The organism is Azospirillum sp. FG154 (genome assembly GCF_057809575.1).
Genome location: NZ_JBMDKF010000008.1, coordinates 56,747 through 171,232 on the forward strand (window position 1 = coordinate 56,747; position 114,486 = coordinate 171,232).

A 114,486-nucleotide genomic window follows, 5' to 3' on the forward strand; every position below is an offset into this window, starting at 1 on the left:
GATCTTCGTGGCGGCGGTGACGGCGTTCAGGGTGGCCGACTTCAGCGAGACGTTGTCGTGTTCGGCCAGAATCAGGATCGTCATGGTCAGATCACCCGCGCTTCGTTCTTCAACTTGTCAACCAGGGCGGCCACGTCGGCCACCTTCACGCCGGCGCTGCGCTTGGCCGGTTCCACCACCTTCAGCGTGGTCAGCCGGGGCGTCACGTCCACGCCCAAGGCGTCCGGCGTGACGGTTTCCAGCGGTTTCTTCTTCGCCTTCATGATGTTGGGCAGCGACGCGTAGCGCGGCTCGTTCAGGCGCAGATCGGCGGTGACGATGGCCGGAAGCTTGAGGTTCACCGTTTCCAGACCGCCGTCGATCTCGCGGGTGACGGCGACGACGCCCTCGCCGGGAACGATCTTCGAGGCGAAGGTGCCCTGGCCCCAACCCAGCAGCGCCGCCAGCATCTGGCCGGTCTGGTTGCAATCATCGTCGATGGCCTGCTTGCCGAGGATGACCAGCGTCGGGCCTTCCCGATCGACCAGCGCCTTCAGCACTTTGGCGACGCCCAGCGGTTGGGTTTCCGCGTCGGTCTGGACCAGAATGGCGCGGTCCGCGCCCATGGCCAGCGCGGTGCGCAAGGTTTCCTGGGCGGTGGCGGGGCCGACCGACACGGCGATGATTTCGGTCGCCTTCCCGGCTTCCTTCAGACGAACGGCCTCTTCGACGGCGATTTCGTCGAAGGGGTTCATGCTCATCTTCACGTTGGCGGTTTCGACGCCGCCGCCGTCCGCCTTGACGCGGATCTTGACGTTGTAATCGACAACCCGCTTCACGGGCACCAGAACCTTCATGGTGACGGCCTCCTCGGCGTTCAGGACTTTGATTTGCGAAAATGGGGAGAGTTCAGACGGCGGCGGACAGCGGCTGTCCACGCCAGGCGGCGACCGCGTCGGGCATCGGCGGCGACGGGCCATCGACGCCCAACGCGGCCAGCACCTCCAACGGCGGCACGACGGCGCCGCGCGTGACGAAGGCCCCCTGCACCACCGCCAACGCGGCGGTTCCGCTGGCCGTTTCCAGCCGGTGTTCCATGAAAATATATTTGTCGTCCCAGCACAGCACGCGGCTGACCAGGGTGAAACGCTGGAACGGTTTCAACGAGCGGCGGAAACGGATGTTCGCCGCGCCCAACACCGGCTGCCAGCGGTTCTTCAGGATGGCCTTGCCCAACCCCACCCGGATCATCAGATCCGTCCGGCCCAAATCCATCAGGCTGAAATAGCGGGCGTTGGTCATGTGCATGTTCAGGTCGAGATCGGTCGGCCAAACGCGAAAGCGCAGGGTCGAGCTTTCCAGAAACCCAATTCCCCGCCCCCGCCACACGGCGGCCAGGGCGCGCAGGATCACGCCGAACAGACGGAAGATCAGGTTCATCCCCGTCCCCCGTCGGTCCGTTCCCCGCCGGTGTTCCGGCGCGCCGCGCGGCGTCGCGCCGGTGTCGTCCGCACCATCATGCTCTGTTCCTCCCCGGTGTCGGTTGGCGCCGGGGCGGCGTCGGATGCCGTCCGGCTCAGGCGTCCTTTTTGCCGGAGCCACGCTCCGACAGGGTGGTGGACACCTGCGACTCGATCTCTTTCAACTCGTAAACCGTCGCTTCCAGATCTTCACGCTGCTGCGCGAGGTCCTTCAGACGCTTTTGAACCCGCTTCAACAGGTTCCGCTGCTGCTCCACACCGCCATCGACGTTGTAGAGGTCGAGATATTCGCGGATTTCCGCCAAGGAAAAACCCAGACGCTTACCGCGCAAAATCAGCTTCAGCCGGGCGCGGTCACGCTTGGTGTAGACCCGGTTGTTGCCGACGCGATTCGGCGCCAGCAACCCCTTGACCTCGTAAAAACGCAGAGCGCGCGGCGTGATGCCCAACTCTTCCGCGAGCTGATTGACCGTGTAGAGCTGTTCCATCCCTGGGATAACCTTTGTTCGCATCCGTCATGCCGGACGCGCCATGCCCGACGCGCGGGACATAGCACAGGGACGGCGCCATGATAAGGCTTCCCTTTACGTCTCCGTCAACGAACTGACTTCGGGTCATCCCGCCGCCTTCGGCGCCGCCAACGCCTCCGCCACCAGCTCCTTCTTCGACAGCTTGCCGACGGCGGTTTTCGGCAATTCGTCGCGAAATTCGATGGCCGAGGGCATTTCGATGCGCGAAATTTTGTCCCGCAGGAAATCCTTCAACCCGTCCGCCGTCAGGCTCGCGCCCGGCGCCAATTGGACGAAGGCCTTCGGCGTCTGCCCCCGGTAGTCATCGGGCAGGCCGATGACGCAGGCGGCGACGACGTCGGGATGCTGGTAGATCGCTTCCTCGATCATGCGCGGGTACACGTTGTAACCGCTGCAAATGATGAGATCCTTCAAGCGGTCGAGCAGGAAGACGTAACCATCCTCGTCCATCGCGCCGACGTCGCCGGTGAACAGGAAGCCGTCGACGATGGTCCGCGCGCTTTCCTCCTCCCGCCCCCAATAGCCCGCCATGACGTTGGGTCCGGCGATGGCGACCTGCCCCCTCTCGCCAGCGCCCAGCACCTGCGACGGGTCGTCCAGGCCGCGAATCTGAATGGTGATTCCGGGCAACGGCAGGCCGATGGAGCCTTCCTTGTTCACCCCGACCAGCGGGTTGGCGGCGCAGACCGGGGAGGCTTCCGACAGGCCGTAGCCCTCCACCAGAACGCAGCCGGTCGCCTGTTCCCACTGGCGTTTCAGCTCCATCGGCAGCGGCGCGCCGCCGGAAATGCAATAGCGGATGGAGTTCAAGGCGTAACGCCCAACCTGCGGGTGCGACAGCAGCGCCTTGTACATGGTCGGCACGCCGGGAACGAGCGTCGGCTTGCGCTTGGCGATGGTTTTCAAGACCTGCTCGGTCTCGAAACGCGGCAGCATAATCAGCTCGGCGCCCGCCGCCAGCCCCAAATTCAAGACCACGGTCATGGCGAAGACGTGGAAGAAGGGCAGCACCGCCAGCATCCGTTCCTGGCCCAGCGCCATGCCCGGAAACCAGGCCATCACCTGCCTGGCGTTGGCCAACAGGTTGTGATGGGTCAGCATCGCCCCCTTCGGCACGCCGGTGGTGCCGCCGGTGTATTGCAGCACCGCGACGTCGCGCGTCGGGTCGATCGCCACCGGGCGCAGCGCGCCGTCGTTGTTGAGCATCGCGTCGAAATCGACGTGTTTGGCGTCCTGCGGGATGGCCGACACCTCGCTGCGCTTGAGCACGCGGAACAGCACGCCCTTCACCTTGGGCAGAATGGTCGGCATCCGGCACACGACGACGCGCTTCAACCGGGTCCGCTCCAGCATCAGGGCGACGCGCGGGTAAATCTGCTTCATGTCGAGCGTGACCATGATGTCGGTCTGCGAATCCTCGATCTGGTGCTCCAACTCCCGCTCGACATAGAGCGGGTTGTAGTTCACCACCGTGCCGCCCGCCTTCAGAACGCCGAAGAAGGAAATGACGTAGGTCGGCGAGTTGGGCAGACACAGGCCGACGCGGATCCCCGGCCCCACCCCCATGTCCTGAAAGCCGCGCGCCGCCCGGTTCACCAGATCCAGAACCTCCGCGTAGCTGTAGCGGCGCCCCATGAAATCCAAGCACGGACGGTCGGCGTAGCGCTTCGCCGCGTCCTCGAACAATTGGTGCAAGGGCGTCGGCGCGAAGCTCTGATCCCACGCGATGTTTTCGGGATAATGCGCCAGCCAGGGCCGCTGTTCGGACGGGGACGGAACGCCGGTCAAGCGGCCGGTGTGCGCAAGCGTGTCGGACATTCGGTTTCGCTCCCCTTCGCGATTGGCGCGTTCCTGGATCGTCGCCGCGCCGGTGTTCCCGTCGGCCGTCCGGAACCTATTCGTTATGACGTTGACGTAAACGTAACTCAGGCTTACTGTCAAGAGCCGTTGCACGAACAATCTTTGGAGACTGCATTCATGGTCGAGGACATCTTGAGCGAAATGCGCGCCCGCTCCACGACGCTGCGCAGCCTGAACGCCTCGGTTCGCTTCGTTTTGGGCAAGGACGGGGAGATCATCCATCTCGACGCCCGCAGCAACCCGATCGCCATCACCCAGGACGATCAAGACGCCGACTGCACGATCCGCATTTCGCCGGACAATCTGGCCAAGCTCATCAACGGCAAACTCAACCCGATGCTGGCCTTCACCATGGGCAAGCTGAAGGTCGAAGGGTCGATGGGCATCGCCATGAAGCTGGCCCAACTGCTCGACGAATAAGCCAAGCCGACCGCCAAATCAAACCGACCGCCCAACCAAACCGACCGCCAGAGTCGAGTCGCCGCGTCATTCATCACATTGGGGAGGAAACCGCATCATGTCCAACACGCTCCGCGCCACGCTGGCGGCCACGCTTTTGCTGTCGCCGCTGGCGGGCCTGCCGTCCGCCGCCAACGCCGCCAGCGCGCCGCGCACCCTGACCTACAGCATCCTGATGGGCGACGATCCCATCGGCAGCGAAGAGGTGAAGCTGGAGCCGCAGGGCGACCGCAACAAGGTGACGGTCACGGCCTCCACACGGGTCAAGGTGCTGTTCATCAACTTCCGCTACGACCACAAGCGGGAAGAGCTGTGGAAAGGCTCGACGCTGGAATCGATGAAGGCGACGACCGACGACGACGGCACGCCGCACGCCCTGGAACTGACCAGGAAAGGCGGCGGTTACACCCTGACCGCCGACGGCAAGCCGTCCGACCTGCCCGCCAGCGCCCTGCCGCTGACCCTGTGGACCTCGGAAGTGCTCAAGCGCGCGCCGCTGTTCTCGCTGATCGACGGCGCTCCATACGCCGTGACGTCAAAGGCGCTGGGCGCCGAAACCATCGAGGCCGGGGGCCGCAAGGTCGAAGCCCAGCATCACCGGATCGAAGGCGATGTGGAGCGCGATCTGTGGTACGCCGCCGACGGCACCCTGCTGAAAACCCGCTTCAAACGCAGCGGCTATGATATCACCTACGTCCTGAAGTGAGTTTTCCTTGAGGGCGCGATGCCGATCTTCCTGTTCCCCGACGATCCAATTTGGAACGAGGAGGCCGACGCCGTCGAGTTCGCGGTGGAGGTCGGGGAGTATCAGGGCCGCGTCTTCCTCACCCGCCGCGTCCTGCAAAGCTTCATCGGCCATCGCCCACAACCGGACGAGGCGGTTCAGCAGGTCTGCATGAACCGCCAAGTCTTCGACCGCGCGGCGGAGTTGCGCATCCTCGACCGCGCGCTCGACCCCGACGCCAACATCCACCTGACCGCGCGCGACGTCACGCGGGCGGCGAGCTGACGACCGTTCCGCCGCTTGGGAGCGTCCGCTTGTAGGTGTTGGTGGCGTCGGACACCATTTGCGCGATGGATTGATGCGCCGGGCCGGTGGTTTCGTGCGGCAGCGTTTTCAACTCCACCCCGTCCGGGCCGATGACCAGCACCGCGCAGGGAATCACCCCGCCGCCCCCGCCGCCGCCCAACGATTCGCCAAGAAAGCTGCCGCCGCCGGTTCCGATGCCGAAGCTGGTGATGAGCAGCGGGACAATGGTGTAATCGCCGATGGTCAGCGGCTTGCCGACCGCGCCCTTGGACAAAATTTTCTCGAACTCTTCCGAGGTGGCCTTCATCAGATCCACCGTCGGATCGGTCATGCACAAAAACGGGTTCATCGCCCCCTCCATGCTGCGCTGCGAAAGATTAGCATGGAGGAGCAGACACGGGCAATCCGGCAACCGGAAGCCGAAAAAGAACGTCAATCAAGCGATTTGCGCGTAACCGCCCCGGAAATACAGCAACGGCGCGCCATCCTCGCGCGACGCCAGACGGCGGACGCGGCCCAGAACGATGACGTGATCGCCGCCGTCCAGCAGATGTTCGCGGTCGCATTCAAGACTGGCCAGACAGCCGCTCAAGACCGGAACGCCGTTTTCCGAAAGCTCCATCGCGACGCCGCTCCAGCGGTCGTCCAGATCGCGGCGCGAGAAACGGCCCGACAGATCGCCCTGATCGGCGGCCAGAATGTTGACCACGAAGGACGGCGCGGCGGAAAAGGCGGCGAAGGTCGCCGCCGTGCGCCCCAAACAAAACTGCACCAGCGGCGGATCGAGCGACACCGAGGAGAAGGAGTTCACCGTCACGCCGACCGGCGCCCCATCCGGCGTCAAAGTCGTGATGACGGCGATGCCGGTGGCGAAACAGCCCAGCGCGCTGCGGAAGGCGCGGGGATCAAGCGGCGGTGTGGAGGTCATGACGGCCTGTGAGTGACGGCGAGACGGCGATCCTTTGCCATTAACCCACCGTTGCGGTGGGCGCAAGGGCTTCTCCCCCGGATCGAAAAGCGTTAAAAGGATTTTAAGGAAGCTGGGGCAGCTTCCACCAGCGGCCTTTCATCAGCGGCACGTGGCCGCGCGCTGGCGCGACGCCGGGCGATCCGCGTCGCGCCGCCTTCACATGGACAGCATGAGCGCGAACCCAGCCGACGGCGAACGCCCGATCATCATCAAAAAGAAGAAGGCCGGACACGCGGGCGCCCATGGCGGCGCGTGGAAGGTGGCCTACGCCGACTTCGTGACCGCGATGATGGCGTTCTTTTTGTTGCTGTGGCTGCTGAACGTCACCACGTCCGACCAGCGCAAGGGCATCGCCGATTATTTCTCGCCGGTGTCGGTCAGCCGGGAACAATCGGGATCCGGCGGGATGCTGGGCGGCAAAACCATCACCGTGCCGGGCGCCCAGATCTCCCCCTCCTCCCCGATGTCCGCCGACGTGCCGGTGTCCGGCCCGCCGGGCTATTCGTCGCAGGAAACCGAAGACGCCGCCGACCCGACCGAGGCCACCGCTGGTCCCGGCGCGGGAACCGGCCCTGGCCGCCCCGGCGCGGACGCCAACGCCAGCCCCGCCGATCAAAAGAGCAACGAGTCGCGCGCCGACTATCAGCGCCGAATGGAGGAAATGGCCAAGCAATTGGGCGTTCCCGGCCAAAAGCCCGGCGAGCGGCTGTCCGATTTCGCCGAGCGGGTGAAGGAAGCCGGAGAGAAACTCCAGGACGCCCAGAAGGAAGCCCGCCAGTTCCAGCAGGCCGCCACCGAAATCCGCCAAGCCATCCAATCGGTGCCGGAGCTTGAACCGCTGGCGCAAAATCTGATGATCGACCAGACCCCGGAGGGGCTGCGCATCCAGATCGTCGATCAAGACCGCGTGTCGATGTTCCCCGGCGGTTCCGGTCAGATGTACCCGCAGACCCGTCAGTTGGTGCAGCAGGTGGCCAAGGCGCTGGCGAAGCTGCCCAACAAGCTGTCGATCAGCGGCCACACCGACGGCACGCCGTTCGCCGCCGGGGCGGGCCGCGACAATTGGGATCTGTCCAGCGAACGGGCCAACGCCACCCGCCGGGCGCTCACTGCGGGCGGCATTGACGAAAAGCGGATCCAGGACGTCGTCGGCAAGGCGGACCGTGACCCGCTGGTTCCCGATCAACCAGGCAGCCCGCGCAACCGCCGGGTCAGCATGGTGTTGCTGCGCGAAACCCTGGCGCCCACCGCCCCTGGCGCCCCACCCGCGACCAAAGCGGCGCCCGCACCGGCGCCAAAGCGCTGAAACACTTCCAACAGCCAATCAAAAATCGCATCCCTGCACCGCGTCGCGCCCTGATTCCGCGCGTTTGCCCCTGTTCAAAGCGCGCGACGATGGGTCATACTTCCCAGACAACGTGATGCCGCCGGAACGATGCCGTCCGGTCGGCGATGATCGGTCCGAGATAAGCGCGGGGGAGTCTGTGAGCGTACCCGAGGGCAAACCATCTGACCTTTTGTCATCCTATAATCCTGGCCTGTATTTCGACGAACTGTTCGGAAGCATGGACTTGCCGGCCGAACACACGGCGCTGATACGGCAGAGATTGTCGGGTCTTGATTTCGATGAACTGCGCCGCCGCGCGCAGGATGTGGAAAGGGAGCTTTACAACCTCGGCATCACCTTCATCGTTTATTCCGAAAAGGACGCGGTTGACCGGATTCTGCCGTTCGACATCATCCCGCGCGTGATCTCCGCGAAGGAATGGACGCATCTGGAAGCGGGCGTGACCCAGCGCGTCACCGCGCTGAACCTGTTCCTGCACGACATCTACCACGATCAGAAGATCCTGAAGGACGGGATCATCCCGCGCGATCTGGTGGAGGGAAACCACAATTTCCGCCCCCAGATGATCGGGCTGGACGTTCCGTTCAACACCTACATTCACATCATGGGCACCGATCTGGTGCGCGACCGCTTCGGAACCTTCCGGGTGCTGGAGGACAATGGCCGCGTTCCGTCCGGCGTGTCCTATGTGGTGGAAAACCGCCACATGATGCAGCGGGTGTTCCCCGATCTGGTGCAGGACATCGGCATCCGCCCGGTGGACAATTACGGGCACAAGCTGCTCGACGCGATGATGGAAATCGCGCCGGCCGGGGTGGACGATCCCCAGGTGGTTCTGCTGTCGCCCGGCACCTACAACTCCGCCTATTTCGAGCACATCTTCCTGGCGCGCGAAATGGGCGTGCCGCTGGTCGAAGGCCGCGATCTGGTGGTGGAAAACGACCGCGTCTATATGAAGACGACCAACGGTCTGGCCCCCGTGCATTCGATCTACCGCCGTCTCGACGACGCGTTCCTCGACCCGCGCGCCTTCAACCCGGACAGCCTGCTGGGCGTTCCCGGCATTCTCGACGCCTACCGCAAGGGCAACGTCGCGCTGGCCAACGCCATTGGCACCGGCGTCGCCGACGACAAGGCGGTCTATTGCTACGTTCCCCGGATGATTAAATATTATCTGGATCAGGAACCGATCATCCCCAACGTCGACACCCGCATCTGCCGCGAACCCGACGCCCTGCAATACACGCTGGACCATCTGGCCGAGCTGGTGGTCAAGCCGGTGGGCGAAGCGGGCGGTTACGGCATCACCATCGGCCCGCGCGCCAGCAAGGCCGAACTGGACGATTGCCGGGCCAAGCTGCTGGCCGATCCGTCCAACTACATCAGCCAGCCGGTCGTCGATCTGTCGGTCTGCCCGACCGTGACCGACGACGGCATCGAACCGCGCCACGTTGATTTGCGGCCCTTCGCCATCACCGCCAAGAACACCTGGGTTCTCCCCGGCGGCTTGTCGCGCGTGGCGCTGAAGAAAGGCACGCTGATCGTCAACTCGTCCCAGGGCGGTGGCTCGAAGGACACGTGGGTTCTGGAAGGTGGTGCGGCATGAACCTGCTCGCCCGATACGCCGAGTGTATTTTCTGGATGGCCCGCTATATGGAGCGGGCCGAGAATCTCGCTCGCATCCTGGATGTGCATGAAACCTTCTCGCGCGACACGCGGGGGGCGACCAACTGGTTCTCCATCGTCCAGCTCAACGCGGACGAGAAGGACTTTTTCAGCCGTTACGACCGCCCGACGGCCGAATCGGTGATTCACTACTACATGTTCGACGCCCAAAACTCGAACTCGCTGCTCTCCATGCTGCGGATCGCGCGGGAAAACGCCCGCGCCCTGCGGCCCTGGATCTCGACCGAGATGTGGACGCAGATCAACGTGTTCCACAACAAGCTGCTGGACATGTCGGCCAAGGATGTGGCCTCGCAAAACCTGTCCAAGGTCTGCACCTGGATCAAGGAAGAGTGCCAGACCCACACCGGCATCACCGAGGGCACCTTCTACCGCGACCAGGGCTGGTATTTTTACCAGATGGGGAAATACATCGAACGGGCGGACCAAACCACCCGCCTGCTCGACATCAAGTATCACACCCTGCTGCCCTCCCCGGTGGAGGTCGGTTCGACGCTGGACGTCAGCCAATGGACGACCGTGCTGCGCTCGACCGCTGGCTACCACGCCTTCCGCCGGGTCTACCCGCGCGGCATGTCGCCGACCACGGTGGCCGGTTTCATGCTGTACAACGAAGGCTTCCCGCGTTCGGTGGTCATGTGCGTCCGCCAGATCGACGGCGTGCTGACCCGGTTGCGCTCCCGCTACGAGTTGCGCGGCGGGGCGCAGGCGATGGAACGGGTGGACGAGTTGCTGGCCGCCCTGCTCTCCCGCCCGATCGAGGCGGTGTTGCGCCAGGGTCTTCATGAGTATCTGGACTGGACCCAGCTTCAGCTCAATCTTCTGACCACGGAAATCGCGCAAGCCTTCTTTGGGATGGAAGCGCCTGTGGCTGTTGAAGCCCAGTCGCAGTAAGCTGGATGGCGGGGGCTTCGGCCTCCGCCCCCATCGGTCGCCTCCGCTTTCTGGTCCCACGGTTCGCATGTCGGTCATTCAACCGCAACGCCCTTTGCAGCAATTCTTCCGGTCGGGGCCGATGCCCTGCCCCTATCTGCCGGGCCGTGTCGAACGCAAGCTGTTCACCCGTCTGATCGGCCCCTACGCCAGCGAGGTGAACTCCACCCTGTCGCGCGCCGGGTTCCGCCGCAGCCACGACATCGTATACCGCCCGGTCTGCCCGAACTGTCAGGCCTGCACGCCCGTTCGCGTGCCGGTCAACCAATTCACGCCCAGCCGGTCGCAACGGCGGGTGGTGGCGTTGAACCAGGACGTGACGATGGCCGAGCGACCGGCCTACGCCACCTCCGAACAATTTCGCCTGTTTAGTCAATATCAGAACTCGCGCCACGGCGAATCCGACATGGCGCGCATGGCGATGGGCGATTTCGTCGCCATGGTGGACGAAGGGCGGGCCGACACCGGGCTGTTGGAGGCGCGCGACGCCGACGGGCGTCTGGTCGGCTGCATGCTGACCGACCGGCTGGCCGACGGCTATTCCGCCGTCTACAGCTTTTACGACGCCGCGCAGGACCGTCGCAGCCTTGGCACCCACATGATTTTGGGTTTGATCGAGCGGGCGCGCCAAGCCAGCTTGCCCTATGTCTATCTTGGCTACTACATCGCCGACAGTCGCAAAATGGCTTACAAGGCGCGCTTCCATCCGTTGGAAGCGCTGGGGGCCACGGGGTGGCGCCGTTTGCCCGAGACGACGCCCGCCCCCGTTCCGCCTTAAGCCGCTTTGATGCTCGCCAGGAAACTCTCGACGTCGTGACGCAGCGTTTCCGCTTGGCGCGACAGCTCGCCCGCCGCGCCCAACACTTGCCCGGCGGCGCTGCCGGCTTCGCCCGCCGCCTGGGTCACTTGGCCGATGCTGCCTGACACATCCTGTGTGCCACGGGCCGCTTCCTGAACGCTGCGCGAGATTTCGTTGGTCGCGGCCCCCTGCTCCAGCTCTTCACCGATGCGTTCGTCAGCCAAGACATGGCCATTTCCTTTCCAGAACGCCGCAACCAAGCGCTTGTTCAGCGACGTTGCCCAACGCGACCGAGACCGCGCGCATCCGCCGTCATCAGCAAATTTTGTTCCATCATCCAAAAAGCAAGAACGATCGAAAAACGTTCAGAGTTTGCAACGCCCTCTCCCAACCCCAGCCCGAAAGCGCTTAAAAATCACGCTAAAAGCGCCCGGCTCATTTCCAATTTGCATCGCAGAATGCGAGATCTGGCAAAGCGCGATGGCCGCGCGTCCAAACTCCAATCTACGTGATTCTACGTAGCTCCTTCGTAGCCCTTGCGTATGGTTGGTTCGGAAGGGAATAGTCCTGCGAAATCAAACGATTTTGTGTATTCTCAGGGCGTGGTGGACCGCCGTTCGACGCGTTCCTATGGCATGAACAAAAGCAAAAGGGACCGGCGAAAACCGCGTCTCTGCAACAGGGGAGGTTGATCCGTTGAGAGCCATGCTCAAACTCAGCGGGCTGATCGACGCCATAAACACCGGCGTCGGCAAGCTTGTTTATTGGCTGGTGCTGGTCGCCGTCGTCGTCAGTTCCGGCAACGCGGTCGTGCGCTACGCCTTCAACAACAGCTCCAACGCTTGGCTGGAATTGCAATGGTACCTGTTCTCGGCAATTTTCCTGCTGTGTTCAGGCTACACCTTCCTGCGGAATGAACACATCCGCATCGACATTGTCTTGGGCCGTTTTTCCAAACGTACGCAGGCGATGGTCGACATTTTCGGAATCATCGCCTTCCTGTTCCCGATGGCGCTCATCATCATGATTTTGTCCTGGCCGATGGCCAAAGACAGCTTCCTGACCAACGAGATGTCCAGCGACGCGGGCGGCCTGATCCGTTGGCCCGCCAAGCTCCTGATCCCGATCGGCTTCTTTCTGCTGACCGCCCAAGGGGTGTCCGAACTCATCAAGCGCATCGCTTTCCTGGCTGGTCTGATCGACGAGCCGGGCGAGAAGATGCACGGCCACTCGTAAGGGAGCGGAATTCATCATGATGGCAGAGTTTGTCGCCGCCAACATGGCGCCGCTGATGTTCGCGGCCCTGATCGGCTTTCTTCTGATGGGCTTTCCGGTCGCGTTCGCGCTGGCCGCCAACGGCTTGTTCTTCGGCTTTATCGGCATCGAATTGGGGCTGCTGACCCCGGCGTTGGCGCAAGCCTTGCCCGAACGCGTGTTCGGCATCATGCGCAACGACACGCTGCTCGCCATTCCCTTTTTCACTTTCATGGGCTTGATTCTGGAGCGATCCGGCATGGCCGAGGATCTGCTCGACACCATCGGGCAGTTGTTCGGGCCGTTGCGCGGCGGTCTGGCCTATGCGGTGATCTTCGTCGGCGCGCTGCTGGCGGCGACCACCGGCGTGGTGGCGGCGTCGGTCATCTCGATGGGCCTGATCTCGCTGCCCATCATGCTCCGCTACGGCTATGATCGCCGTCTGGCGACCGGCGTCATCGCCGCGTCCGGCACCTTGGCCCAGATCATCCCGCCCTCGCTGGTGCTGATCGTGTTGGCCGACCAGTTGGGCAAATCGGTCGGCGACATGTACGCCGGCGCCATGATCCCCGGTCTGGTGTTGACCCTGCTCTACGCCGGTTACGTGTTCCTTGTCACCATGGTCCGCCCCGAAGCCGCCCCGGCCCTGCCGCCGGAAGCCCGCAGCCTTCGTGGTTTTAAACTGTTGCTGCGGGTTTGCACCACGCTGGTGCCGCCGCTGTTCCTGATCTTCCTGGTTCTCGGCACCATCTTCCTGGGCATCGCCACCCCGACCGAGGGCGGCGCCATGGGCGCGTCGGGCGCGATCCTGTTGGCGCTGGCCAAGCGGCAGTTGAGCATGTCGCTGCTGCGTCAGGCGATGGACACCACGGCCAAGCTGTCGACCTTCGTCGTCTTCATCCTGATCGGCTCCACCGTCTTCGGTCTGGTGTTCCGCGCGGTGAACGGCGATTTGTGGGTCGAGCATCTGTTGACCGGCCTGCCGGGCGGCCAGTTGGGCTTCCTGATCGTCTGCAATATTTTGGTCTTCGTGCTGGCCTTCTTCCTCGATTTCTTCGAGTTGGCCTTCATCATCGTCCCGCTGCTGGGGCCGGTGGCCGACAAGCTGGGCATTGATCTGATCTGGTTCGGCGTGTTGCTGGGCGTCAACATGCAAACCAGCTTCATGCATCCGCCCTTTGGTTTCGCGCTGTTCTATCTGCGCAGCGTGGCGCCAAAAGCCGATTATCTGGACAAGATCACCGGCAAGACGATCGCCAAGATCACCACCGGACAGATCTATTGGGGCGCGGTTCCCTTCGTCATCATCCAAGTCATCATGGTGGTCCTGGTCATCACGTTCCCCAGCCTGATCGAAGCTGGGCTGGACCGTGGCCCGAAGATTGATTTGGACAAGGTGAAAATCGAAATCCCCGCCTTTGAAAACAACGACGTCGCCCCGCCCTTCGGCAACCAGAACGACGATTCGGCGAACGACATCATGAAGCAGCTTCAGCAGAAGTAAGACGCTTCAAGCGCAACGCGGACAAGGGGCTGGATTTTCCGGCCCCTTTTCTTTTGCGCCGTGTTTCCAAAAAAGCAGGCGACAAAAAAGGCCCCGCTTGCGCGGAGCCTTCTTCGTGTCGCGAAACGTCGCGCTTACTTCTTGGAGGCCAAGGGCGGCGCGGCGTAGACGAAGCGGTCGAAGCTGTATTCCGCGACGCGGAACCACAGATATTCGTCCTCGCGGAACTTCCGCCACTGCTCATAGACCTTCTTGAACTTCTCGTTCTTGGCGGCTTCCGCCTCATAGGTCTCGATGGCGGCCTGGTAGCAAGCCTGCATGACTTCGTTCGGGTAGGGGCGCAGTTGCGTGCCCGACGCGACGAGGCTCTTCAACGCGTGCATGTTCTGGACGTCGTACTTGCCGATCATGTCCAAGGTCGCTTCGGCGCAGGCCGTTTCCAGGGCGATCTTGTACTGCTTGGGCAGCGCCTCATACTGGGCCTTGTTGGTGAGGAAGGAGACTTGCGGCCCGCCTTCCCACCAGCCCGGATAATAGTAATATTTGGCGACCTTGTTGAAGCCCAGCTTTTCGTCGTCGTAGGGGCCAACCCACTCGGCGCCGTCGATGGTGCCCTTTTCCAGGGCCGGGTAAATGTCGCCGCCGCCGATCTGCTGCGGAACGACGCCCAGCTTGGCCATGATCGTGCCCGCGTAGCCGCCGATGCGGAACTTCAGGCCCTTCAGATCCTCGACCGTCTTGATTTCCTTGCGGAACCAGCCGCCCATCTGGGTGCCGGTGTTGCCCGCCGAGAATTGGACGATGTTGTAACCGGCGAAAAACTCCCGCATCAGCTCCAGACCGCCGCCATGACGCATCCACGCGTTCTGTTGGCGGGCGTTCAGGCCGAAGGGCATCGCCGAGTCAAAGGCGAAGGTCGGATCCTTGCCGACGTAATAGTAGGAAACGGTGTGGCCGCACTCGATGGTGTTGTCCTTCACCGCGTCCAGAACCTGGAGCGCCGGAACGATTTCGCCGCCGGCGAACACGCGGATTTGGAACTTGCCGTCGGTCAATTCCGCGACGCGTTTGGCGACGAACTCGGCGCCGCCATAAATGGTGTCCAGGCTCTTGGGAAAGCTGGAGGCGCAACGCCATTTGATTTCAGGGTTGGTCTGCGCGATGGCCGGGGCCGCCAACGTGCTGGCGGCGACGCCCACACCGGCGGAGGTCAGAAAAGCGCGGCGTTTCATGAAGAAGCTCCCTTGTTCATTCTCTGTTTCGGGTTCTTGAAGCGTGTCTGAACCCCGTCGCGCCCGCGCCGAACATCGGAACGGTGCGTCAGGACGAGCAGGGAAAGCGGGAAAATTTGAGATGCACGCTCGGCAGTCACGGACAGCGCAAGGCCGACAGCCGCAGTCGGCGCGCGCCCAGACACGGCGCCCCACCATCCACACGGACCATCGGCGGTCATGCGTTCCTCCCTCCGTCCGGGCCTGCCGCCGACCTTGCGGTCGATCCGTCCCAGCTTTCTTTTTGCTGAACGGATTATGCAGGAAGCCAACGGTTCGGATCAAGGCCGAAGCGCAATTGCGCGTATTATTTCAGAGGTTTATCGGCGCGGGGCAAGGCCCGCGCCGATACGTGTAATCACTTAGAAGTCCGCTCAGGTGAAGCGGTTCTGCTTGGGAAAGCCGTTTGGCGGCATTTTCCCCACCCCGGCGCGGTCGTCCAGCCAGCCGGTCAGATCGGTGACGGTGAACACCCGTTCGCCGTGCCTCCAGGTCAAACCGTCGGCCAGGGCGAAGCTCTTCACGTCGGCGATGCTGGCGTCTTTGTATTTTTGCAACTGGACGCCCTTGCCCCGCGTCATCACCGGCACCTGGACCAACGGAAAAATCACCAATTTCCGGTTGTTGCCGATCACCGCCAGATGGTCGCCGGTCAACGGGTGGCAAATGCGGGCGCTTCGGCCGTCTTCCAGATTGAGAACCTGCTTGCCGCTGCGGGTTTGGGCCAGAACCTCGCCCTCCTCCACCTGGAAACCGCGCCCGTCGTCGGACGCGACCAGCAGCTTGCGGCCCGGCTGGTGACGGAACAGATCGACGATGTCGACGTCGTTGCCCAGATCGATCATCAGCCGCACCGGCTCGCCAAAGCCCCGGCCACGCGGCAGCTTGTCCACCCCCAACGTGAAGAATTTCCCGTTGCTGGCGAAGACCAGAAGCTTGTCCGTGGTTTCGCAGGGGATGACGAAGCCCCGCGAATCGCCGTCCTTGTACTTCACATCCTCTTGGTCGGCGTCGGTCAGATGGCCCCGCACGGTGCGGATCCAACCCATCTTGGAGCAAATCACCGTCACCGGCTCGCGCTCCACCATCGCTTCCAGCGGAACGTCGATCAGGGCGGGGGCGTCGGCGATGTCGGTGCGCCGCTTGCCCAGCGCGCCGCCGCCAAACTTCTTTTTGATCTCGGCCACGCCGTCGGCGATGCGCCTCCAGCGCAGCGCTTCGTCGCCCAACAGCTCGGTCAGGCCGTTCTTTTCCGTGGTCAGCGCGTCATGCTCGCGCCGGATCTCCATCTCCTCCAGCTTGCGCAAATTGCGCAGCCGCATGTTGAGGATGGCGTCGGCCTGCACGTCGGTCAGGCTGAAGACCCGCATCAGATCCTGTTTCGGCTCATCCTCTTCCCGGATGATGCGGATCACCTCGTCCAGATTGAGGTAGGCGATCAGATACCCGCCGAGGATCTCCAGCCGATGGTCGATCTGCGCCAGACGGTGGCGGGAGCGGCGGACCAGAACCTCGAGCCGGTGATCCAGGAAGGCTTGCAAGACCTCGCGCAGATTCATCACGCGCGGCACATGATCGGCGCCCAGCACGTTCATGTTCAGCGAGAAGCGAATCTCCAGGTCCGTCGCCTGGAACAGCGAGGCCATCAGAACCTCGGGATCGACGTTCCGGCTTTTCGGCACCAGAACCAGCCGCACGTCCTCCGCCGATTCGTCGCGGATGTCGTCCAGCAAAATCAGCTTCTTGGCGGTCAGAAGCTCGGCGACCTTCTCCACCAGCCGGGCCTTGGGCACCTGATAGGGCATCTCGGTGACGACGATCTGCCACGTCCCTTGCGGCAGCTTTTCGACCGTCCAGCGGGCGCGCAGCCGGAAGGACCCGCGCCCGGTGCGGTAGGATTCCACCACGCTCGCGCGCGATTCGACCATCACGCCGCCGGTGGGAAAATCCGGGCCGGGCATGAAGCCGACCAGCGTGTCGATGGGGGCGTCGCGGTGTTTGATGAGGTGTTTCAGCGCGTCGCAGATTTCGCCGACATTGTGCGGCGGAATGTTGGTGGCCATGCCGACGGCGATGCCGCTCGACCCGTTGGCCAACAGATTGGGGAAATTGGCGGGCAGCACCGCCGGTTCGTCGCCGTCGCCGTCGTAGGTCGGACGGAAATCGACCGCGTCCTCGTCGATGCCGTCCAGCAGCGCCTTGGCGACCTCGGTCAGGCGGGCCTCGGTGTACCGCATGGCCGCCGCGTTGTCGCCGTCGATGTTGCCGAAATTGCCCTGCCCGTCGATCAACGGGTAGCGCACGGCGAAATCCTGCGCCAAGCGGACCAGCGCGTCATAGACCGAGGTGTCGCCGTGCGGGTGGAATTTGCCGATCACGTCGCCGACGACGCGGGCGCATTTCTTGGGCGGAGTCGTCGGCTCCAACCGAAGCTGGCTCATGGCGAACATGAGACGGCGGTGCACCGGCTTCAGCCCGTCGCGCACGTCGGGCAGCGAGCGGGACATGATGGTGGACAGCGCGTAGCTGAGATACCGCTCGCCGAGAGCGTCGGCCAGCGGCTTTTCGAGGATATCGAGAGCAGGGTCTTGCGGCTTCATGGGGCCTTGTCTAACCGATCTGATCGCCGCGCGCCACCGCGTTCGCGTAACGTTCCCGCAAGCGGACGCGGGCGGGCGGCAAGGAGCCGTTGTGGAGGCAGCGTTCCAGGAAATGGCCGGTCAGTTTCAGGCCGCTCATCACCTCCGCCGGACCGCCGCCGCCCCGCCCGGCCAGGAAATCGGGCAACGGCAACAGCCGGTCGCGGTAGGGTTCGCCAACCGACGCGGTGACGGCCCGCCCGGTGCGCGGGCTGACATAGGCCAGATAGTCGTTCGCCCCCGACACGGCGCAGCGGTCGAGATCCAGGCCGAATCCAAGCTCCGCCAGCAGTCCGACCTCCCACCGCACATAGGATTCGGCCCAGGCCGAACCGTCGAGCAGATCGAACAGCGCCAGCAGACCGTCGAACAGCGCCGGATGCGGTTCGTGATCGGCCAGCGCCGAATCCACCAAAGCGCAGGCGCTGGACAGGGCGGCCAAGCGCGCCGCCGCGTCAAAGAACAACGCGGCGTAACCCTTCACCGGCTCCAGCGTGAAATGCCCCAGATGCTCGGCCAACCGCCCACGCCAGCGCGCCGACAGCAAAGTTCCCGGCTCCAGCGCGCCGCGCAAACGGGATGACCGCGCGCCCGCGACCAGCCCAGAATGCCGCCCATGGTTGCGGGTCAACAGTGTCGCCACCACCGCCCCTTCCCCATGTGGACGCGTCGCCAAAAGGATTCCTTGGTCATCCCATTCCATAGCTTTAAGCTCTATCAGGACGAAGACGTCGCCGCCAGACCGCCTTTGTCGGCAAGAACTTGACTTTTCTCAGCTTCGGGTCTACCCGAACCCCCTCTTGATTGCTCGTTCACGATACAAACATTAAACTGACGTGGCCGCACCGACGTTGTGTTGATCGCTCGGGCCGGGGGACTTTCCCCAAACGCCAGCATGGAGGTCTAAAAAGGGGGTCTTGGGCAGCAACATCGACCGATATCTTCTGGCGGAAAAGGCCGGATCCGAAGGTGTGTGGGATTGGGATCTGCGGACGGACACGCTGTATCTCTCCCCCCGCTTCAAGGGGTTTCTTGGCCTGCCGTCCAGTGACGTCAACCGGCCCCGCGACTGGCTGTCGTTGGTGCATGCCGATGACGTCGAATGGCTGAACGCGTCCTTTGAAGCCCAAATGGTCGGTCTGGCGATCCCCTTCCAGATCGAACACCGCGTCCGCCGCGCCGACGTCGGCGCCGACGGTGGGGCCATCGAATGGCGGTGGCTGGTCTGTCGGGGCATGGCCGTGATGGACAGCCTTGGCGAACCGATCCGGCTGGTCGGCTCCGTCGCCGACATCACCGACCGCAAAATCGCCGAACAGGCCCTGCGCAAAAGCGAGGAGCGTTACGCCCTGGCGGCGGCGGCCAGCAATGATGGGTTGTATGACTGGGATCTGGTCGCCAACAGGGTCTATTACGCCCCGCGCTGGGCCTCGCTGCTTGGGCTGTCCGCCAGCGATCTGACCGACCGTCCAGAGGAATGGCTGGACCGCGTCCACCCCGCCGACCGCCCGACCTTGACCCGCGCGCTCGCCGCGCTGGACGGCAGCGAGGACGGCGCGTTCCAGGTCGAATACCGCATGCGCGACGCCAACGGCGAAACCCGCTGGTTCGCCTGCCGGGGCATCGCCGCGCTCGACCCGATGGGGAAGCCTGTTCGGTTGGTCGGCAGCCAATCCGACATCACCGACCGCAAGACCGCCGAACAGCGCCTGCGCCAGAGCGAGGAGCGCTACGCCCTGGCCGCCGCCGGGGCGGCCGATGGGCTGTGGGATTGGAACATCGACAGCGGCGAGGTTTATTACTCGCCGCGCTGGAAAGCCATGCTGGGGTTGGACGAGCCGGAGGTCGCCAGCACCATCACCGAATGGTTCAGCCGTGTGGTCCCTGGCGATCTGGAAGGGCTGCGCACCGCCGTCAACCTGCATCTGACCGGCGAGCGCAACCATCTTCAGCACGAGTTCCGCATCAAGCGCTCCGACGGCGGCGAATCCTGGATGCTGGCGCGTGGTTTGGCGGTGCGCGACGACAAGGGTTGCGCCGTCCGCATGGCGGGATCGATGACCGACATCACCGCCCGCAAAAAGGCCGAACAGCAATTGCTGTTCGACGCCTTCCACGACGGCATGACCGGCCTGCCCAACCGGACCCTGCTGCTTGACCGCATCGGCCAAGCGCTGGACCGCAACCGGCGGGCGGGCGTCCGGCAATTCGCCGCCGTTTTGATCGATCTGGACCGTTTCAAGGCGATCAACGACGCGCTGGGCAGCGCCACCGGCGACCGGGTTTTGAAGATCATCGCCAAACGCCTGGACAACAGCCGCCGCGTCGGCGACACGCTGGCCCGCCTGTCCGCCGATGAGTTCGCCGTTCTGCTCGACGAAATCGACGACGTCGGCGACGCGCTGGGCGCCGCCGAACGCATGGCCCAGGCGATTTCCCGCCCGGTGACGCTGGAGGGGCATGACGTGGTGCTCACCGCCTCCATCGGCGTCGCCTTGAGCGCCACGGGCTATGACCGGGCCGAAGACATGCTGCGCGACGCCAGCCTCGCCATGTACCGGGCCAAGACCGGCGGGCGGGCGCGGATCGACGTCTTCGACAGCCATCTGCGCCGTCAAGCCATGGCGATGATGCGCACCGAGGCCGATTTGCGGACAGCCTTGGAGCAGGAGCAGCTTTGTCTTTATTATCAGCCCATCGTTTCGCTGCGCACCGGCCAGATCGCGGGCTTTGAGGCGTTGATGCGCTGGAACCACCCCGACCGTGGGTTGGTGCCGCCGAACGACTTCATCCCCTTGGCCGAGGAAACCGGCCTGATCGTGCCGATGGGCCGTTGGGCCTTGCAGGAGGCGACGCGGCAGTTGCGCGTCTGGCAGGAGCGGTTCCCCCGCCCGACCCCGCTGTTCATGAGCGTCAACGTCTCCTCCCGCCAATTCCGCGACGATGATCTGGTTCAGGTGGTCGGCGATCTTCTGGCGGCGATTCCGATTCCGCCCTCCAGTTTGAAACTGGAACTGACGGAAAGCGTGCTGATGGAGGATCCGGAAAAATGCGGGGCCTTGATGCGGCGAATCCGCGATATGGACGTGCGGCTGTCGATTGACGATTTCGGCACCGGCTATTCGTCTCTGGCCTATCTGCACCGCTTTCCCGTGGACACGCTGAAGATCGACCGCAGCTTCGTCCAGGCCATCACATCCGGCCAGGGCAACGCCGCCATCGTTCATGTCATTTCCACGCTGGCCACCATCCTCAACATGGACGCCATCGCCGAAGGGGTGGAAAACGCCGAGGAAGCCGGGTATCTCAGCGACATCATGTGCAAATACGCCCAAGGCTACCATTTCGCCCGCCCTGCCCCGGTCAACGTCGCCGAACAGTTGCTGTTCGCCGAAGCCGCGCCGGGCGCGGCGCTTATTCCCTAAACCAGATCCACCATCATCGACCGGAGACGCCACCATGTCCGACCGCAGTTGCGGCGAATGCACCCTGTGCTGCAAATTGATGGGGGTGCCGGAGCTGAAAAAGCCGTCCGCCAAATGGTGCGCGTCCTGCGACCAGGGCAAGGGCTGCGCCGTGTATGAGGAGCGCCCGCCCTCCTGCCGGAACTTTCAGTGCTTCTGGTTGATGAACGAGAATTTCCCCGACGAATTCCGCCCCGACCGCATCCACGCGCTGGCCGCCTTCAACGACGTGAAGAACAGTTGCGTGCTCCACGTTGACCCGGCCAAGCCGCGCGCCATGGGCAGCCCCCAGGTTCAGGCGCTGACCGACGCGCTGCTCAAAACATACGAGAAGGTGTTTTTCCTCTGCGGCAAGGAAAGCGCCCTGATGCAGCGGTGAAGCGCGCGCTCTTGTTTCGTCCCGCCACGGGCTGAAGGTCCCGCCGCAAGGCTTGTGGAGTCGCCCCAGCGCGTCAGGGGGGAGGCTTGTTTCAGCCCCCCCAAACAACGCCCCTTACGACGCCCCGAAATCCAGCCCCCAGGCCGAATAGCGTTCGGGATCGTCCACCCAACCTTCACGCACCTTGACGAACAGGATCAGGTGCACGCGGCGGTCCAGCATCTTCTGCAACTCGGTGCGGGCCGACTGCCCCAGCGACTTGATGCGCTGACCGCCCTTGCCCAGCACGATGGCCTTCTGGCTTTCGCGCTGCACGAAGATGACCTGCGAGATCTTCACCGACCCGTCGTCGAACTCCTCCCACACCTCGGTTTCAACCGTGGCGGAATAGGGAAGCTCCTGATGAAGCTGAAGGAACAGCTTCTCACGCGTGATCTCCGCCGCCAACAGACGCATCGGCATGTCGGAGATTTGATCCTCCGGGAAATGCCACGGCCCATCGGGCAACCCAGCGGCCAGAAACGCCTTCAGATGCGCGACGCCATCCTCGGTCGAGGCCGAAATCATGAAGGTGTCGGTGAAAACGCCCGATTGCTGGAACGCGTCGGCGATGCCCAGCAGGACGTCGCGCTTGACCAGGTCAATCTTGTTCAGGATCAGGATCGCCTTGCGGCCCTGCTCCTTCAGGCGGGCGACGATGCCCAGCGTGTCGTCGTCCACGCCCCGGCGCGAGACGTCGTACAGCACGCCGATGACGTCGGCGTCCTCCGCCCCCTGCCACGCCGCCGCGACCATGGCCCGGTCCAACCGGCGCTTGGGCTTGAAGATGCCCGGCGTGTCGACGAAAATCAGTTGGCTGTCGCCGACGATGGTGATGCCCAGAACGCGGGTGCGGGTGGTCTGCACCTTTGGGCTGACGATCGACACCTTGCTGCCGATCATCGCGTTCAGCAGCGTGGATTTCCCGGCGTTGGGCGCGCCGACCAGCGCGACGAAGCCGCAACGCGGGTGTTCCGGCATGGCGCCCAGCGGCGGCAATTCGATGGGCACGCCCGGACGGGCGTCCTCCTCGTCCTCGTCACCCCCATCGTCCTCGTCGTCGCCGTCCTCGCCTTCGCCCTCGAACGCGTCGTCCTCGAACTCATCATCGAAATCATTGTCGATGTCGTCGCGACCGTCAGTCATCGACCTGCACTCCCACCTGGCTCAGCAACGCGCTGGCCGCCTTCTTTTCCGCGACACGCTTGGAGGAGCCGGATCCGGTGACGGTCTCCATTCCCTCGACGTGGACCGCAACGACGAACACCGGCTCATGCGCCGGACCGCTCTGTTCGATCAGTTCATAGTGCGGCAACGGCTTGCCGCGCCCTTGCGCCCATTCCTGCAACGCCGTCTTGGAATCGAGCGGCGGCGGAGTCGGTTTTTCAATCTGTTCGGCCAGCGACTCGCGCACGAAGCGCGTCGCGACCTCCAGTCCGGCGTCGAGATACAACGCGCCGATCACCGCCTCGCACGCGTCGCCCAAAATGGTCCGGTTGGTCCGGCCACCACTGTGCACCTCGGCGGGGGACATGCGCAAGTAGGCGCCCAACCCGATGCGGTCGGCGACCCGCCCCAGCGATTCCCGCCGGACCAGCGCGGCGTGCCGCTTGGCCAACGCCCCTTCCCGCTCGTCCGGGTAACGTTCCAGCAGCCATTCCGCGACGATCAGGCCGACCACGCGGTCGCCCAGAAACTCCAATCGTTCATAGGCGATGCCCGGCCCTTTGCCTGGACGGCGCCCGGCGCGCAAGGTCCGTTCCAGCCCCATCAAGCTGGGGTGGGTCACGGCGTCCTGCAACAGGTCGGCGTCGTTAAACTCGTGCCCCAGCGAACGGGCCAGCGCCGCAATGTCCAGGGCGCCGTTGTGCTCGTCCACTATGTTCGGTTCGCTCAATTACCGGACTCCGCTGAACAGGCGGCTGAAACGCAGATCGACCGGCCAGCGCCACAGCTCAAAGAAACGAGCGCCTTCGTCGAGTGAGAAGAACAGAAATTCAGCGCGGCCCACCAGATTTTCCACCGGCACATAACCGACCTGCCCCGGCACCCGGCTGTCCAACGAGTTGTCGCGGTTGTCGCCCATCATGAACAGATGGCCCTCCGGCACCTTGTACAGTTGCGTGTTGTCGAGCGGGCCGTTGTCCGACTCCTCGATGATGTGGTGAACCCGGCCATTGGGCAGAGTCTCGTTGTACTGGGTGGTGTGGATGGTGCGGCCCAGAGCGTCCTTCGAGACGAAATCCTCGATTTTCTCGCGCTTCACCGGCTGGCCGTTGATGTGCAGGACGCCGCCGATCATCTGGATGGTGTCGCCGGGCAACCCGATGACGCGCTTGATGTAATCGGTCTTGTTGTCGCGCGGCAGTTTGAACACCGCCACGTCGCCGCGCTCCGGCAAGCCGCCCAGCACGCGCCCCTCGAACAGCGGCATGCCGAACGCCACGGTGTGTTTGCTGTAGCCGTAGGAGAATTTCGAGACGAACAGATAGTCGCCGACCAGCAGGGTCGGGATCATCGACCCTGACGGGATGTTGAACGGCTCGAACGCGAAGGTGCGCACGCCAAAGGCGATCAGCACGGCGTAAAGCACCGTCTTCACCGTTTCGGCGAAGCTGGAGTCCTTGGGCTTGGCGTCGGACGCCGTCTGCTTCTGGAAAGTCATGCTGGGGTCGCCGTTTCGGTGGGTGCGGAAGGGGGCAGCTTTTCGGCGCTGATGATGACGAAGGCCTCGGCCATCGGGTATTCGTCGGTCAGCGTCACATGGATGCGCGGGCGCATGCCGGGCGGGGTCATCGACTCCAACCGGGCCAGAGCGCCGCCGGTCAAGCGCATCGTCGGCTGGCCGGAGGGCAGATTGACCACCCCCATGTCGCGCCAGAACACGCCGTCGCGAAAGCCGGTGCCGAGCGCCTTGGAACAGGCCTCCTTCGCGGCGAAACGCTTGGCGTAGCTCGACGCCCGCGCGCTGTGGCGCCCGGCGGAACTGGCGCGGCGTTCGGATTTCGCCTGCTCGACGTCGGTGAACACCCGGTCGATGAAGCGCGCGCCGAAACGCTCCAGCGATTTTTCAATGCGCCGAATGTCGATCAGATCGTTGCCGATGCCCAAAATGACACCGGACAGGGGCGCCCCGAATCCCGTCATGGACGCGCCGCGTCCATCGCCGCGCGCATGCGGCGGATCGCGTCGGCCAACCCGCCGAAAATCGCCTCGCCCACCAGGAAATGCCCGATGTTCAGCTCAAGAATGGTCGCAATGGCGGCGATCGGGCCGACGGTGTCGTAGGTCAGCCCATGCCCGGCGTGGCATTCCAGCCCGATCTCTTCGGCGTGGGCGGCGGCGCGGACGATGCGCGACAGCTCGCGCGCGCGCTCCGTCGGATCGTCGGCGTCGCAATAGGCCCCCGTGTGCAGTTCGACCACCGGCGCGCCCAGCGCCTTGGCGGCGTCGAGCTGCGCCGGTTCGGGGTCGATGAACAAGGACACGCGAATCCCGGCGTCGTTCAGGGCGCCAATCGGACGGGTCAGCGCGTCAAACGCGCCAACCACGTTCAGGCCGCCCTCGGTCGTCACCTCGGTGCGTTTTTCCGGGACCAGACAGGCCGCGTGCGGCGTGTGGCGCAGGGCGATGGCGAGCATCTCGTCGGTCGCCGCCATTTCAAAATTCAGCGGACGGTCGATCTCGGCCATCAGGCGTTCGATGTCGCGGTCCACGATGTGGCGCCGGTCTTCGCGCAGATGGGCGGTGACGCCGTCGGCCCCGGCCTGGATGGCGAGCAGCGCCGCGCGCACGGGATCGGGATGCGCCCCGCCACGCGCGTTGCGGACGGTGGCCACATGGTCGATGTTCACGCCAAGGCGCAGGAAACGGGACATCACGGGACTCCAAAACCTCGCCGGACCGCGCCGAAACGGCGGCGATTCCGTCTATATAGCGATGACGGAGCGTCGCGTCACGCCCGATGCGGAGATTTCGCCCATTCCCGCCGTAAAGGAGCGCCAAAACGGGCCTTGGACTCACCGCCCGCGCGCGCGTTCCACCGAATGAATCGCCGGGGTCGCCCGCAGGGCCGCCATGATGTTGGTCAGATGCTTGGCGTCCTTGACGTCGATGTCGATCAGCAGATCGAAATAATCGGCGGTGCGGTTGGTGATCTTCTGGTGAATCACGTTGCCTTGATTCTTGCCGATCACGGTGAACAGCGTGCCGAGCGAACCTTGTTCGTTGCTGATCGACACCATCAGCCGCCCGACATGCTCCTCGGGCGAATCCGGGCCGGTTTCCCACGACACGTCGATCCAGCGTTCCGGCGATTCGTGGAAGCTTTCCAGCGTTTCGCAATCGATGGTGTGGATCGTCACGCCCTTGCCGGTGGTGACGATGCCGACGATGCGGTCGCCGGGCAGCGGGTGGCAGCAGCGGGCGTAATGCACCGCCATGCCGGGAATCAGCCCCCGGATGGGCATCGGCGGCTGTTTGCCGCTGGGCTTCGGCTTGAGCTTGACGATGTTTGTGGTCTTGTCGTCCAACTCGCGCAGCGTCGCCGGGGCCGCTTGCGCCTTGTGTCCGGGGAAAACCGCGTGGAAGACCTCGCGCACCGAATGCAGGCCGGATCCGACCCCGGCCATCAGATCGTCCGCCGTCGGCTGCTGGAAGATCTTGATGACGTTGTCGAGCGCCTTTTCGCTGAACTCGTAGCCTTCCGCCTTGAACTGCCGCATCAGCATGCCGCGTCCAAGCTCGATGTACTGGGAGCGCTGCTGGGTGCGCAGGAACTTGCGGATGCGGGCGCGGGCCTTGCCGGTGACGACGAAGCGCTCCCAACCAGGAACCGGCGTCTGCGCCTTCGAGGTGACGATGTCGACCTGATCGCCGTTTTGCAGAACGGTGCGCAGCGGCAACATCCGCCCGTTGATTTTGGCCCCGACGCAATGATCGCCGACCTGCGAATGGACGGCGTAGGCGAAATCGACCGGAGTCGCCCCACGCGGCAACGCGATCAAATCACCCTTCGGCGTGAAGCAGAACACCTGCTCCTGGAACAGTTCGAGCTTGGTGTGCTCCAGGAACTCTTCGGGTTTTTGCGCGTGCTCCAGAATCTCCAGCAACTCGCGCAGCCAGCGGTATTCGCCGCCGGTGGTGCTCGGCTGGTGATCCTGCTTGTAGGCCCAATGGGCGGCGACGCCCAATTCGGCGATCTCGTGCATGTCGCGGGTGCGGATCTGCACCTCGATCCGGTTGCGGCCAGGACCGATCACGCCGGTGTGCAAGCTGCGGTAGCCGTTGGGCTTCGGCGTCGAGATGTAATCCTTGAAGCGGCCCGGCATCAGCGGGTAATGGGCGTGGACGATGCCCAGCGCCTGATAACATTCCTGCAACGTCCCGACGGTGATGCGGAACGCCATGATGTCGGAGAGCTGCTCGAAACTGACGTTTTTGCGTTGCAGCTTGCGCCAGATCGAATAGGCGGATTTCTCCCGCCCCGTCACCGTCGCGGCGGGAATGCCCTCGGCGACCAGCCGTTCCTGCAACTCGGTGATGATGGTCTGGACGCGGCTCTGCCCCTCATCCCGCAGGCGGGCGAGCTGGGCGAGGATGCTGTCGCGGGCGTCGGGGTTGAGTTCGGCGAAGGCCAGATCGTCCAACTCGTCCTTGATCTTGTGCATGCCGATGCGTTCGGCCAAGGGCGAGTAGATTTCAATGGTTTCGCGCGCGATGCGTTTGCGCTTTTCCGGCTTTTTCAGGTGGAACAGCGTGCGCATGTTGTGCAGCCGGTCGGCCAGCTTGACCAGCAGCACGCGGATGTCCTCCGACATCGCCAGAACCAGCTTGCGGAAATTCTCCGCCTGCTTGGCCTGCTCGCTGTGCAACTCCAGGCGCGACAGCTTGGTGACGCCATCGACCAGCCGAGCGATTTCCTTGCCGAAGACCCGTTCGATGTCGTCCAGCGTGGCGACCGTGTCCTCGACCGTGTCGTGAAGCAACGCGGTGGCGATGGTGCCCGCGTCCAGCTTCATCTGAGTCAGGATCCCCGCAACCTCCAACGGGTGCAGGAAATACGGGTCGCCGGAGGCGCGAGTCTGCGACCCGTGGGCCTTCATCGAATAGACATAGGCGCGGTTCAGAAGATCCTCGTCCGCCGAGGGATCATACGCCTTGACGCGCTCAACAAGTTCATACTGCCGGATCATGACGCCCGACCCGGCGCGCGTGGCGCCTCGGTATGGAGTGAACCGATGGAGGACTGTGAACCGAAGGGGGGTAAAGCGCCCCCCGCCCTAACGCAGGCCCAATGGTCGTTGGTCAGGATCAGAGATCTCCGTCGCCATCCTCGGCCAGGGACAGACCGGCGTCCGGCTCGGCGTCGAGGTCAGCCGCGCCGTCCTCATCCTCGCCATCGGTTTCGCTCATGCCGTCTTCGTCGCCCATGTTGGCGCCGCGCGCGGCCCAGTCGTTTTCGCCGGCCATCAGCTCAACGATTTCCTCTTCCGGCTCGTCGGGTTCGACGTGCTTCTGGTGGCCCTTGATGAGCGCGTTCTTGAGATACTCAAGCGACACCGTTTCATCGGCGATCTCGCGCAGCGCCACGACCGGGTTCTTGTCGTTGTCGCGCTCAATCGACAGAGGGGCGCCGGACGCCACCTCGCGGGCGCGTTGAGCGGCCATCATGACCAGCTCAAAACGGTTGGAAACCTTCAGGACGCAATCTTCAACGGTAACGCGGGCCATGCCAAACGAACTCCGGCTCTAAAGGAGGTTCTTGACTATATTGATGCGATCCGGGCGACGCAAGCGCGATCCGAAATTATCCAAAAAACGCGCCGGTCTTTGCCGCCGACTGCCGTATCAGAGTCTCTGCCCCTTGTTTGGCGGCCTCGCATACACTAATTTGGGTGCTGGAATACCGAAATTGTCGATATCCGTATCATATACTCGAAGCTATCCCGAAAGGATTAAGACATTGGATCGTAGCACGACTTTGCCGCGCGACGTCAGCAAGTTGTTTTATAAAGAGGAGCGCCTCGCCCTTTTCATTGACGGAGCCAATCTGTACGCCGCCGCACGCTCATTGGGGTTCGACATTGACTACAAGAGGTTGCGCGACGGTTTCGCTGGAGAGGGGCGCCTGATGCGCGCCTTCTACTACACGGCGTTGGTGGAAGATCAGGAATACTCGCCGATTCGTCCCTTGGTCGATTGGCTGGACTACAACGGCTACACCATGGTCACGAAGCCGACCAAAGAGTTCACCGACGCGTCCGGTCGCCGAAAGATCAAGGGAAACATGGACATCGAGCTGGCCATCGACGTCATGGAGATGGCCGAGCATCTCGATCACATTCTGCTGTTCTCCGGTGACGGCGATTTCCGCCGTCTGGTCGAAGCGGTTCAACGCAAGGGCGTGCGCGTCAGCGTCATCAGCACGGTTCGCTCACAGCCGCCGATGGTCGCCGATGAGTTGCGCCGACAAGCCGACAACTTCATTGAGTTGCAAGACCTGGCGCCCTTCATCGCCCGCGCGCACCATCACCGCGAAACGCCCGCCAACTATCACGAGTCTCAAAGCCCGCAGAGCGGTCCGACGCTGTACGACCCGGACGAGCGCGGCTAAGAACACGGTGGCGGAGACGTTTGACGCCTCCGCCACACTCTTTATCCTTTGAAATGCTTCAGCGGTTGGCTGTCAGTTCAGCCCACGACGATTCCGCGCCATCTCGTCGGCGGTTTTCAGCGCCGCCAACAGACTGACCGCGCTGGCCTTGCCCGTCCCGGCAATGTCCAAGGCCGTGCCATGATCGGGCGAGGTCCGCACAAAGGGCAGCCCCAGCGTGATGTTGACGCCGCTGTCGAAATCAATGGTCTTCAGCGGAATCAGCGCCTGGTCGTGATACATGCACAGCGCGGCGTCAAACCCCGACCGCGCCGCCGCGTGGAACAGCGTGTCGGACGGGCGCGGCCCGAACGCCGCAATCCCCTCCGCCCGCAGCGCCTCAATGGCGGGAGCAATGATCTCGATCTCCTCCCGTCCCATCGCCCCGCCCTCGCCAGCGTGCGGATTCAGCCCGGCCACCGCCAAACGCGGTTGGGCGATGCCGAAATCCCGTGTCAAGGCCGCCGCCACAACCCGCCCAGCGTGGACAATGGCGGCGGTTGACAGTTGGTTGACCGCGTCGCGCAACGAAACATGGATGGTGACGGGAATCACCCGCAAGTCCGCCGAGGCCAACATCATGATCGGCTCGTCCGTCAGACCGGCGAGATGGGCGAGATACTCGGTGTGGCCGGGGTGGCGGAATCCAGCGGCGTAGAGTGAGGATTTCTGAATGGGGTTGGTGACGACGGCGGCGGCCTCCCCCGCCTGGACCAGCGCCACCGCCCGATCGATGCTGGCGATCACCGCCGCCCCATTGGCCGGATCGGGACGCCCGGCGACCACCGGAGCCGACAATTCCACCGCAAGCACCGGCAGAGCGCCGTCAAAGCAAGCAACCGCCTCCGCCGCTGACGCGATCAACCGCAACGGAACATTCAGCCCCAGCCGCGCGGCCAAAGCCGACAGCCGGTCCGGCGAATCAATCAGAAAAAAGGGTGGAACGTCGGACGTCCGGCGTTCCACCCAAATCTTCAACGCGATGTCCCCGCCAACCCCCGCCGGCTCGCCCATGGTGACGGCCAGCGGCAGACGGTTTGACGGGGCGGGCATCAGCTCCGCGCCTCGCCGCGCAAGTCGATGAAGGCCGACCGGCGCAAATCACGCAGGTAGCGGCGGGCCAGCAGATCCGCGCGCTCGCCAACCAGTTCCCGTTCGATCTCGTCCCGGCCCGGCATCTTGACCTCCTTGGAGCGCGGCGGCGGCGGCGCCTCCACCGGCTTGGGCTGAGCCTCGGGCGGCGGTTCGATCATCGGAACGTCACGCTTGCAGACGATCAAAATCACGGCGGCGGCTTGGCTCATCAGAACCGGGCTGGGTTGGCCCAGCGGAATGCCAACGGCCAATTGTTGCAGCCCTTGCGGCAGATCCTTGACCTTCAAGGTTCCCATGTCGCCCGATTCCGGCACGCCGCTCGCCTTGGCCTTGGCCTCGAAATCGCCGCAGCTCTTGATGGATTTGCGCAGGGCCTCGGCCTGATCCTTGACTCCCTTCGCCGCCTCTTTCGACTCGATGGGAATCACGATCTGCTTCATGTTGACCGTGGCTTTGGCGATGTTCGGGCGCGGTTGCTGACGCGGAGCCTGCCGAGGCGGCGGCGCCATTTCCTCGCCGCCGCTGCTGCCGAAAGCGCGTTGGCCGCGCACCAACAGGATATGATAGCCGGTCGCCGTGCGAATCGGCGGGGAAAGCTGCCCTGCCCGCATCCCCGACAGCGCCTTGTCCACCTCCGCCGACGATTCCCCGGTGCGGACCCATCCCAGATCGCCGCCGGACGCCGCCCCGGCGGACTGCGAGAACTGCCGGGCCAACGCCGGGAAATTGCCGCCGCGCCGAATTTCTTCGACCAGACGTTCAGCGGAACGCCGCACTTCGCCATCCTGATCGGGGCTGTCCACGGCCAGGAAAATTTCGGCCACCAGATATTCCGGTTTGCCGATGTTGGCCTTGATCCGCGCCATCGCCGCGTCGATCTCGTCGTCGCTGATGGTGATTTCCTGACGGATGCGACGCTGCATCACACGCTGCCAAGCCACCAGGGCGCGCACCTGCTCGACAAGCGCGGATTGCGGAATCCCGTGGCTTTTCAGCAATCCGTCAAGCTGGGAACGCCCCATATGGTTCTGTTCCGCGATCCGCTTGATCGCCTCGTCAATGTCCGACTGGGAAACCGTGACGCCGTTTTTCTTGGCTTCCTGAAGCTGCAAGCGCTCGTCGATGAGCTGGCGCACCACCTGCGGAGCCAGACGCTGCCGAACCTCCGGGCTTTCCTGGCTGCCGGTGTTGAGCAACGCCAGACGAATCCGGGCGCTGACGTCCGAAACGGAAATCGCCTCCTCGTTCACAATGGCGGCGATCCGCTCGCCGCTCGTCGTTGAGGAACCGCTCTGGACCTTGCCAGCGTGACTGGCGCCCTTCGACGTCTGCGCCGTGGCGGGAAGGGCCAGGGCGACGCAGGCGGTCGCAACGGCGAAGGCCGACCGGACGGAACGCAAACTCGGCATGGTGCTCCAGCTCCCAAAACAGGTTGCCCGTTCATACGGCGGGCTAGGTGTCGTGTAAACGGAATCCTACAGCCGACCGACGCGGCGAACCGTCCTCCATCCTCAACCATCCTCAAGATGCAGCAGCAACGCCGTGCCGAGAAGCAGGCTGATTCCCGCCGGACTCCAGGCCGCCATGATGACCGGAATGGTTTCCGACATGCCGAAGGTGCGGACGACGTCGGTCATGACGAACAGCACGAAACCCGTCAGAACACCGCCCGTCACCATCGTCATCGTGCCGCCGCGACGCGGCATCCGCAGCGAAAAGACGGCGGCGAACAAGACCATGGCCAGAAACAGGAACGGTTGCGACAGCAGGGATTGGTAATGCAGACGATGGCGCACCGCCGGAAAGCCGGTGGTTTCCAGCGTGTGGATGAAACGCGGCAGATCCCAAAAGGAAATGGTTTCCGGCGGCGAAAAGCTTTCCTCAATCGTCGCCATGTCCAGTTCGGTTGGAATGGCGTAGGTCGCGTGTTTCTCTGGATCCTTTTTGGGACGGCTCAAAACGGCGTCCTGCAACACCCACTTGCGGTCTTTCAGGTTTGCGTTCAACGAATCCAATCGACCTAGATAATTTTGATCGGGATCAAACAAGAAAACAATGACATTCGTCAGGTCAAACGTCGACGGATTGACAAAATCAGCATGTATGAAGAATTGTTCTCCAGAGTTATTTTGCCTTAGCCAAAGACCGTTGCGCGATATGTTCAACGAACTTGATTTCATCTTCAGATATCGATCTTGCAGTTGATCGTATTTGGCGATGAACACGGCCCCGACCGGATTGATGATCGTCACCTTGACCACGCCGATGGCCGCCGCCGCGATCAACACCGGCATCAGAAACTGCCAAGCCGACACCCCGACGGCCCGCGCCACCACCAGTTCGGCGCTGCGCGTCAACCGCCAGAAGGTGAACATTCCGGCGAACAGGATGACGAACGGAAAGATCTGCTGCCCGATCTCCGGCAGTTTCAGGAACGCCATCTGCACCACCAACCCAAAGGTGACGTGCGGCTTGGTCCCCGCGCGTCGCAACAACTCGACAACGTCGAGCAGCAGCACGATGGACAGCAGAATCACCATCAGCAGGCAGAACCAGATGACAAACTGGCGGCCGATGTAGCGGGACAGCGTGGGCGAGGAGTACATGGAAATCCGGCCTCCGGGGCCACCCGGCGCACGGGACCGGGCAGAACACGAACAAACGCGACGGGCTGGTTGGCCCGCGATGCTCCGTCTGCGCTGTGTACCCGTGTTGCGCCGCCAAAACAACCTTGGTCAATGCGCGCCCATCCGCCCAAACCTCTTTTCCAACTGGACTTCCCCGGCCCATGGTTCAGACTGACCCTTACCGAAGAGATGGTTCGGAGGACGGTCGATGACGGAAACGACGGTCGCAATCCGGGAGGCTCACGCCGCCGACGCGGCGGGCATCGCCCGCGTTCATGTTCAAAGTTGGCGCTCCACCTACCCGGGCTTGATCCCCGATTCCTTTCTGGTCGGCCTGTCGGAACCGGCGGCGGCGGCCCGCTGGCGGGCGGTGGCCGAAGCGCGCGGCCCCGGCCGTGGCGCCATCGTCGCGGTGGACGCCACCGGCCATCTCAGCCCGGATCGGACGCCGGGAAGCGTCGTCGGCATCGCCTCCTTCGGCGCGTGGCGGACGGCGATGCAGGATTACGCGGGCGAATTCCACGCGCTCTATCTGCTGGACGAAGCCAAGGGGCTGGGCATTGGCCGGCGGTTGATGGCGGCGATGGCCGAACGGATGCTGGCCGCCAACGTCGGTTCCGCCGCCGTGTGGTGCCTGAGCGACAACCCGTCGCGCTGGTTCTACGAACGGTTGGGCGGCGTCCGCGTCGCCGAGCGGCCAATCCGCTTCGCCGGGGCGTCTTTGCTGGAGGTCGCCTATGGCTGGCGCGATCTTGCCCCGCTTGCGCGCTTGTCCGCAGGGCCGGAGTTGCGGTAGACACAGGCCTTGAGTCCCCCGCATCAGGATTCGTCGATGTCGACCGCCGCAGCCTCTCCGTCCAACGCCCCGCTTTCCAACGAGCGCGTTCTTATTCTCGATTTCGGATCGCAAGTGACCCAGTTGATCGCGCGCCGTGTGCGCGAGACTGGGGTCTATTGCGAGATCCACCCCTTCAGCATGAGCGCGGAGACGATCCACGCCTATGGCCCAAAGGCGGTGATCCTGTCCGGCAGCCCGGCCTCCGTCACCGAAGAGAATGGCCCGCGCGCCCCGCAGGCCGTGTTTGACCTTGGCGTGCCCGTTCTCGGCATTTGCTATGGCCAGCAGACGATGTGCCAGCAGTTGGGCGGAAACGTCTCCGGTTCCGACCATCGCGAGTTCGGGCGCGCCTTCATCGAGATCACCGAGAACTGCGCCCTGTTCGAGGGGCTGTGGGCCGTCGGTTCGCGCGAGCAGGTGTGGATGAGCCATGGCGACCGCGTCACCGCGATCCCGCCCGGCTTCCGCGTGGTCGCGGTCAGCGACGGCGCGCCCTTCGCCGCCATCGCCGACGACGACCGCCGCCTTTACGGCGTGCAGTTCCACCCGGAGGTCGTCCACACCCCGCACGGCGCGCAGCTTCTGGCGAATTTCGTCCATGGCGTCGCCGGGCTGAAGGGCGATTGGACGATGGCCGCCTTCAAACAGCAGGCCATCGCCAAGATCCGCGCCCAGGTCGGCGACGGCAAGGTGATTTGCGGCCTGTCCGGCGGCGTCGATTCGTCGGTCGCGGCGGTGCTGATTCACGAGGCCATCGGCGCGCAACTGACCTGCATCTTCGTCGACACCGGCCTGATGCGGGCGGGTGAGGCCGACGAGGTCGTGACCCTGTTCCGCGACCATTACAACATCCCGCTGATCCACCGGAACGCGTCCGACATGTTCCTGGGCAAGCTGGCGGGCGTCACCGACCCGGAGCAGAAGCGCAAGATCATCGGCGGCCTGTTCATCGACGTGTTCGACGAGGAAAGCCACAAGATCGGCGGCGCGGAGTTCCTGGCGCAGGGCACCCTGTACCCCGACGTGATCGAAAGCGTCTCCTTCACCGGCGGCCCGTCCGTCACCATTAAGTCGCACCACAATGTCGGCGGCCTGCCCGACCGCATGAAGCTGAAGCTGGTCGAGCCGCTGCGCGAATTGTTCAAGGACGAGGTCCGGGCGCTGGGCCGCGAGCTTGGCCTGCCGCAATCCTTCATCGGCCGCCACCCCTTCCCCGGCCCTGGTCTGGCGATCCGCATCCCCGGCGACATCACCCCGGAAAAGCTGGAAATCCTGCGCAAGGCCGACACGGTCTATCTGGAGGAAATCCGCAACGCCGGTCTGTACGACGCAATCTGGCAGGCCTTCGCCGTGCTGTTGCCGGTGCGCACCGTCGGCGTGATGGGCGATGGCCGCACCTATGACCATGCGCTGGCGCTGCGCGCGGTGACGTCCACCGACGGCATGACCGCCGATTGGTACCATTTCCCGCACGAGTTCCTGGCCCGCGTCTCCAACCGCATCGTCAACGAGGTGCGCGGCGTCAACCGGGTGGTCTACGACATCACGTCCAAGCCGCCGGGGACCATCGAGTGGGAATGATTCACGCCGGTCCGAGGGTATCCGAAACCACACCAGAATACGCCTTAACCAACTGATAAAGAAAACTTTCTGCTATCGCCTATCGATGACTGTCGGTGGGCGGCGATCACGCCTGACGGACCGGTTGACGGCCCTTGCCCATATCGATGATCGCGAAAATCAAAAGCACCGTCAGGAGAAACACGGCTCCTGACGGTGCTTTTTGAGAGGTGACACGGGATGCTGACCGATGCGGCGACCAAGGCACTGAAACCCAAAGAGAAGACCTACAAGATCACCGACAGGGACGGCACGTAAGTCCGCGTGGACCCGTCGGGTACGGCGTCGTTCAGAATCAACCACCAGTTGAACAGTCGGCGCGAAGCGGTCTATCTCGGCACGTATGGTTGGGACGGGATCTCGCTCGCTCGGGCTCGCGAGCTCTGCTTGGACGCGCGGCGGGCGGTCAATGACGGTCGCTCACCCGCCATCGAAAAGCAGAGGAAAAAACGCCGCCTCAAAGAGGCCAAGAGCTTCGGCGCGTTCGGGGAGAAGCGGCACACCAGCGCGCCGATGGTCGGCGGCGCCCGGGCCATGCGCCGCTCAATTTTCGAGCGCGAACCTCTGCCTGTGTGGCGGAACCGACTGCTGACCGAGATCACGCCCGACGATCTTCGTGCCCTGTGCGCAAAGATCGTCGAACGCGGAGCCCCGGCAACGGCGATCCATGTGCGCGATATTCTGAAGCAGATCTACGGCTTCGCGATCCTCCACGGCAAGACGGTGGACAACCCGGCCGATGGCGTCGGTCCCTCCTCGATCGGCACATTCACGCCAAAGGATCGTGCCCTTTTCCCCGCCGCCACGCTCGCCGCCTACCAAGCCTGCACCTATCGCAGTCGGCTGACCGACTTGGTCCGAGAGTACGCCCGGGTCGCCGTCTTCGACCGTTTGGCCCGCAGCGTGGCGCAGGCCGCCGAGGACGAAGTGATCCATGTGATCGAAGGAGACTACGAGTTCTGGCTGGATGGCGAAGTCGTCCCGTTCGCCCCGGGCCAATCGATCTTTCTGCCACGCCGTGTGCCGCATGCGTTTCGGGTTGTCGGGGCAACTCCTGGGCGCAACCTTACCATCTTAACACCGGGCGGCTTCGAGGAATTCTTCATCGAAGTCGCCGCGCAGCCACTGCGGATTCCGGACGACATGGCGCAATTGCTGCAAGTCGCGGAGCGCTATGGCGTCGAATTTCGTGGTCCGGCGAACTACTTCTGCCTTGATGATGTCAAGCGACATCCCCAACTGCCAGGGCAATCGCTTGAACACGCTGTTGGCGATCCCGAGACAAATTTCGACACGGATTTCACGGACGTCTTCCTTGGGCCAAGGCCCATAGCGTCGAAAGCTTCGCTCTTTGGCGGAAAGCCGTGAAATCCGTGTCAGATCTTGTCAGACATTCCCGATCTCTTCGTTCAAGCGATTGCCCTGCCCGAACTGCCCCCTGGCGACACGAGGAACTGCCCCCGGGCGGATCACCGACATCGCCTTGCAGGAGGGAGAGCGGTTGGCGGGAACCGGTCCGACCGCCGTCGGCGACACCGTGCGCTGGATCATCGGCGACGCCGAGAGCGGCGCCGGGGCCGCGACGAGACTCCACATCCTGGTCAAGCCGACACGGCGCGACATCCAGACCAACCTCGTCATCAACACCGACCGCCGCACCTGCCATCTGGAGCTGCGCGCCACCGCCGCCACCTACATGGCCTCGGTGTCCTGGCAGTATCCCGAGGATCAGCTCATCGCCCTGCGCCGTGCGAACAAGGAGGCGGAGGCCCGACAACAAAACAGGCGGCATTCACGAGTCTGATGGAAGAACCACACGGGAAAGTCGGTGACGGTCTGGTCAAGCGCCGCCAGGTTCTCGCGGCGACGTTGATAAGCATGATGGCCGTGCTGCGGCTCGGGCGTATGCCATCGCCAACGCCCTGGATGGGCTGGACCGTGCGGAGGCTGCGCGTTTGGCCGGAATGGAGCGCCAAGCGCTGCGGGAGGCGGTACGGCGCTGCAACGCGGAAGGGGTGTCGGGCCAGTTCGACCGGTTGAAATAATAAAAGGTGAAATGATGCATGATTTATTTGAAATAAATAATATCCATGAGCGTTATATTGTTCTGAAAATATTTTTTGCCCTTTGGTGTTTTGTTTTATTTTTTCTGCCGCCGAGGTTATGGCCGGAAATGATTGTTATTTGTCTTTTTCATCGACGGATGTTTGCTCCACTGGTTTGTTCCATTATTGAGAGGTGTCTACTCCCAAAACAGAGCATCGCTTTGAGCGTTGACTGGTTGAACGGATGAGCCAGGGGCAGCCCTGGAACAGGAAAGACTTGGCAAATCCGTGCTTGATGTGGAGATGCCGCAGCTTACCCCAAAACGGAGACGACGATGGCCTTCCCATTCCCGAACCGACATGTGGTCAGTCTTTTGCTTTCCGCTGCGCTGACGCTGACCGCCTGCATGCAGGCATCTGACGACATTGACCTTTCCAACAGTCGCATCACCATGAAGGCCTTGTACCGCGCGACCTATCAATCTGAGATCCAGCCGCCCCCCCAGCGGGTAATTCACGCATGGACCATCGACCTGACGCGGCCTGACGGCCAACCGGTTGAAAACGCGCGGTTGTCGGTGTCGGGTGGCATGCCGCAGCATGGGCATGGGTTGCCAACGGAGCCGCGTATGACAAAAGAGTTGGGTCATGGGCGTTATCTGATTGAGGGACTGAAGTTCACCATGCCCGGCTGGTGGGAGGTGAGCCTGGATATTGAAGCCGCCGCCGGTCACGACACCGTCACCTTCAACCTTTCCCTATGAGGGGCTTCTATGAAGGTTAGAGGTTTCACCATAGCTGTTGCGACCGGTCTGATGTACGCCGTCGGCGTGGCCGGCGCAGCGGACCCAATCCGCTGGAACGACGCAGAACTGGCCACGATCCGTTCGCTGTCGCTGTCCAGTTTGCCCCCCGCGCCAACGGATCCTTCAAACCGTTGGGCCGACGACCCCATGGCCGCAGAGCTTGGCCGTAAGCTTTTTTTTGACACGCGCTTGAGCGCCAACGGCACCGTCTCCTGCGCAAGTTGCCACAAACCGGACCGTGGTTTCCAGGATGATCTGTCGCTGGCCCGAGGCGTCGGCGTGGCGCCGCGACGGACTATGCCGCTTGCGGGCGTCGCCTATTTGCCGTGGCTGTTCTGGGATGGCCGCAAGGACAGCCTGTGGTCGCAGGCGCTCGGCCCGCTTGAAAGTCCGGTGGAGCATGGTTCCAACCGCAAGGAACTGGTCGGCGTGGTGGCGCGTCACTATGCAAATGACTACACTCGCGTGTTCGATGGAGCGCCTGATCTTGGGACAGATGAAGGAATCACCCGGACATTTGTCAACATCGGCAAAGCGATCGCCGCCTATGAACGGCGTCTGCTTCCTAGCGAAGGGCGGTTCGACCGTTTTGCCCAGTCGCTGCTCGCGGGGGGAAATGGTGATGGGCATTTGGACGCGAGGGCGCAGGGTGGTCTAAAGCTGTTTCTCGGAAAGGGTGGTTGCGTCAATTGCCACAATGGCCCCCTTTTGACAGACGGCCACTTCCATAACACGGGCGTGCTGCCGGTTTACGGCCTTCCGCTGGATGAAGGGCGCTCTGTGGGGGTTGCAGTGGTGGCGGACGATCCTTTCAACTGTCTGGGGCGTTACAGCGACGCTGCGCCAAGCGACTGCTCCGAACTGCGATTCATGACAAAGAAGGGAGAAGCGTTGGTGCGCGCTTACCGGACGGCGTCATTGCGTGGTGTGGCAAATCGGACACCGTTCATGCACGCTGGGCAGTTGGCGACATTGGATGATGCGGTCGCTCATTATAACACCGCGCCGCTTTCCCTGGGCGGGCGCAGCGAACTGCGCCCGTTGGGTTTAACCCTGGAAGAACAGGCGCAACTGACGGCGTTTCTGCGCGCACTTGATGGCGGAGTGGTTGAAAGAAACCCGCTCCACGTTCCACCGAAAGAAATGCCATGAACGGCGTCGGATCGGGAATGCAACGGCACTCATGATCCATGCCGGGGTTGTGCCGTTGAAGCGGTGATTGGGTGTGGCGCAGCAGTTCGCGCTGTGGCGCCACACACATCATGATTCGAAATCGCGCCAGACGAGGCCGTCATTCTGCGGCAGGACTGCGGCGTGTCGGCGCTGCGAGAACCAGGGCGGCTACAGCCGGAAGAAGCGGCGCGAAGGAAACCCAGAGGACCATGTTCCACCCATAGATTGTCAACAGCCCGCCGGAGGCGAAGGAACCCAAAACCATCGTCCCAAAGATGATGAAGTCATTGAGTGACTGCACCTGTGTCCGCTCTTCAGGCCGATGGCACTCCAGCACCAGCGCCGAAGCCCCGAGAAAACCGAAATTCCAGCCGACGCCAAGCAAGATCAGGCTCAACCAGAAATGCGCTGTCTCGATCCCCGACAATCCGACCGCCGCTGAAGCGGCAATCAAACCCAATCCTGTGAGCACCAGGCGGGAGGCGCCGAATCGTGCGATCAGCCGTCCGGTCACAAAGCTTGGGGCATACATTGCGATCAGGTGCCACTGCAGACCGAGATTGGACGTTTCCTGCGACAGGCCGCACAGCCGCATCGCCAACGGCGACGCGGTCATGATGAAATTCATGAGCAGGTAGGACACCAACCCGCAGATTACCGCCGAGACAAAGCGGGGGTGACGCGCGATTACGGTGATCGGACGACCGCCCCCCACATCCACCGCAGTTGGTTTCGGCAATCGGACCTTGCACAAGACCAGGGCGGACAGAGCCGCGACGGCGGCTTGGGCTAGATAGGTGGCTGCAAAAAGGTAAGGCGGCCACAGGTCCATCGTCAAGGTGACGAGTTGAGGACCGATTATCCCGGAAAACACCCCCCCCGCCATCACGGTGGACATGGCGCGCGCGCGCCGTTCCGGCGCCGCGCAATCTGCGGCGGCAAAGCGAAAGGAAAGCACCACGGCGGCATAGGCCCCGCCAAAGATCATCGCCGCGCAGAACAGCCAGAACGATCCCAACACCACCCCCAGGGCGGACAGCAAGCCGACGAGGATGCCGCATCCTGTTCCCGCCAAAAACGCAGCGCGCCGACCGCTGCGGCGGGCGATAACGCCGACTGGCAAGGTGCACAGCGCCATGCCCACCACGAAGATGGAGATCGGCAACGTTGCCAGCGCCGGGCTGGGCGCGAGCGTGTTGCCGATGACCGCACCCGTTGCGTAGACGACCGCCGCGTTCGCGCCCGCAAGGGCATGCGCAATGGCTAGGCGCAGAACATTGTCGGCCTCATGCTTGTAGAGGTCTTCTGGGATGGGCCCACTCTCAACTCTGGTTTCAGTTTGTGACATGGAATTCCTCAGGCTGCGCGTTGGCCGTGCCACTGCGTCGTCAATGTGTTCATTCCAGCGATACCGGCGGTCGTCATCCATCTCAGTGGGGAGTGTGGCTGGGAGGTTCTGACACATGAAGAGGAGATCGCCTGTCGGTTTCATTCCGGACGCTGGAAATGAAGGTTTCGACTGTGCCATGGAGCCGCATAGCTTCCTTCGACAGACTGTCGGCGGCCGCAAGCACCTCGGTGGCCGCCGAACCGGTCTCGGCGGCGGCATGGTTTACCTTTGAGATGCTGACGGAAACCTCCTGCGCGCCCTGCGCCGCTTGTTGGACATTGCTGGAAATGTCACGGCTGGCCACGCCCTGTTGCTCCACGGCGGCGGCGATGGCCGCCGCGATTTCATTCATGTTGTGGATGGTGGCCTCAATCGCTTCCATGGCCACCTGTGCGCCGCCGGTGGCTTGCTGGATCTCGTGGATCTTGGCCTGGATCTCTTCGGTTGCCTTAGCGGTTTGGTTGGCGAGGCTCTTGACCTCCGACGCGACGACGGCGAAGCCCTTTCCGGCATCGCCAGCCCGCGCCGCCTCGATCGTCGCGTTGAGCGCCAACAGGTTGGTTTGGTTCGCGATAGAGTGAATAAGGCCAATGACATCGCCAATCTGTTGGGCGGCATCGACCAACCCCATGATTGTTCGCGCCGTTTGCTGTGTCTGATGAACGGCCTTGCTGGCGATTTGGGTGGAGTTCGCAACCTGACGACCAATTTCACCGATCGAGTCGGACAAATGCTCCGTGGCGTTGGCGACCGTCTGGACGCTGGCGCTAGCTTGATCGGAGGCTGACGCGACGATCATCGTCTGACGGCTGGCTTCTTCGGCTGTCCCGGACATGACGGTGGCGGCGCCTTGCATCTGGTTGGCGGCGGCGGCCACGACCTCGACCACACCCTTGACGCTTGATTCGAATTCAGAGGCCAGTCTCAGCATTGCTTGGCGCCGTTCCCCCTCGCCTTGGGCCTTCAACGCTTCCTGCTCGGCTTTGAATTTCTGTTGTGCGACGCAGGCGGCTTTGAAAGCCTCTGCCGCGACGGCAAGATTCCCGATCTCGTCCTTGCGGTCTGCGCCCTCGACGTGAACCGAAGTGTCTCCCGACGCAAGCCGCCGCATGACGGCAATCACATTGTGGATGCCTGGTGTGATTGAACGCACGACCAGGGCCGCAAGCGCAATTGATAGCAGCAGGCCGACGGTGGTGATCGTGATGACTGTCGCGAAGATTCGCTGGTAATTGGCAACGGCAGCTTCATAGCTTTCCCTGGCATCCTTTACCTGGAGGCTCATCAATTGATCGAGCAAATCCATGGATGAAATAAAATATTTTGTCGCCGTTGTTCTTAAATTCGCCCTTGCACTCTCCAAATCTCCAGATTTTGCAAGAAATATTGTATTATTTCTGCTTTGCTCATAATTAGACAGTTCGTTAGAAAAGCGAATCGCAAGATCGCGCTCCGCTGGATTTAGTTCTGTAGATAGGTATTTATTAAGTTCTCTGTGGAGAATTTCAGTGAATTTTATGACGTCAATGGAATTTTTTTCCACGACATCTTGATTCTCGGCTCCCGCGATGGCAACCGCTCGGGTCCTTGCGTGGTGTAGATTATTCTGGACATTGCCGAGCGAGGCCAAGCCGATCGTGCGGTTTTCATACACGAAGCGCATGCCGTCATTGGCAATTTTTGCTCCATGCAAACCAACTGCGCTTGCAACAATAATTGTTATCGATAGAACTGAAATCAAAACGAAAAGTCTCGTTCCGATTTTAATGTTTGACATCATGGAAGACACGCCTTTCTCTACATAATAATGATGAATGATAATTGATATTATCATTCACTACTTAAATTAATTACACCCATTTTTGCAGCATCTTCGATCTGCCGCATTAGACTCACCATTGCATTCAGCACAGGAGTCATCGCAGACCATCGTTCAATATCTAATGGATCGATACTCATAATCGTCCATCGGAAGAGCTCAAGCGCATCGTTAATTTTTTTCCGAATAATATCGCTTGAGTATTCTGGCACTATGGAAATTTTATTTTGGATATCTGAAATGTCATTTAGAAGGTTTTCCCTTGAATCGCAAAGATTTTTGATGATTGCATCCATATTTGCGCGGCGGCGCTCTTGAATACGGTGGTGCATTGATCTGCTCCAAGGGATATTTGCAACACAGGTGAGTGATACGCGTGGATGTGATATCTTTCTGAGACTTCATCATCACGCGCCAATCATTTAAGAGAATCCGATGTTGTTTATTCAAACCAGAAAAATTGACCCATATATTCTACATACATACCAATAAAAACATGAAATCACCAGCCCATCCAACGCAAAAAACGATGATGCTCATAATAATTTCTGAAAATTATTTGAATGAATTATGCTTTGAATTTATATTTTTAATTCATGCGGATAATGATAAAAAATCAAAAACTGTTGGAGGACCTTTAGGCGTCAATTCCGGACAATCAATCATTTTAGCCTCAGCACTCCTTGACAGTCGCATAATTGCAGAAAAACTTTTGTGTTTTCTATCAATAGCGCGTGTATCACGTATTATTGTGTATGATTAGGTGCAGAAAAGCCCCCCACCCGTCGGACAGCAACCTGGCAGACAAGCCGTCGCCCTCCAACAGCACGCGCGTTGCTTTCCGGTCATGCCGAAGGGGCCGTTGTCTTCACCCTCGCGCGATTGGCAGATCGACCTCTTGCCGTGTCTCCAAATTGAGCCTGCGCAAGTCAGTCAGCTCGGTTCGACTTTTCGGTCGGACCGAGCCTCTGAAAATTCTGCGATGGGGCAGACAGCTCAGGCGGCGTTGCTTTCCGCTGCAGCTTGGGAACGGACTTCGTCGAGGAAGCGATCAACCTCGGTGGCCAGGGAATGGACCTGTTCGGACAGGCTGCGGGCTGCGGTTTGAACGTTCCCCGCTGTTTCACCAGCGGTCTTAGCGGTTTGGGCCAAGGCCGCGATCGTTCCTGACACGCCCTGGACGCCCAGCGCCGCCATCTCGACCGCGCGGGCGATTTCCTTGGTGGCGTCGTTCTGCTCATGCACCGATTGGCTGATAACGCCGGTGATCGAGTCGATCTCACCGATCGTGGCGCCGATTGATCCAATGGCCGTTGCCGTGGCCTTGGTGACGCTTTGCATCGCGGCTACATGGGCGGCGATCTCATCGGTGGCCTTGGCCGTCTGGTCGGCCAGCCCCTTGACCTCCGTCGCCACGACAGCGAAGCCCTTTCCAGCCTCTCCGGCACGGGCGGCCTCGATCGTGGCGTTGAGCGCCAACAGATTGGTCTGTTTGGCGATGGCGTGAATCAGCCCGACCACCTGGCCAATTCTCTCGGCGCTGGTGATCAATCCCCGCACCGTTTCATTGGTCTGCGCAGCGTGCGCCACAGCCGTGTCAGCCATCGCGGCGGAATGCCCCACCTGCTCGGTGATGCCGCCGATCGAACTGGCAAGTTCCGTCGCGGCGGCGGCGGCAGAACGGACATTGCCCTGAATGTTCTCTGATTCATAGGCGGCGTCTTTCGATTGGGACGACGCTTCGCTTGCGACGTTGGCCATTCGGTCGGCGCTGTCAGTCATCCCAGACGAAGCCAACGCGATGCCTTCGACCAGACGGATAACCTTGCTCTGGAACCGATCAGCCAGTTGCAGCAGGGCGGCGCGCATTTCCTCGGCGGCGCGGGCGGCTTGCGCCGTCCGTTCCTCGTGCATGCGATTGATGGCGGCGGCGTTGCCGCGAAAGACTTGCAAAGCACTGGCCATTGCGCCGATCTCGTCGACCCGGTCCGCATTGGGAACCTGGATGTCGATGTTGCCACGGGCAATCTCGTTCATAGCCGCGATCCCCGCACGCAACGGCTTCAACACGACGCTGCTCAAAAGGATGTTCAGCAGCGCTATCTGAACAACCAATGCGATCAGACAGATGGCGATCTGTTTGCGCGTCTGATCCCAGATGGCGGCGATCTCCTGCTCAAGACTCCAGGCGATCTGCAAGACGCCGATCAAACGGTTGCTTTTGCCGCTCACCACAGGAATGGTGATGATCAGATGTCCCTTGGCCGAACGGACCTGGGCGCCCTTTTCCGCAAACACCGCATCGGTCATGTCCTTGTCGGGGGATAGATCGTATTCTTTAAAGCGGGGATTGTGGTAGTCGACCAGAATCCCTAGGAAGGTGACCGCCCGCAGCGAGGTCAGTTGCACGTCGTTGGATTTGGCGAGCGGCATGAATTCTGTCTCGACAGCGGCGCCGTCGTTGCTCGCGATTCCGATCCGTATCGCGTTCGCCAGCACCTCGGCCTTGACCTTGGCGTCGCGCGAGGCAAGGCGGACAATGTCCTCGTACTGCATGGAGGCTTGCAGCGTCATAATCACGATAAAGCCGCCGCCTATCGCAATCACAAAGGCCGCGCTCACCTTGCGTCTGACGGTCCAGAATGCTCGGGTCCAAAACCGATGGGTACGGAGGACCGTGGGACGCGGCGCGGCAACCACCTCCTGGTTGAATTTTGAGGTCTGCACCTGCATACGAGAATCCCTTCTTTCCGGCTGAATGCCACTGCGGACAGCGGCAGCCCGGCTGCCATCAAGCCCCTTTGTGGAGCGGTGTTCGACCAACCGACTTTTCCGCATGGCTGGCAAATATCCCGGCGGAGCGATTGCGATATTTTGACAACTTCCGCATATTTGCTAATATATTTCACATGAATTCACGACGCATTTAGCGCGACATACTTCTACTCTATATTTTACTCGAATATAATTTTTGCGCTCCTGAAAATATTCAAAATTCTTATTTAGAATACAGGAATTTTATAATTATTTTTTATTCATGTTATTCTGTAACTGATAACGGATATGACGATAAAATTATCATGATAGCAATCATCACAAAGAAGAGGAGGACGGCGGTCACGGCCAGGAAGCCCGATGGGGAAAGAGCCAAAGTCGGCAATCCTCCGCGCTTACTTCCCGATAACCCGCACGAACCTCCTCATTGACCCGTGGTTTAATTGACTTCGGCGTATTGACCGTTTGCCCAGCGGTACATGACATAGGCTGGGGTCGTCAGGTCGCCCTTTGCGTCGAAACGGATGTTGCCGAGCACGGTGTCATAGCTGGTCTTGCGAATGGCGTCCGCCAGCTTGCCCGGATCGGTAGAGCCGACGGCCTTTACCGTGTCCACCCAAATCTGGAGGGCGGCGTAGGTGTATAGGGTATAGCCTTCCGGCTCGTAACCCATCTTCCGGAATCCCTCAACAACGACCTTGCTTTCCGCCTTCGCTCGCGGATCCGGGCCAAACGTCATCATGGTGCCCTCGCCAGCCGCCCCAGTGATGGCCCAATACTCGTTGGTCATCAGCGCGTCGCCCCCCACAATGGTGGCTTTCATACCCTGCTCGCGGATCTGGCGGGTGATCAGTCCAGCCTCGGTGTGGTAGCCGCCGACATAGATGGCGTCGATGTTGGCCTGCTTCAGCTTGGACACCAGCGCGGAATAATCTTTCTCACCGGCGTTGAAGGCTTCGTACAGGGTCTCCTTCACACCGATCGCACGCATGGTCTTCTGAGTCTCGTCGGCCAGCCCCTTACCTCCGGCGGACTTGTCGTGAAGGATAGCGATGTTCTTACCCTTGAAATTGGCAGCCAGATATTTACCGGCGATCTGTCCCTGTTGGTCATCACGACCGCAGACGCGAAAAACGTTCTTCAGACCCTGCTCGGTCAACCGAGGGTTGGTTGATCCTGGAGTGATCTGCAGGATGCCCTCTTCGGCATAGACCTGTGAGGCCGGAATTGAGGAACCGGAACAGAAATGTCCCACGACGAACTTGACTCCAGCTCTGGCCAGTTGGTTCGCGACAGCAACGGCTTGCTTTGGATCGCATGCATCGTCACCCACAACCACCTTGAGTTTCTGGCCCAGAACACCTCCAGCCGCGTTGACGTCAGCAACAGCCTGCTCCAAGCCCTTCTTCATCTGTTCGCCGATCGCAGCGGACTGGCCGGTAATCGGACCAGCGACAGCAATCGTGATATCGGCCTTTGCAGTGGTGGACAGAGCCGTCACAGCGATGGCTGCAAGAAGGTACAGCTTGAGTTTCATGGATGTGTTTGCTCCCTGTTGTGTACAGCTTCTATCGATTCTACTCTTTTGACCCTTGCGAGCTGCCTCCGCCGGGTCGATTTCCTACGGCTTGCATGCCGGCGTGGTGCATTCACTGGGCTGATGGCAAGAGCTACGGCGCGCTCCACTTGAACGCCACGCGGATATTCATCGCGCCAGATCCGCTCATCGGCGTTTTTGAGTCCAGATGCACTTGATCCTTACAAGGATGTATAGCCAGAAGAGAATCTCCCCCTGTGAGCAGACGATCAATTCAACGTCTGCCAATTCACAATCTTAACAGCCGAATTCCGTGCTTTGAGAGGACTAGGGAGCATCAATTTCAGCCATGATCTTGCTGACATCCGACAGCTCTCACGATCAATCAACTCGGCTAAGAACAGGCGCGTTGACGAGCTGGTCCAGGTGATGAGCCTGTCGGACGTCTCGAAATCGACGGCGTTCACGCTGTACAGGAACATCCACGAGGATGTCGGCGCCTTTCTCGACCGCCCGTTGGAGGGCGAGTGGCCTTGCCTGTGGCTGGACGCCACCGATCTCAAGCAGCGCGAGGGCGGGCGCATCGTCTCGGTCGCCGCCATAATCGCCGACGCCGTCCAGATCAAGGGCGCCAGCTACCGCCCTCAACATCCGCCCGACTTTCCACCACCTTGACGGATGCTAGCCAACTGGTGAGGTCGGTTGAGGCGCCGACAGGCGGATGACACAGGCCCCCCACGGCCAATTCAGGAGCCGATTTCGGCGTGGTTCTGCGCGCCGCCCAAAGGGGGAGGCTCTTCGCGGGCGCTATACTCGCTTGGAGCCATCCCGAATTTGCGCAAAAAGGCCCGGCGCAGGTTCTGTTCGTCGGCGAATCCGCACTGCCGCGCAACATCTTTAAGGCGTGCAACACCATAGTCGATGCGCCGACACGCCTCCTCCAGCCGGATGTTCTGCACGTATTCGGCAGGAGTCATCCCAACAAAAGCCCGAAACTGGCGGGAAAAATGGCGAGGACTCATGCTGACGACAGTCGCCAATCGCTCCACTGACAAGTCCTCCGCCAAATGATCGAGAACCCAGAGCAACAACTGGCCGAATTTATCATGCCGCCTCTCCGCCTCGATATAAGGACTGACCTGGGTGTGCTTGCTGGTGCGACGACGATAGACCAATAACTCCTGCGCGACAGCAATCGCTGTTTGCCGCCCCCAATCCTGTTCGACGAACTCAAGGGCTAAATCAATGCCCGAAGTCACGCCAGCCGAGGTATAGATCCGTCCGCTGCGGGTAAAGACCGCTTCCCGATCAATCTCACAAGTCGGCGTCAAACCCTTGAGTTCGTCAAAATACGCCCAGTGCGTCGTCGCGCGCCGACCATCCAGAAGACCGGCCGCCGCCAGAACAAGCGCGCCTGTGCACACCGAACCGCTGCGTTCCGGCTTTTGGACCGTGCGCGCCACCCATGCGAGCAGGGCCGGATTCTTGCAGACTTCAGCGTAACCGGCCCCCCCTGCCACGAGGAAGGTCTGCGCATCAACTTCATCCTCGCAACTCTTGGAAGCGATCAACTGGAGACCATTCGACATCCGCACCGGGCCTGCGGTCGCGGCGATCAATTCAACGGTGTAGGCCGGTATCCGGAACCCCCAGCGATCACTCAGCCAACGAGCGGTGCGACCAAACACCTCCAATGGCCCCGTCACGTCTAGGATTTGCGCGTTCGGGTAGACGAACATGGCGACCCGGTGCGGGGCTTCAGGTTCCTTCAGCGCGCCAGCGCCCGGCTCTCCCGGCCCAAAATTTGACCGACGTCGCCCTGTTGATTCAAACCTGCTCATGGCTGGACTTGACGCCTCCCGGACCTCCCAAAGCACAGGCTTTGGCGATTATAGTCATGAAACCACCCTAGCTTGGACACTCAGTTGAGCGCCAATTCCCTCAAGAGGAGATAGTTTTATAGAAAAAACTACGTTGCTCGCGCCAATGGCGTGTCGACTGAAGGCCACTGACCTGATGTTTGTTGTCCATCGGCAAGAAAACTACCGTCGGTATACCCGACCTGTCCTTCTATGCGATTGGATATTAACTCCAGACAATATGGCTATCCTACAACACAACAGGCGCGATGGGCAAGGTTGCCCACAGGAACCACCGGAACAATCGCACAGGAAGCACAGGTTGTTTTCAAGGAACCCCTCACCCCTGCGCAGGCAGATAGCCTAACATTTTCAACGGTTCTATTAGGCCAACTCTGGGCGCTTCACCCAAATGCGCCACAGCGCATCGCTGTAGAAATCCCATCGACAAAGGCTCACGCCGGACGCTCTGATGGGTTGGTTTTCCACGACAGGACAATGATATGCCAGACCCGACCTATGCCTCAGCCAACTTTGATGTTCAAAGCAAGCTGTCGCCACGCTTTCAAGTTGCTCCGAGACCGGCTCCATCGGCCAACTCGACCAGGTCTGTCAACCTGCGCGGCGCATGGTCGAATGGGATGCGGGGATTGATGGCGTCGGTGACGTCGGAGCCAACGCGAAAATCGACCGGACTTCCTTTTCCACCGGCTAAATCCTGGCGCGCTCAAACAACCCCCTCTCCATTTTACATTTAATTTTCTGGAGGCGCGCGCCGGAGACTGGCCTATGCTTCGATTCGCTCAGCCGATAAGGAGAAACGCCGCATTACTGGCACGGGCTGAGCCGCATTCTCTTAGGCAGTTTGGTCCACGGCAGGTCTCGAGGGTCTGCCTTCATTGGTCCAGGCGCTTTGGCTACTAGGATCGCTTCGCTGATTGGACCGAAGTCGGCCCGGAAGTGCACAGAGCTTTTATTGACCAAGATCTTCATGGCCTCAGGTTGAATCCCAACCATGCGGTAAAGATTCCTGTCGAACATCTGCACCTTGGTTGCGCTGACCACAATCCGAATTCCACTGATCTTCAAACAGGCCGCTCCATGCAGATTGATCTCAGCGCCACGCAGCATCGGACCTTCAAAAATGCATCGACCGTCCCCAACGTACTCCACCTCATAATCTCCATGAAGAGGTTCGTCCTCAACAATCCCAGACCGTCCACCCAACGCCAACGTAACGCGCGCACCGACTCCCGCCTTGGTCGCCATCGTCACCGCCTCCGGATCATAGAGAACCCCGAGAGCCGCCTCATCCGCGCCACAGCGAAGCAACGCCCGCAACATCCCGGTGGTGTCGGAATCAGCGCCCGAACCGGGGTTGTCCTGCGTGTCGGAAATAATCACCGGACGAGTAGCGCCAGCCGCCAGTCGCATGGCCTCGCGAACAGCGCTGTCAGGGTCGTAAAACTCAACCGCCCACGCCCCTTCGATGGATGTGATGCGATCATAAACTGCATCCACTGCAGCGTTCACAGCTTCCTGCGACCGGCCATAGCCCCAAACCATCGGCCCGCATTCAGCAAAATCAGAAGCTGGGAAGCCCGGAGCAAAAGATAGTGACAGCACATCTCCCTCATGTTTTTCCCTGAGAAACGCGTATGTGGACAGAGCAGGCTCAACCATGGTGCATTGGGCGTTGACGGGAATCAGGAACGGCAAACGCCGCGCAGCTCGGAACCAATGGTCAGGTCGCCTTAGAAATGCGTCGTGCAAGCCGACGGCACAGAATCCTGTGTCAGCGTTGTCGATGTGAGGATAGGTCTGATAACCGACGATGCCCGTTGCCTGCGACAACATCGCTTCCGTCATGTTGGCATGCAGATCAACTGAACAAAAAATCGGCATATCCGCTCCAACCACCCCCCGGAGACGGCGTAGCAACTCGCCTTCACCATCATCGTGTCGCTCTGTGACCATGGCGCCATGCAGGTTCAGGTAAATGGCGTCGAAGGTGTTCGTCGACGCGGCGGTCAGAATTTCGCCGACAATCCGTTCAAACGCCCTCGTGGTGACATGCGCGGACGCGCTGGCGCCCGCCCAAATGACGGGAATGACGTCATACCCACGCTCCTCCGCAGCGCGAATGAACCCACCAGTCGCCAAATTTACGTCGCGTAACCGAAACATTTCGGGGCCACGCATCATGGCTGGATACCCTTCTCCATTCACGAAATTATGATACGCTGCCTTAGTGGGGGCAAATGTGTTCGTTTCGTGCTCGAAGCCAGCGACCAGTACACGCATGTTTTCACCAATTATGGTCTTTGGATTGTTGATTTTTATTCCTCGGCAACGCGCGCTCTCTGGAGACTCTGAGAAACTGTTTAACAACCGCTTTTGTCATCAACATCTAGGGGCAAGACTCCAGAACGGACCACGACAGAGCGAGTCCGGCACGAGTTGTCAAACAGCCTCCGAGCCGAAGGCCGCCCCCCCGCCAACGACACCGTTTGCGGCGCTCGCTCCCCCCACATCTGATGGGGCAGCGCATCGACTTCCAACTCCAGATCGATGTTGCGGCGCGCACGCTATGTGACACTGGCGGCGTCGGCGACCTTGCGCGCGGTCTCCCGCATGGCCAAGCTTTGCTCATCCCGCAGACGCCGTCGTTGCGGCGATTCCGATCCAGATCATGGATTGTCCCGGAGGTGGATCGGATTGCTTCCACAGCGCCGTCCGTGACCGCATGCATCGCTTAGAGCAGATCGCGTTAAGTCAGGATCGATTTAGCGCGTGAATCTGCTCGATAAATCAAAGATTGGAGCACCGCGCTGTTTCAGATTTAGCGCGCGGCGCCCTAAATCTGGTGCTCGGTCTAGTCCGTGGCGCGGACGGTCTTCACCCCCGATCCAACGCGACGGCCTTCTTGCAGAAAACGCTCATGCTCGCTTTCCGGCACCATCGAGCCGCCAGTGGTCCAGACTACATGCGTAGCGTTGGCCATATGCGACCGCACCCCCCACCGTTCCAAATACTCAGCCCCTTCCGCCAGGAGAGCAAGCGGACCGCTAAAACCAGAGGCTGCGGACGGCTCCAACTTAAGGTTCTGAACGTCATGGGCAAGCGCGAGATGCTGGAAGAACGTCTGATCCTCAGCGGTCAGGATGCCGCCGATCAGCGGTCGCGCGACTTCAAAAGCCAAGAGTGAGGCGCGCGGCACGGCGAGACCATCCGCCTCCGTTTTACCAGACAAGCCAAAGTCATAGACCGACGGATGGCGCCCCTTCTCGCTCAGCATTTGAATGAGAAAGCAGGGGGTTTCTACTGGTTGCACAAAAAAACAGTGCACCGCTTTCCCAAACTCTTGATGCAAACCGAGGGCAATGCCTGCAGGAGCGCCGCCGACGCCGCAAGGAATGTAGACGAACAAAGGATGCTCTTTGTCCACGGGGATCCGCGCACGGGACAATTGGTCCCGCAGACGCCGCCCCGCCGTGGCGTATCCAGCCAGCAACGAGACGCTGTTCTCGTCGTCAATGAAGTATGCGCGTGCGTCAGCCCGCGCGGACTCACGACCCGCAGCCAGCGCCCCCTCGTGGTCACAGGCATGCTCGACCACCTTGGCCCCTCTTTGGCGCAGAAGTTTCTTCTTCCACGACTTGGCCGCTGCGGACATGTGTACAGTGGCCGAAAACCCCAATCGGGCCGCAAACGTGCCGACGCTCAGTCCAAGATTTCCGGTTGAACCGACACACACGGAGTAACGCCCGAAAACGGCCTTCGCTTCATCGAGATCAAGGTCAGACCAACCGCCTCCGTTCAACACCCCTTCGGCAAGAGCGACCCCTTCGGCAAACTCCAGAACAGCGTGCGCGCCCCCTCTGGCCTTGATTGATCCGACGACCGGCAACTCGTGATCGGCCTTAACCAGCAAACGCCCCTGTTCAGGTTGGAGGCCCAACGCTTCCGCAATCGGATCAGCGTCCAACAACGGGGAATCAATCACCCCACCCGATCCGCTTAACTCCGGAAAGAGCGCCGCAAGCAGCGGCTCGAAATATTGAAACCGGTCGCGCGCTCGCCCGACTCCCAGTTCATACGGGGCCAAGGAGTTGGTCACATCCTCTTCATCCGCCAACCGGTCAGGGTTGAGCCACAGCGTGGGCTTGCGGCTCTTCACATCCGACCATACGCTATTGTTTTCGTAGATCATTTGTTTTTCGTGCCCATATTTTCAATTCAAGCCATGAAAAAATACATACTGGCGCATGGCGTCGCAATAAATTTGTACTTATAATGGTATTATTTAAACTAATAACTCGCTTACTCCGCGCATTAATGTCAAGATATTCAAATAAATAGCGCAAAGCATTTTATGCAAACCGCTTCATTGAATTTATTATTTAAATTCCATTGATTTATAATCACTGAATCCACCGAATTAAAATACCTGTTCAACACTGATCTTTGGGTTCCGACAGCGGCTTATGGTCTGAAAAAGGAGATTCCTTCAACGGCCTTTTCTGTATCTATGGCGGGCAATCATCCACGAGGGTTGTCCGATGCCGCCCCCTCCGTACCAATAACAGTGAGATATCGGACCTGCCGCGACGCTCCGACCGCATCTTCGTCCACCACCCGCGCTTGATCCCCAATTCTGGATCCGGTCTACACCAAAAATGCGGATGGACCATTGGAAAGGCCGAAATTGACGCGCTCTCGTCCTCCCAGAGCGGAGAGTTTTATCGCAAAACGCTCCCAAGTTGTTGCTGACAAGCAGAGCGATCCGGCGGTCAGCACTATGAACGATAAACGATAAGCGATGCCCCGTCCCACGTACCCTTCCGGTCCACAATTGCATCGGCCTCGCCGACAGCACGCCCTTTATCCCCATTCCTGACGCACCTGATCGGCAGGCTGTTCATTAACGTATCCTTTCAATACACACCCTTACGTTCATAGCCATTCAAACAGGTCATAAATTTACAAAAATAAATTAACCCCGAATCAGTAAAATCTCCACTTCATCACCAGATTACCCAGCACAACAAACCAAATGACGCACGGAGATCAAAGTGAAGAATACTATTAGAAAGTATCTTATGTCTGCTGTATTTGTCGTCATTACGACATCATCAGCACTCTCAGGGAACGGAACGGCAGAAGAAGCAAAATCTCTTCTGAGAAAAGCGCGATCCCATTTCGATTCCGTCGGAGGAGAGCAGGCAATGAAGGACTTCTCAGATCCGAAGGGCATCTTTGTCGACCGTGACCTATACGTATTCTGCTACCAAAAGGACGGAATCATGGCCGCGCATGGCGTCAACCCACTCTTGGTGGGCAAAAATATTTTTGCGCTTCGAGACGCGGATGGAAAGCCATTTGCAAAGGATATTTTTGAACTCGCCTTGAACCAGGGCAGCGGCGTCTATGATTATAAATGGGTCAACCCGGTCAGCAAGAAAATCGAACAAAAGTCAGCATTCTTCCAGATGATAGGCGAATACCCTTGCGGTGTCGGTTTCTATAGAAATTGAGTGATTTGGAAAAAACATCAGTCAAAACAGGAAATTCACTAGATAATAATTGATAATGGCCAGAAAATTATGAAAAAACTTGATATAGCGTTTTCAAATTTGAGCATCTTCTCAAAAGTTTTAATTGCTCCAGGCGCAATAGCATCAATTCTATTGATTTTCGTTGGGTTCGCCAGCTTGGCTCTTTCTGACCAGAAGCACCGTTTCAATGTCCTGATCCAGGATGTGTTTGGTGATTATGAGCAGGTTTCCCAAGCTCTGGCAACGTTGACTGAATATCACACAGATCTTTACCGCATGAGCGCAATTGCTGGAAACGAAAGCGACAATCAGAAGCTTATTTTGAAAATACAAGATATGCTTTCCCGCTCAAAGGATTTGCCCACTGCTCTGCACGGCATTCAGGCATCCGCGCTCAATCCGATGATCCTTGGAAACCTGAGCATCAAAACGGAAAACTCGACCATTGAAGCTCCTCAATTGTTTCGTGAATCCCTCCTTCGGGAGGCCGCAATCTACACGGAACAGGCGCACCAGGTCATCGACATGGTCGCCGTCGATATTCCCACGGCAACGCTGTTCATGGTTAGCGCGGATCAGCAATACAGTGCGCTTGTCACACGACTGAAATCACTTGAGAAACAGAGCCGAGAACTTTCCAACGTCGCGCACGAACAAACCTCGCTTGCCGTGGCGCGCTCCGTCTTACTCTTTTTGATCCTTGCCGGCGTGGCGATCACGAGTGCGGTTGGCATAGCGTTGCTCACCGGGCGAGCGATCAGCCGCCCGATCACCGCGTTGACAAACGCGATGGGCGCTGTTGCCAATGGCCAGGATGTGGTTGTCCTTCACCTTGATCGTCGGGACGAAATCGGTGCGATGGCTCGCGCTTTAGAAGCCTTCAAACTCAACGCACAAGAACGCCGCCACCTTGAAGAGCTTCAATCGACGGAGCGGCAGGCGAAAGAGCGGCGGGCTGCGCAACTGGAAATCCTGATCGCCACCTTCAGCGGGTCCATGGCCCGAGCCATGGGGCAGATGACCAGTTCCGGTGGACAGATGCAGTCCCTGGCCAATCGGATGGCTGAACTGGCCGAGCAAAGCCACCGTCAGGCCAGCGCCTCCGTCGTGGCGGCGGAGCACACCTCGTCAAATGTGCAGGCTGTGGCCTCGGCAACCGAAGAAATGTCAGGTTCAATCTCCGAGATTGGCATCCAAGTTTCTCGATCGACCACGATCGCCGCGCAAGCTGTTAACGAGATTCAACAGACCTTGGTTACAGCGGGCAGCCTTATGGACGCCAGCCAACGGATTGGCGAGGTGGTCACGCTCATTTCGAGTATCGCGCGCCAAACCAACCTGCTTGCCCTGAACGCCACTATCGAGGCGGCCCGCGCCGCCGAGGCGGGCAAGGGATTCGCCGTCGTCGCCCACGAGGTCAAGGCCTTGGCCAACCAAACTGCGCAGGCCACAGATGACATTGCACTGCATGTTGCAAACATGCAGCGCGTGGCCAGCGAAGCCCTGACCGGCATTTCCAGCATTGAGAAGACAATCGGGTTAATCAACCAGAGCGCTTCCGTGATCGCCGCCGCGATCGAAGAGCAGACGGCAACCACTGCTGAAATTACACGCAACTTGCAGCAAGCGGCACAACGATCACAGACCGTGACCAACAATCTTCTTCACATCAATCAGGCAACGGAAGAGGTCGGTTCGTCGGCGGCGAGTGTCTTGGGCGCGGCCGATGCTTTGAATCTCCAGTCGGACGATCTTTGGAAAAATGTTGAAGGCTTCCTCGACGGGATCCGCGCGGCTTGATGTCCCCACCGCACTAGGGCGCGGCGCCGGGTTTCCGATCTCGTCGTGCGACTGTCCCCCCTTGGCAATAAAGGGTCCAGCGGGACGTATAACCCAACAAGCCGCCTCAGCCATCTCATTTTGATTGGATCACCCCCCGGTAGAAGGGCCGGGGAATGGCTCTAATCATCCGGCACAGCCCCATGCCCGCCACCATGAAAGCAGTTGAGTCGATGGACCGGGCATGCGGCCTTCCTTGGGGACTTGCTTGCCTGTCGGCATCCTCTCTGGTCTTCGGCCTCCGCGCAGAAACCTGCTCATAGGATTCGCAGATGTCGGACTCCCGTGCCTTGAGTGCGCCACAGCTTGTCGCCTTGGAAAGCTACTTGCTCTCTCTTCCCCGACCAGCACAGGCGCAGGCAGCTCTGGCCATCGAACAGGGCGAAGTGCCGGAATTGCACGCTGACCAGCGCCAATCGCTGCTGGCGGTTGTGCGTCCAGCATTGCAAGAGCGCCCAACCATCCGACAACAGTCGCTTTGGCGTGCGCTTTGTTGCGCTGCCGAACCAATGTTCGTAGACCACGCCGCTCAGCATCCTGGGTCGCATTGGGAGATTCCGCGATCACTCCTCGCCGGCATTCAGCGCTTCCTGACGCACCACTTTCCTCCGTTGGAGGAGTTGAGCGTGGCCTATTTGGATAAAGCGGATTCCCCTTCGCGGGTGGGCGTTCTGTTGGAGGCGGCTGAGCGGACTGGCTTATTCCTTGAGTCCGGCTTGAGCGGAACCGCTGCCGATGAAATCGGCCTCGGCACCTCGCTGCCTAAAGCCGTGGTCATTGACGCAACACGGTTGTTCGCCTCTTGCTTGCAAGCGTACCCAACCGCGTTTCACATCGGCGCCCAGGCGCTGGGTGTGTCACCACACCAGTTCGACACTCTGCCGACCCTTCCTCGAGCGCTCCGCCCGGCCCTGCCCTTTGATGAACCGCAACAATTGAAGATGCACCGCCTTGTGGAAAGAACGCCAGTCAAGCTACATCCGGCGCTGATCTTGATCCAACTGACGATGTTGCTCCGCCGACCAACTGAAATCCTGCTGGTCGCCACAGAACATGTACGGCGTGAGCAGGCGAACCGACTCTTCAAATCTCCCCTGGGAGGCGTGATCGATTGGATGATTGCACAAATGGAACGTCAGGCCTGGGATATAGCCAACACGGCGCCGAACCTGAAAATCATGAAATTAGGCTATCCGTCCTTGCTGGACACCGTGCAAGCGATTACCAAATTCCTGAGCAACTTCGATCATAATCATAAAAATTTGGAGCGATTGATCGCATTACCTGCCGAAACGGCGCTCGGAAAGCGCTTTCATACTCTAAATCTAAAAATCGGCCACATCTTGGCTCGCGATGTTCTAGCCCCCATTTTGGATCTCTTCAACGAATCCTCCATTGGAGGTCGGGCTGTGGCAGAGGAAACCGTTGCCGCCACACCTGCCTTGACAAAGCAGGAATGCGCGTTGATGCAACTCGCCACAATGGCTTGCTCGTTGGCTGATCGGAACGGGCAGCGCTTGGCCGCATTCACCGCCCGGTCCAGGATCATTGAGCAATTGGATTGCGCTTCCCTACAGTTCCGCCCGAGTCTTCTGTCGGCGTCAACGTCCTCGGACGATCTCGTGCATAAGGCTTTGGCTCATCACGTCTGTCTCTGCGGAAAGGCGGGGGCGACCAAAGCGCTGGAACATCTTCATTCCCGTCTTCCATCCGGATGGGAATCGACTCCGGCGCTGGGCGCGTGCCGAAACGGCGCGACGCAATGCTGCGCGTTGGTGCGCCGGACCCTTGGGTTGGGCAGAGGCGCGCTTGCCGGAGTGGACTAGCCCCTGGGATAGTCTCCACGGACCTGCTGTACGCTCAACGACCTGAAGCTGGCAGAGGATACTCGGTATCAGACGCTGAATTCCGTTTTTTTCTCCTTATTGGAGATGATGAGGCGCAATTTTCGCACCTCATCATCTCAATGCGACACGCTGGCATCGACGGCTTCATGGCTGGAATTGACGCGTCTTTGTCTTTGCCTCATTCGCCTTTTTGTGAAATGTTTATGAAATTATGGCAATTTAATTGATATTTATTCTCAACTACAAATGAGGAAATGTCGTGGAATTTATGTTTATAAAAATCGTAATTTGTTAGTTTTTATAATTTCTTTTATGTATAAATAGAAGTTGAAATTAGAAAACGACCTAAAAGTCCATGCAATATCATAATCGCCCCACCAACAAGACAAGAAGGACTGTAATTTTTCCCTATGCAGAAATCTCTTACTCCATCGATACTCGCATGGCTCCGTGCCTTTGACGCGGTGGCCCGTCATGCGAGCTTCACACGCGCTGCGGACGAGTTGTCCGTGTCACAAGGCGCTGTCAGTCAGCAAGTGAAGAGTCTCGAACAGGCGCTTCGTGTTCCTCTGTTTCGGCGTAGCGCCAGTTGCATGGCGCTAACCCCAGAAGGGCGCAGGCTCGCCGCCGTGGTCGGCGCCGCTTATAATTCCGTTCGCATTGTTCTTGAGGAACTCACCCAGCCGAGCAGTCTGGGAACCGTCCCGCTGAGCTGCTCCCCGTCCTTTGCCATCCGTTGGCTCACACCACGCCTTCCCCGCCTGCCCATACATTATTCAGAGGCGAACGTTGAACTGATTGGAGAATTCCACGTGCTGACTCGAGCGCGCATGCAGTCGGAAGGGTTGGAGGTGGCCATCCGATACGACAACGCGAACTATCCCGATCTGGACGCGACGCAGTTCTTGGATGAATATCTTCTTCCGGTTGCCAGCCCTGCTTTTCTTGCACGCCACCCCAACATTGCTTCAGTCGCTGATCTTGACGGTCGACTGCTATTGCACGACACCCGCCCCTGGGACGGCGCCCAAGAGGAAGAATGGCAAACGTATTTGAACTCGACCAGTCTTGCGATACCCAACCCATCCGGCGGCAAACGCTTCAACCTGTCTCAACTTGCCATTGCAGCGGCCTTGTCCGATGAAGGAGTCGCCATGGGCAGGCTCGCGCTGGTGCTGGACGACTTGGAGGCGGGACGACTGGTTCCGATCCGTGGGCCGGTCGTTCGCGCCAACGCCGCGTATAAGTTCATTACCGCACCTGACCGGAAGAAAAGGATCACCGCTGTCGAGAAATGGCTTGAAGCCGAATCCATCACGTTCTGCACGCGCCGTGACGCCTTCTTGGCCGCTTGTGTGTCGCAGTCCCAGAGATCGTGAGGATCGGTCGGTCCAGTTCTTCCTGGCCCCCCGCCAGCTTCGGGAACGGCTGGCGCTGGCGCTCGTAGCGCGGCGCCGTCTCCCGCGTATCCGTGCGATCGTCTCCACCGTCAACATTCCTGTCCACCACCCTGTCGCCCAAACCCAGGGTGGTGGTCTGCCAGATCAGAGGTGGCTGGTTGTTGGACGCCGATCACCCCTGAAACTGGCCCAGTGTTGCGAGCCGATGCACACGTAGGGCGGCGCACAGTCGCCAAAAATCGGCCCGGAGGGGCAATCGGTCCCGATAGATGTCGAAACCCCGCAAAATTTTTTGGGGGGATTTCCCTTTAAAATCAACATCGTAATTTTTTGACGGCCCATAGGTCGGTTTTCGGTGTCAACGACAAGGAAAAACCAGTCAGATCAATAACCTAGATGGGTTTTAAACAATCGAGCGGGAATGATCCCGTTCCGCTGACGCCCAGCACGCCTTGACGTCGCCGCCAGGAACCCCAGGGTTGCTGGCGGTTTTTCTTTGCCCAGCGCAATCCAGCGTCGCCACCCCTATCGCAGCGCGCCTCAATTATGATATTAAGAATTACTTGCAAATAAGGGATTCAATAGCTACACCCTATTGATCCGTGAAAAACAATCGATTGGATGTTTCGCCCTCACCGCCCCATCATGGGTCCATCGCCACCGTCGTTCAGGAGTTTCCGGCGTGACCACTTTCTCCCCCACCGCAGGATTCCCCGTCCCCGCTTCGGCTCCGCCGCGTCGGTTTTGGACGATGATGGGGCCGGGCTTCGTCGTCGCCGTCGGCTATATGGATCCGGGCAATTGGGCGACCGACATCGCCGCCGGGTCGCGTTTTGGCTTCGCGCTGCTGGCCGCCGTGCTGCTCGCAAGTCTGGCCGGGATGTTTTTGCAGGCGCTGATCGTCCGGTTGACGCTGGCGAGCGGTCAGGATTTGGCCCGGCTGATACGCAACCGTTTCCCGCGTCCGGTGTCGTTGGCGATCTGGGGCGTGTCGGAACTGGCGATGGTCGCAACCGATCTGGCCGAGTTGCTGGGCAGCGCCATCGCCTTGAAGCTGCTGTTCGGCGTGCCAATCTTGGGCGGCGTGGTGATCGCGGCGGCGGCCACCTTCGCCATTTTGGCCTTGCCGGGGGCGCGGGGTCGGGCGCCGGAGCTGGTGGTCGGCGGCTTGATGGCGGTGGTCGTGGTCTGTTTCGGTTGGGAGCTGTTGATCGCCAAGCCCGACGCAGGCGCGTTGTTGGCCGGTCTGGTTCCCAGCCTGGAGATGGCCCGCGACCCGGAGATGCTGTATCTGTCGCTGGGCATCGTCGGCGCGACCGTCATGCCGCACAATCTGTTCCTGCACTCCGGTCTGGTCCGCTCGCGCTTGGCGGCGGAGGCCGATGACGCCGAACGGCGGCGCGCCGCTCGCTGGTTGACCATTGATCTGAGCGCCGCGCTGGCGGTGGCCGGGTTGGTGAACGGGGCGATTTTGGCGGTGGCCGCCGTCGCCTTCCAGGGCGTCGCCGCCACCGGCGCCGTCCCCGGCATCGAGGACGCCCACGCCTTGCTGGGCGGCAACATCGGCGGCGGCGCGGCGTTGATCTTCGCGGTCGCCTTGCTGGCCGCCGGGCAAAGCTCCACCACCACGGGAACCATGGCCGGTCAGATCGTGACGGAGGGCTTTCTCGACATCCGTTTGCGCCCGCTGGTCCGCGCCGCCATCACCCGCAGCGCGGCCCTGGTCCCGGCCTTGGCGATTTTGGGGAGCGCGGGCGATGGCGCGGTCGATGAGTTGCTGGTGCTGAGTCAGGTGGCCTTGGCGCTGACCCTGCCCTTCATCCTGCTGCCGATGCTGCTGTTGCTGCGCGACCGCGACGTGATGGGCGGGCTGGCCATGGCCCCGCTGACCCTGCGCTTCGCCAACATTCTGGCCCTGCTGCTGACCGGCCTGTCCGGTTGGATGGCCGGAACCACGGCGCTGACGTCGTAAACGGTCAAGATTCAACAAGCGGGTGACGGGGCGCGGGGAATGGTCCATCTTGCCGCCCGCTCCCGCCACCGACAGGATCCCGTCGCCATGGACCCCGCCCTTGAACTGCGCCTGACCGATCTGGAAAGCCGCGTCGCCCATCACGAGCGCATGGCCGAGGAGATGTCTCAGGTGATCTTTCAGCAAGGCCAGATGATCGACCGCATGACCGCGCAGTTGCGCCGCCTGCGCGACCAGTTGGCCGACGCCGAATTCGGCGGGGGCCGCTCCCCGCAGGATGACCGGCCCCCGCCACATTACTGACGCCGGTCAGGCGTAGCCGTCATAGACCAGCTCCGTCATCATGCCGGTCGCCATGTGCAACAGATTGTGGCAGTGCAGCGGCCAGCGCCCCGGATTGTCGGCGTCAAAGGCGACGGTGACGGTCCCATTCACCGGCACAAGCACCGTGTCGCGCACCGCCCCGGCGAAGGGTTGCCCGTCGATGGCGACCACCTGGAAATGATGGCCGTGCAGATGCATCGGGTGAGACATGCCCGAGGCGTTTTCAAAGGTCAGAACCACCCGCTGCCCCGGCGAGACGCGCGAGGGCGCGTGCGTGCCGAACGCCCGGTCGTCGAGACTCCAGGCGTAGGGCGTCATCGAGCCGGTCAGCCGCACCCGCCCCGTCAGATCCGCCGGACGAGCGGCCAGCGGCGTCACGGCGGTCAAGGACCGTTCCAGCGTCAGATCAAGCGCGCCGGTGGGGGCCGTTGACAGGCCCGACAGCTTGCCCACCGCCGCCCCGGCGGTCGCCAGGATGATCCCGGTGCGCTCCACCGCCCCCTCGCGCAGCGCCAGAATGGGGAAGGCCCCCCCGTCGGCGGGCAGAGTCAGACGAATGTCCAGCCGCTGGCCCATCGCCATGCCGAAGCGGTTGCCCGTCACCGGCTGAACCGGGGAGCCATCGACCGCGATCACCTGCCCGGTCAAAGCCCCCAGGTCGATGTGGAAGGCGGTCGATGTCGCGCCGTTGATGAGACGCAGGCGAACCCGCCCGCCCCGCTCCACCCGCAGCACTTCCGGATCGTCGAGCGTGCGGTCGTTGGCGAGATAGGCGTCATACTCCACATCGTTCATGTCCATGCCGGGCATGGAATGGCCCGACATCGCATGATCCATAGGCGGGGCCGTCTTCGGCGCTCCATGGCCCATGGCGCTGTGATTCATCGCGCTGTGATCCATGGTTCCGGGATTCATGGTTCCGGGATTCATCCCGCCATGCCCCATGGCGCCATGGTCCATCGTCGCCGCGCCGCCGGTCAGCCCGGCCAGCAATTCCGTCGGGTCGCGAAAGGTGAAGTCGTGCAGCAGGACCACCACCTCTTGTTCATCGGCGCGGAGATCCTCGTCCGTGCGGACGATCAGCGGAGCGGCCATCAGTCGCTGTTCCTGCAAGCCCAAATGCGAATGCATCCAATGGGTGCCGGGCCGCGCCGCGTAATCATAGGAGGCCGACGCCCCATCGCGAATCGCCGGGCGGTTGACGTCCACCACCCCGTCCTGAACATAGGGCGGCGTCTGACCATGCCAGTGGATGATCGTGTCCTCGCCCGCCCGGTTGGCGAGATCGACGCGAAAGCGCTGGCCCGGATCCAAAATCAACCCGGCGGTTCCGTTGGGCTGGCGGATGCCGAACATCGTGGCGGCCTTGCCCTTCACCTCCAACACGCGGCGTTCAACCGTCAGGCGGAGGGGGGCTTGGGAATCGCTCGCCGACGCGGCCAAGGCGCGGCGCGGCAGGGCGGGCAAAAGCGCGGCGGAACCAACGAGCGCCGACGCCGTCAGCAGGCGACGGCGGGAAACGGTGAGAGCCATGACGGCCTCCGACAAACAGGAATGGGGGATCAAACAGGCGCGGAACCCGACATGGGGTCGCGCGCGGCGCTTCATCCCCGTCGCGGCGGCGGCAGATCGGGCGGCGCCGCGATCCCGGCGAACAACGGCCCAGCCGCCGGGCGAGTCGGCGCGCCCGCCCCCGCCATCAGCGGAAACAGGCTGACCACCGCCAACCCAACATGCATGGACAGGCAGTTGGCCCCGGCGCAGCAAGACGGAATCGAAGGGGCGGGAGCCGTGTGGCAGGGCGCGCGGTCCATCGCTCCGGCGCCGACCATAACGACCACCATCGGCGCGTCGTTTTTCGGAGCGCTGGCCGCGTGATGATGCCCCGCATGACCGTCATGGGCGACATTGCCCGCCGAGGCCGGACCGGACCATAGGGAAAGGCCCAGCGCCAGCGCGATCATCAGCGCCGCCGCCACCCCCAGCCGTCCGAACCACGACCCCAGCCGCATCCGCATGTTTCCCCGGTCTTTCCCCTTCGTCACATAGGCCCTTCCGCCCGACGGGTCAACCGCCCCCGCCCTTCGTCAGGGCAATCGCTTGAAGGAAGAGAACCGGGATGTCTGGCAAGATTTGACACGGATTTCACGGACTGACGCACGGATTTCATGGCTGTCTGTCAAGGAGCGAACCATTTGACGCCGTTGGCCTTGGTCCCAGGAGGACATCCGTGAAATCCGTGTGAGAATTCGTGAAATCCGTGTCAAAATTTGTCTCGGGATCGCCAAAAGCTTGTTCAAGCGATTGCCCTGCGCCCTTCGTCCTGGGGTATCGCATTTGGCGATCATCGCCCTCTCCCTCTGGGAGCTACAGCATTCATACATCTTTGGTTTAGGCAACTCATTGGAAGGAAAAGAACTTTCCTCCGTCATTCCCGCGAAGGCGGGAATCCAGACTTCCCCATAGGGTTCGTCTGGCAAACTTTGGATCCCCGCCTGCGCGGGGATGACGAAAAATCCGTTTCATTTCAATTGGTTGCAGAAAGAAAAAGATGTGTGAATGCCATAGCCCTCTGGGAGAGGGAGGGGACCCACGAAGTGGGGAAGGTGAGGGGCGCTCCAAGAGACCAGAACTGTATGGTTCCTTGGATCACCCCTCACCCTTCCCACCGCTTCGCGGCAGGCCCCTTCCCTCTCCCGAAACGGGAGAGGGAGATTCGACGCCAAATGCGATTGCCCCCGCCCTTCGGCCATGCGGTCAAGCGATTGGTGATAGGCGTTTTCCCGAGCATGGAATTGCAACAATCTCCGCCTATATTCCGGGTCTCTTGAAACCACAGCCTTTGTTCGTCATGTCCAGTTCCGCCCGCAAGGGTCCGATCCCAACCCGTCAACTGCACTGCGCCTGCTGCGGTCGTCCTTTCGTGCGTCCGTCGCTGCGGGGACCGGCGCCGCTTTACTGCTCGACCGACTGTCAAAAGCAGATGCGCGTCCGTTCGCGGGTGTGGAGCCTGTCGCAAGGCGCGACCACGCCGACGCCCCGGCGCGACCGCGCGCTGCTCAAAGCGTCCTGACTCCGTTCACCGCACATCCACCACAGCGCTGTCGCTGCGCCCGTCCGCGTCCAGCACGGTGACGCGCACCGGCCCCGGCCCCTCGGGCCGCCACACCACCTCGCGGGCGATGGGCGACAGGGCGATGCGCCGCCCGTCGATCAGCCAGGACAGCGGACGCCGCCCGCCCGTGGCCGAGAAGGTCAACGGATCGGCCCGGCCATCCGGCCCCAACGCCTCCACCACCATGTCGCCGCCGGGAAACACCAGCCGCAGCCGGTCGGGTTGGCGCACGCCAGCGACCAACGGCGAATCGCCAGCCTGCAAACGGCGCAGCAACTCCGGCGGCGCTTCGGCGGCGACCGGCCCGGCGGGGCGGCCACGGTCGGCGGGCAGCAGATCGAACAGTTGGAACAGCAGCGGGGCCGCCGTGTTGCGGCCATAGCGGTCGGGGCTGGGCGTGCCGTCCGGGCGGCCCACCCAAACGCCGACGGTGTAACGCTCCGTCACGCCAAAGGCCCAGGCGTCGCGAAAGCCGTAGCTGGTCCCCGTCTTCAGGGCGATGGGACCGGCCCCGCGCAACGCCTGCGCCTGGACGATTCCCGGCGGCGGCGGCGAGCCTTCCAGAATCGCCCGCACCTGCTGCGCCGCCGAGGGGGAGAGCAGTCGCACGCCCCCCTCCTCCGCCGCGTCGGGCTGAACCCGCAGCGGGGCGACCATGCCGCCGCGCGCCAAGCCGCTGTAAAGCGTCGTCATGTCCCACAGATTGATCGACGCGCCGCCCAGCGCCACCGGCAGCCCCGGAACCGCGTTGCGCGACGGCAGAACCAGCCGCGCCCCGACCCGGCGCAGCGCGTCGGCGAAGCGCAACGGCCCCACCCGGTCAAGCACCAGCACCGCCGGGATGTTCAACGAGCGCTGCAACGCCTCCTCGATGGTCAGATCGCCGGTGAATCCCCGGTCGAAGTTGCGCGGGGCGTAATCGCCAAAGCGGGTGGAGACGTCGGCCACCTGGGTCAAGGGGTGGATGACGCCGTCGTCAAAGCCCAGCCCATAGATGAAGGGCTTCAGCGCCGACCCCGGCGAGCGCACCGCCCGCACCATGTCGATCGGCCCGCGCCGGTCTTCGTCCAGCGCGTCGGAACTGCCGAGATAGGCCAGAACCGCGCGGGTCCGGTTGTCCACCACCAGCGCCGCCATCCCGGCCCGCTGGTTCAGCGGCGCGACCTCCCGCCGGGCCAGCGCCTCGACCGCCCGTTGCAACCCGCCGTCCACCGTCGTGGTCAGGATCGTTTCGCCGGAGCGCCGCGCCCGCAGCGCGTCCGCCAGATGCGGGGCAGAGGCGGGCAACGGTTGCCGGGCCGACGGAACCGGCTCCGTCTTCGCCTCCGCCGCCGCCTTGGCCGACAGCGCGCCCGCTTCGACCGCGCGGTCCAGCACCTTGTCGCGCGCCATCCGCGCCCGTTCGGGGAAACGGTCGGCGCGCAAGCGGCTAGGCGATTGCGGCAGCGCGACCAGCAAGGCGGCCTCCGCCGCGTCCAACTCGGTCGGCGCTTTGCCGAACAGGGTGAGCGACGCGGCGCGGACGCCCTCGACGTTGCCGCCATAGGGGGCCAGCGTCAGATACATGCCCAAAATCGCCCGCTTGTCGTAGCGCCATTCCAATTGCGCGGCGCGCGCCGCCTCGATCAGCTTGGCCGACAGGCTGCGCGGGCGCGGCTCCAGCAGGCGGGCGACCTGCATGGTCAAGGTGGACGCCCCCGACACCACCCGCCCAGCCCCGAGATTCTGGCCGAACGCGCGGAGCGCCGCCAGCGGATCAACCCCGGCGTGGCGGTAGAACCGCCGGTCCTCATAGGCCAGCAGCAGATCAAGAAACAGCGGCGCCACCGCGTCGGCCTCAATCGGCAGGCGCCACGCCCCGGCGGCGTTGGTGTAGACGCGCAGGGGCTGGCCGCTGCGGTCGGCCACCGTCACCGACAAATCGGCCAACCGCTCCAGCGGCGGCGGGAACAGCCGGTCGAGCAGCAGCGCCGCGCCCGCCAGCCCGCCGGCCCCCAGCCCGCCGACCGACAGAAGCGCCAGCGCCGCGACGACGCGGCCACGCCGCCGCAACCCCCACCCTCGCAACCCCCAGCCCGGCAAGCCTCACTCCGCCGGATGGACGGTGATCCGCCCGATGGCTTGGCGGGCGAAGAAGCGCGGCTTGTACATGTCCTCCACCGCCGCGCCGGGCAGTTCATAGACGCCCGGCGTCACGGCGCGGACGATGAAGGCCAGCTTGAAGGACGCCGCCTCTTCCGTCAGATCCAGCGCGGCGACGAAACGGTCGTCGCGGGCCTCCACGCTGTTGGGAACGGTCAGCTTGTCCAGCCACGGCAAATCATCCGTTCCGCCCGCCCCCAGCTTGGCGTTTTCAATCTCCCAGCCAGCGGGCAGCGGGTGGGTGATCGCCAGTTGGTGGAACAGCTTGGTGTTGGCCTCCCCCTCCAGCACGACGACGAAGACGTCGTTCTGGCGGATCGTGTCGAGGTTCAGCGGCTCGCCCTTGCGGGTGAAGAAATTGCGCTTCACGCGCAGCCCCTCGCGCGCCGCCGGTTGGGCGATGGTGGGAACGCCCGACAGCGACACCGCTTGCCACAGCGGCGCGCCGCCGCTGTTGACCACCGGCAGCCCGGCGCTCAGTTGCGCCAGGGTGGGCCGCAGATCGACCCGCGCGCCCGCGCGTTTCTCGCCGTTGGGCAAGGTCACGCTGACGCTGGACGGCGCGCCGCGCGCCAGCGCCTCGGCGGCCAGCACCGCCCAGGCTTTTTCCTGCGTGTTGGTGCGGTTGACGGCGAGGTCGGACGCGGGCAGCCGGTCGAGCAAGGCGGGCAGCCGCTTGCCGGTCATGCCGACTTCCGACGCCAGCACGATCAACGCCGCCGCGTCGCGGATGGTGGAGCCGTAATCGACGTTCCATTCGGCGCGGGCCAGATGATCGACGGCGGACTCGAAGGCGCTGGCCGCCCGTTCGCCGTCGCCCATGCGGGCCAGCGCCGCCCCCAACTGCCCCTTGGCCAGCGGAGTCGGCAGCTTGTCGATGGCGGTGTCGTGCAGGTAGCGCGCCGGTCCCGGCAGCGACACCCCACCCAACGCCAGCGCGTGCAGGGCGTAGGCGCGCACCGCCAGTTGGGCCGGTTCGCCAGCCGACGCGACGGCCCGCTTGCGCAGCCAGCCCAGCGCGTCGTTCAGCGGCTTGTCGGGGACCGCGTTGCCCTTTTGCTTGGCGCGAATCAGGAACTCGGTCGCGTAGGCGGTCAGCCATTCGTCGGCCTCGCTCTGGGCGCTCCACAAACCGAAGGCGCCGTCGAAGCGCTGCTTGTCGAGCGTGCGCGAGATCGCCTGTTGCACGCGGCCGTCCAACCCGTCGTCGGGCTTGCGGTCGGCCCCCAAGGCCAGCTCGACGTCGCGCACCACCAACAGCGGCAGGGCGCGGCTGACCGTCTGCTCCAGACAGCCGAACGGGTAGCGGTCGAGCGCGCGCAGGATGCCGCCGACGTCGAAGGGCGGCGCGCTGCTGAAGCTGACCGACCAACCCGCCGTTCCCGGCACATAGGCGGCCAGATCCGCCGCGCTGAAGCGCATGGTGTCGCCGGGGGGAACCTGCCGGGTGACGAGTTGCGTCTCCACCGCGCGCGCCGGGCGGACGGCGATGGCGTAGTCGTGCGTCACCGCCAGATTGTCCGGCCCGGCCACCGCCAGCGACACATGGCCGACGCCCGCCCCGACGCCCTTCAGGGGCAGGACCAGAGTCTTGCGTTCCCCCTTCGCCAGCGCGACCGACAGCCCGCCGCCATCGACCGACACGGCGCCGCGGCCCGTCACGGTGACGGCGTAGGTTCCGGCGGCGGCCTCGACGTTGTGCAGCGACAGCGTCACCCGGCTGTCGTCGCCGGGGGCGAGGAAGCGCGGCGTCACGGCGTCGGCCACCAGCGGATCGCGCACCGTCACCGGCCCCGCCGCCGACCCGACCCGGCTGCGGCTGTAGGCCACCGCCATCAGGCGCAATTCGCCGTTGAAGTCCGGCACGTCGAAGGCGAGGCGGGCGGTTCCGTCCGGCCCGACCTTCACCGGCCCCTGGAACAGCGACACCACGGTGAAGGGCACCACCGGCAGCCCGACGCCGCTGGAATCGCCGCCCTGGCGCAGCGCGCCGAACGGTCCGTCCAGCGCGTCGATCAGATGGCCGTAATCGTCGCGGATGTCCAAACCCAGCGTGCGCTTGCCGTAAAAATGCTTGGCGGGCTGCGGGCTGACGAAATCGGTCAGCCGCAAAATCCCCTCATCGACGGCGGCGAGCGTGACGTAGACGTCCTCCGCCGCGCCCTCGCCGGGCCGCGTCGGCTTGACGTTGACCCCGACCTCCAGACGGCTGCGCGGGCGGATCGTCGCCGGGGCGTCCAACGCGACGTCGAGCGTGCGCGCCGCCGGATCAATCCCGACCCAGGCGACGCCGACGGCGCGCACCGGCTGGCGCTCCTTGCCCGTCACCGGCGGACGGAAAACCGTGGCGGTCACATAGGCGCCCGGCCCCCAGGCGGCGTTGACCGGAACCTCCACCGTCGCCCCGTCGGCGGGAACGCTGATGTTGCGGACCTCGAACAGCCGGTCGGTCGCCACGGTCAACAGCACCTCTCCGGCGAAAGGCGGGGTGATGCGGACGCGCGCGACGTCGCCGGGACTGTAGGCGGGCTTGTCGGTGGCGATCTCCAGCTTGTCCGGCGTGTTGCCGCTGTCATCCTCGTTCTGCCAACCGGCGGCGAAGCGGTAGGAGGTGGCGACGCCCGCCGCCTTGTCCGTCACCTCGATCCGGTAGCGCCCGAACTCCCGCCGCCCCAGCGCCAAAGTCGCGGGCTTGTCCGCCGTCGCCGCGATGGTCCCCGACGACAGCGGCACGTTGCGCGTCACCGCGTTGTAGCTGTAGCGGCCATTCTGCCGATACCATTGGTAGCTGACGCGCTCCTCCACCAACTCCCAAGTCAAGTTGGGCTTGGCGATGGCGGAGCCGTCGGGGGCCAGCGCGACCAGATCGAAGTTCGCCTCCTGCCCCTCGCCGATCCGGCCATCGGAAAAGCGCGGGCGCAGGCCGATGGCGTGGGCCTTGGCGCGGATGGGAACCGTCACCGCCTTGTGGACCGGACGCCCGCCCGGCTCCGACAAGGCGACGCGGATTTCGGCGCGCAGCGGGCGGGTGGTGTCGGGCAGCGAGGGCAGCGCCACGGCGACGCGCGATTGCCCCTGCCCGTCCGTCACCGGAAACTCCAGCGTGTCGAGCTTGGAATCCACCGTCTCCTGGGCGCGCCCGAAGCGGTAATCCTTATAGGCCGGGTACGGCGTCGGGTCGGGCTGGATCGCCACCTCCGCCGTGCCGGACAGACCGGCGGCGGGCGGGCCGTAGAGGAAACGCCCGTTGGCGACCACCTCGAACGGTTGGCCCGGCGTGAAGATTGGCGCGCTGGCGGTCAGATCGAGCGCCAGCTTGACCGGAACGAAATCCTCCACCTGGAAGGCGCCGCGCCCAATCGGCTCGCCCTTCGGGTCGCCATAGACCAGCGCCTGCCAACCGCCCAGCGGCGCCGTGCGCGACAGGGTCAGCGGCAGGAAGAAGCCGCCCGCCGCCTGCCCGGTCAGCGGGCCGGAGAAATACTCGGTGCCGCTGGGGCGCAAGATCTTGACGGTCAGCGGGAAATTCTCCACCGCCTCGGTCTTGTCGTCGCGCAGCAGGATCGACAGATTGACCGTCTCGCCCTGCCGGTAGACGCCCCGGTCGGCGTAGACGAAGGCGTCCATCGGCCCTGGCGCGGCGCGCCCGCCGACCCCACGGTCGCTGAGGTCGAAGGCCGCCCCGGTCAGATCCTGCATGGCGAAATCGGCGCCGAGATAGGCCATCAGCATGTCCGGCGTGTTGCCGCCGGTCTTCAGCAGCCCCGGCGCGAAGCGCGCCCGCCCCAACTCGTCCGTCGTCGCGCGGGCCAGTTCGGCGTTGTTGCGGGCGACCAGCGCCACCTCGACCCCGGCCAGCAGCTTGGCCGTGCCGTAGGAGCGGGCGAAAACGGTCAGCCCATCGGCCCCGCGATAGCTGGTCAGGCCGATGTCGGACACCAGCACCCATTGCGTCGCCAGATCGTTCCAGGGGTCGCTCGGCTCCACGTCGGTCGGTTGCGCGGTGACGGCGTAGAGGCCGGGTTTGGGTTGCTCGCCCACCGCCTGCCGGAAGGGCAAGGCCGATTGGGTCTGACGGTTGCGCTCGCCCTTCACCTCCAGCGTGCCGGACCACACCAGCTCGCCGTTGCGGTCGGCCAGGGTTTCGGCGGAGTTGCTGGTCAGCGGGTTGAACAGCCGCCCGTCGGCCATGCCGGGAACCAGCGCCCGGTCGGTGACGCGGTAGACCGACACCGCCAGCTTGTCCGTGTTGACCGAAACGATGGGAACGCCGTCCGGCCCGCTGCGCGGCAGGATGAAGGCCGATCCCTTGAAGGCGACCATCGGCGAGCGATCCGGCACGCGGACGCGCTGGGTTTCTTCGGCCTTCTGCTCCACCCCATCCTCGCCGGGCAGGCCCTGGCGCAGGGTGACGGCGTAGCTGGCGCCATGGGCGACGCCGCGCAGGCACAGCGTGTTGTCGCGCGCGTCCACCGACAGCTTGGTCGGCGGCTCCACCCGCAGATAATCGTCGAAACGCACGCCCTTGCGCGTGCTGAGCCGGTCGGAGAATTGGAAGCAGACCCGCGCCACCGCGTCGTCGGAATTGACGGTGACGTCGCGCAGAGTCAGCCCGGCCTTGCGGCGCAGGGCGATCCAGCGCTCCTCCAGCTTCGGGGCCAACGCGTCGAGAACGCCCGGCTCCAGCTTGTCGGCCATGGCGCGGATGGCGCCCAGCGCCTTGGCCGCCTCGTCCGGCTTGCCGAACGACTCGTCCATCAGCGTGGCGACGCGCAGCAGAACCCCGACCCGCTCATCGTCCTTCGGCTCGCCGATCCCGGCCTGGACGGCGCTTTGCAGCGCGCGGTCCTTGTTGGGAGTCGGCAGCGCCATCCAGGCGGCGCTCAGCTCCAGCCAGACCGACGGGCTGGCCGCGCCGTTGATGATCGCCTGTTCGTATTTCGGCACGGCGGCGGCGCCGTCCTTGCGGGCCATGGCGGCGCGCGCCTGCTTCAACGCCGCGTCGCTGACCTGCGGGTTGGGCTGCGGCGGGGCCTTGGCCGTCAGGCCGCCCACATAGAGGATGGTGTCAACCCAGTTCGGCACGGCGTAGGGCGACCGTTCGGAGGCGCGGGAGGGAACGCCGGTCGAGAGGGCCAACGCCAACACGACCCACGCCAAAGTCAGCAACCGCCTCATCGCACCGCCCCCGCCGGAATTTACCGATCAGCCCTTATACGCTTGATAACAGTCGCTTGACGACAGCGGCGGCGCGGATTTTTCGGGTTTCGAGCGTTTGTCACGCCCCCACGGACCCGTCCAACGCCAGCCGGACGAAGGCCCGTTCGGCGGCGCTGCGGTGGCGGTCGCGGTGGCGCACCAGATGAAAGGCGCGTTCGGGCAAAGCCAACCCGTCCAACGCCACCACGCGCCCATCCCGCAGCGCGTCGGCCACCACCAGATCGGACAGCACGCTCACCCCCAACCCGGCGAGCAGAGCGTGGCGGATCAGCGCGCCGTCGGGCAGGGTCAGGGCGACGGTCAAGGCCGCCGGATCCAGCCCGACGGCGTGGATCGCCCGCTCGAACACAGCGCGGGTGCCGGAACCGGGTTCGCGCAAGATCCAGCGCGCCGCCGCCAGATCGGCGGCCGCCGCCGCGCGCCCCGCGCCTTCCATCGCCCAGGGATGATCCCGCCCGGCGACCAGCAACAGCCGGTCGCCGGGAATCGTCTCGGTCATCAGGGCCGGGTCGCTGACCGCGCCCTCGGCGAGGCCCAATTCGGCTCGACCGTCGCGCACGGCGTCGGCGACGTCCTGCGTGTTGCCGATGGACAGATCGACGCGGATGCCGGGAAAGGCGGCGGCGAAGCGGGCCAGACGCGGCGGCAGCCAGTGATGGCCCACCGTCTGGCTCGCCGCCAGCCGCAGCGCGCCGCGCGTCAGCCCGGTCAGTTCGGCCAGCATCGACCCGGCGTCCTCCACCTTGCGCAGAATCGCCCGCGCCTCGGTCCGCAGCAGATCCCCGGCGGCGGTCAACTCCACCCGGCGGCCAATGCGGTCGAACAGCCGCAAGCCATGCTCGGCCTCCAGCGCGGCGATGGCGGCGCTGACGGCGGGTTGCGACAGGCCCAAGCCTTCCGCCGCGCGGGTGAAGTGCAAAAGATCGGCGACCGTCACGAAGATCCGCAATTGCTCCAGGGTCATCGGCGGCGAACGCTCCACGGGGTTGGCCTCACGCCAACCACACAATGCCCAGCAGACTGAAAGACGCAAGGAACAGAGTCGCCCCCACCGCCAGCAGCAGCGGACGCGGCCCGCGCGCCAACAGCTTGCCCAGATCGGCGTCCAGCCCCATCGCCCCCAGCGCCATCGTCAGCAGGAAGGGCGCGGCCTGCCCGGCCCAGCCGCGCGCCGTCTCCGGCACCAGACCGAGGCTGTTCGCCGCGATCAAAATCAAGAAGCCTGCGACGAACCACGGCAGCGGCGCCGGGCGCGGCCCCGTCGCCGGGCCGCTCCCCATCTCGCGGGCCAGCGTCGCGCCCATGCCGACCACCACCGGGGCCAGCAGCGCCACCCGCCACAGCTTGGCGATGGTCCCAGTCTCCCCCGCCTCCCGCCCATTCTGAAAGGCGGTGGCGACCGCTTGGCCAACCTCATGGATCGACGCGCCCGCCCACAGGCCGAAAGCGTGCGGGTTCAGGGCCAGCGCCTCGGCCAGCAGCGGATAGACCAGCATCGACAAGGCGCCGCACAGGGTGACGCAGGCGATGGCGTAGGCGACGTCCTCCTCCTCCGCGCCGGTGACGTTGTTGACCGCCAGCACGGCGGACGCGCCGCAGATCGCGGTTCCCGCCCCGATCAAACGCGCCAAACGCGGCTCCACCCCCAGCGCCCGGCCCAGCCGCCCGGCAAACCACAGGCTGGCGACCAACGACGCGGCGACCACCGCCAAGCCTGCCCCACCCAACGCGCCGATCCGCCCGACCGTCACCTGCGCGCCCAGCAGCACGACGGCGACGCGCAGCAGCGGGCGGACGGTGAAGACCACCCCGGCGCGCGCGGCCTCTCGCCCGCCCGAACCCAGCAACCGGCGCGCCGCCATCCCCAGCAGCACCGCCAACACCAGCGGGCTGAGCGCCCGCCAGCCCAACGCCTGGGCCAGCGCAAAAGCCACGACAGCCAGCCCAGCCGACAGGGCGACTCCGGGCGCGACGCGAACGAAAAAAGCGGGAACGACGCGGAACAGGGCAATGCGGATCATGACGACGGCCTCCAATTTCACCATCTGATTTCACAGGGAAATTGGCGGCAAATCGTCAATCCGTCCAATTGATTGAAATTACCGTTTCGATCAAAATTTCAGATCAATCGCGCCCTTGGCTCCGTCAGGCGAACAGCCCGGTGAAGGGCAGGAAATCGACCAGATCGCCGGAATTGATCGCCGTCGCCTCGGCGGGCATGTCCACCAAACCGTCGGCCTCGACCATCGAAGTCAAAACGCCTGAGCTGTTGCTGGGAAATTTGATCGCCAGCGGACGGCCATCGGGCGCGCGCTCCAGCCGGGCGCGCAGGAACTCGCGCCGCCCCGGCTTTTTGGTGAAGGAGAAACCGGCCACCACCAGACTGCGCGGGGTCGCCGCGCTCGACGCGCCCGACAGCCGCAACACCAACGGACGCCCGACCAGCAGAAACGTCACCATCGCCGACACCGGGTTGCCCGGCAGGCCAAGGAAGGGCGTGGACCCAACCCGCCCCAACGCCAGCGGCTTGCCGGGCTTGATCGCCAAGGTCCACAGATCAATGGAGCCAAGCGCGCTGACCGCCGCCTTGACATGGTCCTCCTCCCCCACCGACACGCCGCCGCTCGTCACCAGCAGATCGGCCCGCTCCGCCGCCTCGGCCAACGCGGCGCGGGTGGCGTCAGGTCGGTCGGGCAGGATTCCAAGGTCGATCACCTCCACCCCCAGCGCGTCGAGCTGGGCGGCCAGAGTGTAGCGGTTGGCGTCGTAGATGGCGTGGTCGGGCTTGGGCGTTCCCGGCTCCCGCAGTTCGTCGCCGGTGGAAAACAGCACGACGCGCAGGCGCTTGCGCACGGTGACGGTGGAGCGCCCGACGGCGGCGGCCAGCCCGATTTCCTGCGCGCGCATCCGCTGGCCCGGACGCAGAACCACCGACCCGGCGGTCATGTCCTCCCCCATCGGGCGGATGTTGGCGCCGGGTTTCAGCGCGGCTGGAACCCAGACAGCCGCGCCATCATCCTCGGCCCGACAATCCTCCTGCATGGCCACGCGATCGACGCCGACGGGAACCGGCGCGCCGGTGAAGATCCGCACGGCTTGGCCCGGCGCGACGACCCCCGCGAAGGACGATCCGGCGGGAACCCGTCCGATCACCGTCAAGCGCCGCTCGCCCCCGCCCATGCCCTCGCCCGCGTCCGCCGCGAAGCCCCAGCCGTCCATCGCCGACACGGCGGCGGGGGGCACGTTGACGGGAGCCGTCACCTCCTCCGCCAGCACGCGGCCCAGGGCGGCGCGCAGGGGCGCCGCCTCCGTCCCCGTCACCGGGCCATAACCGTGGTCAATGCGGGCCAGCGCCGCGTCCAGCGACAGGGCGGCAGGGCCGTGAGCGGCGCAGTCATCCATCAGAATCGTCCTTATGCCGGGCAAGCGCGGCGGGTTGCAGGTCCAGCGCCTGTAATAGCGCACAGCCGACACCGCCCCCTTGTCCAAGGTCAAGCCCCCAGACTCGAATGTCAGAACCGAATCGGCGGAATGGACGTCCCCAACCTTGCCGAGTCTGGATTGTCTCCCCATACTCCCCCGAACAGCATAATGTCTGGCTTTGGTTTTGGAGGGCGGTCCGTGGTTGGTCGTGTGGTGTCGGTGGTTCTGGCGGCGTTGATCGCCCTGACCGCGCCCGCTGTTTTCGCGGCGGAGAAACCGGCGCCCAACGTCGCCCAATTGGCCGCGCCGATTTCGCCCATGGCGGCCAAGCGCGTGTCGGATTGCCAGGCCGCCGAACAGGGCGACCCCAACGCCGCCTTCCGTCTGGCCCGCCGTTATCTGTTCGGCATCGGGGTTGGCCGCGACCGTCGGCTTGGCGCCGCGTGGTTGCGCGCCGCCGCCTCGCGCGGGCACAGCGAGGCCCGGCGCATGGTCAATTACGTTCCCGGCGGCATGGGCCGCATCCGCCCCTGGTGCCGCCCCGGCGGCGCGCCGCTGCGCAACGTCGCCCCGCCCCCGGCGGAGATCGTCAAGCTGGTCGAAGCCATCGCCCCCCGCCACGGCGTCGATCCGGCGCTGGTTCTGGCGGTGATCCAGGCGGAAAGCGCCTTTCGCACCGACGCCGTGTCGCCCAAGGACGCCGCCGGTCTGATGCAGTTGATCCCCGGCACCGCCGACCGTTTCGGCGTGTCCGACGTCTTCGATCCCGCCCAGAACATCACCGGCGGCGTGCGCTATCTGCGCTGGCTGCTGGCCTATTTCCAGGGCGACGTGACGCTGGCGCTGGCCGGTTACAACGCCGGAGAGGGCGCGGTGGACCGTTACCGGGGCATCCCGCCCTACGAGGAAACCCAGAATTACGTGCGGATCATCCGCCGGATTTACGGGGCGACCTATCACCCGTTCGACCAGCGCGTGGTCGATCCGTCTCCGGCCCTGTCCGGGGCGGCGGCGGAGTTGCCACGAACCGGGAAATCATCGAAAAAGGGTTGAGCCGTTTCCGTTCCCCCCTGTTGGGAGTTCCCGCCCCGTGCCGATGTCCGAACGCAGCTTTCTCGGCCTCAGCGCCGCCGGGTTTCACCGGGTCGCCTACACCCAATGGGGCCGCGACGACGCGCCCGCCGTCCTGTGCGTCCATGGCCTGACCCGCAACGGGCGCGATTTCGATCCGCTGGCCCTGGCGCTGGCCGACCGCCGCCGGGTCGCCTGCCCCGACGTGGTCGGGCGCGGCAAAAGCGGCTGGCTGGCGAATCCGGCGCTGTACGGCTATCCGCAATATTGCGCCGACATGGCGGCGTTGATCGCCCGGATGGGAGTCGATCAGGTTGATTGGGTCGGAACCTCGATGGGCGGCTTGATCGGCATGATGTTGGCCGCCCAACCCAACAGCCCGATCCGCCGTCTGGTCATCAACGACGTCGGCCCGCTGATTTCCAAGATCGGCTTGCAGCGCATCGCCGATTACGTCGGCAAGGATCCGGTGTTCGAGGACGTCGCCGCCGTCGAAGCCTATCTGCGCTTCACCCTGATGGGCTTTGGTCGTTTGACCGACGGGCAATGGCGCCATCTGGCCGAACACAGCGCCCGCCAACGGCCCGACGGCCTGCTGGGCCTCGCCTACGACCCCGGCATCGCCCACGCCTTCACGGCGCAGCCGATGCAGGATGTTGATTTGTGGGCTTTGTGGGACCGCGTGACCTGCCCGGTTCTGGTGCTGCGCGGCGCCGATTCCGATCTGCTGACGGCGGAAACCGCCGAGGAAATGACCCGACGCGGCCCCGGCGCCCGAATCGTCGAAATCCCCCACACCGGCCACGCCCCCGCTTTGATGAACGAGGAGCAGATCGCCGTCGTCCGTTCCTTCCTGTTGGACGCGTAGGCCGGATGGCAGGCCGGGCGATGGCAGGCCAGACAATGCGACGCGCGGCCCTGATCGGCGCCCTGTTGAGCGGTTTGACCGCCGCCCTGCCCGCTTTGGCGCAGGACGGGCCGAAGCGCGACGCGCTCGACTGGTTGGCCGGGGAGCCGATGACCCTGCTGGATTGGGGAATCGCCCGTCTGCGCAACGATCTGGACATCGCGGCGGCGGACGCGGCGGCGGCGGGGCGCTCCACGCTGGGGCGCAGCGGCGTGTTCTACCGCCCGCAGGACCGCAAGATCGTCGGCTACGCCAGCTTCGTCGAGCCGACGGCCAACCGCACGGACGCGGTTTGCGTGGAGTTGTTCGCGCGGGTGGTCGGCGCGCTCGTCCATGGCGCGCCGCAAGGATCGGGCGGGGCGAGCTGGTATCTGGAAAGCGTCTTCGGGCACGAGACCCGCACCGCCGCCCGGCCCCAGGATTTGGGCGACCAGATGGCCGAGCGCGTCGCCCTGCAAATCACGGTCGGCCCCCGCCCCGCCGCCGCGTTCGACGATTCCCGTCGCGTCGTCTGCACCGGGCGGCTCGATTCGCCGCCCGCCGGTCTGGCCTTGCGGATTGAGGGCTGACCGCAATCCGGCTGCTGACGCGCGGGCGCCCTTGGGCTTATAAGACGGGATGACCGACCCGACCGCTCTTCCGGCCCCTGCGCCGACGTTCGACCCGCAAGCCTTGCCGCCGCTGCGCGAGGTGATCGCCCGCTTTGGCCTGGACGCCAAAAAGTCGCTGGGCCAGAATTTCCTGCTCGACCTGAACCTGACCGGACGCATCGCCCGATCCGCCGGGTCGATGACGGGAATCACCGCGATTGAGGTTGGTCCCGGCCCCGGCGGCCTGACCCGCGCCCTGCTGGCCACCAACGCCCCGCGCGTCATCGCCATCGAACGCGACCGCCGTTTCATCGACGCCTTGCAAGACGTCGTTGACGCCTCCCACGGGCGCTTGACCATCGTCGAGGCCGACGCGCTGACCGTCGATCCCGAACAATTGGCCCCGGCCCCGCGCGCCATCGTCGCCAACCTGCCCTACAACGTCGCCACCCCGCTGCTGCTGGGCTGGCTGGCGCGGATCGAGGCCTATGTCAGCCTGACCTTGATGTTCCAAAAGGAGGTCGCCGACCGGCTGGTCGCCAAACCGGGCGGCAAGGCCTATGGCCGCCTGTCGGTCATCACCCAATGGCGGGCCGACGCGCGGGTTCTGTTCAACCTGCCGCCGCGCGCCTTCACCCCGCCGCCCAAGGTGGAATCGACCGTCGTCCAACTGGTTCCGCGCGCCAACCCCGAACCGGCGGAGTGGCGGATCCTGGAAAAAGTCACCGCCGCCGCCTTTGGCCAGCGCCGCAAGATGCTGCGCCAGAGCCTGAAATCGCTGGGCGACGCCGAAGCCTTGCTGGAACAGGTCGGCATCAGCCCGACCTCGCGCGCGGAGGAGGTGGACGTCGCCGGTTTCGCCGCGCTGGCCCGCGCGGTCCAGGCGCGGGAGGCCGCAAACCCGCCATGCCCCTGATCCGCGTCACCCACCGGATTTCCATCGACGAGAACGAGTTGGAGGAATCCTTCGTTCGCGCCTCGGGTCCGGGGGGGCAGCATGTCAACAAGACCGATTCGGCGGTGCAGTTGCGCTTTGACGTGCGCAACTCCCCCAACCTGCCCGACGACGTGCGCGGGCGGCTGGTCCGGCTGGCCGGATCGCGGCTGACGCTCGACGGGGTTCTGGTGCTGGTCGCCGACCGCCACCGCTCGCAGATGCGCAACCGGGTGGACGCGCAGGAACGACTGATCGACCTGATCCGCGAAGCCGCCGCCCCGCCGCCGCCGCCCCGCCGCCCGACCAAGCCGACCAAGGGATCCAAGCAACGCCGCCTGGACGGCAAAGCCATCCGGTCGGAGGTGAAGAAAATGCGCGGGCGCGGCGGAGAAGATTGAAAGGCCGGAGGGTCGTCGTCGCTTTCCCCCTCCCCGACCCTCCCGCCTAAGCCGCCGCAGGCAGGCGAACCGTCACCGTGGTGCCGACGCCGACGCGGCTGTCGATGGCGATTTGACCGCCAAGCGGACCAACCACGGCGTTGTGGACGATGGCCAGCCCCAACCCTTCGCCCCCGCTGAGGGCGCCGTCGGTGTAGAAGGGATCGAACACCCGCTCCAGATGCTCCGCCGCGATGCCGCAACCGTCGTCGGCGACGGTCAGCGCCACGCGCCCCTCCGGTTCCGGGCGCGCCCGCACCGTCACCGCGCCCGCCCGGCGGTCGGGGAAAGCGTGGCGCGCGGCGTTGCTGACGGTCTGTTGAAGGATGGCGTCGAGCAGATTTGGCGCGCCCAACACCCGCAGCCCGGCGGGGGCGTCCATCGCCAACGCGACGCCCGGCGGCATCATCGCCTCGATGATGGGGCGGTTGCGGGTCAGCAGCTCGCACATGTCCACCACCCCCATGCCCTGCTGCGCGCCGACTTCAAGCTGTTTGAGGGTGTCGACGAGATCCGCCATCCGCCGGGCGTTGTCCAACACCATCGCCACGGACTCCCGCACCGTCTCGACGAAGCCCGCCAAATCCGACCGCCGCACGGCGCCCTCGGCCATCGTCCGCGCAAAGCTGTCCGTCGTGTCGGCGATGTGGCTGGCCAGACTGACCTGAACGCCGACCGGCGCGTTGATTTGATGGGCCAAACTGGCCACCAACCGCCCCAACGCCGCGCTCCGCTCCACCTTGACCAATTGCGCCTGAGCGTCCTTCAGCGACGCGTGGGATTCTTCAAGCTCCTGGTGCGCCCGGCGAAGATCCTCGTGCGACCGCCTCAGATCACGCTCGATCAGGAAGCCGCGACGCCAATGCTGATCGAACAACCAGCTCGCCAGCAGCGTGATCGCGGCGACGCCTCCGCCGCCGAACAGGCGCATCCCCACGCTCAAAGCGTCAAGGCCAAGCAAGGGCATGTGAACGAACGTCACCGTCACAGCCACAACGCCGATCAAAACGGCCAACCGCCACCCGAAGGAAAAGGGGCCGAACAAGAGCAAGACAACGCCAATGGTCGAGTTCATGAACGTCCCCTGCCAAGGGGCCACCGCATAGGCCATGGCCAGAAACCACGTCCCCAGCGGAAAACCCGCCCCGACCAAAACATGCAGATGCCGAACGGTGACGCGATGGAAGGATGCGGCGAACAGCGCGACAAAACAGGCGATTCCGAACAGTCGGTACAGAATCACCTCAACCAGAAGGTCGGGAATCAAGTGCGCGTCAAAAAACAGACGGGACGTCTGACCGCAAACCACCAACGCCGAAACGACGCGAAGCACGATCTGGTCGCGGCGGCGCGCCTGGTCGCGATAGGCGGCGACATCCTCCCCGCGCAGCGTCACGCGGCTCATCAGAAAGGCGGGCAACCTCATCGGACCTCCGCCGCAACGCTCAACACCGTGTCCTCTTCCCCTCCGATGGTCGTCGCGCACGCCGAGCGCCACCTCCGCGCGCGGCGCGACAACCATTAATTCGTCGTCGCCAACGCCGCAACATCATACAGGGGTATGTCACAAAACGCCGCAGGCGCGGCCCCACCCTCAAACACTCTGGTCGGCGTCAAGGCGCCTTGCGCCAGAAAAATCACAGAATCGACCGAACCAATTGATGACCAGACAAGGCCGAACCAACGGCGGAGCCATCAATCACGCGTCACCTGTCTCAAGACGACGCCCGACGTCAAAGGTGACGACGCGACGGCGCCAAACAGCCGCTCAAAGCTGACCACGCGCCCCTTTCCCCAACCGGAAAAAGGGGCGTCCTGGATTCAATCAACCACGCAGCAAATCAACAAAACGACGGCAATCGGCGATGTCGGCGCGCAGGTTGACCCGACGCTTGGCCGATTCGGAATCCTCGCCCCAATGCTCGATCTGATAGGTTTCGTCGAGCTGCGCCGCCTCGAACGCTTCGTCAGGGTTGATCCGCCCTTCCAACAGCGCCAGCGCCACCACCAGCGAGCCGCAGGCCCCGGTGACGGTCTGCAAAGCGATCAGTTCCCAGTCATCGCGCGCCTCGACCACCGCGCGCAGGGCGCGCAGGGCTTCCGGCGGTTGCGGTTTCGGCATCAGCCCGTGGCACACCTGCAAGGGCGCGTCGTGCTGCAAGGCCACCCAATCCAACAAGGGCTGCCACACCCGCGCCTGCCGTTCGACCAGCGTTTGCGGATGTTCGGCGTGGTAGCAGACCAGATCGGTTTCGGCGTAGGCGGCGACCGCGTCGATGATCTCGCCGCGCTTGACCGGAACCAGATCCACCGCCGTGCTGGACAGTTGCATCAGCGGCATCGCGTGAGGATCGATTTTGTCGCCCTGCGCGTCCCATTCCGCCGCCACGCCACGGGCCAAGGCTTCCGACGGGAAGACCAACGCCGCCTTGGCCGGGCTGCGGATCGGGCGGCCGTCAAGCTCGACCTGGAAACCGCCCGTGGGCGCCGCCGCGACGCCCGCCGCTTTGTAGAAACGCTTCATCGTCCGTTCTTCTCCAACAAGCCCAGCACCGCCCCGGCGACCTCCCGCCCGCGATGAACGATGCGGTTGGCCCCCGCCGCTTCCAGCTCCGTCACCATGTGATAGCCCCAGGACACGCCGACCGACGCCACCCGGGCGTTGCGGGCCATTTGAATGTCATAGGTGGTGTCGCCGATCACCACCACGTCGGCCTCCGTCACGCCGGTTTCGGCCAGCGCGCGTTGGACCATGTGCGGGTTGGGCTTGCCCGGCCCGGCGTCGGCGGTTTGCAGGGTGACGAAGCGATGGGTCAGCCCATGCCCCTTGAGCACGGCGTCCAGCCCGCGCCGCGACTTGCCGGTCGCCACGCCCAGCAGCACGCCCGCCGCCTCCAGCGCGTCCAGCGACTCGAGAATGCCGGGGAACAGCGGCTCATCGACCTCGCCCCGGCGACGGCTGGCGGCGAAGGCGTTCTTGTAGCTTTCCGCCACGGCGACATGCTCCGCCGCCGAACGCTCCGGCAGCAGCGCCGCCACCGCCTCGACCAGCGACAGGCCGACGATGCGCCGGACCTCCGCCGGGTCGGGTTCGCCCAAACCATGCTCGACCCAAGCCTTGGTCATGGCGTCGATGATGGCGAATTGGCTGTCCACCAACGTGCCGTCGCAATCGAACAGGGCCAGACGCGGCAGACCGCCGGTCATCGCCCCGCTCACTCCACATCCTCGAACGGGTCGTCGCGCAGGTTGGCGCTGTAGCCCAGATATTTCCAGGTCGCCAGCATGTGGTCGGGCAAGGGCGCCGTCACGTCGATGGTCTTGCCGCCGCGCGGGTGCGGCAGGATCAGGCGGCGGGCGTGCAGATGCAGCTTTTTCGCCACCTCGGCCCCCGGCAGATTGGCGCCTTGGCCCGCGTATTTGCCGTCGCCCAGAATCGGCGTGCCGATGGCGGCCATATGGACGCGAAGCTGGTGGGTGCGCCCGGTGCGCGGCCACATGGCGACGAAGGCCGATTGCTTGCCCGCGTTTTCCAGCACCGAATAATAGGTGACGGCGCGCTTGCCCTCTTCCTTGTTTTCGGCCACGCGCTCGCCGTTCGGGCCGCCTTCCTTGGCCAGCGCCAGATCGATCTTGCCCTGATAGGGCTTCGGCACGCCGACCGTCGCCGCCCAATAGGTCTTGCGCACGTCGCTGCCCCGGAACATCTCCGTCAGCTTGGTCGCGGCGAAGCTGGTGCGGGCCAGCAGCAGAACGCCCGAGGTGTCCTTGTCCAGCCGATGGACCAGCTTGGGCCGCTCATGCCCGTCGAAACGCAGGGCGTCGAGCATGGCGTCGAGATGCTTGGTGGTTCCCGTGCCGCCCTGCACCGCCAGCCCGGCGGGCTTGTTGATGGCGATGACGTCGGCGTCCTTGTAGATCACCAGCGCCTGAAGCTCGGCGGCCTGCTTGTTGGAGATCTCCGGCTTGGGCTTGCCCATGGGAACCGCGCTGCGGGCCGGCGCCGCCCAATCGGCCAAGGGCGGCACGCGCACCACCTGCCCCGCCGCCAGCCGGTCGGAGGTTTCCGCCCGCTTGCCGTCAATGCGCACCTGCCCCGTGCGCAGCAGCTTTTGCAGATAGCTGTGGTTGACGTCGGGGAAGTGGCGCTTGAACCAACGGTCGAGGCGCATGTCGGCCTCGTCCCCCGTCACAGTCCGGTTTTCCACCCGGCTTTCACCCGCAGGCTTCGCATCGGGTTTGGCGGCAGGCTTGGCAGAGTCAGTCATCACAGAGACACCGAAACAAGAGAACGCACGGCCCACAGACCGGCAAAAAAGCCCAGGATGGTCAACACCACCGAGGCCAGAAGATACGCAAGCGCCGCCGCCAGCTCGTCCCGTCCCACCAGCGTGCCGAAATCCAGCGTGAAGGAGGAAAAGGTGGTGAAGCCGCCCAAGACGCCGACCAGGATCAACGCCCGCATCTCGGCAGACGGCGCCCAGGTCAGCGCCGCCAATTCCGACAGCACGCCCATGGCGAAGCAGCCCAGCGTGTTGACGATCACCGTGCCGAAGGGAAAACGCGCGCCGATCCACTGGCCGACCGCCAGAATCAGCAGGTAGCGCGCCACCGATCCGGCGGCGCCGCCCACGGCGACCGCGAGCAGCGAGACAGGCGAAGCGAGCACGGCCCCTCCCAAACAGGACGTCAAACAGGAAACAGACGGCGACAATTGCGATCCGAGGCGGATTAGAGCCAGAAATGCGCCCGCTTGTCACGCGGCGGACGCTTCTGGCAAGATGACGGGCATGAAAAGCTTGCCAGAAAACGCCGCCCTGCTGGTCATCGACCTGCAAAAGGCCATCGACGATCCCCGTTGGAGCCGCGTCGGCCCGCGCAACAACCCGCAGGCCGAACGCAACGTCGCCGCCCTGCTGACCGCGTGGCGTTGGCGCCAGCGCCCGCTGGTCCACATCCGCCACGATTCGGTCGAGCCGGATTCCGCCTACCGCCCCGACCGCCCCACCCACGCCTTCAAGGAGGAGGCCGCGCCGCTGCCCGACGAATGCGTGATCGGCAAATCGGTGAACAGCGCCTTCATCGGCACCATGCTGGACACATGGCTGCGCAACAAGGGCATCGACACCCTGGTCGTCACCGGCGTCATCACCAACAACAGCGTCGAGGCCACCGTCCGCAACGCGGGCAATCTCGGCTATGACGTCCGGCTCGTCCAGGACGCCACCTACACCTTCGCGATGCGGGACTGGTCGGGGCGGCTGCGCACGGCGGACGAGGTGCACGACCTGTCGCTCGCCAACCTGTCGGGCGAATACGCGACGATCACCGACACGGCGGAGGTTTTGGCCGCGCTCGCCGGGTGAGTCCTTCTTTTCTCCGCCGATCATTTTCCGCGCCAGCTTTGCCGCCCCGCCCCGTGAAACGGTCGCAACGGTTGGGCCGAAACCTTGTCCTTCGGACAAGGGCCGCCCCGCCGTCCCGCGCCGTTGAACAGGGAGTCTCCGATGGCTGGACAGAACACCCGCGCGCCGGAATGGAAGACCAAGATGGGCTTCATCAAGGACGCGCTCGATCAGTATGAGGCGAAGAAAATCAGCCGTTGGCAGGTCATCAACCGCCTGCTGCATGTCGGCGTGTCGGCGGACGACGCCAACCAGATCGCCGACCGGGGAACGATTCCGCACAGCCTGACCCGCATGCTGCTGGAACCCTACGGAACGCCGTAACCACCCGATTGGGGCGCCCCTGCCCCGAAAATCCAGCCCTCGCGACACCGCGCCCGCTCGTCCAGCGCGGGCGGCGTCCACAGGCCGGGCTTGGCCGCCAACCAGCGCAGCCCCGCCGCCGAAACCAGCGCGTCGGTCGCGTGGTCGCTGACCACGCCGCTCAAGCCCAAGGGGCGCGAGTCCAAACGCGCCAACGCGGCGTCAAGCTCCGCCCCGTCGCGGATTTTGCGCTGGCCGAATCCGGCGTGCTTCAGGAACAGGCGCGGGTAAATCTCGGTCAGCGCGGTGTGTCCCGGCTTCACCGCGTCAAAGGGCCAGACCGCCACCGCGTCGGGCGCCGCCGCGCGCAGGGCGCGCAGCACGCGCATTCCGGCCAGACCGCCCTTCCCCACCTGTTTGGCGCCGATCAGCTTGTAGGGGCTTTGCGGGCTGCCCAAGCCATCGGCGCGGCAGGCGATTTCCGTCGCCCGGTGGGGATCGTCCCACCAATCCGGTTGTGGCCCGCCCCGCCAGAATCCGGCGCCATGGACCGGGTGTTCGGCGAAGGGCGCGCCGCCGAAATCGGGTTCGTCAGCGCAGATCCGTTCAATCTCGTTCCAAAGATCGAAGACGCCCGCGTCAGCGGGCAACGTCCGCCCGGCCACCGCGAAAGGCAGTGAAAAGGCGCAATCAATCCCGACCAGCGCCACCCCATCCGCCACCCCGGCGCGCAGCCACTCGAACACCGCCGTCCGCGACCACCAGCCGCCCGGCGGCTCCACCAACCGGGGCGCGGCGTCCCCCGCCCCGCATTCCGCCACGGCGATTCCGGCGTAGCGCTTGCCCCGCGCCCCGGACCAGTCGATGGCGACAAAGCGGTCGAAAGGCAACGGAGTCACGATTCACACCACGATGTCGGCGTGTTCTTTCAACTCGACCGGCGCGTTGGCGCCCAACGGATCCAGGACGATCCGAACGCCTTCCCGACGGGCGAATTTGAACGCCGGTATGAAATCGCGATCCGCCGTGACCACAATGATGCAACGGACCATTTCACGCAAAGCCAAGCGGGCGATGTCCATGCCGATGCGCATGTCCACGCCCTTTTGCTCCACATTCAGCTCAAAATCACCGTCTTCAAGCGTCCGTCCGCTCTTGACCAATGATTTTCGCGCGTCGCCCTTCAGGATCCAGCGGTTTTCGCCGAGATAGGTCTCGCCAAGCCGCAAAGCCATGTTCGGTTTGAGCTTCAGCTTGTCGTAAAGACTTTGCGCGTGGCGATGACGCTCCGACGCCCCCAAGGCCCAATTCGCTCCCGTCACCGGGCGGGCGACGTTTCCCGACAAGGGGGGAGCGTCGTAATAGTAAATCCGCAAAAGCTCGTAATCCGCCACCCACGCCAGATTTTGCAAACGGGCGCATTCCGATTCAATGTCGTCTGCGCTGGTAAAAGCGGCGTCGCCAGCGGCCCGCTTGCGTGAATTCAGGATCTTCGTGGCAAAGCCGCCATCAATCATGATGGCGTAACGGGCCTTGAGCATGGAGCCTGCGCAAAAAAATGGGGCCAACGCTTTCCTCCGCGACATGCGTCGCTTCATCGGAAAGACGTTGGCCCGCTCGTTTATGCCGTCGGGAACGCAATCAGCGCGCCCTGTGACGCCACTTTAACGCGCATCGGCGAAAAGACCAATCAAAAGATCGGCAGAGCGAAAGGTTACAGCTCCACCACCTCGACCACCCCCGGCACCGCTTTCAGGGCGGAGCGGCTTTGCGCGGTGATGGCGTAGGAGCCGGGGAGTTCGATCTCCACCTCCTTCAGCGGTTCGATTTCGACCAGGACGTTGATCTTGCTCTTGCCGCGCGACAGGCGTTCCAGGGTGCCGCGCATCGCCTCGATCGGTCGTTCGTCGCGCAGGACGATTCGCAGACCGGCGCTGACCGACGCCACCGCCTCCTCCAGCGGTTTGATCTCCTGGCAGGTCAGGCGGACCTCTTCGCCGTTCAACTGGGCGTCCACGGTCAGCAGCACCGGGGTTCCCGGCTCCAGCATCGCCCGGTTGACCGCCAGGATCTCGGAAAACAGCGTCACCTCATAGCCGCCGGTGGCGTCGGACAACTCAACGAAAGCGAAACGATTCCCAGATTTCGAGGTCTTTTCCTTCTTGGAAACGATGATGCCCGCCATCTTGTAGCGGGTGGAGCCGCCCTTTTTCATCGCCACCGCCAGATCGGCGGAACGCACCACCTTCATCCGCCCCAACGGCCCCGAATAGGCGTCCAGCGGGTGGGCCGACAGGTAAAAGCCGATGGCCGAGAACTCATGCTTGAGCTTGTCCAGCGGCTCCCAATCCTTGACCTTGGGCAAATCCGGTTCGGGCAAGCCGCCGCCCCCGCCGCCGAACAGATTGCCGATGCCGCTGTCGCGCTCGGCGGCTTCGGCCTGGGCGTAGCGGATGATGGTTTCCAGCGCGGCGTGCACCTGCGCCCGGTTAGGGTTCAGCCCGTCGAAGGCTCCGGCGCAGGCCAGATTTTCAAGCTGCCGCTTGTTGATCGTCTTCAGATCCAGGCGGCGGGCGAAATCGAACAGGCTCTTGTAAGGGCCGTTCTTCCGCCGCTCCTCCACCACCGCCCGCATGGCCGGGGCGCCCACGCCCTTGACGGCGGCCAATGCGTAGCGCACCGCCTTCACCCCCTCGCCAAGCTGCTCGACGCCGAAGATCGCGTCGGATTTGTTGATGTCGGGGGTCAGCAGCTTGACCTTCAGCCGGGCCAACTCCTGCCGGAAGACGTTCAGCTTGTCGGTGTTGCCAAGGTCGAGCGTCATCGACGCCGCCATGAACTCCACCGGGTGGTTGGCCTTCAAATAAGCGGTGTGATAGGCGACCAGCGCATAGGCGGCGGCGTGGGATTTGTTGAAGCCGTAACCGGCGAATTTCATCACCTGATCGAAAATCAAGCTGGCCTGTTCGGCCTTCACCGCGCGCTGTTCGGCCCCGTCGCAGAAGATCTTGCGCTGGGCGTCCATCTCCTCCTTGATCTTCTTGCCCATGGCGCGGCGCAACAGATCGGCGCCGCCCAGCGAATAGCCGGACAGCACCTGAGCGATCTGCATCACCTGTTCCTGGTAGATCATGATCCCGAAGGTTTCCTTCAGGATGCCTTCCAGGCTGTCGTGCATGTAATCGGCGGGTTCCTCGCCGTTCTTCACCCGAATGTATTTGGGGATGTTGTCCATCGGGCCGGGCCGGTAGAGCGAGACCAGCGCGATGATGTCCTCGAACCGATTGGGCTTCAGCCGCCGCAGCACGTCGCGCATGCCGGAGCTTTCCAACTGGAACACCCCCGTCGCCTCGGCCCGGCTGAGAAGCTGGAAGCTCTTCTCGTCGTCCAGCGGCACGATGGTCAGATCGGGCTTTTCCGGGATCAGATTGACCGCCACCTGCAACACGGTCAGCGTCTTCAAGCCGAGAAAGTCGAACTTCACCAGCCCGGCCTGTTCGACATACTTCATGTTGAACTGGGTGACGGGCATGTCCGAACGCGGATCGCGGTACAGCGGCACCAGATCATGCAAGGGCCGGTCGGCGATCACCACGCCCGCCGCGTGGGTGGAGGCGTGGCGGTACAGCCCTTCCAGCTTCAGCGCGATGTCGATCAGATGGCGCACGGTGTCGTCGCCGTCGCGGGCGGCGCGCAGCATCTCTTCGCTGTCCAGCGCCTGTTGCAGCGTGACCGGGTTGGCCGGGTTGTTCGGCACCATCTTGCAGATCTTGTCCACCTGCCCATAGGGCATCTGCAACACGCGGCCAACGTCGCGCAGCACGGCGCGGGCCTGAAGCTTTCCAAAGGTGATGATCTGGGCGACGCGGTCGTAGCCGTATTTGTCCTGAACGTAGCGGATGACCTCTTCGCGGCGGTCCTGGCAGAAATCGATGTCGAAGTCGGGCATCGACACGCGTTCGGGATTCAAAAACCGCTCGAACAGCAGGCCGAAGCGCAGGGGATCCAGATCGGTGATGGTCAGCGCCCAGGCGACCACGGACCCGGCGCCCGACCCACGGCCCGGCCCCACCGGAATGTCGTGGTTCTTCGCCCATTTGATGAAGTCGGCGACGATCAGGAAATAGCCGGGGAACTTCATGTTGACGATGACGTCCAGCTCGAATTCCAGCCGGTCAAAATACGTCTTGCGGGTTTCGGCGCGCTGTTCCGGCGTCATCGACGGGGTGTAGACGGCCTTTTCCAGCCGCATGTCCAGCCCGGCGCGCGATTGGGCGCGCAGCTCGTCATCCTCCGTCCGCCCGCCTTCGCAGGCAAACGGCGGCAGGATCGGTTTGACCGGGCGCAGCAGGTAGGAGCAACGGCGCGCGATCACCAGCGTGTTGTCCACCGCCTCCGGCAGATCGGCGAACAGCTCCCGCATTTCGGCGGCGGATTTGAAACGATGGTCGGCGGTCAGCCGCCGCCGCTCGCTCTGGCTGATGTAAGCGCCCTCGGCGATGCAGAGCAGCGCGTCGTGCGCCTCATACATGTCGGCGGTGGCGAAATAACAGTCGTTGGTGGCGACCAGCGGCAGATCATGGGCATAGGCCAGATCGATCAGCGCCGGTTCGATCGCGTCCTCGTTGGCGGCGAAGGGCGCGCCATGGCGTTGCAGCTCAACGTAGAGCCGTCCGGGAAACAGCCGCTTCAGCCGCTCCAGGACGTCGAGCGCCAGATCCTTTTGCCCCTCGCCCAGCAACCGCCCGAGCGAACCGCCAACGCCGCCGGTCAACGCGATCAAACCGCCCGAATGCCCCTCCAGCGCGTCCAACGCCACCTGCGGCCCGGCCAGCGGATCCGATTCCAGGAAGGCTTTCGACACCAGCACCATCAGATTGCGGTAGCCCTCCTCGTTCTGGCAGAGCAGGACGAGTTGGTCGGGGGTTGACGCCGCCTTGCCGGGCAAGCCGGGTTTGGTCGCCGCCGGGCCGACGCGGGTGATTCCCAAAACCGTGCCGATGATCGGCTGAACGCCGCTGTCCGACGCCGCCAGCGCGAATTCCAGCGCGCCGAACAGGTTGCCGGTGTCCGTCACCGCCACGGCGGGCATCTGCTGTTTCTGGCAGAGCTTCACAAGCTCCTTCACCTTGATCGCCCCCTCCGACAGCGAATAGGCGGAATGGACGCGCAGATGGATGAAGTCGGCGTGGGGCATGGCAACCATGGGCGATCAGGACAGGTCAGCGGGTTCTAGCACACCCCCCGCCCCCATCTCCACGCTCGCCGCCTCGCCCGCCGCCTGCGCGGTCGCCCCCGGCTTCCATTCGTGCTATGCACAAGCAATAGAAACGCCAAAAACGATGGGGAGGATGCCGCGATGGATCGGCTGCGCCTTGGTCGAGCGGTTGGATGGATCACCCTGTCGGCGGCCCTGCTGACGACGACGGCGTGCCAGACCACAACCGCCCCCCCCGCCGCCCCAACGGCCAGCGGCTTGGCGAGCGGGCCGGAGCGCCCCTTTCGCAGCGGGCGCGGCTGGACCGTGACCATTCAAAAGCCGGACGGCGGCAAGCCCTTCTGTCAGGCGACGCGCAACCCCGACGGCGCCGCCGACGGCGGGCCGCGCATGGTCTTTCGCACCGCCGCCGTTGAATCGGGCTTCGTGTTGTCCGGCGTCAGCCACCTCGCCACGCCCGGCGAGCGGTACGAGCTGACCGCCAGCTTTGACCAGGGGGCCAAGCTGACGCTCAGCGGGCGCGGCCTGCCCGACGGCTCTCTTTACGTCGCCATCCCGTCAAAAACCTATCTGGACGCGTTGGAATCCTTCGCCCGCAACCGGCGCGTCACCTTCCGCAACGCGGCCTTGGGCGATCTGGGGAGCATGGCGCTGACCGGAAGCTCGTGGGCGATCAACGCGTCGGACGAGTGCCGCATTCTGAACGCGGATTCCTGACCCGCGCGCCGCGCGGACCTTCACCGGATTGACGGAAAAGCGCGTGCCTGTCTAGCATCCGAACAATGCGCACCATCCACATCCTTTTGGCCGTTGCGGTCGCCGCCGTCTGGGGCCTCAACTTCGTCGCGATCAAGGTCGGCCTCCGCGACTTTCCGCCGATTCTTTTCTCCAGCCTGCGCTTCGCCCTGGCGGCTTTGCCGCTGCTTATTCTCGGGATGCGCGGCGGCCCGCCGGTGCCGTGGCGCTTCATCGTCGGCATCGGCGTGACGCTGGGCGTCGTCAAATTTCCGCTGCTGTTTTTCGGCATGGACGTCGGCATGCCCGCCGGGTTGGCCTCGCTGGTGCTGCAATCGCAAGCCTTTTTCACCGCGATCTTCGCCGCCTTCGTCTTGGGCGACCGGCCCGGCCCCAAGCAGGTCCTGGGCATGGTCGTCGCCTTCGCCGGGGTTGGCGTGATCGCGGCGGAAATGCCGGCGGGCGATTCGCTCCTCGGCCTTGCGCTTTGCGTCGCCGCCGCCGCCGTCTGGGGCGTGTCGAACATCATCATGAAGCAGGCCAAGGCCCCCGATCTGTTCGGCATGATGATGTGGGTCAGCCTGATTCCGCCAATTCCCCTGCTGATTCTGTCGTTTCTGGTCGAGGGGCCGGACCGGATCGCCCACGCCTTCGCCAGCTTGAGCTGGCTGGGGGTCGGCGCGCTGCTCTACATCGCGGCGGGGGCGACTCTGTTCGGCTTCGCCGCCTGGGGTTTCCTGATGCGGCATTACCCGGCCAGTCTGGTCGCCCCCTTCTCGCTGCTGGTGCCGATCTTCGGCATGAGTTCCAGCGCGCTGCTGCTGGGCGAAACCTTCTCCACCCTCAAATTGCTGGGCGGTCTGTTGGTGTTCTGCGGCCTCGCTTTGTCGGTCTTGAAAGTCCCAACTCTGGCCCGCGCCAGGGCGTGACGCGGTCCCTCCCCCGCGTCGGCGGGAGAGGGGCATATCAGCCGCTCACCCCAGCTTGGCTTTGAGAAAATCCAGGCTGCGGGTCCAGGCCAGTTCGGCGGCGTCCTTGTTGTAACGCTCCGCCGAGGTGTCGTTGTGAAAGGCGTGGTTCACGCCGTCATACAGGTGGATCTGGTGGGCGACGCCCGCCTTGGTCAGCGCCTCGTCATAGGCGGGGACCGTCGCGTTGATGCGCTGGTCGAGACCGGCGTAATGCAGCAACAGCGCCGCCTTGATCCCGCCAACCGCCGCCGGATCGGGGGTCGGCCCGTAGAACGCCACGCCCGCCGTGAGGTCCGGCGCCGCGATGGCCAGCCGGTTGACCATGCCGCCGCCCCAGCAGAAACCGACCACCCCAACCTTGCCGGTTGAATGAGCGTGCGCGCCGAGGAAAGCGACGGTCGCCGTCAGATTGGCCACCGTCTTGCCCGCGTCAAGCTGGCCGATCAAGTCGCGCGCCTTGTCGGGGTCGGACGGCGTGCCGCCCAAGGGCGACAGCAGGTCGGGGGCCAAGGCCAGGAAGCCAGCGGCGGCCAAACGGCGGGCGACGTCCTCGACATAGGCGTTCAGCCCCCGGTTTTCGTGGATGACGATGACGGCGGGGGCCTTGTCCAGCGCCTTGGGCCGGGCGAGATAGCCCGCCACCTCGCCGCCCGCGCCCGGATAGGTGATTTTGGCGGCGGCGATCCGCCCGTCATCCTCGGCCACCAGGGCGGCGTTGGCGTAATTCGGCTCGATGCTGGCGAGAATCGCCGGAATGGCGGCGGCCCCGCCGACCAGAGCGGTCAGCCGTTCCAGAAACACCCGGCGCGGCAAAGGCGCGTGGGTGTATTCGTCGTAAAGATCGATGATGCGCTGGTCCATGGCGGAACGCCCTTTCCCCGTTGATCGGCTGGGTCAAGAGTGGGGGCGTGATCGCCGCCTGACAATAGGCCGGACGCGACAATCAGTGACGACAGCGGTTTTTACGCCGCCGCATGCTCCACCAAAATCCCGTCACGCATCTCCAGGATCCGGTCCATCCGGCGGGCCAGCTCCATGTTGTGGGTCGCCACCAGCGCCCCGACCCGCGCCTGCCGGACGATGGCGGTCAGCATGGCGAAGACATGCTCCGCCGTGTGGGGATCCAGATTGCCGGTCGGCTCGTCGGCGATCAGCAGGGACGGCGCGTTGGCCAGGGCGCGGGCGATGGCGACGCGCTGCTGCTCGCCGCCCGACAGGCGGGCCGGGCGGTGGCTGCCGCGCGCGTCCAGACCGACCATGTGCAGCAACTCGTCCGCCCGCTGCTTGGCCAGCCGTTTGGAGACGCCCGCGATCATCTGCGGCAGCACGACGTTTTCCTGCGCCGAGAATTCCGGCAACAGATGGTGGAACTGGTAGACGAAGCCGATGGAGCGCCGCCGCACCTCGGTGCGTTTGCCGTCGTCGAACCCCGACACGTCGGCCCCGGCGATGCGGACGACGCCCTCGGTCGGGCGCTCCAGCAGCCCGGCGATTTGCAGCAAGGTCGATTTGCCAGCCCCCGACGGGCCGACCAGCGCCACCAACTCGCCCGGCTGCACCGCTAGATCGGCGCCGCGCAGCACCTCCAGCACCGCGCCGCCCTGCTCAAAGCGGCGGACGATTCCCGTCATCTCCAGCATGGCGTCACTCATAGCGCAGGGCCTCCACCGGATCGAGACGGGCGGCGCGCCAGGACGGATAGATCGTGGCGGCGAAGGACAGCCCCAGCGCCATCACCGTCACCTGCGTCACCTCGCTCCAATCGATCTTGGCGGGCAGTTGCGACAGGAAATAGATCTCGGCGGAAAACAGGTTCGTGCCGGTCAGCCCCTGGATCGCCTGCCGAATGGTCTCGATGTTCAACGCGAAGGACACGCCCAGCCCCAGCCCCAGCAAGGTTCCCGTCACCCCGATGCTGGCCCCGGACAGGAAAAAGATCCGCATAATCATGCCCCGCGTCGCCCCCATGGTGCGCAGAATGGCGATGTCGCGCCCCTTGTCCTTCACCAGCATGATGAGGCTGGAGATGATGTTGAAGGCGGCCACCATGATGATGAGCGACAGGATCAGGAACATGACGTTCCGCTCCACCTGAAGGGCGGTGAAAAAGCTGGAGTTGGATTGCTGCCAATCGACCACCCGCCCCGCCCCGGCGACCACCGACTGCACGGCGTCGCGCGCCGCCCGGATCTGCACGGGATCCTGAACGAACACCTCCAGCGACGTCACCGCGTCGCCGGTGCGGAAAAAGGCCTGCGCCTCCGCCAACGGCAGGAAAATGAAGCTGTTGTCATACTCATACATGCCGATGTCAAAGATCGCGCCGATGGGATAGCTGCGCATCCGTGGCACCGTGCCAAAGGCGGTGACGTTGCCTTGCGGCGCGATCAGCGTGATCGAATCGCCGACCGACAGGCCCAACCGCTGCGCCATCCGCGCGCCAATCGCGACGCGATCCTCGCCAAACTCCTGCGCCGAGCCGCGCACCACGCCGCGCGCCAGCGTCGGACGCGCCTGAAAATCCTCCGCGCGCACCCCGCGCACCACGGCGCCGGAGGCGACGCCGCGCACCGAAACCAGCGCTTGGCCCTCCACCGTCGGCGTCACGTTGGTGACGCCCGGCGTCTCGCGCAGGCGGTTGGTCAGGACGTCAAAGTCGGGCAACGGCCCGCCCCGGACGTTGTAGACGTTGAGATGCCCGTTCAGCCCCAGCACCCGGCCCAGCAATTCGGCGCGAAAGCCGTTCATCACCGACATGACGATGATGAGCGTCGCCACCCCCAGCGCGATGCCGAGCAGCGAGAACCCCGCGATGACCGAAATAAACCCTTCCTGGCGTCGCGCCCGAAGGTAACGCATCGCGACCATGCGTTCAAAAGCGTTGAAGATCATTCTGCAAAGCCGTGCGCTGTGTGTGGGCCAAGCCCGGCCACCCTTTTGCTCAAGGATGGCCGAACCCGACAGGCGCGCTCAACCTACACACCGACTGTGACGCCGCAAAGGCGAAGTTACGCCGTCAGCTTGGCCAACGCCGCCTCGACCGACAGCTCTTCCTTTTCGCCGGTCGCGCGGCGCTTCAACTCAACCACGCCGGACTTCAGTCCGCGCGGCCCGACCACCAACTGCCACGGCACGCCGATCAGGTCCATGTCGGCGAATTTGGCGCCCGGACGCTCGTCGCGGTCGTCGTAGGCGACGTCCAGACCGGCGGCCTGGAGCTTGCCGTACAGGTCCAGACAGACGCGATCCGTCTCGGAATCGCCGACCTTCAGATTGATGAGGCCGACGTTGAAGGGCGCCACCGAATCCGGCCAGATGATGCCGTTGTCGTCGTGGCTGGCCTCGATGATCGCGCCCATCAGGCGTGACACGCCGATGCCGTAGGATCCCATTTCGACCGGGATCGACTCGCCGTTCGGCCCGGCGACCACGGCGTTCATCGGCTTGGAGTATTTGGTTCCAAAGTTGAAGATGTGGCCAACCTCGATGCCGCGCGCCGACACCAGATCGGCCTCGCCCACCGGGCAGCTCGCCGCGTCGTGCTTCTCGTCGGTCGCCGCGTAGATCGCCGTCACCTGATCGAAGAAGGGTTGCAGATCGTCGTCGAAGCCCGGCGCGTCCTTCAGAACGTCCAGCTCCATCCAATCCTTGTGGCAGAACACGCCGCTTTCGCCGGTGTCGGCCAGAATGATGAACTCGTGGCTGAGATCGCCGCCAATCGGGCCGGTGTCGGCGCGCATCGGGATCGCCTTCAGGCCCAAGCGGGCGTAGGTCCGCAGATAGGCCAGGAACATCTTCTGATAGGACCGGCGGGCGCTGTCGGCGTCGATGTCGAAGGAATAGGCGTCCTTCATCAAGAACTCACGCCCACGCATCACGCCGAAGCGCGGGCGGATCTCGTCCCGGAACTTCCATTGAATGTGGTAGAGATTCAGCGGCAACTGGCGGTAGCTTTTGACGAAGGTCCGGAAGATGTCAGTAATCATCTCCTCGTTCGTCGGGCCGAACAGCATCTCACGCTCGTGACGGTCGGTGATGCGCAGCATCTCCTTGCCGTAATCGTCGTAACGACCGCTTTCGCGCCACAGATCCGCCGATTGGATGGTCGGCATCAACAGTTCCTGAGCGCCCGCCGCGTTCTGCTCCTCGCGGACGATCTGCTCGATCTTCTTCAGCACCCGATGGCCCAGCGGCAGCCAGGCGTAGATCCCGGCGCTGGTCTGGCGGATCATCCCGGCCCGCAGCATCAGGCGGTGGGAGACGATCTGCGCCTCGGTCGGGGTCTCCTTGAGGGTCGGCATGAAGAAGCTGGACAGCCGCATGGCTCTGCTCTCGTGTGCAAGGTTCGGAGTCGCGCGGGCCGTCGGGTCCGCAACGCTGGTCGGGAAAGCGACTTTAGGTAGGACGCCCCCGCTTGTCCACTGCGGCGCGACCGGAAAGCCCCGGTCAGCGCCCCCGGCACAGCGCGACGAGTTCGGCCTCCGACGCGCCGCCCAAGGGTTGGCCGTTCAACAGCAGCCGACCGCCGTCCAGCGTCATCCGGCCAATCTCCATGGCGCCGGGCAGCCCAGCGGTTGGCAACCCAGCGGTGGGAACCTTCACCCCCAGGCGGCGCGCCAGATCCAGCGTCAACGGAATCTCGAAACGTTCGTTCGACAGGCTTGATCCCGCCGACCCCGGCAGATCGGCGGGGGCCACCGCCCGCCCCTTGACGTCCACCCCCGGCTTGTAGGCGACGTCCGGAGTCGGTTGATGGCGGGTGAGCGCCCGGCACAGCGCCGGATCGACGGTTGGTCGTCCCTGCTGGGCCTGGGCCGCGCCGCACAGAGCCAAAAGGCCCGTCCCCACCATCAAGCCCACGCGCCTCATCGCCGTTCCTTCACAGAGTGTGCGTTTGCTGAACCACCACCGGATTCGACATGGTTTTCCAATAAACCGTCAAATAAGGCATGCCCTTTTCCGCCTCTTCCTGCGTGCGGGCGGATTGGCGGATGTATTTGCCGATGAAGGGCTTGTTCACATGCTCCAAATCCACGGCGGCTTTCAGCACCAGGAACTCGCCGATCTTGTCCGGCAGATTGTAATGCCATTTCTGCAAGCACTCCGACGTGACGCCGGGTTTGGCCTGCTCCTTCTCGGACAGATAAAATTCCTGATGATGGTACTGGCTGATTTCTTTCCAGGCCTGCGCCAGACGCCCCGGCTTGACGCGCGGCATGCCCTTGAGGATGCGGACGTCGTCATGGAACAACGGCAGAAACCCCCGCCGCTCGGCCAATTCGGTCAGCATGGTGTGCAGACCGGCCATCACGCTTTCCCCGTCTTCCGTCGACCGCTGATCCTGCTTCGGCTGAGACTTCCGACCAAACAAGCCGCTGAAAAAGCCTTTTTTTTCCTTACTGGCGCCGCCGCTGGAATCGGCGCTGACCTTGCGTTCGTCCCACAGCGAATCCCAGGCGAAATCCCAAGCGGTGAACACGCCGTTGGAACGGTCGTCCAACACCGTCAACAAATACTCACGCCCTTCACGCTTCCAATCGACGTCACCAACAATCGCCCGAACCGGGCGGCGGCTGAGAACAACCGGGAGAATGCCGACGCGGACAAGATCAGCGTAAAATTCAACGAATGATGGCGTTTGAATGAATGGCAATTTCGAGCATGGCTGTAGCTCTGGCGCCAGCAGCTCCATGCTTTTTTTGGTTCGCTCCAACAGTTCAGTCGCCAAAACCGCAGCGAACTGGTCAAAGCGTTCATTCTCGTTCGCGGCCATTAACGCCTCGACTGTCCTTCCTTCCGCGCCTGAGCGTGGTTGCTGCCCGTCCGGCTCCGCCGATCACGTGACAACCATGTGGTAATCGAAGCAACATTACCAAGTAAACTGTTAACGTTTTCTGCAACGCAAACGGAAAGGAATCATCCGACGAATTGATCCGCAATCGGGTGGCGGCGGTTAAAAAAAGACCGCGCGGCGGATGCGGCGCGGCCTTTTGAGTTTAGGGAGGAATCGCCACCAGGCGTCGGACGAGAGGGAACATCGCTATTCCCTCCAATCACATGTGAAACTGTGAACCTGCCCCGCCGGGTTGGCAAGATGAAAAGACAGGCAGATCGGCCTTGTGCCTAATATTTTTGCGATTCTGCCAAAGCATTGATCGAATGGTGAAAAACACCGCAGGGTTTTGCCTTTTTTTTAGGCCGTCGCGCCCACCCGCCAAACAAGGGAACAGCGGCGCGCCGTCTTCTTGACGGCGTCCGTCAGGTCGCGCGAGAGCCGGAAGGCGCGCTCACATATCCTTAATCATGTCGCGGAAGGACACCAAACCCGACTGGCCAATGGCGTAGATCACCAACCAAATCACCAGCGCGACGACCGAGGTCGCCAGAACCTTCCGCCACATGCGCGGTTCGACCGGGGCGCTGGACGCCATGCCCGGTTCGGGATTCTCAGATATGCGAACCCCCCAGGGCAACACGGCGAACAGCGCCACCCACCAGACCACGACGTAGACAAAAATGCCCGAGATCCAGCCGTCCATCGTGCCCCCCTTGATCGTTCAGGCGTCAGGCCTGTTCCAACTCCACCAGCGTGCCACAGAAATCCTTCGGATGCAGGAACAGCACGGGTTTGTCATGGGCGCCAATTTTGGGTTCGCCATCGCCCAACACCCGCGCGCCCTGCGCCTTCAACTGGTCGCGCGCCGCCAGAATGTCATCCACCTCATAGCAAATATGATGGATGCCGCCCGACGCGTTCTTTTCCAGGAAGGGCGCGATGGGCGATTTCTCGCCGAAGGGGTGCAGCAGCTCGATCTTGGTGTTCGGCAGGGTGACGAACACCACCGTCACGCCATGCGCCGCCAGATCGACCGGGGCCGACACGGCGGCCCCCAGCGTGTCGCGGTAGAGGGCCGTGGCCGCCGACAGGTCGGGAACGACGATGGCGACGTGGTTCAATTTTCCGATCATGGTGTCCTCACAAGCTCGTGGCCGCAGACGGTAGGCTGTTCACCGCCGTCAAACGCGGACCAAATGAACATCCGTGACCGGCTTCTTGCCATGAGACGCATTGAAGCAGCGGCGCACGGCGATGCGCGCCGCCTCCTTCACTTGGGCGTCGTCGGCGCGCGCAATCTTCGACAGACCGGCCACCGCCTCGCGCACCGCGTCCACGACGTCCAGCAGCATGTCGCGGTCGGCCACCTCGTCGATCAGCCCCATCACCGCCACCTGCGGCGCCGTCACCAACTCGCCGCGCGCCGTCATCACCAACGTGACCACGGAGGCGCCGTTGTTCACCATGCGGCTGCGCGTGCGCATCATGCCGTTGTCGAGCGGGATCAGGCGCTTGCCGTCCAGCGCCATGCGGCCCGAGCGGACATGGGCGACCACGCGGGCCGGGCCGTCGGGGCCTAGCCGGATCAACTCGCCGTTCGCCGGGACGATCTGGTCCGGGATCTGGCATTCCTGCGCCAAGGCCGCGTGCGCCTGCTGGTGGCGCTGCTCGCCATGGACCGGCACGGCGATGCGCGGGCGCACCCACTGGTACATGCGCACCAGCTCGTCCCGCGCCGGATGGCCGGAGACGTGGATCGCCTCCTCATCCGCCGTCACCAGCTCGATGCCCTGAGTCACCAACTGGTTCTGCATCCGCCCGATGGCGCGCTCGTTGCCGGGAATCTCGCGCGAGGAGAAGACGACGACGTCGCCGCGCGACAGGGTGATTTGCGGGTGGTCGTTTCCAGCGATGCGGGCGAGGGCCGAACGCGGCTCCCCCTGGCTGCCGGTGCAGATCAGCACCAGCTTTTCGCGCGGCAGATAGCCCGCGTCATGCTCCGACAGGAATTTCGGCACGTCCTTCAGATAGCCGTTGGCCCGCGCCGCGTCGTTGATCCGCCACAGCGACCGCCCGACCAGCGCGACATGCCGATCATGGGCCGCCGCCGCCACCGCGATGCTTTCCAGCCGGGCGACGTTGGTGGCGAAGCAACTGACCGCCACCCGCACGTTGGGATACCGCCCGATCAGATCGGTCAGGCTGGCCCGCACCGTCGCTTCCGACCCGGTCCAGCCGGGCACCAGAGCGTTGGTGCTGTCGCCGACCAGGGCCAACACCCCTTCGTCGCCGATCTCGCGCAACCGCTTTTCGTCGGCCACCGTGCCGATCAACGGATCGGGATCCAGCTTCCAATCGCCGGTGTGCACCACCGTCCCCGCCGAGGTGCGGATGGCGAGCGCGTTCGGCTCCGGGATCGAATGCGTCATGGTGACGTATTCCACCGCGAATGGACCGGCCTCCAGCGACCCGCCGAGCGGGATTTCGTGGATCGGCACGACGCCGCTCAAACCCCGCTCATGCAGCTTGGCGCGCAGAACCGACGCGGTGAAGGGCGTGCAATAGACCGGGCAGCGCAATTCCGGCCACAGATACTGAACGGCGCCGAGATGATCCTCGTGCGCGTGCGTCACCACCAGACCGACCAGATCCTCCCGCCGCTCCACGATGAAGCTGGGATCGGGCATGATGACGTCCAACCCCGGCATGGTGTCGTCGGCGAAGGAAATGCCGAGATCGACCATCAGCCACTTGCCGCGATGGCCGTAGAGGTTGAGGTTCATCCCGATTTCGCCGGAACCGCCGAGCGCCAGAAAATAAAGCGCGTCATCCTCCGGAACGAAGGGGTCCGCCGGACTCTTGGATGCACCGGCGGCTGCCTGGGAGGATTGGGTCATTTGCTCATGTTGCGCTTGTGGATCAGAAGGAGACCGCGAAGCGTCAGCTCGCCGTCGGTGTGTTCGATGACATGGGTCGCCTTGGCGAAAAGAACAGCCAATCCGCCGGTGGCGATCACCGTCATCGGGGCGCCATATTCGGCGCGAATTCGGGCGACCAGCCCTTCGATGAGGCCGACATAGCCCCAGAAGATGCCCGATTGCATGCAGGCGATGGTGTTTTTGCCGATCACCTCGGCGGGCGGCTGGATTTCCACGCGCGGCAGCTTCGACGCCGCCTTCTGCAAGGCTTCCAGCGACAGGTTCAGACCGGGCGCGATGACGCCGCCGCGATAATTGCCCTCGGCGTCCACCACATCGAAGGTGGTCGCCGTGCCGAAATCAATGACGATCAACGGCGTCTTGTAGGTCGCCGCCGCCGCCACCGTGTTGACCAGCCGGTCGGCCCCGACCTCTTCCGGGCGGTCCACCAGGGCCTTGGTCCCCAGATCAACCTCGGGCTGGCCGACGATCACCGGCTCGCAGCCGAAATGATCCTTGCACAGCCGCTTCAGGTTGAAGGTGGCCCCCGGAACGACGCTGGCCATGACCGCGCCGTGGATGTCCACCGGCTTCAACCCCTTCAGCGCCATCAGATGGGTCAGCCACACCATATATTCGTCGGATGTGCGCTTGGGATCGGTCGCGGTGCGCCAGATGCCGCGTTGGCGGTCGCCGTCATAAATGGCGAACACCACATTCGTGTTTCCGGCGTCGATGGCGAGCAACATGGCGAACGTCCGTTTCAGGCTGCGGGCGGTTGAGGGAAAAACACGTCGCCAGCGGTGATCCGCTGGCGGGGACCACCATCCTGTGGATCAAGCAACAGAACGCCGTCGCTGTCCAGATCCACGAAGACACCGGAGATTGTGCGGTCGGCCAAACGGACCAGAATTGGCGCGCCCAAGCCGCGCGCGCGGTCCAGCCAAGCCGCCCGGATCGGGGGGAAACCGAACTCCAACCACCGCTGGTACCAGACGGCCAAGCGTTCGGCGTAAATTTCCAGCAGGGCCGACGGGGCCAGAACCGGCGCGCCCTCGGCGATCAGCGAAGTCGCCGCGTAATCCGTCGTCTCCGGGAAATGGCGCAGATTGACGCCGACCCCCAACACCACCCAGGACACCAGACCGGACGGCGTCGGTTCCGATTCCAGAAGAATTCCGGACAGTTTGCGCCCGTGGATCAGGACGTCGTTCGGCCATTTGCAGCGGACGCCCGACGGATCGGGCAACACCGCCTCCGCCGTCTCAGCGATCGCCAGAGCGGCGACGAAGGAAATCTGCGCGGCGTCGGCGGGCAAGCGGTTGGGACGCAGGATGATGGAGCTGTAGAGATTGCCCTCCGGCGAGGTCCAGGCGCGCCCGCGCCGACCGCGCCCGCCCTCCTGGCGTCGCGCCCAGACAACCGTCCCCTCACCGGCCCCTGAACGCGCCAAAGCCTTCGCTTCGTCGTTCGTGCTGCCGACGGAGTCGAAGGCCTTGATGCGGAAGCCGGGAGGCAGACGCACGCGCGCCGCCTCCGCTTCGTTTGAACCACCGCTCATCCGGGCATCATCACCCGGCGAACAGCGCGGCCGCCGCAGCCGCCGCACTGTTCAGGATCGGGGCCGGAACGACGAAGAACAGCAGCGTGAACAGGCTGGTGACGACCAGGACGCCGGTCATGCCGTCATCCTCGACCTTGTCCACCGCCACCAGCGGCTCGTCGAAATACATGATCTTGACGATGCGCAGGTAGTAGAAGGCGCCGACCACGCTGGTCAGCACGCCGATGACGGCCAGCGTGTAATCCTGCACCTCGATGGCGGCCAGGAAGACATAGAGCTTACCGAAGAAACCGGCCATCGGCGGAATGCCGGCCATGGAGAACATGAAGATCGCCATGGTCGCCGCCAGCATCGGGTTGGTCTTCGACAGACCGGCGAAGTCCTTGATCTGCTCCAGCATCAGGCCCTTGGCCTTCATGCTGAGGATGACGGCGAAGGCGCCGATGTTCATGGCGACGTAGAGCGCCATGTAGATCAGCACGCCGCGCACGCCGTCCTGGTTGCCCGCCGCCAGACCGACCAGCGCGTAACCGACATGGCCGATGGAGCTGTAGGCCATCAGACGCTTGATGTTGGTCTGCATGATCGCGGCGAAGGAGCCGATGAGCATCGACAGCACGGCGGTGGCGACCAGAACCTGATGCCACTGGGCGGTGAGATGACCGAACGGCTCGATCAGAACGCGGGTGAGCAGCGCGATGGCGGCGACCTTGGGAGCGGCGGCGAAAAAGGCCGTCACCGGGGTCGGCGCGCCTTCATAGACGTCCGGCGCCCACATGTGGAACGGGGCCGCCGACACCTTGAAGGCCAAGCCGGTCAGCACGAACACCAAACCGATCACCACACCCGGCGAGGCGTGGGCGCCACCGGCGAACAAAGCGGCGATCTTGTCGAAGGAGGTCGTCCCGGCGAAGCCGTAGAGCAGCGAAGCGCCGTACAGCAGCATGCCCGACGACAGCGCGCCGAGGACGAAATACTTCAAACCGGCTTCCGACGACTTCGCGCTGTCGCGGCGGAAGGCCGCGATGACGTACAGCGCCAAGCTCTGCGTCTCCAGACCGACATAGAGAGAGATGAGATCGTTGGCCGAAATCATCATCAGCATGCCGAGCGTGGCGAACAGCATGAGCACCGGATACTCGAACCGCGCCATCTGCTCCCGCTCATTGAAACCGAGCGAGAGGATGACGGACAGCGCCGCCGAGACCAGAACCAGCACCTTCATGAAGACGCCGAAGGCGTCCATCACGAACAGGCCATTGAAGGTGACGACGCGGCCCGCGCCATAGCCCATCGCCAGTATGGCGGCGAGCAGCATGACGACCACGGTCAGATAGGACACGGGGCGGGTGAACCCGTCGCCGCGAAAAACGCCGATCAGCAGCAGAGCCATCCCCGCGACCGCGAGGAAGATCTCCGGCAGGGCCGGCCAGATGTCGGGAAACACTGCGGTCATGTCGAAGAACCCCTTAGCGCGCGGCGACCGACACGCCGGACGCGGCGTGCGACGCGGCCAGCTTGGTCTGGTAGGTCTGGATCAGATGCTCGACCGACGCCGAGGTCACGTTCAGGAAGCTGCTCGGGTAAACGCCCATCCACAGAACCACGGCGACCAGCGGCACGAAGATGGCGACCTCGCGGGCGCTGAGGTCGAACATCGCCTTGACGTCCGGCTTCACCAGCTTGCCATAGACGACGCGGCGGTAGAGCCACAGCGCGTAGGCGGCGCCCAGCACCATGCCCGTCGCGGCCAGCGCGGCGACCCAGGTGTTGTCGCGGAAGACGCCCAGCAGAACCAGGAATTCGCCGACGAAACCAGCGGTGCCGGGCAAACCGACCGAGGCCATCGTCATGAACAGGAAGATGACGGCGTATTTCGGCATGTTCTTCACCAGACCGCCGTAACGGGCGATCTCGCGGGTGTGCAGCCGATCATAAACGACGCCGACGCACAGGAAGAGCGCGCCCGAGACGACGCCGTGCGACAGCATCTGGAACACGGAACCCTCGATGCCCTGCTGATTCAGCGCGAACATGCCGATGGTGACGAAGCCCATATGCGCGACCGACGAATAGGCGATCAGCTTCTTCATGTCTTCCTGCGCCAGCGCGACCAGCGAGGTGTAGATCACGGCGATGATCGACAGGGTGTAGATCAGCGGGGTGAAATACTCGGTCGCTTCCGGCAGGATCGGAATGTTGAAGCGCAGGAAGCCGTAACCGCCCATCTTCAGCAACACGCCGGCCAGAATGACCGAACCGGCGGTCGGCGCCTCGACGTGGGCGTCGGGCAACCAGGTGTGGACCGGCCACATCGGCACCTTCACGGCGAAGGAGGCGAAGAAGGCCAGCCACAGCCAGAGCTGCATGTTGCGCGGGAACTGGGTCGCGGTGATCGTCGGGATGTCGGTGGTGCCCGCCACATAATACATGGCCAGGATCGCCAGCAGCATCAGGACCGAGCCGAGCAGCGTGTAGAGGAAGAATTTGAACGCCGCGTACACGCGACGCCCGCCGCCCCAGATCCCGATGATGAGGAACATCGGGATCAGCACGCCCTCGAAGAACATGTAGAAGAGAACGAAATCCAGCGCGCAGAACATCCCGATCATCAGGGTTTCCAGCGCAAGGAAGGCGATCATGTACTCCTTGACCCGCATCTGCACCGATTCCCAGCTCGCCAGGACGCACATGGGCATCAGGAAGCCGGACAGGACGACGAACAGCACCGAAATGCCGTCGACGCCCATGTGATAGGTGATGCCGAAGTCCGGGATCCACGGCGCCTTCTCGACCAACTGGTAGCCGGGATTGCGCGGGTCGAAGTTGATCCAAATGAACAGCGTCAGCACGAAGGTGACGAGTGTCGTCCACAGCGCGATGTAGCGGACGTTCCGCACCACATCCGGCGACGTGCCCCTGCAAAACAGCAGGATCAACGCCACACCGACGAGCGGCAGGAAGGTCGTGAACGACAGGAGCGGCCAGCTAGCCATTTTTGTAGTTCCCCCTCAACCGCTCAACCGAACACGGAAAGCCAAGCGATCAGCAGAACGACGCCGATCACCATGGCAAACGCGTAATGATAGACATACCCCGACTGCAACCGGCTGGCGCGGCCCGCGATGTCGCGGGTGGCCGCCGCGACCCCGTCGGGGCCGACGCCGTCGATCAGCGCGCCGTCGCCCGACTTCCACAAGCCATGGCCCAGGGCCTTGGCCGGACGGACGAACAGCGCGTCGTACAGCTCGTCAAAGTACCATTTGTTGTACAGGAACTGGTGCAGCCCCTTGAACAGCCGCGCGAAGGTCGCGGGCAGGCTGGGGATCTGGATGTAGGCGATGTAGGCGGCGGCGATGCCGATCAAACCGACGACCAACGGCGCGATGCCCACCCAACCGGGCAGATGATGGTGCGCGGCCTCGATGCTGTCATGCTCGTGCAACGCCAGGATGGCCTTGCCCCAGAACTCCGCGCGGTCATGGCCGATGAACCATTGGTGGAAACCGACGCCCGCGAACAGCGCGCCCAACGCCAGCACCGCCAGCGGAACCAGCATGGTGATCGGCGATTCATGGGCGTGGTCGTAGACCGACTTCTCCATGCGCGGCTTGCCATGGAAGGTCATGAACAGCAGACGCCAGGAGTAGAAAGCCGTCAGCAGAGCGGCGGCGATGCCCAGCGCGAAGGCGAAGCGACCAACCGGGCTGCCCGAAGCGTAAGCCGCCTCCAGGATCATGTCCTTGGAATAGAAACCGGCGAAGAAAGGCAGACCGGCGAGCGCCAGATTGCCGATCCACATCACCGCGTAGGTGAAGGGGATCTTGCGCCAGACGCCGCCCATCTTCCGCATGTCCTGCTCGTGATGCAGGGCGTGGATGACCGAACCGGCGCCCAAGAACAGCAGCGCCTTGAAGAAGGCGTGCGTGAACAGGTGGAACATGGCCGCGCCATAAGCCGACACGCCCACCGCGAAGAACATGTAGCCAAGCTGGCTCATCGTCGAATAGGCGATGACCCGCTTGATGTCAAACTGGGTGAAACCGATGGTCGCCGCGACGAAGGCGGTCAAACCGCCGATCACCGCGACGACTTCCAGCGCCGACGGCGCGTATTCAAAGACCGGCGACAGGCGGCACAGCATGAACACGCCCGCCGTCACCATGGTGGCGGCGTGGATGAGCGCCGACACCGGGGTCGGGCCTTCCATCGCGTCCGGCAGCCAGGTGTGCAGGCCAAGCTGCGCCGACTTGCCCATCGCGCCCATGAACAGCAGCAGGCAGGCGATGGTCAGGCCGTTGAAGTCCCAGCTCAGGAAATGCAGCGTCACCCCGGTGATGGTCGGAGCCTTGGCGAAGATCGCGTCGAACTGGACGGAGCCGGTCAGCACGAAGATCGCGAAGATGCCGAGCGCAAAGCCGAAGTCGCCGACGCGGTTGACCAGAAAGGCCTTGATCGCGGCGGCGTTGGCCGAGGGCTTCTCGTACCAGAAATTGATGAGCAGGTAGGAGGCCAGACCGACGCCTTCCCAACCGAAGAACATCTGAACGAGGTTGTCCGCCGTCACCAGCATCAGCATGGCGAAGGTGAACAGCGACAGATAGCCCATGAAGCGCGGCTTCTGCGGATCCTCGGCCATGTAGCCGACGGAATAGACATGGACGCAGGCCGACACGGTGTTGACCACCACCAGCATCACGGCGGTGAGCTGATCGACGCGCAGCGCCCACGACACGTCCAACCCGCCGCTGCGGATCCAGGTCGCCAGTTCGATGGTGCGCGGATGTCCGCCGACGGCGACGTCGAAGAACAGCAGCCAGGACAGGAACGCCGAGAGCAGCACGGCGCCCGCCGTGACGAACTGCGCGGCGCGGTCGCCCGAGGTGGGCGGCGCGGCTGCGGCGTGATGGTCGTCGTGACCATCGTCGTGGGCGTCATCATGATGCGCGTGGTCGTCATGACCCTGCGCGTGGTGATCGTGACCGTGGTCATGACCATGCCCGTGACCAGCAGCCGACGGCGCGGCCTTCGGCCCGCCGAACAGCGCGATCGATCCGGCGACGAGGAACGCCAGAAGCGGGAGGAATACGACAAGCACTTCCATGGCGCCGCCTCAGCCCTTCATCATGTTGATGTCTTCGACTCGGATCGAGCCACGGTTGCGGAAGTAGACCACCAGTATGGCCAGACCGATGGCCGCCTCGGCGGCCGCCACGGTCAGGATAATCATGGCGAAGATCTGACCGACCAGATCGTGCAGATGCGTGGAGAAGGCGACCAGATTGAGGTTCACCGCCAGCAGCATCATTTCGATCGACATCAGGATGACGATGACGTTCTTCCGGTTCAGGAAGATCCCCAAGACACCCAGAGTGAAGACGATGGCCGAGACCGTCAGATAATGCCCGAGACCGATCTCCATGATTACACGCCCTCCCCGGACGAAACCTTGCGGATGGCGACAACCTCGTCCCGGCGACGGGCGAGCTGGGCGCCGATGTTCTGCTTCCGCACGCCCTCGCGATGACGCAGCGTCAGCACGATGGCCCCGATCATGGCGATCAGCAGGACGACGCCGCAGGCTTGGAACAGATAGACATACTGGGTGTACATCAACTGGCCCAGGGCCTGGGTGTTCGTCACCGAGGTGATCGCCGGGGTCGGCGCGGCGGCGAGCTTTTCAACGCCCGGCGCGACGATCCAACCGCCGACGACGGCGGCCAGTTCGGCCAGCAGGATCAAGCCGATCAAACCGCCCAGCGGCAGAACCTCCAGGGCGCCCTGCCGCAATTCGCGGAAGTTGATGTCCAGCATCATCACCACGAACAGGAACAGCACCGCGACCGCGCCGACATAGACGATGACCAGGATCATCGCGATGAATTCGGCGCCCATCAGCAGGCACAGACCCGCCGCCTGGAAAAAGGCGAGGATGAGATACAGGACGGAGTGAACAGGATTCCGCGACGAGATGACCATCACACCGGAGGCCACCAGCAGCGCGGCGAACACGTAAAAGGCGATGCCTTGCAGTATCATCGAATTTCTCGCTTCCGCTTACCGGTATGGAGCCTCGGCCGCGAGGTTCTGGGCAATCTCCGCCTCCCAGCGGTCGCCGTTCGCCAGCAGCTTCTGCTTGTTGTAAAAAAGCTCTTCACGATTTTCGGTGGAGAACTCGAAGTTCGGCCCCATGACCACCGCGTCCACCGGGCAGGCTTCTTGGCAGAGGCCGCAGTAGATGCATTTGGTCATGTCGATGTCGTAGCGCGTCGTCCGGCGGCTGCCGTCGTCGCGCGGTTCGGCCTCGATGGTGATGGCCAACGCCGGGCACACCGCCTCGCAGAGTTTGCAGGCGATGCACCGCTCCTCGCCGTTCGCGTAGCGGCGCAAGACATGCTCGCCACGGAAGCGGGAGCTGATCGGCCCCTTCTCATACGGGTAGTTCAGCGTGACCGTTGGCTTGAACATATAGCTGAAGGTCAGCGCAAGGCCGCTCACCAACTCGGTCAGGAACAGGCTGCGCGCCGCGCGGTCGAGGAACGCCATGGCCTCTTCGTCTCCTTCCTTGCCGACGGGCCGCGACGGGCGCGTCGGCATCTTCAACGAAATTCAGTGATGGGCTTGATCGGGCGGCTTACTTGGGCAGCCAACCGAACGTCACCAACACACCGGCGGTCAGAACGACCCAGAACAGCGAGAATGGCAGGAAAACCTTCCACCCCAGCCGCATCAACTGGTCGTAGCGGTAGCGCGGCATGGTGGCGCGAACCCACACGAACGTGAACAGACAGGCGCTGATCTTCAACGCGAACCAGACGATGCCCGGCACCCAGGTGAAGGGCGCGAAGGGCAAGGGCGACAGCCAACCACCCAGGAACAGGATGCTGGTCATCGCGCTCATCAGGATCATGTTGGCGTATTCGCCGAGGAAGAAGAGCGCGAAGGGGGCCGAGCTGTATTCCACCATGAAGCCGGCGACCAACTCCGACTCGCCTTCCGGCAAATCGAAGGGCGAACGGTTCGTCTCAGCCAAAGCCGAGATGAAGAACATGATGAACATCGGGAACAGCGGGATCGCGAACCAGATCTTCTCCTGCGCGTGCACGATGGCCGTCAGGTTCAGCGAGCCGACGCAGAGCAGCACCGTGATGATGATGAGGCCCATCGAGACCTCATACGACACCATCTGCGCCGCCGAACGCAGCGCGCCGAGGAAGGCGTAGCGCGAGTTCGACGCCCAGCCCGCCATGACGATGCCGTACACGCCCAGCGACGAGATCGCGAAGAGATACAGGACGCCGACGTTGATGTTCGACAGCACGACGCCGTAATCGAACGGGATGACCGCCCAGGCGACCAGCGCCAGGAAGAAGGTAATCATCGGCGCGATGTAGAAGACGACGCGGTTGGCGCCCTCGGGCAGGATCTGCTCCTTGGCGAACAGCTTCAGGCCGTCGGCGAAGGGTTGCAGCAGACCGAAGGGACCGACCAGCGACGGCCCCTGGCGCAACTGCATCGCGCCCATGATCTTGCGTTCGGCGTAGGTCATGAAGGCCACCGCGACCAGCAAAGGCACGGTGATCGCCAGGATCTTCAGAACCATGATGATGAGCGGCAGCAGGAAGCCGCTAAAGAACTCAGCCATGGGTGCCAGTCCTCTCCTGAGCCGGGCCGACCAGCGCTTCCGCGCAGTTGGCCATCGTCACCGACGCCCGGCTGATCGGGTCGGTCATGTAGAAGTTGGTGATCGGCGACACGAAGGGCGCCGAGTCGACCGGCCCTTGCGCGCCGAACGGCGCCCAGGTGGCGGGCGTCATCTGGCCGACCGACGCGAAGATCGGGTTCGCCGCGATCAGACGCTGGCGCAGCTGCGTCTGCGTGTCGAAGGGCAGCGTGGCGCCCAGCGCTTCCGACAGGGCGCGCAGGATCTTCCAATCCTCGCGCGCTTCGCCGGGCGGGAACGCCGCCAGACGGGCGAGCTGCGGACGGCCTTCGGTGTTGACGTAGACCGCGTTCTTTTCGGTGTAGGCGGCGCCCGGCAGGATCACGTCGGCGCGGTGCGCCCCGGCGTCGCCATGGTGGCCCTGATAGACCACGAAGGCCTTGCCCAGCTTGGCCGTGTCGATCTCGTCGGCGCCCAGCAGATAGACGACGTCGATCTCGCCCTTGCTCGCCCCGTCAAGGATGCCGTGCAGGTCGCGACCGCCCGGCCCCGGCAGGAAGCCGGTCTCGATGCCGCCGACGCGCCCGGCGGCGGTGTGCAGCACGTTGAAGCCGCTCCAATCGTCGCGGAACATGCCATAGACTTCGCCGGTGATGCGGGCGGCGGCCTGAACCGCCAAACCGTCAGCGCGCTGGAACGCGCCCATGCCGACGATCATCAGCGGGTTCTTGGCGTTGCGCAGCGTCTCGGAGAAGGGGTGCGAGCCGTCGGTGAGCTGCTGGAGCGTCTCCGGCCCCGCGCCGATGTGGGCGTAGGGGTAGGTCAGATCCTTTTGCTCGCCGATCAGCGCGATCTTGACGTTGCCAGCCAGATAGCGCTTGCGGATGCGGGCGTTGACCAGCGTGCCTTCCCAACGCGGGTTGGTGCCGACCAGCAGGATGACGTCCGCCTTTTCGATCCCGGCGATGCCGGAATTGAACAGATAGCCCGCGCGCACCGAGGTGTCGAAGCGCGCGCCGTCCTGGCGGCAATCCAGGTTGGTCGATCCCAGACGGCCCATCAGCTCCTTCAGAGCGAATTGGGCCTCCACGTCGGCCAGATCGCCGGAGATCGCGGCGATGCGGTCGCCCGCCACGCCCTTGACCTTGGCGGCGATGGCGGCGAAGGCGTCGGCCCAGCTCGCCGCGACCAGCTTTCCGTTCTTGCGCACATAGGGACGGTCAAGGCGCTGGCGCTTCAGCCCGTCATAGGCGTAACGGCTCTTGTCGCTCAGCCATTCCTCGTTGATGTCGTCGTTGACGCGCGGCAGAACACGCATCACCTCGGCCCCGCGCGCGTCGACGCGGATGTTCGAGCCGACCGCGTCGAGCACGTCGATGGTCTCGGTCTTGCGCAGTTCCCAGGGCCGCGCCGTGAAGGCGTAGGGCTTGTGGGTCAGCGCGCCGACCGGGCAGACGTCGGCGAGATTGCCCGACAATTCCGACCCGATGGCCTTTTCAACGAAGGTGGTGATCTCCATATGCTCGCCACGGTACACGGCGCCCACGTCGGGGACGCCGGCCACTTCGTTGATGAAGCGGACGCAGCGGGTGCAATGGATGCAACGGGTCATGATGGTCTTGATGACCGGACCCATATATTTGTCCTGGACGGCGCGCTTGTTTTCCAGGTAGCGGCCCCGGTCGAAGCCATAGGCCATGGCCTGGTCCTGCAAATCGCACTCGCCGCCCTGATCGCAGATCGGGCAATCCAGCGGGTGGTTGATGAGCAGGAACTCCATGACGCCCTTGCGGGCCTTCAGGACGGTCTCGCTGTTGGTCTTGACGACCATACCGTCGCCGCAGGGCATGGCGCAGGACGCGACCGGCTTGGGCGCGCGCTCCATCTCCACCAGACACATGCGGCAGTTGGCCGGCACGCTGAGGCGCTCGTGGTAGCAAAAGCGCGGAATCTCGATCCCCAGTTGCTCGCAAGCCTGGAGGATCGAGGTGCCCGGCTCGACCTCGATCTCGATCCCGTCGATGGTAAGTTTCGGCATGGGAACGGGAACTCCTTACTCAGCCGCCAGCGGCGCAGCGTTGCGATAGGCCTGGATGCGCCGCTCGACTTCCGGGCGGAAGTGGCGGAACAGGCCCTGGATCGGCCACGCGGCGGCGTCGCCCAGCGCGCAGATGGTGTGACCTTCGACCTGCTTGGTGACTTGCAGCAGCAGGTCGATTTCCTCCATCCGGGCGTTGCCCGTCACCATCCGCTGCATGACTCGGCTCATCCAGCCGGTGCCTTCGCGGCACGGCGTGCATTGGCCGCAGGATTCATGCGCGTAGAAGCTCGACAGCCGGGCGATGGCCTTCACGATGTCGGTCGACTTGTCCATGACGATGACCGCCGCCGTGCCGAGGCCGGAGCGGACGTCGCGCAGCGAGTCGAAATCCATCAGGACGGTGTCGCAGATCTCTTTGGTCAGCACTGGAACCGAGGAGCCGCCGGGGATGATCGCCAGCAGATTGTCCCAACCGCCGCGCACGCCGCCGGCGTGACGCTCGATCAGCTCCTTCAGCGGGATGCCCATCTCTTCTTCGACGTTGCACGGCTTGTTGACGTGCCCGGAGATGCAGAAGAGCTTGGTGCCGGTGTTCTTCGGGCGGCCAAGACCGGCGAACCAACCGGCGCCGCGCCGCAGAATGGTCGGAACCACCGCGATCGATTCGACGTTGTTCACCGTGGTCGGGCAGGAATAGAGACCGGCCTGGGCGGGGAACGGCGGCTTGTTGCGCGGCTGGCCCTTCTTGCCCTCGATGGACTCGATGAGCGCGGTTTCCTCTCCGCAGATGTAGGCGCCAGCGCCCCGGTGGATGAAGACGTCGTAGCTGTAGCCGGTGCCGCAGGCGTTCTTGCCGATCAGCCCCGCCGCATACGCCTCGTCAATCGCGCGCTGGACGTTGGAGCTTTCGTTGTAGAACTCGCCACGGATGTAGATGTAGCAGGCGCTGGCCCCGATGGCGAAACCGGCGATCAGGCAGCCTTCGATCAGCTTGTGCGGATCGTGGCGCAGAATGTCGCGGTCCTTGCAGGTGCCAGGCTCGCCCTCGTCGGCGTTGATGACCAGATAGACGGGCTTGTCGGTCACGTTCTTCGGCATGAAGGACCACTTCATGCCGGTCGAGAATCCGGCGCCGCCGCGTCCGCGCAGGCCCGATTCCTTGACGTTGTCGATGATCCACTCGCGCCCATTCTGGAGAATGGCCGCCGTGTTGTCCCAGTCACCGCGCTTGCGGGCCGCCTCAAGACCGAAGTCCTGGAAGCCGTAGAGGTTGGTGAAGATGCGGTCCTCGTCGCGAAGCATCGCGGTCTCCCCCCTCAGTCGTCAGCCAGATTGGAAGTGCTGGGCGTGGTGAAGGCCGCCAGCGTGGTCGGCCCGCCGAGCGGCTCCGACGATTGGCGACCGATCTGCGACCCGGCCTTGGGCTTTTCACCGCGCTTGAGCGCCTCGATCAGCCCGTCGATGTGCTCCGGCGCGACGTCTTCGTAATAGTCGTCGCCGATCTGGACAACCGGCGCGTTGACGCAGGCGCCCGAGCATTCAACCTCGCCCAGCGTGAACTCACCGTCCGCCGTGGTCTCGCCCAGCCCGACGCCCAGCTTTTTCTTGCAGGCGTGGACGATGTCGTCCGAACCGCGCAGCCAGCAGGGGGTGGTGGTGCAGACCTGGATGTGATGCTTGCCGACCGGATTCTTGTTGTACATCGTGTAGAAGGTCGCCACCTCATACACGCGGATGCGCGGCATCCCCAACAGGTCGGCCACGGCGTCCATGGCGACGCGGGGCAACCAGCCGCCATTCTGGCGTTGGGCGACGTCCAGCAGCGGCATGCAGGCGCTGGCCTGCTTGCCTTCCGGGTATTTGGCGATGATTCGCTTGGCCAGCTCCAGATTCTCCTGGGTGAAGGCAAAGCTCGTCGGCTCGTGGCCGTGATCGGAAGCGGGCGCGCTCATCGATCGATCTCTCCGAAAACGATGTCCATGGACGCGATGTTGGCGACGGCGTCGGCCAGCATGTGACCCTTGGACATGAAGTCCAGGCCCTGAAGATGGGCAAATCCCGGCGCGCGGATCTTGCAGCGGTAGGGCTTGTTCGTGCCGTCGGACACCAGATACACGCCGAATTCGCCCTTGGGCGCTTCGATGGCGGTGTAGGTTTCGCCCGCCGGAACGTGGAAGCCTTCGGTGA

The 114,486-nt window shown here is 63.6% G+C and carries 101 protein-coding genes and 2 pseudogenes (2 of these 103 only partly in view); 37 read left to right on the top strand and 66 right to left on the bottom strand.

Annotated features, from left to right (window positions below; translation table 11 throughout):
- The 5 genes from ACODS4_RS11555 to ACODS4_RS11575 all read right to left on the bottom strand — a co-directional run.
- Nucleotides 1–84, bottom strand: partial view of an electron transfer flavoprotein subunit alpha/FixB family protein gene (locus ACODS4_RS11555; protein WP_488863713.1) — the start only. Its footprint begins 846 nt before the window's first position; the window shows 84 of its 930 coding nt (coding positions 1–84); the start codon lies at nucleotides 82–84; its stop codon lies beyond the left edge, outside the window.
- Between the two features lie 2 nt (nucleotides 85–86).
- Entirely contained in the window at nucleotides 87–836 is a 750-nt protein-coding gene (locus ACODS4_RS11560) for an electron transfer flavoprotein subunit beta/FixA family protein (RefSeq protein ID WP_488863715.1), read from the bottom strand.
- 52 nt (nucleotides 837–888) lie between these two features.
- Complete coding sequence (locus ACODS4_RS11565) at nucleotides 889–1,419, bottom strand: thioesterase family protein (protein ID WP_488863717.1); 531 nt, start codon at nucleotides 1,417–1,419, stop codon at nucleotides 889–891.
- Between the two features lie 136 nt (nucleotides 1,420–1,555).
- Entirely contained in the window at nucleotides 1,556–1,948 is a 393-nt protein-coding gene (locus ACODS4_RS11570) for a MerR family transcriptional regulator (RefSeq protein WP_488863719.1), read from the bottom strand.
- Nucleotides 1,949–2,074: 126 nt separating this feature from the next.
- On the bottom strand, nucleotides 2,075–3,808 hold the full coding sequence (locus tag ACODS4_RS11575) for a long-chain-fatty-acid--CoA ligase (protein WP_488863721.1): 1,734 nt from the start codon (nucleotides 3,806–3,808) through the stop codon (nucleotides 2,075–2,077).
- A 159-nt stretch (nucleotides 3,809–3,967) separates the two neighbouring features.
- Here ACODS4_RS11575 and ACODS4_RS11580 point away from each other — a divergent pair, with 159 nt between their 5' ends.
- From ACODS4_RS11580 to ACODS4_RS11590, 3 genes are all read left to right on the top strand, one after another.
- Nucleotides 3,968–4,270 carry an SCP2 sterol-binding domain-containing protein gene (locus ACODS4_RS11580; RefSeq protein WP_488863723.1) on the top strand — a complete coding sequence of 101 codons (303 nt, stop codon included), beginning with the start codon at nucleotides 3,968–3,970 and terminating at the stop codon, nucleotides 4,268–4,270.
- Between the two features lie 97 nt (nucleotides 4,271–4,367).
- Complete coding sequence (locus tag ACODS4_RS11585) at nucleotides 4,368–5,015, top strand: DUF6134 family protein (RefSeq protein WP_488863725.1); 648 nt, start codon at nucleotides 4,368–4,370, stop codon at nucleotides 5,013–5,015.
- 18 nt (nucleotides 5,016–5,033) lie between these two features.
- Entirely contained in the window at nucleotides 5,034–5,318 is a 285-nt protein-coding gene (locus tag ACODS4_RS11590) for a DUF1488 family protein (protein ID WP_488863727.1), read from the top strand.
- Here the strand turns inward: ACODS4_RS11590 and ACODS4_RS11595 are convergent.
- Both ACODS4_RS11595 and ACODS4_RS11600 read right to left on the bottom strand, forming a co-directional pair.
- Nucleotides 5,299–5,688, bottom strand: a complete 390-nt coding sequence (locus tag ACODS4_RS11595; RefSeq protein WP_488863729.1) for a GerW family sporulation protein — start codon at nucleotides 5,686–5,688, stop codon at nucleotides 5,299–5,301. The two genes, ACODS4_RS11590 and ACODS4_RS11595, sit on opposite strands and share 20 nt — an antisense overlap.
- 87 nt (nucleotides 5,689–5,775) lie before the next feature.
- Nucleotides 5,776–6,267: a flavin reductase family protein gene (locus tag ACODS4_RS11600; protein WP_488863731.1), complete on the bottom strand. Its 492-nt coding sequence runs from the start codon at nucleotides 6,265–6,267 to the stop codon at nucleotides 5,776–5,778.
- A gap of 211 nt (nucleotides 6,268–6,478) precedes the next feature.
- Between ACODS4_RS11600 and ACODS4_RS11605 the strand changes: the two genes are divergently transcribed.
- The 4 genes from ACODS4_RS11605 (at nucleotide 6,479) to ACODS4_RS11620 (ending at nucleotide 11,054) form a co-directional block, all read left to right on the top strand.
- Nucleotides 6,479–7,615 carry a flagellar motor protein MotB gene (locus ACODS4_RS11605; RefSeq protein ID WP_488863733.1) on the top strand — a complete coding sequence of 379 codons (1,137 nt, stop codon included), beginning with the start codon at nucleotides 6,479–6,481 and terminating at the stop codon, nucleotides 7,613–7,615.
- Between the two features lie 259 nt (nucleotides 7,616–7,874).
- The gene (locus ACODS4_RS11610; protein WP_488863735.1) at nucleotides 7,875–9,263 is read left to right on the top strand and encodes a circularly permuted type 2 ATP-grasp protein; all 1,389 of its coding nucleotides are present in this window, start codon (nucleotides 7,875–7,877) and stop codon (nucleotides 9,261–9,263) included.
- The gene (locus tag ACODS4_RS11615) at nucleotides 9,260–10,237 is read left to right on the top strand and encodes an alpha-E domain-containing protein (RefSeq protein WP_488863737.1); all 978 of its coding nucleotides are present in this window, start codon (nucleotides 9,260–9,262) and stop codon (nucleotides 10,235–10,237) included. The genes ACODS4_RS11610 and ACODS4_RS11615 overlap by 4 nt, the downstream gene beginning before the upstream one ends.
- A 67-nt stretch (nucleotides 10,238–10,304) precedes the next feature.
- A complete protein-coding gene (locus ACODS4_RS11620) occupies nucleotides 10,305–11,054 on the top strand; it encodes an arginyltransferase (protein WP_488863739.1) in 750 nt (249 codons plus the stop codon).
- Here the strand turns inward: ACODS4_RS11620 and ACODS4_RS11625 are convergent.
- Nucleotides 11,051–11,299, bottom strand: a complete 249-nt coding sequence (locus tag ACODS4_RS11625; protein ID WP_488863741.1) for a hypothetical protein — start codon at nucleotides 11,297–11,299, stop codon at nucleotides 11,051–11,053. The genes ACODS4_RS11620 and ACODS4_RS11625 overlap by 4 nt on opposite strands.
- Before the next feature lie 481 nt (nucleotides 11,300–11,780).
- Between ACODS4_RS11625 and ACODS4_RS11630 the strand changes: the two genes are divergently transcribed.
- Entirely contained in the window at nucleotides 11,781–12,311 is a 531-nt protein-coding gene (locus ACODS4_RS11630; RefSeq protein ID WP_488863743.1) for a TRAP transporter small permease subunit, read from the top strand.
- 19 nt (nucleotides 12,312–12,330) lie between these two features.
- Nucleotides 12,331–13,833, top strand: a complete 1,503-nt coding sequence (locus tag ACODS4_RS11635; protein WP_488863981.1) for a TRAP transporter large permease — start codon at nucleotides 12,331–12,333, stop codon at nucleotides 13,831–13,833.
- A gap of 134 nt (nucleotides 13,834–13,967) precedes the next feature.
- Here ACODS4_RS11635 and ACODS4_RS11640 read toward each other — a convergent pair whose 3' ends face one another.
- From ACODS4_RS11640 to recO, 3 genes are all read right to left on the bottom strand, one after another.
- Nucleotides 13,968–15,065, bottom strand: a complete 1,098-nt coding sequence (locus ACODS4_RS11640) for a TRAP transporter substrate-binding protein (RefSeq protein ID WP_488863745.1) — start codon at nucleotides 15,063–15,065, stop codon at nucleotides 13,968–13,970.
- Between the two features lie 413 nt (nucleotides 15,066–15,478).
- Nucleotides 15,479–17,704: a DNA topoisomerase IV subunit A gene (gene parC, locus ACODS4_RS11645; protein ID WP_488863747.1), complete on the bottom strand. Its 2,226-nt coding sequence runs from the start codon at nucleotides 17,702–17,704 to the stop codon at nucleotides 15,479–15,481.
- A 10-nt stretch (nucleotides 17,705–17,714) separates the two neighbouring features.
- On the bottom strand, nucleotides 17,715–18,446 hold the full coding sequence (recO, locus tag ACODS4_RS11650) for a DNA repair protein RecO (protein WP_488863749.1): 732 nt from the start codon (nucleotides 18,444–18,446) through the stop codon (nucleotides 17,715–17,717).
- 214 nt (nucleotides 18,447–18,660) lie between these two features.
- On the opposite strand from recO, the gene ACODS4_RS11655 reads away from it, so the two are divergent.
- Together ACODS4_RS11655 and ACODS4_RS11660 are read left to right on the top strand one after the other, a co-directional pair.
- Complete coding sequence (locus ACODS4_RS11655) at nucleotides 18,661–21,168, top strand: sensor domain-containing protein (protein WP_488863751.1); 2,508 nt, start codon at nucleotides 18,661–18,663, stop codon at nucleotides 21,166–21,168.
- 34 nt (nucleotides 21,169–21,202) lie between these two features.
- On the top strand, nucleotides 21,203–21,586 hold the full coding sequence (locus tag ACODS4_RS11660; RefSeq protein ID WP_488863753.1) for a hypothetical protein: 384 nt from the start codon (nucleotides 21,203–21,205) through the stop codon (nucleotides 21,584–21,586).
- A 114-nt stretch (nucleotides 21,587–21,700) separates the two neighbouring features.
- On the opposite strand, the gene era is transcribed toward ACODS4_RS11660, so the two are convergent.
- The 7 genes from era to rpoZ form a co-directional block, all read right to left on the bottom strand.
- Complete coding sequence (gene era, locus ACODS4_RS11665) at nucleotides 21,701–22,771, bottom strand: GTPase Era (RefSeq protein ID WP_488863755.1); 1,071 nt, start codon at nucleotides 22,769–22,771, stop codon at nucleotides 21,701–21,703.
- Nucleotides 22,764–23,522, bottom strand: a complete 759-nt coding sequence (gene rnc, locus ACODS4_RS11670) for a ribonuclease III (protein WP_488863757.1) — start codon at nucleotides 23,520–23,522, stop codon at nucleotides 22,764–22,766. The genes era and rnc overlap by 8 nt, the downstream gene beginning before the upstream one ends.
- Nucleotides 23,523–24,290 (bottom strand): signal peptidase I, encoded by a 768-nt coding sequence (lepB, locus tag ACODS4_RS11675; protein WP_488863759.1) that lies wholly within the window; start codon nucleotides 24,288–24,290, stop codon nucleotides 23,523–23,525.
- Nucleotides 24,287–24,772 (bottom strand): holo-ACP synthase, encoded by a 486-nt coding sequence (gene acpS / locus ACODS4_RS11680; RefSeq protein ID WP_488863761.1) that lies wholly within the window; start codon nucleotides 24,770–24,772, stop codon nucleotides 24,287–24,289. The genes lepB and acpS overlap by 4 nt, the downstream gene beginning before the upstream one ends.
- Entirely contained in the window at nucleotides 24,769–25,503 is a 735-nt protein-coding gene (locus ACODS4_RS11685) for a pyridoxine 5'-phosphate synthase (RefSeq protein WP_488863763.1), read from the bottom strand. Before ACODS4_RS11685 ends, acpS begins: the two co-directional genes overlap by 4 nt.
- A 141-nt stretch (nucleotides 25,504–25,644) precedes the next feature.
- Nucleotides 25,645–27,819 carry a RelA/SpoT family protein gene (locus ACODS4_RS11690; RefSeq protein ID WP_488863765.1) on the bottom strand — a complete coding sequence of 725 codons (2,175 nt, stop codon included), beginning with the start codon at nucleotides 27,817–27,819 and terminating at the stop codon, nucleotides 25,645–25,647.
- Nucleotides 27,820–27,937: 118 nt separating this feature from the next.
- A complete protein-coding gene (rpoZ, locus tag ACODS4_RS11695; protein ID WP_488863767.1) occupies nucleotides 27,938–28,357 on the bottom strand; it encodes a DNA-directed RNA polymerase subunit omega in 420 nt (139 codons plus the stop codon).
- Nucleotides 28,358–28,589: 232 nt separating this feature from the next.
- Here rpoZ and ACODS4_RS11700 point away from each other — a divergent pair, with 232 nt between their 5' ends.
- On the top strand, nucleotides 28,590–29,240 hold the full coding sequence (locus tag ACODS4_RS11700; RefSeq protein WP_488863768.1) for a LabA-like NYN domain-containing protein: 651 nt from the start codon (nucleotides 28,590–28,592) through the stop codon (nucleotides 29,238–29,240).
- Between the two features lie 72 nt (nucleotides 29,241–29,312).
- On the opposite strand, the gene pdxA is transcribed toward ACODS4_RS11700, so the two are convergent.
- The 3 genes from pdxA to lptG form a co-directional block, all read right to left on the bottom strand.
- Nucleotides 29,313–30,332: a 4-hydroxythreonine-4-phosphate dehydrogenase PdxA gene (pdxA, locus tag ACODS4_RS11705; protein WP_488863770.1), complete on the bottom strand. Its 1,020-nt coding sequence runs from the start codon at nucleotides 30,330–30,332 to the stop codon at nucleotides 29,313–29,315.
- Nucleotides 30,332–31,783: a peptidylprolyl isomerase gene (locus ACODS4_RS11710; protein WP_488863772.1), complete on the bottom strand. Its 1,452-nt coding sequence runs from the start codon at nucleotides 31,781–31,783 to the stop codon at nucleotides 30,332–30,334. The genes pdxA and ACODS4_RS11710 overlap by 1 nt, the downstream gene beginning before the upstream one ends.
- A gap of 102 nt (nucleotides 31,784–31,885) precedes the next feature.
- A complete protein-coding gene (lptG, locus tag ACODS4_RS11715) occupies nucleotides 31,886–32,980 on the bottom strand; it encodes an LPS export ABC transporter permease LptG (RefSeq protein WP_488863774.1) in 1,095 nt (364 codons plus the stop codon).
- 229 nt (nucleotides 32,981–33,209) lie between these two features.
- Between lptG and ACODS4_RS11720 the strand changes: the two genes are divergently transcribed.
- The 7 genes and pseudogenes from ACODS4_RS11720 to ACODS4_RS11750 all read left to right on the top strand — a co-directional run bounded on the left by ACODS4_RS11720 (nucleotide 33,210) and on the right by ACODS4_RS11750 (nucleotide 39,462).
- Complete coding sequence (locus ACODS4_RS11720) at nucleotides 33,210–33,797, top strand: GNAT family N-acetyltransferase (RefSeq protein ID WP_488863776.1); 588 nt, start codon at nucleotides 33,210–33,212, stop codon at nucleotides 33,795–33,797.
- Nucleotides 33,798–33,833: 36 nt separating this feature from the next.
- Nucleotides 33,834–35,420, top strand: a complete 1,587-nt coding sequence (gene guaA, locus ACODS4_RS11725) for a glutamine-hydrolyzing GMP synthase (protein WP_488863778.1) — start codon at nucleotides 33,834–33,836, stop codon at nucleotides 35,418–35,420.
- Between the two features lie 303 nt (nucleotides 35,421–35,723).
- Complete coding sequence (locus ACODS4_RS11730) at nucleotides 35,724–36,827, top strand: cupin domain-containing protein (protein WP_488863780.1); 1,104 nt, start codon at nucleotides 35,724–35,726, stop codon at nucleotides 36,825–36,827.
- Nucleotides 36,828–36,876: 49 nt separating this feature from the next.
- A complete protein-coding gene (locus tag ACODS4_RS11735) occupies nucleotides 36,877–37,263 on the top strand; it encodes a TrbG/VirB9 family P-type conjugative transfer protein (RefSeq protein ID WP_488863782.1) in 387 nt (128 codons plus the stop codon).
- Between the two features lie 76 nt (nucleotides 37,264–37,339).
- Nucleotides 37,340–37,501 (top strand): annotated as a pseudogene (locus ACODS4_RS11740) (IS630 family transposase); the annotation flags it as partial.
- Nucleotides 37,502–37,839: 338 nt separating this feature from the next.
- Nucleotides 37,840–38,268 carry a FixH family protein gene (locus ACODS4_RS11745; RefSeq protein ID WP_488863784.1) on the top strand — a complete coding sequence of 143 codons (429 nt, stop codon included), beginning with the start codon at nucleotides 37,840–37,842 and terminating at the stop codon, nucleotides 38,266–38,268.
- Between the two features lie 51 nt (nucleotides 38,269–38,319).
- Nucleotides 38,320–39,462, top strand: a complete 1,143-nt coding sequence (locus tag ACODS4_RS11750) for a cytochrome-c peroxidase (protein ID WP_488863786.1) — start codon at nucleotides 38,320–38,322, stop codon at nucleotides 39,460–39,462.
- Nucleotides 39,463–39,601: 139 nt separating this feature from the next.
- Here ACODS4_RS11750 and ACODS4_RS11755 read toward each other — a convergent pair whose 3' ends face one another.
- Genes ACODS4_RS11755 through ACODS4_RS11765 form a run of 3 tightly spaced genes read right to left on the bottom strand, consistent with a single transcriptional unit; the run spans nucleotide 39,602 to nucleotide 43,024 of the window.
- The gene (locus tag ACODS4_RS11755) at nucleotides 39,602–40,912 is read right to left on the bottom strand and encodes an MFS transporter (RefSeq protein ID WP_488863788.1); all 1,311 of its coding nucleotides are present in this window, start codon (nucleotides 40,910–40,912) and stop codon (nucleotides 39,602–39,604) included.
- Between the two features lies 1 nt (nucleotide 40,913).
- Nucleotides 40,914–42,653: a methyl-accepting chemotaxis protein gene (locus ACODS4_RS11760; RefSeq protein WP_488863790.1), complete on the bottom strand. Its 1,740-nt coding sequence runs from the start codon at nucleotides 42,651–42,653 to the stop codon at nucleotides 40,914–40,916.
- Nucleotides 42,654–42,703: 50 nt separating this feature from the next.
- On the bottom strand, nucleotides 42,704–43,024 hold the full coding sequence (locus ACODS4_RS11765; RefSeq protein WP_488863792.1) for a hypothetical protein: 321 nt from the start codon (nucleotides 43,022–43,024) through the stop codon (nucleotides 42,704–42,706).
- Between the two features lie 164 nt (nucleotides 43,025–43,188).
- Here ACODS4_RS11765 and ACODS4_RS11770 point away from each other — a divergent pair, with 164 nt between their 5' ends.
- A complete protein-coding gene (locus ACODS4_RS11770; protein ID WP_488863794.1) occupies nucleotides 43,189–43,455 on the top strand; it encodes a hypothetical protein in 267 nt (88 codons plus the stop codon).
- A 233-nt stretch (nucleotides 43,456–43,688) separates the two neighbouring features.
- On the opposite strand, the gene ACODS4_RS11775 is transcribed toward ACODS4_RS11770, so the two are convergent.
- Together ACODS4_RS11775 and ACODS4_RS11780 are read right to left on the bottom strand one after the other, a co-directional pair.
- Entirely contained in the window at nucleotides 43,689–45,425 is a 1,737-nt protein-coding gene (locus tag ACODS4_RS11775) for a methyl-accepting chemotaxis protein (protein ID WP_488863796.1), read from the bottom strand.
- 481 nt (nucleotides 45,426–45,906) lie between these two features.
- Nucleotides 45,907–47,004: a branched-chain amino acid ABC transporter substrate-binding protein gene (locus tag ACODS4_RS11780; RefSeq protein WP_488863798.1), complete on the bottom strand. Its 1,098-nt coding sequence runs from the start codon at nucleotides 47,002–47,004 to the stop codon at nucleotides 45,907–45,909.
- Between the two features lie 384 nt (nucleotides 47,005–47,388).
- Between ACODS4_RS11780 and ACODS4_RS11785 the strand changes: the two are divergent.
- Nucleotides 47,389–47,634 (top strand): annotated as a pseudogene (locus ACODS4_RS11785) (transposase); the annotation flags it as partial.
- Nucleotides 47,635–47,750: 116 nt separating this feature from the next.
- Here the strand turns inward: ACODS4_RS11785 and ACODS4_RS11790 are convergent.
- The 3 genes from ACODS4_RS11790 to dsdA all read right to left on the bottom strand — a co-directional run bounded on the left by ACODS4_RS11790 (nucleotide 47,751) and on the right by dsdA (nucleotide 53,076).
- Complete coding sequence (locus tag ACODS4_RS11790; RefSeq protein WP_488863800.1) at nucleotides 47,751–48,845, bottom strand: GlxA family transcriptional regulator; 1,095 nt, start codon at nucleotides 48,843–48,845, stop codon at nucleotides 47,751–47,753.
- Between the two features lie 846 nt (nucleotides 48,846–49,691).
- Nucleotides 49,692–51,167 carry a M81 family metallopeptidase gene (locus ACODS4_RS11795; RefSeq protein ID WP_488863801.1) on the bottom strand — a complete coding sequence of 492 codons (1,476 nt, stop codon included), beginning with the start codon at nucleotides 51,165–51,167 and terminating at the stop codon, nucleotides 49,692–49,694.
- 571 nt (nucleotides 51,168–51,738) lie between these two features.
- Entirely contained in the window at nucleotides 51,739–53,076 is a 1,338-nt protein-coding gene (dsdA, locus tag ACODS4_RS11800; RefSeq protein WP_488863803.1) for a D-serine ammonia-lyase, read from the bottom strand.
- 862 nt (nucleotides 53,077–53,938) lie between these two features.
- Here dsdA and ACODS4_RS11805 point away from each other — a divergent pair.
- The 6 genes from ACODS4_RS11805 (at nucleotide 53,939) to ACODS4_RS11830 (ending at nucleotide 61,782) form a co-directional block, all read left to right on the top strand.
- Nucleotides 53,939–54,400, top strand: coding sequence for a cache domain-containing protein (locus ACODS4_RS11805; RefSeq protein WP_488863805.1), 462 nt, complete (start codon nucleotides 53,939–53,941; stop codon nucleotides 54,398–54,400).
- 69 nt (nucleotides 54,401–54,469) lie between these two features.
- Nucleotides 54,470–56,221: a methyl-accepting chemotaxis protein gene (locus tag ACODS4_RS11810; RefSeq protein WP_488863807.1), complete on the top strand. Its 1,752-nt coding sequence runs from the start codon at nucleotides 54,470–54,472 to the stop codon at nucleotides 56,219–56,221.
- Between the two features lie 311 nt (nucleotides 56,222–56,532).
- Nucleotides 56,533–58,086, top strand: a complete 1,554-nt coding sequence (locus ACODS4_RS11815) for a hypothetical protein (RefSeq protein WP_488863809.1) — start codon at nucleotides 56,533–56,535, stop codon at nucleotides 58,084–58,086.
- 431 nt (nucleotides 58,087–58,517) lie between these two features.
- Nucleotides 58,518–59,486: a LysR family transcriptional regulator gene (locus ACODS4_RS11820; RefSeq protein WP_488863811.1), complete on the top strand. Its 969-nt coding sequence runs from the start codon at nucleotides 58,518–58,520 to the stop codon at nucleotides 59,484–59,486.
- A 703-nt stretch (nucleotides 59,487–60,189) separates the two neighbouring features.
- A complete protein-coding gene (locus ACODS4_RS11825; RefSeq protein WP_488863813.1) occupies nucleotides 60,190–61,479 on the top strand; it encodes an Nramp family divalent metal transporter in 1,290 nt (429 codons plus the stop codon).
- 87 nt (nucleotides 61,480–61,566) lie between these two features.
- Complete coding sequence (locus ACODS4_RS11830; protein ID WP_488863814.1) at nucleotides 61,567–61,782, top strand: SlyX family protein; 216 nt, start codon at nucleotides 61,567–61,569, stop codon at nucleotides 61,780–61,782.
- Nucleotides 61,783–61,788: 6 nt separating this feature from the next.
- Here the strand turns inward: ACODS4_RS11830 and ACODS4_RS11835 are convergent, their stop codons facing one another.
- Nucleotides 61,789–63,336 (bottom strand): multicopper oxidase family protein, encoded by a 1,548-nt coding sequence (locus tag ACODS4_RS11835; protein ID WP_488863816.1) that lies wholly within the window; start codon nucleotides 63,334–63,336, stop codon nucleotides 61,789–61,791.
- A 71-nt stretch (nucleotides 63,337–63,407) separates the two neighbouring features.
- Complete coding sequence (locus ACODS4_RS11840; protein WP_488863818.1) at nucleotides 63,408–63,848, bottom strand: hypothetical protein; 441 nt, start codon at nucleotides 63,846–63,848, stop codon at nucleotides 63,408–63,410.
- A gap of 806 nt (nucleotides 63,849–64,654) precedes the next feature.
- On the opposite strand from ACODS4_RS11840, the gene ACODS4_RS11845 reads away from it, so the two are divergent.
- The gene (locus tag ACODS4_RS11845; RefSeq protein ID WP_488863820.1) at nucleotides 64,655–64,876 is read left to right on the top strand and encodes a hypothetical protein; all 222 of its coding nucleotides are present in this window, start codon (nucleotides 64,655–64,657) and stop codon (nucleotides 64,874–64,876) included.
- A 6-nt stretch (nucleotides 64,877–64,882) separates the two neighbouring features.
- On the opposite strand, the gene pbpC is transcribed toward ACODS4_RS11845, so the two are convergent.
- From pbpC to ACODS4_RS11870, 5 genes are all read right to left on the bottom strand, one after another.
- Nucleotides 64,883–67,000: a penicillin-binding protein 1C gene (gene pbpC, locus ACODS4_RS11850; RefSeq protein WP_488863822.1), complete on the bottom strand. Its 2,118-nt coding sequence runs from the start codon at nucleotides 66,998–67,000 to the stop codon at nucleotides 64,883–64,885.
- 3 nt (nucleotides 67,001–67,003) lie between these two features.
- Nucleotides 67,004–72,238, bottom strand: a complete 5,235-nt coding sequence (locus ACODS4_RS11855) for an alpha-2-macroglobulin family protein (protein WP_488863824.1) — start codon at nucleotides 72,236–72,238, stop codon at nucleotides 67,004–67,006.
- Between the two features lie 100 nt (nucleotides 72,239–72,338).
- On the bottom strand, nucleotides 72,339–73,262 hold the full coding sequence (locus tag ACODS4_RS11860) for a LysR substrate-binding domain-containing protein (RefSeq protein WP_488863826.1): 924 nt from the start codon (nucleotides 73,260–73,262) through the stop codon (nucleotides 72,339–72,341).
- 10 nt (nucleotides 73,263–73,272) lie between these two features.
- A complete protein-coding gene (locus ACODS4_RS11865; RefSeq protein WP_488863828.1) occupies nucleotides 73,273–74,301 on the bottom strand; it encodes a YeiH family protein in 1,029 nt (342 codons plus the stop codon).
- 124 nt (nucleotides 74,302–74,425) lie between these two features.
- The gene (locus ACODS4_RS11870) at nucleotides 74,426–75,682 is read right to left on the bottom strand and encodes a molybdopterin molybdotransferase MoeA (protein ID WP_488863830.1); all 1,257 of its coding nucleotides are present in this window, start codon (nucleotides 75,680–75,682) and stop codon (nucleotides 74,426–74,428) included.
- Nucleotides 75,683–75,901: 219 nt separating this feature from the next.
- Between ACODS4_RS11870 and ACODS4_RS11875 the strand changes: the two genes are divergently transcribed.
- From ACODS4_RS11875 to arfB, 5 genes are read left to right on the top strand one after another with little or no spacing between them, the layout of a single operon-like run.
- Complete coding sequence (locus ACODS4_RS11875) at nucleotides 75,902–76,756, top strand: lytic transglycosylase domain-containing protein (protein WP_488863832.1); 855 nt, start codon at nucleotides 75,902–75,904, stop codon at nucleotides 76,754–76,756.
- A gap of 43 nt (nucleotides 76,757–76,799) precedes the next feature.
- Nucleotides 76,800–77,642 carry an alpha/beta fold hydrolase gene (locus ACODS4_RS11880; protein ID WP_488863983.1) on the top strand — a complete coding sequence of 281 codons (843 nt, stop codon included), beginning with the start codon at nucleotides 76,800–76,802 and terminating at the stop codon, nucleotides 77,640–77,642.
- Nucleotides 77,643–77,677: 35 nt separating this feature from the next.
- Nucleotides 77,678–78,250 carry a hypothetical protein gene (locus tag ACODS4_RS11885; RefSeq protein WP_488863834.1) on the top strand — a complete coding sequence of 191 codons (573 nt, stop codon included), beginning with the start codon at nucleotides 77,678–77,680 and terminating at the stop codon, nucleotides 78,248–78,250.
- A gap of 49 nt (nucleotides 78,251–78,299) precedes the next feature.
- Nucleotides 78,300–79,187, top strand: a complete 888-nt coding sequence (gene rsmA / locus ACODS4_RS11890; protein ID WP_488863835.1) for a 16S rRNA (adenine(1518)-N(6)/adenine(1519)-N(6))-dimethyltransferase RsmA — start codon at nucleotides 78,300–78,302, stop codon at nucleotides 79,185–79,187.
- Nucleotides 79,184–79,606, top strand: a complete 423-nt coding sequence (arfB, locus tag ACODS4_RS11895; protein WP_488863985.1) for an alternative ribosome rescue aminoacyl-tRNA hydrolase ArfB — start codon at nucleotides 79,184–79,186, stop codon at nucleotides 79,604–79,606. Before rsmA ends, arfB begins: the two co-directional genes overlap by 4 nt.
- Nucleotides 79,607–79,652: 46 nt before the next feature.
- Here the strand turns inward: arfB and ACODS4_RS11900 are convergent, their stop codons facing one another.
- The 5 genes from ACODS4_RS11900 to crcB form a co-directional block, all read right to left on the bottom strand.
- A complete protein-coding gene (locus tag ACODS4_RS11900) occupies nucleotides 79,653–81,071 on the bottom strand; it encodes a sensor histidine kinase (protein ID WP_488863837.1) in 1,419 nt (472 codons plus the stop codon).
- A gap of 399 nt (nucleotides 81,072–81,470) precedes the next feature.
- The gene (locus ACODS4_RS11905) at nucleotides 81,471–82,169 is read right to left on the bottom strand and encodes an ATP12 family chaperone protein (protein ID WP_488863839.1); all 699 of its coding nucleotides are present in this window, start codon (nucleotides 82,167–82,169) and stop codon (nucleotides 81,471–81,473) included.
- On the bottom strand, nucleotides 82,166–82,852 hold the full coding sequence (locus ACODS4_RS11910) for an HAD-IA family hydrolase (protein WP_488863987.1): 687 nt from the start codon (nucleotides 82,850–82,852) through the stop codon (nucleotides 82,166–82,168). The genes ACODS4_RS11905 and ACODS4_RS11910 overlap by 4 nt, the downstream gene beginning before the upstream one ends.
- Before the next feature lie 8 nt (nucleotides 82,853–82,860).
- On the bottom strand, nucleotides 82,861–83,913 hold the full coding sequence (locus ACODS4_RS11915; RefSeq protein WP_488863841.1) for an RluA family pseudouridine synthase: 1,053 nt from the start codon (nucleotides 83,911–83,913) through the stop codon (nucleotides 82,861–82,863).
- On the bottom strand, nucleotides 83,913–84,314 hold the full coding sequence (gene crcB, locus ACODS4_RS11920) for a fluoride efflux transporter CrcB (protein WP_488863843.1): 402 nt from the start codon (nucleotides 84,312–84,314) through the stop codon (nucleotides 83,913–83,915). Before crcB ends, ACODS4_RS11915 begins: the two co-directional genes overlap by 1 nt.
- 121 nt (nucleotides 84,315–84,435) lie before the next feature.
- Here crcB and ACODS4_RS11925 point away from each other — a divergent pair, with 121 nt between their 5' ends.
- Complete coding sequence (locus ACODS4_RS11925) at nucleotides 84,436–85,011, top strand: cysteine hydrolase family protein (protein ID WP_488863845.1); 576 nt, start codon at nucleotides 84,436–84,438, stop codon at nucleotides 85,009–85,011.
- A 141-nt stretch (nucleotides 85,012–85,152) separates the two neighbouring features.
- Nucleotides 85,153–85,374, top strand: a complete 222-nt coding sequence (locus tag ACODS4_RS11930) for a hypothetical protein (protein WP_488863846.1) — start codon at nucleotides 85,153–85,155, stop codon at nucleotides 85,372–85,374.
- Here the strand turns inward: ACODS4_RS11930 and ACODS4_RS11935 are convergent.
- From ACODS4_RS11935 to dnaE, 3 genes are all read right to left on the bottom strand, one after another.
- Nucleotides 85,359–86,252: a hypothetical protein gene (locus ACODS4_RS11935; protein ID WP_488863848.1), complete on the bottom strand. Its 894-nt coding sequence runs from the start codon at nucleotides 86,250–86,252 to the stop codon at nucleotides 85,359–85,361. The genes ACODS4_RS11930 and ACODS4_RS11935 overlap by 16 nt on opposite strands.
- 3 nt (nucleotides 86,253–86,255) lie before the next feature.
- A complete protein-coding gene (locus ACODS4_RS11940; RefSeq protein WP_488863850.1) occupies nucleotides 86,256–86,894 on the bottom strand; it encodes an NYN domain-containing protein in 639 nt (212 codons plus the stop codon).
- A gap of 173 nt (nucleotides 86,895–87,067) precedes the next feature.
- A complete protein-coding gene (gene dnaE, locus ACODS4_RS11945) occupies nucleotides 87,068–90,550 on the bottom strand; it encodes a DNA polymerase III subunit alpha (RefSeq protein WP_488863989.1) in 3,483 nt (1,160 codons plus the stop codon).
- A gap of 162 nt (nucleotides 90,551–90,712) precedes the next feature.
- Here dnaE and ACODS4_RS11950 point away from each other — a divergent pair, with 162 nt between their 5' ends.
- Nucleotides 90,713–91,288, top strand: coding sequence for a hypothetical protein (locus ACODS4_RS11950; RefSeq protein ID WP_488863852.1), 576 nt, complete (start codon nucleotides 90,713–90,715; stop codon nucleotides 91,286–91,288).
- A gap of 65 nt (nucleotides 91,289–91,353) precedes the next feature.
- Complete coding sequence (locus tag ACODS4_RS11955; protein WP_488863854.1) at nucleotides 91,354–92,235, top strand: EamA family transporter; 882 nt, start codon at nucleotides 91,354–91,356, stop codon at nucleotides 92,233–92,235.
- Nucleotides 92,236–92,280: 45 nt separating this feature from the next.
- Here the strand turns inward: ACODS4_RS11955 and ACODS4_RS11960 are convergent, their stop codons facing one another.
- From ACODS4_RS11960 to ACODS4_RS12065, 22 genes are all read right to left on the bottom strand, one after another.
- Nucleotides 92,281–93,138 (bottom strand): dienelactone hydrolase family protein, encoded by an 858-nt coding sequence (locus ACODS4_RS11960; RefSeq protein WP_488863856.1) that lies wholly within the window; start codon nucleotides 93,136–93,138, stop codon nucleotides 92,281–92,283.
- 101 nt (nucleotides 93,139–93,239) lie between these two features.
- The gene (locus ACODS4_RS11965; RefSeq protein ID WP_488863857.1) at nucleotides 93,240–93,929 is read right to left on the bottom strand and encodes an ABC transporter ATP-binding protein; all 690 of its coding nucleotides are present in this window, start codon (nucleotides 93,927–93,929) and stop codon (nucleotides 93,240–93,242) included.
- Nucleotides 93,922–95,169 carry a lipoprotein-releasing ABC transporter permease subunit gene (locus tag ACODS4_RS11970; RefSeq protein WP_488863859.1) on the bottom strand — a complete coding sequence of 416 codons (1,248 nt, stop codon included), beginning with the start codon at nucleotides 95,167–95,169 and terminating at the stop codon, nucleotides 93,922–93,924. Before ACODS4_RS11970 ends, ACODS4_RS11965 begins: the two co-directional genes overlap by 8 nt.
- 116 nt (nucleotides 95,170–95,285) lie before the next feature.
- Complete coding sequence (gene proS / locus ACODS4_RS11975) at nucleotides 95,286–96,599, bottom strand: proline--tRNA ligase (protein ID WP_488863861.1); 1,314 nt, start codon at nucleotides 96,597–96,599, stop codon at nucleotides 95,286–95,288.
- A 124-nt stretch (nucleotides 96,600–96,723) separates the two neighbouring features.
- Complete coding sequence (locus tag ACODS4_RS11980) at nucleotides 96,724–97,146, bottom strand: hypothetical protein (RefSeq protein ID WP_488863863.1); 423 nt, start codon at nucleotides 97,144–97,146, stop codon at nucleotides 96,724–96,726.
- A 10-nt stretch (nucleotides 97,147–97,156) separates the two neighbouring features.
- Nucleotides 97,157–98,050, bottom strand: a complete 894-nt coding sequence (locus ACODS4_RS11985; RefSeq protein WP_488863865.1) for a hypothetical protein — start codon at nucleotides 98,048–98,050, stop codon at nucleotides 97,157–97,159.
- Between the two features lie 514 nt (nucleotides 98,051–98,564).
- Nucleotides 98,565–98,816, bottom strand: coding sequence for a DUF1467 family protein (locus ACODS4_RS11990; protein ID WP_488863867.1), 252 nt, complete (start codon nucleotides 98,814–98,816; stop codon nucleotides 98,565–98,567).
- Nucleotides 98,817–98,841: 25 nt separating this feature from the next.
- Nucleotides 98,842–99,246, bottom strand: coding sequence for a methylmalonyl-CoA epimerase (gene mce / locus ACODS4_RS11995; RefSeq protein WP_298370463.1), 405 nt, complete (start codon nucleotides 99,244–99,246; stop codon nucleotides 98,842–98,844).
- A 48-nt stretch (nucleotides 99,247–99,294) separates the two neighbouring features.
- A complete protein-coding gene (locus ACODS4_RS12000) occupies nucleotides 99,295–101,010 on the bottom strand; it encodes a ribonuclease J (RefSeq protein WP_488863869.1) in 1,716 nt (571 codons plus the stop codon).
- Nucleotides 101,007–101,780, bottom strand: coding sequence for a type III pantothenate kinase (locus ACODS4_RS12005; protein ID WP_488863871.1), 774 nt, complete (start codon nucleotides 101,778–101,780; stop codon nucleotides 101,007–101,009). The genes ACODS4_RS12000 and ACODS4_RS12005 overlap by 4 nt, the downstream gene beginning before the upstream one ends.
- Before the next feature lie 14 nt (nucleotides 101,781–101,794).
- Nucleotides 101,795–102,592: a biotin--[acetyl-CoA-carboxylase] ligase gene (locus tag ACODS4_RS12010; RefSeq protein WP_488863873.1), complete on the bottom strand. Its 798-nt coding sequence runs from the start codon at nucleotides 102,590–102,592 to the stop codon at nucleotides 101,795–101,797.
- Between the two features lie 10 nt (nucleotides 102,593–102,602).
- Nucleotides 102,603–104,051 (bottom strand): NADH-quinone oxidoreductase subunit NuoN, encoded by a 1,449-nt coding sequence (nuoN, locus tag ACODS4_RS12015; protein WP_488863875.1) that lies wholly within the window; start codon nucleotides 104,049–104,051, stop codon nucleotides 102,603–102,605.
- Between the two features lie 13 nt (nucleotides 104,052–104,064).
- Complete coding sequence (locus tag ACODS4_RS12020) at nucleotides 104,065–105,591, bottom strand: NADH-quinone oxidoreductase subunit M (protein WP_488863876.1); 1,527 nt, start codon at nucleotides 105,589–105,591, stop codon at nucleotides 104,065–104,067.
- A 23-nt stretch (nucleotides 105,592–105,614) separates the two neighbouring features.
- Nucleotides 105,615–107,699, bottom strand: coding sequence for an NADH-quinone oxidoreductase subunit L (gene nuoL, locus ACODS4_RS12025; protein ID WP_488863878.1), 2,085 nt, complete (start codon nucleotides 107,697–107,699; stop codon nucleotides 105,615–105,617).
- A gap of 9 nt (nucleotides 107,700–107,708) precedes the next feature.
- On the bottom strand, nucleotides 107,709–108,017 hold the full coding sequence (gene nuoK, locus ACODS4_RS12030; protein WP_119830568.1) for an NADH-quinone oxidoreductase subunit NuoK: 309 nt from the start codon (nucleotides 108,015–108,017) through the stop codon (nucleotides 107,709–107,711).
- 2 nt (nucleotides 108,018–108,019) lie between these two features.
- Entirely contained in the window at nucleotides 108,020–108,634 is a 615-nt protein-coding gene (locus ACODS4_RS12035; protein ID WP_488863880.1) for an NADH-quinone oxidoreductase subunit J, read from the bottom strand.
- Between the two features lie 18 nt (nucleotides 108,635–108,652).
- Entirely contained in the window at nucleotides 108,653–109,141 is a 489-nt protein-coding gene (gene nuoI / locus ACODS4_RS12040) for an NADH-quinone oxidoreductase subunit NuoI (RefSeq protein WP_119830920.1), read from the bottom strand.
- 88 nt (nucleotides 109,142–109,229) lie between these two features.
- Nucleotides 109,230–110,240, bottom strand: a complete 1,011-nt coding sequence (gene nuoH, locus ACODS4_RS12045; protein ID WP_488863882.1) for an NADH-quinone oxidoreductase subunit NuoH — start codon at nucleotides 110,238–110,240, stop codon at nucleotides 109,230–109,232.
- Complete coding sequence (gene nuoG / locus ACODS4_RS12050) at nucleotides 110,233–112,296, bottom strand: NADH-quinone oxidoreductase subunit NuoG (RefSeq protein WP_488863883.1); 2,064 nt, start codon at nucleotides 112,294–112,296, stop codon at nucleotides 110,233–110,235. The genes nuoH and nuoG overlap by 8 nt, the downstream gene beginning before the upstream one ends.
- A 15-nt stretch (nucleotides 112,297–112,311) precedes the next feature.
- On the bottom strand, nucleotides 112,312–113,601 hold the full coding sequence (nuoF, locus tag ACODS4_RS12055) for an NADH-quinone oxidoreductase subunit NuoF (protein ID WP_119830572.1): 1,290 nt from the start codon (nucleotides 113,599–113,601) through the stop codon (nucleotides 112,312–112,314).
- A 14-nt stretch (nucleotides 113,602–113,615) separates the two neighbouring features.
- Nucleotides 113,616–114,251, bottom strand: a complete 636-nt coding sequence (gene nuoE / locus ACODS4_RS12060) for an NADH-quinone oxidoreductase subunit NuoE (RefSeq protein WP_488863885.1) — start codon at nucleotides 114,249–114,251, stop codon at nucleotides 113,616–113,618.
- On the bottom strand, nucleotides 114,248–114,486 hold the final stretch of the coding sequence (locus tag ACODS4_RS12065; protein ID WP_488863991.1) for an NADH-quinone oxidoreductase subunit D. It continues 910 nt past the right edge of the window; the window shows 239 of its 1,149 coding nt (coding positions 911–1,149); its start codon lies off the right edge, out of view; its stop codon occupies nucleotides 114,248–114,250. The genes nuoE and ACODS4_RS12065 overlap by 4 nt, the downstream gene beginning before the upstream one ends.

Excerpts from the sequence above, each read along its gene's own strand:
- ACODS4_RS11560 (WP_488863715.1), bottom strand. The coding sequence starts at position 836 with ATGAAGGTTCTGGTGCCCGTGAAGCGGGTTGTCGATTACAACGTCAAG.
- ACODS4_RS11565 (WP_488863717.1), bottom strand. The coding sequence starts at position 1,419 with ATGAACCTGATCTTCCGTCTGTTCGGCGTGATCCTGCGCGCCCTGGCC.
- ACODS4_RS11570 (WP_488863719.1), bottom strand. The coding sequence starts at position 1,948 with ATGGAACAGCTCTACACGGTCAATCAGCTCGCGGAAGAGTTGGGCATC.
- ACODS4_RS11575 (WP_488863721.1), bottom strand. The coding sequence starts at position 3,808 with ATGTCCGACACGCTTGCGCACACCGGCCGCTTGACCGGCGTTCCGTCC.
- ACODS4_RS11580 (WP_488863723.1), top strand. The coding sequence starts at position 3,968 with ATGGTCGAGGACATCTTGAGCGAAATGCGCGCCCGCTCCACGACGCTG.
- ACODS4_RS11585 (WP_488863725.1), top strand. The coding sequence starts at position 4,368 with ATGTCCAACACGCTCCGCGCCACGCTGGCGGCCACGCTTTTGCTGTCG.
- ACODS4_RS11590 (WP_488863727.1), top strand. The coding sequence starts at position 5,034 with ATGCCGATCTTCCTGTTCCCCGACGATCCAATTTGGAACGAGGAGGCC.
- ACODS4_RS11595 (WP_488863729.1), bottom strand. The coding sequence starts at position 5,688 with ATGAACCCGTTTTTGTGCATGACCGATCCGACGGTGGATCTGATGAAG.
- ACODS4_RS11600 (WP_488863731.1), bottom strand. The coding sequence starts at position 6,267 with ATGACCTCCACACCGCCGCTTGATCCCCGCGCCTTCCGCAGCGCGCTG.
- ACODS4_RS11605 (WP_488863733.1), top strand. The coding sequence starts at position 6,479 with ATGAGCGCGAACCCAGCCGACGGCGAACGCCCGATCATCATCAAAAAG.
- ACODS4_RS11610 (WP_488863735.1), top strand. The coding sequence starts at position 7,875 with ATGGACTTGCCGGCCGAACACACGGCGCTGATACGGCAGAGATTGTCG.
- ACODS4_RS11615 (WP_488863737.1), top strand. The coding sequence starts at position 9,260 with ATGAACCTGCTCGCCCGATACGCCGAGTGTATTTTCTGGATGGCCCGC.
- ACODS4_RS11620 (WP_488863739.1), top strand. The coding sequence starts at position 10,305 with ATGTCGGTCATTCAACCGCAACGCCCTTTGCAGCAATTCTTCCGGTCG.
- ACODS4_RS11630 (WP_488863743.1), top strand. The coding sequence starts at position 11,781 with ATGCTCAAACTCAGCGGGCTGATCGACGCCATAAACACCGGCGTCGGC.
- ACODS4_RS11635 (WP_488863981.1), top strand. The coding sequence starts at position 12,331 with ATGGCAGAGTTTGTCGCCGCCAACATGGCGCCGCTGATGTTCGCGGCC.
- ACODS4_RS11640 (WP_488863745.1), bottom strand. The coding sequence starts at position 15,065 with ATGAAACGCCGCGCTTTTCTGACCTCCGCCGGTGTGGGCGTCGCCGCC.
- parC (WP_488863747.1), bottom strand. The coding sequence starts at position 17,704 with ATGAAGCCGCAAGACCCTGCTCTCGATATCCTCGAAAAGCCGCTGGCC.
- recO (WP_488863749.1), bottom strand. The coding sequence starts at position 18,446 with ATGGAATGGGATGACCAAGGAATCCTTTTGGCGACGCGTCCACATGGG.
- ACODS4_RS11660 (WP_488863753.1), top strand. The coding sequence starts at position 21,203 with ATGTCCGACCGCAGTTGCGGCGAATGCACCCTGTGCTGCAAATTGATG.
- era (WP_488863755.1), bottom strand. The coding sequence starts at position 22,771 with ATGACTGACGGTCGCGACGACATCGACAATGATTTCGATGATGAGTTC.
- lepB (WP_488863759.1), bottom strand. The coding sequence starts at position 24,290 with ATGACTTTCCAGAAGCAGACGGCGTCCGACGCCAAGCCCAAGGACTCC.
- acpS (WP_488863761.1), bottom strand. The coding sequence starts at position 24,772 with ATGACGGGATTCGGGGCGCCCCTGTCCGGTGTCATTTTGGGCATCGGC.
- ACODS4_RS11685 (WP_488863763.1), bottom strand. The coding sequence starts at position 25,503 with ATGTCCCGTTTCCTGCGCCTTGGCGTGAACATCGACCATGTGGCCACC.
- ACODS4_RS11690 (WP_488863765.1), bottom strand. The coding sequence starts at position 27,819 with ATGATCCGGCAGTATGAACTTGTTGAGCGCGTCAAGGCGTATGATCCC.
- rpoZ (WP_488863767.1), bottom strand. The coding sequence starts at position 28,357 with ATGGCCCGCGTTACCGTTGAAGATTGCGTCCTGAAGGTTTCCAACCGT.
- pdxA (WP_488863770.1), bottom strand. The coding sequence starts at position 30,332 with ATGCCCGCCCCGTCAAACCGTCTGCCGCTGGCCGTCACCATGGGCGAG.
- ACODS4_RS11710 (WP_488863772.1), bottom strand. The coding sequence starts at position 31,783 with ATGCCGAGTTTGCGTTCCGTCCGGTCGGCCTTCGCCGTTGCGACCGCC.
- lptG (WP_488863774.1), bottom strand. The coding sequence starts at position 32,980 with ATGTACTCCTCGCCCACGCTGTCCCGCTACATCGGCCGCCAGTTTGTC.
- ACODS4_RS11720 (WP_488863776.1), top strand. The coding sequence starts at position 33,210 with ATGACGGAAACGACGGTCGCAATCCGGGAGGCTCACGCCGCCGACGCG.
- guaA (WP_488863778.1), top strand. The coding sequence starts at position 33,834 with ATGTCGACCGCCGCAGCCTCTCCGTCCAACGCCCCGCTTTCCAACGAG.
- ACODS4_RS11745 (WP_488863784.1), top strand. The coding sequence starts at position 37,840 with ATGGCCTTCCCATTCCCGAACCGACATGTGGTCAGTCTTTTGCTTTCC.
- ACODS4_RS11750 (WP_488863786.1), top strand. The coding sequence starts at position 38,320 with ATGTACGCCGTCGGCGTGGCCGGCGCAGCGGACCCAATCCGCTGGAAC.
- ACODS4_RS11755 (WP_488863788.1), bottom strand. The coding sequence starts at position 40,912 with ATGGATGACGACCGCCGGTATCGCTGGAATGAACACATTGACGACGCA.
- ACODS4_RS11760 (WP_488863790.1), bottom strand. The coding sequence starts at position 42,653 with ATGATGTCAAACATTAAAATCGGAACGAGACTTTTCGTTTTGATTTCA.
- ACODS4_RS11765 (WP_488863792.1), bottom strand. The coding sequence starts at position 43,024 with ATGCACCACCGTATTCAAGAGCGCCGCCGCGCAAATATGGATGCAATC.
- ACODS4_RS11770 (WP_488863794.1), top strand. The coding sequence starts at position 43,189 with ATGAAATCACCAGCCCATCCAACGCAAAAAACGATGATGCTCATAATA.
- ACODS4_RS11775 (WP_488863796.1), bottom strand. The coding sequence starts at position 45,425 with ATGCAGGTGCAGACCTCAAAATTCAACCAGGAGGTGGTTGCCGCGCCG.
- ACODS4_RS11780 (WP_488863798.1), bottom strand. The coding sequence starts at position 47,004 with ATGAAACTCAAGCTGTACCTTCTTGCAGCCATCGCTGTGACGGCTCTG.
- ACODS4_RS11790 (WP_488863800.1), bottom strand. The coding sequence starts at position 48,845 with ATGAGCAGGTTTGAATCAACAGGGCGACGTCGGTCAAATTTTGGGCCG.
- ACODS4_RS11795 (WP_488863801.1), bottom strand. The coding sequence starts at position 51,167 with ATGCGTGTACTGGTCGCTGGCTTCGAGCACGAAACGAACACATTTGCC.
- dsdA (WP_488863803.1), bottom strand. The coding sequence starts at position 53,076 with ATGATCTACGAAAACAATAGCGTATGGTCGGATGTGAAGAGCCGCAAG.
- ACODS4_RS11810 (WP_488863807.1), top strand. The coding sequence starts at position 54,470 with ATGAAAAAACTTGATATAGCGTTTTCAAATTTGAGCATCTTCTCAAAA.
- ACODS4_RS11815 (WP_488863809.1), top strand. The coding sequence starts at position 56,533 with ATGTCGGACTCCCGTGCCTTGAGTGCGCCACAGCTTGTCGCCTTGGAA.
- ACODS4_RS11820 (WP_488863811.1), top strand. The coding sequence starts at position 58,518 with ATGCAGAAATCTCTTACTCCATCGATACTCGCATGGCTCCGTGCCTTT.
- ACODS4_RS11830 (WP_488863814.1), top strand. The coding sequence starts at position 61,567 with ATGGACCCCGCCCTTGAACTGCGCCTGACCGATCTGGAAAGCCGCGTC.
- ACODS4_RS11835 (WP_488863816.1), bottom strand. The coding sequence starts at position 63,336 with ATGGCTCTCACCGTTTCCCGCCGTCGCCTGCTGACGGCGTCGGCGCTC.
- ACODS4_RS11845 (WP_488863820.1), top strand. The coding sequence starts at position 64,655 with ATGTCCAGTTCCGCCCGCAAGGGTCCGATCCCAACCCGTCAACTGCAC.
- ACODS4_RS11855 (WP_488863824.1), bottom strand. The coding sequence starts at position 72,238 with ATGAGGCGGTTGCTGACTTTGGCGTGGGTCGTGTTGGCGTTGGCCCTC.
- ACODS4_RS11865 (WP_488863828.1), bottom strand. The coding sequence starts at position 74,301 with ATGATCCGCATTGCCCTGTTCCGCGTCGTTCCCGCTTTTTTCGTTCGC.
- ACODS4_RS11870 (WP_488863830.1), bottom strand. The coding sequence starts at position 75,682 with ATGGATGACTGCGCCGCTCACGGCCCTGCCGCCCTGTCGCTGGACGCG.
- ACODS4_RS11880 (WP_488863983.1), top strand. The coding sequence starts at position 76,800 with ATGTCCGAACGCAGCTTTCTCGGCCTCAGCGCCGCCGGGTTTCACCGG.
- ACODS4_RS11885 (WP_488863834.1), top strand. The coding sequence starts at position 77,678 with ATGCGACGCGCGGCCCTGATCGGCGCCCTGTTGAGCGGTTTGACCGCC.
- rsmA (WP_488863835.1), top strand. The coding sequence starts at position 78,300 with ATGACCGACCCGACCGCTCTTCCGGCCCCTGCGCCGACGTTCGACCCG.
- ACODS4_RS11900 (WP_488863837.1), bottom strand. The coding sequence starts at position 81,071 with ATGAGGTTGCCCGCCTTTCTGATGAGCCGCGTGACGCTGCGCGGGGAG.
- ACODS4_RS11905 (WP_488863839.1), bottom strand. The coding sequence starts at position 82,169 with ATGAAGCGTTTCTACAAAGCGGCGGGCGTCGCGGCGGCGCCCACGGGC.
- ACODS4_RS11910 (WP_488863987.1), bottom strand. The coding sequence starts at position 82,852 with ATGACCGGCGGTCTGCCGCGTCTGGCCCTGTTCGATTGCGACGGCACG.
- ACODS4_RS11915 (WP_488863841.1), bottom strand. The coding sequence starts at position 83,913 with ATGACTGACTCTGCCAAGCCTGCCGCCAAACCCGATGCGAAGCCTGCG.
- ACODS4_RS11925 (WP_488863845.1), top strand. The coding sequence starts at position 84,436 with ATGAAAAGCTTGCCAGAAAACGCCGCCCTGCTGGTCATCGACCTGCAA.
- ACODS4_RS11930 (WP_488863846.1), top strand. The coding sequence starts at position 85,153 with ATGGCTGGACAGAACACCCGCGCGCCGGAATGGAAGACCAAGATGGGC.
- ACODS4_RS11940 (WP_488863850.1), bottom strand. The coding sequence starts at position 86,894 with ATGCTCAAGGCCCGTTACGCCATCATGATTGATGGCGGCTTTGCCACG.
- dnaE (WP_488863989.1), bottom strand. The coding sequence starts at position 90,550 with ATGCCCCACGCCGACTTCATCCATCTGCGCGTCCATTCCGCCTATTCG.
- ACODS4_RS11950 (WP_488863852.1), top strand. The coding sequence starts at position 90,713 with ATGGATCGGCTGCGCCTTGGTCGAGCGGTTGGATGGATCACCCTGTCG.
- ACODS4_RS11955 (WP_488863854.1), top strand. The coding sequence starts at position 91,354 with ATGCGCACCATCCACATCCTTTTGGCCGTTGCGGTCGCCGCCGTCTGG.
- ACODS4_RS11960 (WP_488863856.1), bottom strand. The coding sequence starts at position 93,138 with ATGGACCAGCGCATCATCGATCTTTACGACGAATACACCCACGCGCCT.
- ACODS4_RS11965 (WP_488863857.1), bottom strand. The coding sequence starts at position 93,929 with ATGAGTGACGCCATGCTGGAGATGACGGGAATCGTCCGCCGCTTTGAG.
- ACODS4_RS11970 (WP_488863859.1), bottom strand. The coding sequence starts at position 95,169 with ATGATCTTCAACGCTTTTGAACGCATGGTCGCGATGCGTTACCTTCGG.
- proS (WP_488863861.1), bottom strand. The coding sequence starts at position 96,599 with ATGCGGCTGTCCAGCTTCTTCATGCCGACCCTCAAGGAGACCCCGACC.
- ACODS4_RS11980 (WP_488863863.1), bottom strand. The coding sequence starts at position 97,146 with ATGAGGCGCGTGGGCTTGATGGTGGGGACGGGCCTTTTGGCTCTGTGC.
- ACODS4_RS11985 (WP_488863865.1), bottom strand. The coding sequence starts at position 98,050 with ATGGCCGCGAACGAGAATGAACGCTTTGACCAGTTCGCTGCGGTTTTG.
- ACODS4_RS11990 (WP_488863867.1), bottom strand. The coding sequence starts at position 98,816 with ATGGACGGCTGGATCTCGGGCATTTTTGTCTACGTCGTGGTCTGGTGG.
- mce (WP_298370463.1), bottom strand. The coding sequence starts at position 99,246 with ATGATCGGAAAATTGAACCACGTCGCCATCGTCGTTCCCGACCTGTCG.
- ACODS4_RS12000 (WP_488863869.1), bottom strand. The coding sequence starts at position 101,010 with ATGACCCAATCCTCCCAGGCAGCCGCCGGTGCATCCAAGAGTCCGGCG.
- ACODS4_RS12005 (WP_488863871.1), bottom strand. The coding sequence starts at position 101,780 with ATGTTGCTCGCCATCGACGCCGGAAACACGAATGTGGTGTTCGCCATT.
- ACODS4_RS12010 (WP_488863873.1), bottom strand. The coding sequence starts at position 102,592 with ATGAGCGGTGGTTCAAACGAAGCGGAGGCGGCGCGCGTGCGTCTGCCT.
- nuoN (WP_488863875.1), bottom strand. The coding sequence starts at position 104,051 with ATGACCGCAGTGTTTCCCGACATCTGGCCGGCCCTGCCGGAGATCTTC.
- ACODS4_RS12020 (WP_488863876.1), bottom strand. The coding sequence starts at position 105,591 with ATGGCTAGCTGGCCGCTCCTGTCGTTCACGACCTTCCTGCCGCTCGTC.
- nuoL (WP_488863878.1), bottom strand. The coding sequence starts at position 107,699 with ATGGAAGTGCTTGTCGTATTCCTCCCGCTTCTGGCGTTCCTCGTCGCC.
- nuoK (WP_119830568.1), bottom strand. The coding sequence starts at position 108,017 with ATGGAGATCGGTCTCGGGCATTATCTGACGGTCTCGGCCATCGTCTTC.
- ACODS4_RS12035 (WP_488863880.1), bottom strand. The coding sequence starts at position 108,634 with ATGATACTGCAAGGCATCGCCTTTTACGTGTTCGCCGCGCTGCTGGTG.
- nuoI (WP_119830920.1), bottom strand. The coding sequence starts at position 109,141 with ATGGCGTTCCTCGACCGCGCGGCGCGCAGCCTGTTCCTGACCGAGTTG.
- nuoH (WP_488863882.1), bottom strand. The coding sequence starts at position 110,240 with ATGGCTGAGTTCTTTAGCGGCTTCCTGCTGCCGCTCATCATCATGGTT.
- nuoG (WP_488863883.1), bottom strand. The coding sequence starts at position 112,296 with ATGCCGAAACTTACCATCGACGGGATCGAGATCGAGGTCGAGCCGGGC.
- nuoF (WP_119830572.1), bottom strand. The coding sequence starts at position 113,601 with ATGCTTCGCGACGAGGACCGCATCTTCACCAACCTCTACGGCTTCCAG.
- nuoE (WP_488863885.1), bottom strand. The coding sequence starts at position 114,251 with ATGAGCGCGCCCGCTTCCGATCACGGCCACGAGCCGACGAGCTTTGCC.